This window comes from Ferrovibrio sp. GW821-FHT12B10, assembly GCF_058807515.1.
In genome coordinates this window covers 2,161,073-2,274,663 of record NZ_JBXAQT010000001.1, presented here as the reverse complement: position 1 = coordinate 2,274,663, position 113,591 = coordinate 2,161,073, and the positions used below count along the sequence as shown (strand labels likewise).

The following is a 113,591-nucleotide window of genomic DNA, read 5'->3' as shown; positions in this document are numbered from 1 at the left end:
CCCCATCAGGAAAAGATCGGTCGCCGGCAGCACTGTGACGGCCACACCAGCATCTTTCAGGCGCTGCGCCACGGCCTGCAGTTGCGCCGGGGGCAGGGCGGAGAGCTTGGTGACATGGCCAATAGTGACACGCCCACCCATCTTATGCGCCGCCGTCTGGCGACAGACTTCATCGAGGCCCATTTTCGTGGGGTCGAGATCAAAATCGAGATGGAAGTCGATATCGGTGTCGAAGTCCCTGGCGATCTCGAAGATGCGGGCGATCTGGCCATCAGGATTGCTGTCTGTATAAGGACAGCCGCCGATCAGGTCGGCGCCATCCTGCATGGCCTGCACCAGCAGCGCGTCGGCGCCGGGATCGTTCAGCAGGCCTTCCTGCGGAAAGACGCAGATTTCCAGATCGATGGCCCAGGCATAGTCGGCCTTCAACCGCCGGATGGCCGTAAAGCTGCGCAGACCGATGCGCGGATCGATCTCGACATGCGTGCGCATGCGCGTGGTGCCCTGCAGGATCGCCTTTTCCAGCGTGGCCTTTGCCCGTGCATAGACATCGTCTTCGGTGAAGGCCTTTTTCGCGGCCGCCACCTCGGCGATGGCATCGGCCAGCGTGCCCTCGCTGCTGCAGCGCTCGAGAATGCAGGACTTGTCGAGATGCACATGGGTTTCGACGAAGCCCGGCACAGCAAGACGCCCACTGATATCTTCGACCGGGCCACCGCCCTTGAGACCAGTGTCTATCGCAGCGAAGCGCCCGTCCTTGATCCCAAGATCGACGGTGCCGCCGCGGCCGGCCAGTGCCGCATTGCGAATGATCAGGTCGAAACCGGGCATCAGTCCGCCGCCTGCTTCTCTTGGCCCAAGTACGCCGCTTCCAGCGCCTTGTCGCCGCGCAGGTCGTCGGCCGTACCCTCGCGCACGATGCGGCCGGATTCCAGCACATAGCCGCGATCGGCCACCGCCAGCGCCAGCACCGCCATCTGGTCGACCAGCAGCAGAGTGACGCCCTCGTCGCGCAGATCGGCCAGCACCGAGAACACCTCGTTGATGATAGTGGGCGCGAGACCGAGCGACGGCTCATCCAACATCATCACCTTCGGCTTTGCGATCATGCCGCGCGCAATCGCCAGCATCTGCTGCTCGCCGCCGGACAGGAGGCCTGCACGGCTGTGCAGGCGTTCGCGCAGGCGTGGGAAGCGATCCAGCAGCGCCGCGACCTCCTCTTCGGCCTTCAGGTCCGTCCGGGTATAGGCGCCGAGCAGCAGGTTATCCTTCACGCTGAGCTCGGGGAAAACCTGCCGGCCTTCGGGCACCAGCACCAGGCCCTGTGCAGCGATCTGATGCGCCGGCTGCTGGCGCAGTTCAGTGTCGCTAAGCAGCACCGAGCCCTCGATAGGCCGCAGCAGACCGCTGACCGACCGCATCGCCGAGGACTTGCCGGCGCCGTTGGCGCCGAGCAGCGCCACCGTCTCGCCCTGCCGCACAGTGATGTTGCACTGCTCCAGCACCGGTGCCGCGCCATAGCCAGCCGTGAGGTTGACGGTGGCCAGCAACGCATCGGCGGTGCCCGCCCAGGGCGTGGCGCGCGGCCGGCCGCTCATCTCAGAGCCGCCGAGATAGGCCTTGATCACTTTTGGGTTCTGGCGGATTTCGGCTGGGGTGCCGGCGGCAATCGGCGTGCCGGCATCCAACACCACGATATGATCCGAGATGCCCATCACCAGCGCCATGTCATGCTCGACCAGGATGACGGCGATGCCGAGATCGGCGATGCGGCGCAGCAGGAGGCTCAAGGAGTCCTTGTCGCCGCGCATCAGCCCGGCCGCCGGTTCATCCAGCAGCAGCACCCGCGGCCGCGTCGCCAGCGCGCGTGCAATCTCGACCAGACGACGATCCACATGGGGCAGCGCGCCGGCCAGCCGCATGACAGGCCCGGTATAGCCGACGAAGTGCAACAACGCCTCGGCGACAGCGGCTTCTTCTTCGGTATTGCTGCGTCCAAGCAGCAGGCCGAGACGGCCCTGACGCAGAGCGATGCGGATATTGTCGACCACGCTGAGATCGCCGAAGAGCTGCGTAGTCTGGTAGGTGCGCGCGATGCCGGCGCGGCTGACCGCCCAGGCCGGACGACCGGCTATATCGTCTTCCAGACGGATGCTGCCATGGTCCGGACGATAGAAGCCGCCGATCATGTTGAGCACGGTGGTCTTGCCCGCACCATTCGGGCCGATCACCGCCGTCACCCTGCCGGGCTCGGCGGCGAAGCCGACGCCATGGGCCGCACGGATGCCACCGAAGCTGATCCCGAGACCTTCGACCACCAGCGACAGCGCCGAGTGCGGCTTCAACCATTTGGCCAGATCGATACCGTCATTCTGCGCGGTGCGCGGGTCCTCGCGGCGGAAACGCGCCGCCAGGCTGCCGAGGATGCCCTTGGGCGCGGCCCAGAGCACCGCCAGCAGCAGCACGCCGAAGAACAGCAGGCGGTATTCAGCCAGATCGGACAGCAGTTCGGGCAAGCCGACCGCGATGATCGCGCCGAGCAGCGGGCCGAAGACCGAGCCGGCGCCCCCGATGATCACGGCGAGCAGGAACAGGATCGACTGGAAGAAGGGAAAGGAACTCGGCGCGATGAACATCATCAGCGGCGAGAACAGCGCGCCGGCCAAGCTGGTCAGCACGGCCGACAGCGTGAAGGCCGTCACCTTGATGGTGACCGGATTGAGGCCGAGCGACTGCGCCGCCACCTCGGCATCGCGCACCGCCCGCATCCCCAGGCCCCAATGGCTGACGCTGAGGCGGTGATAGAGCGCAAAGGAGAAACCGGCGAGCAGCACGGCGAGGATCGCCATTTCGCGTTCTCCAAACGAGATGCCGCCGAGTGTCGGCGGCAGGATTCCCATCAGGCCGTTGGAACCGCCGGTGAGGCCGCGCCATTCGACCGCGCCATGCTCGATGATGAAGGCAAAGGCGATGGTGACCATCGCCAGATACGGCCCTTTCACGCGCAAGGCCGGCAGCGCCAGCAGGAAACCGACGACGGCGCCGATCAGGCCCGCCACCGGAAAGGCGAGCCAGAAGCTGATGCCGTTCAGGCTCATCACCGCCGTGGTATAGGCGCCGATGGCATAGAAGCCGACATGGCCGAGCGAAACCTGCCCGGTGAGACCGAGCAGGATGTTGAGGCCGACGCCGACCACGCCGGTCATCGCCACCAGCGCCAGGATGAACAGCATGTAGCCTTTGGTGCTGCCGGCAATCAGGATGCCGAACAGCGTAATGAGAAGGATGGCAATGGGGATGATGGGTTTCTGTCGCATCGCCTCAGACCTTCTTCACACCAGCGCGGCCAAGCAGGCCGTTGGGCAGCAGCGCGAGCGCGACGATGACGATGGCGAAGCTCAGGATTTGCGTATAGACCGAGCCGAGCGAGACGGTAATGGTGGCTTCCATCAGGCCGAAGATCAGCCCGGCCAGCATGACGCCCCAGGCTGAGGTCATGCCGCCGAGGATGGCGACGGCAAAGGCCTTGATGCCGAACAGCGTGCCCATGTCGGAATGCACGGCATAGAGCGGGGCAATCAGTAGCCCGGCGATGGCGGCAAACAGCGCCGAGACGGCAAACGAGCCGGCGACGGCGGCGCGGGTGTTGATACCCATCAGACGGGCGGCATCGGCATTCTGCACCACGGCGAGCAGCGCCTTGCCATGCTTGGTGCGGCGCATCAGTTGCTGCAGGCCGACAGCAATGGCCAGACCGACCACCGGGATCACAAGCTGCAGCGGATAGACGCCGGCGCCAAAGAGATCGACCGGTTTCACTGCCAGCTCGGACGGGAAGCTGCGGGGCTCCTTGCCAAAGGTGAAGAGCACGACATTGTCGAGGATGATGCCGCCGGCGACTGTCGCCATCAGCCAGGCATTGGAGCCGCGATCGGCAAAGGGCCGCACCAGGAAGCGTTCGACCACCAGGCCGGCGATGGCGCAGAGCAGCAGGCTGAGCGCGATGGCGAGCGGTATCGGCAGGCCATAGCGCACGCCGAAGATATAGCCGAGCACGGCGCCGAGCATGACGATGCTGCCCTGGCTGAAATTCACCGTGTTGGAAACCGTATAAGTAACGTGATAGCCCAGCGCGATCAGGCCGTACATGGAGCCGAGGCCGAGGCCGGAAATGATGGCGGACGTGACAAGCATGGCGGTTGATCCCGCTCTGGAAAGCAAAAAGAAGCCGGGCCGGTCCTTACGAACCAGCCCGGCGCGCGATCAGTTGGTGAGCGGCAGGATTTCCGGACCGACGAACTGGGTGAAGATGTAGTCCTTCGGGCCCAGCGCATCCTGGTTGTCCGACGAGAAGGGCTTGAAGTAGCTCTTGATCAGGCCGTCATACTTGTCGATGGCGTAGAAGCCGTGGCGCACCTTCGGGCCTTCGGTGCTGCCGGCCTTGGTGATCGCCAGCGCCGTCAGATGCAGGGCATCATAGGCATTGGCGATGCCGACCGCCGGGGTCACATCGGCCGTGGTCTTGATTTCGGGGAACTTGGCCTTCAGCGCGGCGAAGACCTGCTCGCCCTTGGGCGAGAGCTTGCCCGAGAAGCTGTAGGTCTGGATGAAATGCACCTTCGAGGCGCTGGCGCCGGCCAGTTCGTTGAAGCGGCCGCCGGCCGGACCCCAATGCGAGACGATCGGCACATTCCAGCCCATGCGGTCGAGCGACTTCACCACCACCGAGGACGGCGCGACATTGCCAACCATGAACAGCGTGTCGGCACCGGCCGCCTTCAGACGGGTGAGCTGCGGCACGACATCGACATCAGGGTCGTTGAACTTCTCGATGCCGGCATATTTCATGCCCTTGCCGTCGAGCGCCTTCTTCAGGCCGGCCTCGTTGGACTCGCCCCAGGAGTTGTTGATCAGGATCATGCCGGGCGTCTTGGACTTGTATTTGGCCACCGCGTAGTCGACCAGCGCCTGGTCGACGATCTCGTCGACGGCGGAAACGCGGAAGGCGTAATTCTCGGCCGCGCCGTTGCGGGTGATCGGCGTGCCGGCCGCCCAGACGCCCATGAAGGGCACCTTCTCGGAATTCATGTAGGGCACGATGGCCATCGAGACCGGCGTGTCGAGACCGCCGAACAGCACGGCGACCTTCTCACGCTGCACCAGTTCGCGCGCCGCCAGCACGCCCTTGCCCGGATTGCTTTCGTCGTCACGACGCACCAGCTCCAGCTTCTTGCCCAGCACGCCGCCCTTGGCATTGATCTCGTCGATGGCGATGACGAGGCCGCGGGTGATTGCCTCACCCGACTTGGCCGACTGGCCCGAGAGCGCGGCGACCAGGCCGATCTTGATGCTGTCCTGCGCACGCGCCGGCGCGGCGGCGGTCATGGCCAGCAGTGCAAAGGCGGTGGCGGAGGACAGCGCCACACGGCGGGTGATCGTCATGGAGCGGAGTGAAGCGGACATGAGGGGAGCCTCCCGGGCTGATTGATCCGCGGAGGAGTTCGCAAGGCACATGCCAAGAATCAAAGCTTTGATTCTTAACGATAATTATATTGCTCTGGCTGGCCCTGCCCAAATTGTATCCAACGGCCTGCGGCTGCGGTGCAAATTGTATGCAATTTGTGGCGACAATCCTCGCGCAAGCGTGATTTGGCTGCGATTTTGGCCCGGCACCGCTCTTGCTAGAGGTGAGCCAGTCCGTTGTCTTTCAGGAGCGCCGTCCATGACTGCCCAGCCCGCCGCCGTCAGCAATGCCTTCGAGGGCCTGTCCGGCGAAGCCGAAACCGTCCGCCTGTTTCTCGAGGCCAGCATGGTCCCCGACCCGGACACGGCGCAGCGCTACATCTCGCCCGAGCTGGTGATCACCTTCACCGGCGGCCGCAAATACAGCCATCCGCGCGAGACCGCCGCCTTCAATGCCAAACGCTACAAATGGGTGAAGAAGGCGATGGAGCGTTTCGATGTCGCCGCCGGCAAGGACGAGACCATCGTCTATAGCATCGGTACGTTGTACGGCGAATGGCATGACGGCACGCCGTTTGAAGGCAACCGCTATGTCGACCGCTTCGTGGTGCGGCAGGGCAAGATCGTGAAGATGGATGTCTGGAACGATTCCGCCGAGCGGCTGCTGATCCGCAACAACCTCGATCTCTGATTCAGAGCTGATCCAGCCCGTGATGCTCGACCAGATCGAGCAGCAGCCGGGCGGCGCGCTGGCGATGGGCGCGATGCAGGCGATGCGCGGTTTCAGCGTCGCGGCGACGGATCGCCGCCACCACGGCGGCATGCTCGTCATTCGACAATGACGGCGTGGGCCGCAGCCGCAGCGTCACCATGCGGGCGCGGTGCGACTGGTCGCGGATAGCTTCGAACATTGCCAGCAGGCGCTGGTTGCCGGCCATCTCGACCAGCCGGCGATGATAGCGCGTATCGCCTGCCGCCCAGCCCTGCAGATCGTCGCCCTGCAGTGCCGTTGTCATCTCGACCAGCAGGCCATCGAGTTCCGCAGCTTCGGCGGCCGTGAGGCCGCGCCGCGCCAGGATGTCGACGGCGGTGGATTCAAGACCGGTGAGCAGATCATAGATTTCGCGCAGGTCTGCAATCGAGATCGGCAGCACGCGCATGCCATGGCGCGGCCGCACCTCAACCATGCCCTCCTGCGCCAGCCTGATCAGCGCCTCGCGCACCGGCGTGCGGCTCATGCCGAGCAGCAGCGCGATCTCCTGCTCCAGCGCCTGGGTGCCGGGCGGCAATTCATTGTCGAGAATGCGGCGCTTGAGTTCGTCATAGGCCCGTCTCGTCTGAGATGGGCGGGCGGCAGCCGGCATACGCATGGTCTGCATAAGTGATTCCCCCGTGACGCGCTGGCCCTTTTGTGGGACTCATCTGCTGCGTCTGGGGAAGCATAGTCCGAAGCCGTGCCGTCGGGCCGCTAATTTTTTGTAAACCGGCAGAGTCCCGCCCTTTTCAGGGTCGGCTCATATACAGCACGGGCAGGTCCTGGTTGCCGGCCGGCATGCTGCCGCGCGCCTCGGCCCGGTAGCCCAGCTTTTCATACAACGGCACGGCATTGATGTTGGCGCGCACGTAAAGCCGCGGATAGCCGGCCATGGCGGCGGCCTGTTCAGCCGCCCGCACCAGCGCGGAAGCCAATCCGCGCCGGGCCATGTCTGGATGGACGAAGACCTTGCGGATACGCGCCGTCATCGGACGATCCTCCATGGCCAGCCAGCCGGCGGTGCCGACCAAGCGCCCGGATATGTCTTCGCGCGCCAGGACCAGGTGCGAGCGCGCGACATCCTCGGCATAGGCCGGCGCCGCGATGAGATCTTCATGGGCCGCGATCTGCAGCGGCGTGTGATGGCCGGCCGCCAGCAGGCGGAAGGCCAGGGTATGCAGGGCGCGCACATCGGCCATATCGGCAGCCGTGCAGGCGGACAGGGAAAGGCCAGCGGGGAGCATCATGGAACCAGAAGCTAGAAAACCGCGTTTTATTCAGCAAGGCCGCCGCATTGCGGCCACCATTCTTTGTCTGGATGCCTGCATGAAACATGCAAGTCTCGCCCTTGGCATGACACTTCTGTTGCTGGCTGGCTGCGGCGGACGCACATCGTCAACTGGCGATATCGTGCTGACCCGCCAAAGTCGCGAGTCACAGGACTGGGGCCGCATGCTGCCCGAGATGTACGGCGGCGTCATGGCCTGCCTGGCCGCGCATCCAGCGCAGCCGGCTTACGCGACCGATGCGGTGCCGCAGACTCAAGGCATGATCCTGGTGCGCATGAAAGGCGCCGACAACAGCCGCTATGAATGCAGCACCGGCAGCGGCGGCAGCCCGGCCCCGAAACTAGCTACGACCGGAGCACAGCGCGTGGCCGGACCGGCTTTCACGCCGGCATCGATGGCAGAACCCTTCATGCGCTGCGGCACGCCGCAGCCGGTGCAGACCGGCACCGGCCATCTGCTCGGCTGGCTCACCTATTTCACGCCGGACTGTCCGCCCGAGGGTGCGGCCGCCGACAGCGGCTGGCGCGCTTTCGGCAATGAGCCGTACTGGAACCTGCGGATCGAAGGCGAGGATGTCGTCTTCGACCGCCTGGGCGAAGTGCCGCAGCGCTATGGCGTGAAAGCCCCTTCGGTAACAGGCAACCGTCAGATCTGGACGCTCGATCCACCGGCTGGCGGCGAAACCACCGGCAGGCTGGAACTGACCATCACGGAAACCGCCTGCAGCGACAGCATGGCAACGCGGCGCTATCCCTACAGCGCGCAGGTGACCCATCAGGGCCGCAGCTATCGCGGCTGCGCCGAGAAGAGTGCCGCAATCCCGTCATCGGGGTCTTGACCGGGGACCCTATCTGCGTCACCCCTCGGGCATGACGCCTGCCGAGCTTGAACGACGCCTGCTCTATCGCGACGGCCTGATGCTGGTGCTGGACAAGCCCGCCGGCCTGCCGGTGCATGCAGGCCCCGGCGGCGGCGACAACCTGGAGCGCCATTTCCATCATCTGCAGTTCGGCCTGCCCCGCCCGCCAGCGCTGGCGCACCGGCTGGACCGCGACACATCCGGTTGTCTGGTGCTGGGCCGCCATCCCAAGGCGCTGCGCAAGCTGGGCAAGCTGTTCCAGGACGGCAAGGTCGAGAAGATCTACTGGGCGATTGCCCGCGGCGTACCGCAGCAACCCGAAGGCCGCATCGATGCGAGTTTACGCAAGCTGAGCACGCGCGACGGTGGCTGGCATATGGCCATCGTGCCCGCCGACGATCCACAAGGACAGACATCCGTCACCGATTACAGATTGCTGGGCACATCGACCGATGGCCTGAGCTGGATTGAATGCCGCCCGCGTACCGGCCGCACCCATCAGATCCGTGTGCATCTCGCATCTTTAGGCTGCGCGCTGGTGGGCGACACGCAATACGGCGATGCCGAGAAGGACCGCGGCATCACGCTGCATCTGCAGAGCCATGGCATCGTGCTGCCGCTTTATCCCTCGCGCGATCCCATCAGTGTCAGCGCCGAGCCGCCGCCCCATATGCTGGCGGCGCTCAAAGCCTGCGGCTTCACGCCTTCAGCGCCAGCTTGATCGCGTAACCCACGGCGGCGACGCTCAGCACGCCCCCGGCCCACAGCGCCACGAACCACAGCAGACGCTGCCAGAGCGGTTTCTGTTCAGTGGTAATGGGCATGACGATCCACCTTGCCGCGGAAGACCCAGTAGGCATAGGCCGTGTAGGCCAGGATGATCGGCAGCAGGATGACGGCACCGACCAACAGGAAGCCGAGCGAGACATCAGGTGCGGCCGCGTCATAGAAAGTGACCGATGGTGGCACCATCAGCGGCCAGAAGCTGATGCCCAGACCGATATAGGACAGCACGAACAGCGCCAGCGCCGCCAGGAAAGGTGTCTTCTCGCGGCGATGGTCATGCAGGCCGCGCCACAGGATGCCAGACATCACCAAAACCAGGATCGGCATCGGCGCAGTGATGGCGATGTTGGGCCAGGTGAACCAGCGCTGCAGGAAATGCGCGTCCAGGAAGGGCGTCCAGAGGCTGACCAGGCCGATCATCGCCACCAGCAGCACGCTGAGGCGACGGCCGAACAGATAGCAGCGGTCCTGCAGGCCACCTTCGGTCTTGATGATCAGCCAGCAGGCACCGAGCAGCATGTAGCCGATCACCAGCGACAGTCCGGTGAGCAGGCTGAAGGGCGTGAGCCAGTCCCACCAACCGCCGGCATAGGCACGGCCTTCGACCTTGATGCCCTGAATCAGGCCACCAAGGGCAATGCCTTGCATAAACGTCGCCACGTAGGAGCCGAGTGTGAAGCTCCAATCCCAGACCGGCTTCCAGCGCAGCGTGCGCCAGCGGAACTCAAATGCCACGCCGCGGAAGATCAGGCCGAGCAGCATGGCAGTGAGCGGTGCATAGAGCGCGGGCAGGATCAGCGAATAGGCGAGCGGAAACGCCGCCAGCAAGCCACCGCCGCCCAGCACCAGCCAGGTCTCGTTGCCATCCCAGACCGGCGCGACAGAATTCATCATCACATCGCGGTCAGACTCGTCCTTGAACAGCGGAAAGAGCATGCCAATGCCGAGATCAAAGCCGTCCAGGATCACATAGGCCAGCACCGAGAAGGCGATCAGCCCGGCCCAGATCAGCGGAAGATCGAGGGTCATGACACAGCTCCCTTGCCTGTCGCGGTTCCCTGCATGGCAGGGCCTGGCATGATGCCGGCAGTGCGCAGGGGCGCTTCCACGGCGGGGTCGTCAGGATGGCCGGCGCCCGGCGTCTTGCCCATCATGCGCAGGATGTAGAAGGTGCCGGCGCCGAAGACGATGAAATACACCACAATGAAGGCGATCAGCGAGGTGGCGACCCCTGGCATACCGATGGGCGATACGCTTTCGGCCGTGCGCAACAGACCGTAGATCGTATAGGGCTGGCGCCCGACCTCTGTCGTGATCCAGCCGGCCAGCACAGCGATGAAGCCGCTCGGCCCCATCAGCAGTGCCGCGCGATGCAACAGCGGCGTGCGGTAGATACGGCCGCCAATGCGCAGCACCAAACTCGCCGCACCGATCAGCAGCATCAGCATGCCGAGACCAACCATGACGCGGAAGCTCCAGAACACCACCGGCGCCGGCGGCCATTCCTCGCGCGGGAAGGCCTTCAGGCCCTTCAGCTCGCCATCCCATTCATGAGTCAGGATCAGGCTGCCAAGCCTGGGAATGCCGATGGCGTATTTGGTTTCGGCCGCGTCATTGTCCGGCAGGCCGAACAGATAGAGCGGCGCACCCCTGTGAGTCTCGTAATGACCCTCCATGGCGGCGATCTTGGCCGGCTGGTGCTTCAGGGTGTTCAGTCCATGGAGATCGCCGACGAAAATCTGGATCGGCGCGACAACGACGGCCATCCACATAGCCATCGAGAACATGACGCGCGCGCCCGGATTGCTGTTGGCATTGGCCTTGCTTTTCAGCAGATGCCAAGCGCCGACCGCACCGACAACGAAAGCAGTGGTGAGATAGGCCGCCAGCACCATATGCACCAGGCGATAGGGGAAGGACGGGTTGAAGATCACCGCGAACCAGTCCGCCGGCACGAACTGGCCGTTCGGCGCGATGGCATAGCCGGCCGGCGTCTGCATCCAGCTGTTCACCGCCAGAATCCAGAAAGCCGAAAGGAAAGTGCCGAAAGCCACCATGGCGGTGGCGGCCATGTGCAGGCCCCTGCCCACACGGTTCATGCCGAACAGCATGACGCCGAGGAAACCGGCTTCGAGGAAGAAAGCAGACATCACCTCGTAGCCCATGAGCGGCCCGATGACGGGGCCCGCCCTGTCGGAGAAGACCGCCCAGTTGGTGCCGAACTGGTAGCTCATCACCAGACCGGAAACGACACCCATGCCGAAGCTGACGGCGAAAATCTTCAGCCAGAAGCGGAAGACCGTCAGGTAGACGTCCTTCCTGGTGACCAGCCACAGCGCTTCCAGCACGGCGAGATAACTCGCCAGCCCGATGGTGAAGGCGGGGAAGATGATGTGGAAGGAAACCGTGAACGCGAATTGCAGTCGCGCCAGGAAGACGGGGTCAAGCAAGGCTTGCATCGGCAGTTCCTCCACGGGCTGCACCCGGAAAGATGGTATGTCCATTTTGGACAGCCACAAGACAAATCTGCCGCGCCCCGTTTGGTCAATCCGATGCTGCAGGCGCGAATTGCCGCATTGGGGCAACCCGCCGCATGGGCTTTGTGTGTGAATCATGCAACCCTTGCATCCTTTGCAACGTTCAAGTCGGTTGCAAATCGTTATATTGGCGCGTTGCTGCCGATTCTGTCCGTCATTCCTCCCGCCCCGCACCTCTCCTCATGCTGATTCCGCTGATCGTTGCCTGCGCGCTGTTCATGGAGAATCTCGACTCCAGTGTGCTGGCGACCGCCCTGCCCAGCATCGCTGCATCCTTCGGCGAAAGCCCGCTGAAGCTCAACCTGGCGATCACCTCCTACCTCTTCAGCCTCGCCGTCTTCATCCCGATCAGCGGCTGGGTGGCCGACCGTTTCGGCGCACGCACGGTGTTCCGGCTGGCAATCGCCGTCTTCACCATCGGTTCGCTGCTCTGCGGCCTGGCGGATTCCTTCTGGACACTGGTCGGCGCGCGCACCCTGCAGGGCCTTGGTGGCGCCATGATGGTGCCGGTCGGCCGTCTGGTGATGCTGCGCTCGATCCCCAAGGCCGAGTTGGTGCGCGCCATGGCCTGGCTGACCGTACCGGCGCTGATCGGCCCCGTGATAGGCCCGCCTCTTGGCGGTTTCATCACCACCTACCTGTCCTGGCGCTGGATCTTCTGGATCAACCTGCCGATCGGCCTTCTCGGCATCGTACTGGTGACGCTCTACATCCCCAATGTGCGTGAAAAGGACGTACCGCCGCTCGACTGGCGCGGTTTCATCCTGTCGGCCATCGGCCTCTGCGGGCTGGTCTTCGGCTTCGAGACCATCGGCCGCGACCTGCTGCCCAATGGCGTGGTGCTGGGCCTGCTGGTGATGGGTGCGCTCGGCATCGGGCTTTACATCCGTTACGCGCTCAGCCATCCGCATCCGCTGCTGGATCTTCGACTGCTCAAGTTGCCCACCTTCCGCGCCAGCGTCGCCGGCGGCTTCCTGTTCCGCATCGGTGTCGGCGCCCTGCCATTCCTGTTGCCGCTGATGCTGCAGCTCGGCTTCGGGCTCAGCGCCTTTGAATCCGGCATGATCACCTTCATCTCGGCGGCCGGCGCACTGACCATGAAGATGGCGGCCGCGCCGATCCTACGGCGCTTCGGCTTCCGCCGCGTGCTGATCGGCAATGCCGTGATCAGCGGCGCCTTCATCTTCATCAACGGCCTGTTCCGGCCCGAAACCGCGCACCTGCTGATCATGGGCCTGCTGCTGATGGGCGGCTTCTTCCGTTCGCTGCAGTTCACCAGCATCAATACGCTGGCCTTTTCCGATATCCCGGCTGATCGCATGAGCCGCGCCACCAGCTTCACCTCGATGATGCAGCAGTTGTCGCTGTCGGCCGGTGTCGCCGTCGGCGCCATGGTGCTGCATGCGACCGTTACCCTCAGCGGCGGCATGGACCAGATCACTGCCGGCAGCTTCGCTCCGGCCTTTTTCACGGTCGGCACGCTGGCGGCGCTGTCGACGCTGGTGTTCCTGCGCCTGCCCGGGGATGCCGGCGCAGAGGTCAGCGGCCATCGCCTGGTGGCGCCCACGCAACGCCTGAGCCAGGGCACGCCGCCGATGCCGTCCGACAAACCGTAAATCATGCCCGACTTCGATTTCGCCCTGCTGGCCATCCTCTCGCGCGGCCTGGCCACCGCCGCTTTCGTCGGCTTTATAGTCATGATGATGGAGCGCACCTCGCCCTTCATCGGCGGCATCGTGCTGGCGCTGCCGTTTGTCACCGCGCCGGTCTATGTCTTCCTGATCCTGCACGAGCCCACGGTCTTCGTGGCTCAGGCGGCATTGGGCAGCCTTGCCACCATCGGTGCGGTCTTGCTGTTCCTGGTGGCAGTGATCACCTTGCTGCCGCGCGTGACCATGCCGCTGGCGCTGCTGGGCGGACTGGCGGCATGGTTCGGCACCGGGCTTGTCATTCGCGAACTACCAGCCGCCTTGCCAGTCTCGCTCGGCGTGCTGGCGCTCTGCGGTCTGATCGCCTGGTTCGCCGGCAGGCGCGTGCCGATGACAGCGGCGGCGGCCCGCGGACGTTCACCGGCCTATGAAGTGCTGCTGCGCGCCGCCGCCGCCGGGCTGCTGGTGGTGCTGGTCAGCGGCCTGGCCCATGTGATGGGATCGAAGGTGGCCGGCATCTTCGCGTCATTCCCAGTCGCACTGCTGGCTGTGTGCTGGTTCCTGCCGCGCCGGCTCGACAAGGCCGGTATCCGCGCAGCATTACGTGCCAGCCAGATCGGCATGGTCAGCCATATTCCGTTTTTCTGCAGCCTGGCGCTGCTGGGACCGCGCATCGGTTTGATTCCAGCCTTTATCGCCGGTATCGGCGGATCGCTGGCCGTGGCGGTGACGCTGGCGCTGCTGCGCCGGCGCCACCTCAACAAGACGGCTTAGACCGTACCGCCCCTATACAGTGCCACCGTTGGCACGCAGCACCTGGCCGTTGATCCAGCCACCGGGACCGGCGAGGAAGGCGACCGTGGCCGCGATATCGTCAGGCTGGCCCAGACGTTCCAGCGGCGACAGCTTTGCAAGCTGTGCCACGCGTTCTTCCGTCTTGCCGGCAAAGAACAGTTCGGTCGCCACTGCGCCCGGCGCCACGCTGTTGACCGTGATATGCCGGCCACGCAGCTCCTGCGCCAGGAAGCGACTGAGTGTTTCCACGGCCGCTTTCGTTGCCGCATAGGACGCATAGCCGGGCAGGTTCATGCCGACCACACTGGATGACAGCGTGACAATCCGTCCCCCATCGCGCAGCCGCGTGGCGGCCTCGCGCAGCAGATTGAACACGCCCTTCAGGTTGACGGTGACCATGCGGTCGAAACCCTCGTCGGTAGTCTCGGCGATCTTCGGCAGCGCCGGATCGAGAATGCCAGCATTGGCGACCAGAATGTCGGCACCGCCAAAAGTCTCCCGCGCGACATCGAACAGACGGCGCGCGGCCGCCGGGTCGCTGATATCGGCCTGCACGGCGATGGCGCGACCGCCAGCCTCGGCGATCTTCACCACCAGCGCCTCGGCGTCGGCGGCGCGGCTGGCATAGTTGATGACGACGGCATGGCCGGCCTGGGCCAGGGTTTCGCTGATCGCGGCGCCGATGCCGCGCGAACCGCCGGTGACGATGGCTGTCTTGCCAGAGGGGGAGATGGTCATGAGGAGGCGCTCCTTAAACTGGGGTGAGGCCTTCCCTATGCGCTTTTGATTTTATTGAATAAATAAGCATTTATGGACATTATTATTCAATAATACTAAACAATAGACATGGACCGCCTGCAGGCCATGCGCCTATTCACCCGGATTGTCGAGCTGGGCAGCTTCACCGCTGCGGCCGACGACCTGCAGATGCCGCGCGCCACCGTCACTTACGCCATCAAGGAACTGGAAGGCCGACTGAGCGTCCGTCTGCTGGAGCGCACCACCCGCAGCGTGCGCACCACCCTGGACGGTGAGGCCTATTACCAGCGCTGCACGCGGCTGCTGGCCGACCTGGATGAAACCGAGGCGGTGTTCAGCCAATCGGCCGCGAGCCCGCGCGGGCGCCTGCGCGTCGACCTGCAGGGTACGGTGGCGCGCACCGTCATCATTCCGGCATTGCCCGACTTCTTCGCGCAACACCCGAACATCACGTTGGAAATGGGCATTGGCGACCGCCCGGTCGACCTGATCCGCGAGGGTGTCGACTGCGCCATGCGCAGCGGACCATTGCCAGAATCCAGCATGGTGGCGCGTCGCATCGGCCTGATCGAGCAGGTGACGGTGGCAAGCGCGACGTATCTGGAAAATCACGGCGTGCCGCAACGCCCCGACGAGTTGCACCAGGGCAGCCATCGCGCCGTCAGCTACATGTCGATGGCGACCGGTCGCCATGAATCGCTCGACTTCACCATCGATGGCGCCAACCGCCCGTTCATGCTGGAAAATACCGTCGCCGTGAACGACGCCGATGCCTATGTCGCCTGCTGCCGCGCCGGCCTGGGCATCGTGCAGGTGCCGCGCTATCACGTCGCCGCCGACCTGGCCAACGGAACCCTGCGTGAAATCCTGCAGGCCTGGGCTCCGGCGCCGATGCCGGTCTCGGCGGTCTATCCCGCCCATCGCCAGCTCTCGCCACGGGTGCGGGTTTTCGTGGATTTCCTGGCCGAGACCTTCCGCCGCGCCATCGCCGAGGGCCGGCTTTAACCCCGCAGCCCTGTTGCGACCCGCGCTGGCGTGCTAAGCGATAATCCGCATTTTCCGCGTGTTTTACCTCACTTTTCTGGACTATTCGTCATGAATCCGATCTTTGCCGAAGCACCCACCACCATCTTCGAGACCATGTCGCGACTGGCCATGCAGCACAGCGCGATCAATCTCGGCCAGGGCTTCCCCGACGATCCGGGCCCCGAGGATGTGCGCCAGAAGGCCGCCGATGCGGTGATGACCGGCTGGAACCAGTATCCGCCGATGATGGGTCTGCCCGAACTGCGCCAGGCCGTCGCCACGCATTACAAGCGCTTTCACAATCTCGATCTCGACTGGCAGAGCGAGGTGATGATCACGTCGGGCGCGACTGAAGCACTGGCCGGCGCACTGATGGCGCTGATCGAGCCGGGCGACGAGGTCGTGCTGTTCCAGCCGCTGTATGATGCCTATCTGCCGCTGGTGCAGCGGGCCGGCGGCGTGCCGAAATTCGTCACCCTGCGCCCGCCGCACTGGCGCCTGGACGAGGCCTCGCTCAAGGCGGCGTTTTCGCCCAAGACCAAGGTGGTGATCTTCAACAACCCGCTCAATCCGACAGCCACCGTCTTCCCGCGCGAAGACCTGGAACTGCTCGGCCGCTATCTGGTGAAGTTCAACGCCATCGCGATCTGCGACGAGGTCTGGGAGCATGTGCTGTTCGACGGCCTGCAGCACCAGCCGCTGATCGGCCTGCCGGATTTGCGCGAACGCTGCGTCAAGATCGGCTCGGCGGGCAAGATCTTCTCGCTGACCGGCTGGAAGGTCGGCTTTGTCTGCGCCGCGCCGGCGATCATGAAGGTGCTGGCCAAGGCGCATCAGTACATCACCTTCACCACGCCGCCGAACCTGCAGGCCGCCGTCGCCTACGGCCTGGCCAAGGACGACGACTATTTCCTCGGCATGCGGCGCGACCTGGCGGCGGCGCGTGACCGCTTCACCGCCGGTCTGACGCAGTTGGGACTCAACGTGCTGCCCAGCAAGGCGACCTATTTCCTCAATGTCGATCTCTCGACCGTTTCGAACGATCTGGACGATGCCACCTTCTGCCTGCGCATGGTGGAGGAAGCCAAGGTCGCGGCGATTCCAGTCAGCGCCTTCTACGCCGCCGACCATGTGCGCAGCGTGGTGCGCTTCTGCTTCGCCAAGACCTACGACAAGCTGGATGGCGCGGTCGAACGGCTGGCCGACTTTGTGAAGCGCGCCTGAAAAAGCCCCGCCTTACAGCGGGGCTTTCCACATCAAGCCGCCTTCTGCAACGCCGCCATGGTGCGCAAGGTCGTGGCGCAGGCCATGGCCACCTCGCGGCCCTTCACCCTGAAATGCTCGGCGAAGAACTGGCGATGCTCGTCATGCTCATGGAAGTGATGGGGCGTCAGCACGCAGGAGAGCACCGGCACTTCAGTCTCAAGCTGTACCTGCATCAACCCGTCGATCACCGCCGATGACACGAAGTCATGGCGGTAGATGCCGCCATTGACGACGAAGCCAGCGGCGACGATGGCATGATAGCGGCCGGTCTTGGCCAGCAGCTTGGCCTGCAGCGGGATCTCGAACACGCCGGGCAGTTCGAAGCGGTCGATGCTGCCCTGGCGCAATCCCGCCTTCGCCATTTCGGGGAGGAAGGCCTCCCAGGCCTGGTCGACGATATCGCGATGCCAGCAGGCCTGGATAAAGGCGATGCGCCTTGCCTCCCGGCCGATGCTGTCGAGACGGATGTCGCTGATAGTCTGTTCTGGGCTCTGATTCATCATGGCGTCCTTTCATTGCCTTGCCTGAATCAGGGCGCACGGCAACGGGCACACGCCCTACGCACAGCATAAGCTGCACGCGCCAGGCGCGTTCCGTGGACCGCTCTCTTTCATCCGGACTGTAACCGTCGGCTTCGGCCTTGCACCGAATCTGCTGGACCCTTCCGGCCATATGAAAGCCGGGAGGCGCTCGCGGGCTCGCATCCCGAAGGACGCATACCGCCGGTGGGGACTTTCACCCCGCCCTGAGAACGTTGACGCACCGGACCATCCGGTGCATCGGAATCATGGATAGGCCGAAGATCGTCCGCCGTCCAGCGGGCGATTGCTGCGATACAAGATTGTTGTGGCCGCCGTTACGTCAGCGCCGAATTCAGCGACTGGCCGTCAGCTTGACCTCGCGCGGGGTATCGGCGCCGCGCACCCGGCCGCGCAGATACTGCGGGGCGACATGTACCTCGCCGCCCAGCACATCGGCGGCGTGCCAAGCCCAGTAGGGATCGTTCAGCAGCCCGCGCGCCATCGCCACCAGATCGGCCTTGCCGTCCTTCACGATGGCTTCGGCCTGTTCGGCCTCGGTGATCAGGCCGACCGCCATGGTGACAAGACCAGTCGCCTTCTTCACGGCCTCGGCGAAATGCACCTGATAGCCCGGGCCGGTCTTGATCTTCTGCTGCATCGAGACGCCACCGGAGCTGACATCGACGAAATCGGCGCCGAGTTCTTTCAGCCGCGCGGCCATGGCGATGGCATCGGCAATCTCAAGGCCTTCGCTGCCCATCCAGTCGCTGCCGGTGATGCGCATACCCAGCGGCTTATGCGCCGGCCAGGCCGCCCGCACGGCCTCGAAAACTTCCAGCGGAAAGCGCATGCGGTTTTCCAAGCTGCCGCCATAGGCATCCTTGCGCTTATTGGAGATCGGCGAGACAAACTCGTGGAACAAGTAGCCATGCGCGCCATGCATCTCAATCAGATCGATGCCGGCGCGGTCGGCGCGCTGGGCCGCCGCGACGAAATCACGCTTGATCGCGTCCAGGCCCTCTTCATCCAGTTCGCCGGGCACATGCCAGCCGGTGTCATGCGGCAGCGCGCTCGGGGCCACCGTCGGCCAGGCCAGCGGACCCTGCAGGGAATGGCCGCCACGCCAGGGCAGATCGGCCGAGGCCTTGCGGCCGGCATGAGCAAGCTGGATGCCCACCGGGGCCGGGCCAAACTGCTTCAGGTCGGCCGTGATTTCGGCGAAGGCGGCTTCCTGCACGGCGTTGTATAGCCCGAGGCAGCCCGGGGTGATGCGCGCCTGCGCATTCACATGGGTCGCTTCTGCGATTAAGAGGCCCAGACCTGCAGTGGCATAACGGCCAAGATGGATGCGATGCCAGGTGTTCGGCATGCCGTCGATGGCGCTGTACTGGCACATCGGCGAAAGCACGATGCGATTGGGCAGCGTCACAGAGCGGAGCTGCAGCGGTTCGAACAGGGCTGACATGGGGGGCTTCTTCAGGCTGGTTGCGATGCCCGATCAGGATGACGCAGTGGCAGCCTAAATCAAGCCCGAACCAATCAAGCCCTATCATTCACAGCCCCTGTCATTCAGGCCGGTCACTCAGCTGCGGGCGGACCAAGCGTAATTGAAGCTGATCGAAATACGTTCCTGCACCGTGAAACTGGCCGGCACCTCATGGCGCAGCCAGCTTTCGAACAGCACCACCTGGCCGGCTTTCGGCTTCACGCTGACATGGAGCTGCTCGCGCGGCCGCAGGTCAGCGCGGCGCGGCGGCGCGGCCATGAAGCGGTCGAGCCGCGGATCCTCGAACTTGATCGCCGCCGCGCCCCGCGGCACCTGCACATAGTAGGTGCCGCTGATGAAGCTGAGCGGATGCAGATGCAGGCCATGCGTCACCGCGCCAGCCATCATGTTGACCCAGCAATCGGTCATCTGCAGCCTGCGGCCGCGCAGGTCGTAGCCCAGCGCGATGGCATAGGCCTTCACCTGCGGATCGAGCGCCTTTTCCAACGCTGCAAAGGTGGACGAGATGCGATGCATCTGGTCGTGGCTGCCGTAGGAGGTATAGCCGCCGGGATAATGCTTGGCGCTCCAGCGCTGGCCGGTCTTGTCCGCCATGCGCAGGGAGTCGCAGACATCGATCAGGTCGCGGTTGAAGGCCTCAAGGCCCTTCTTCTTCAGCGGGGCGATATCGACGCGGGTCGGAAACAGGCTGAGCATGGTCATCAGAACAACTCGAAATATTCGCGGTGCTCCCACTCGCTCACTTCGAGCTGGTAGCGGGCGATCTCTGCTTCCTTGATATGGATGAAATAGTCAATGAAGGTATCGCCGAAACCGGCGCGATAGCAGGCATTGGCTTTCAGCGCGGCCAAAGCCGCCTCCAGCGAACGCGGCAACGGCGGCGCCGCCGTCTCGTAAGGCGCGTCCGCCGAGGCCGGCGGGGTGAGGCTGCGCTGCATGCCGTCCAGGCCAGCCAGCAACTGCGAGCCGAGATAGAGATAGGGATTGGCGGCCGGTTCGCCCAGCCGGTTCTCGATCCGGCTGGCCGGGTCGCCCTTGGCGCCCAGCACCCGGCACATCACGCCGCGATTGTCCCTACCCCAGATGGCGCGGTCGGGCGCCAGCGAATACGGACGATAACGGCGATAGGCATTGATGGTGGGCGCGGCGAAGGCGGCCGAGGCCGGCGCCTGCTCCAGCAGGCCGGCGAGGAAGCGCTGCCCCAAGGCCGACAGCGGCTCGCCATCCTGCGTCGGGATGAAGGCGTTCTTCCCGGTCTTGCGGTCATTCAGCGACTGATGCAGATGCCAACCCGACGAGAAGATGTTCGGCAGCTTGGGCCGGCACATGAAGGTGACGTGATGACCATGTCGGCGCGCGATCTGCTTGGCGGCCGAGCGGAACAGCACCATCGTGTCGGCCGATTCCATATTGGCACCGGGCCGGAAGGTGAACTCGCACTGGCTGGGACCAAACTCCACCTCCATCGAGCGCAACGGCAGGCCGAGCGCCTGGATATCCTTGCGCAGGATTTCGTAGATCTCGTCATACTGGTCGTAGCGCTGCTCGGTCAGGTACTGGTAGCCCTGCGTGAGCAGGCTGACGCTCGGCGGCGTACCCGGCTGGCCGGCATCTTCCGGCCGCAGGTTCGGATTCTCGAGCTTGAAGACATGGAACTCGACTTCGAGGCCGGCGACATAATCGTAGCCCGCGTCGTTCACCTGCTTCAGCGCATTGCGATAGAGCTGGCGCGTCGAGAAGGGCACCGGGCGGCCATCGGCAAAGTAGAGATCGCAGAGCAGCCAACCGGTCTGCGGCGCCCAAGGCAGCACCTTGAATGTAGTGGGATCGGCGACCATCAGCACATCGGCCGCGCCCTGCATCTCCGGGATGCCGAAGCCGCCGCCCTTGGTGAAGACCGGAAACACCGTGCGATGCGAGGTGTCCTTCGCCAGCAGGGTGGTGGTGAAGCCGACGCCGTTGCGCATGGCGCTGCTGAGTTCTTCGGTCACCACGGTCTTGCCGCGCAGGATGCCGTGCTGATCGGCAAACGAGAAACGGATGACGCTCAGGCCCCGATCCGCGACTTCCTTCTCGACGGCCTTGGCCGCCATCTGCTGCTCCGGCGTCCACAGGCCGTGCTGGTCGACAAAACGCTCCACTGAAAATCCCCCGAGAATGCCAGCCTTATTCCGCGGCGAGAGGCGCAGGCGCCTGCCACGGGGCGGCCTGACGTTTGCGCGCATCGGCCTCGCGCCAGTATGCCTGCCACGTGGCGGTGGGGGCAATGCCATCGATGGTGATCGGGCCACGAATGGCCTTGGCCGCGGCGGCATCCAGCACCATCAGCGGCGGTTCGTTGCCGCTTTCGGCCTGATCGATCGCCTTCATCAGCATGGAACGGTAGTTGATGATTGCCTTGTCGGTGCTGCCCAGATGCTCGCGCGTACGGTTCTGGATCGGGCCCTGGCCCTCGATCGCCCACTGGTCATGCACATTGATGTCGCTGCCCATGCCGGTATAGGTCTGGGTCTTCTGCTCCAGCGCATCGAAGCCGTAATTGTTGGCCTTGTTCTTGCGCGGAATATAGTCGGGCAACGTATAGAGCTCCAGCCGCTGAGCGCGCATCTGCTGCTTGTCCACCGGCGTGGTGAAGCTGGTGAAGATGGCATACCAGTAGCAGTTCACGTCATCGATCGGGATATGCCATTGGGTAATGGTCATCTCGGCCGAGAGCGGAATCACGAAGGCCTGCGGGAACAGCAGATTGGTGACGCGCACATGCGTGCTCTGGTCGCTGATCTGACGCAACGCTGTCAGCCGCATACCGTAATCCGTACGCTCCACCTCGATCTGCGGGCATTCGAACTCGCGCAGCACCTTGGTCATCGGCATGTCGGAATCGGCCGAATTGGCGCGGAATTGCCGGCCGTAATTGGCATTCGGGTCTTCGTCCTCGAAGAAGCGATGCAGGAAGGAGGCATGAGCCGGATCAATACCGACCTCCAGCGCCTGCAGCCAGTTGCAGGCGATATGGCCCTTGAAGGCAAAGACATGGCTATCAGGTGCGACGAAGCAGTCGAGATCGGGGAAGGCCGGCGCTTCGCCCTCGCCCAGATAGGCAAACAGGATGCCGCTGCGCAGCACCACCGGATAGCTCTTCTGCTTGATGCGCTGACAGAGCTTGCTGGTCGCCGGCTCGGCCGGCGTCTGCAGGCACTGGCCGGTGACATCGAACAGCCAGCCATGGAAGGGGCAGCGCAGGCCGCCGTCTTCCGGCCGGCCGAAGGCGAGATCGGCGCCGCGATGGGGGCAGTCACGATCCAGCAGGCCATAGCGGCCCTGCTCATCGCGGAACAGCACGAAGTCCTGGCCCAGCAGCTTCACCGGCTTCACCGGGCGGATGTCTTCCAACTCCTCCACCAGCGCCACCGGCTGCCAGTAGCGGCGCAGCAGCTTGCCAGCCGGCTGATCGGCGCCGACGCGGGTCATGCGCATATTCTGTTCATGCGTGGTCATGGCAGGGACTCCCTCAAATCCGCCTTGACGGACCTTCCCACAGGCCCGACAATGTCCGACTAGCGAACATATGTGCGATTTTAAACCTGTCCGTCGATCACGGCAACGAGAAAACCATGACCCGCCTGCGCGCCATCGATGCCGAAAAACGTCAGCAAAGCGGCCGCAGCCCGGATTTCCTGGAAGCACTGGCGCGTGGCATGAGCGTGCTGACGGCGTTTGATGGCAGAAACCCGCAGATGTCGCTAAGTGACGCGGCCAAACGCGTCGACCTGCCGCGCGCCACCGTGCGCCGGGCGCTCTATACGCTCAGTGAACTCGGCTATCTCGAAACCGATGGCAAACTCTTCCGCCTGACGCCGCAGGTGCTGCGGCTGGCCGGCGCCTATCTTGGCTCCACGGGAAATGCGGCAGCGCTTCAAGCTGCCTGCGATGCGCTCTGCCGCGACCTGGACGAGGCCTGCTCGGCCGCCGTGCTGGATGGCGCCCATGCCGTGATGGTGGCCCATGCCTCACCGTCGCGCTTCCTCTCTTCCGCACCCGGTCCAGGCTTCCGCGTGCCCGCTTTCTGCTCGGCCTTGGGCCGCGTGCTGCTCGGCGCGCGCGCGGATATCGACATGAAAGGCCTGGGCGTGCAGGCACTGACACCGAAGACCGTGACCGATCCAAAAGAGCTGGCACTGCTGATCACAAAGACCGCAAAAGATGGCTATGCGCTGTCAGACCAGGAGGCCGAGCTGGGTTTTCGCTCGCTGGCGGTGCCGGTGCGGCGTTTCGATGGCCGTGTAGTGGCGGCGCTGAATATCGGCATCCGCATCGAGAGCGCCACACCTAAGCAGATGCGTGACACGTTCCTGACGGCACTGCTGCAGGCCGCCGAGAATCTGAAAGACCGCGTCGTCTAGATCGGATAGATCAGCGAGTTGAGGATCAGCTCGCTGTCAAAGACGCAGATGCGCTCCTTCAGCTTCAGCCCGTCATCGGTGCGCAGCAGCTGGTCGATATATCGTCCGACATTGTAGACCTCGGATATCGATCCCGGCTTGGTACGGAAGACCGAATAGTTGGCGGTCGCCCTGATGCTGACGCCATCGTCGCTGAGAATTTGCGCCACGCCGATCACATGGCGCTGGTAATAAGGCGCATGAAACAGCGTGTTGGTGATGCCATAGGCGCGGTCGCGCAGCATGCCCTGACTTTCCAGCGCCATGATGCTGAGCGGCAGGCCGGCATCGTAATTTTCGCGCGGCACGATGCGGTAATAGCAGTCCTCGGTGAACTGGTTCACCCAGGCGTCGTAATCACCGCGATCCAGCATGTCGCCATAAGCGGCATTGAACTGGTCGACGCGGTACTGCGCCTCGAGGATGCCGAGGCCAATCGGATTGGGACGCATGGTCAGAGCTCCATCACCTTGCGCCAGTAGCCGTACATGCCGCGGATCAGCGTCTCGGTGACCATATGCTGGGTCGGCGCCACATCGCGACCGCCGAGCTCGCAGATGGTATTGCCCTCCGCGCCCTTCTGACGGAAGCCGTCCTGGGAGAATTCGATCACCTCGCCATCGTCGGCCGAGACAAATCCGGCCGGACCGAAAAGATTGGCCTGACGCAGGCGCCGCTGCGTCATCTCTTCCGTGTCGTCCTCGAAGCCGAAATGCGTCCAGATGAAATCGAAGGCATCGGGACCGGACGGCACGATATGACGGGTGGACAGCGAATTGACCTGCTGCTGGATGATCACGCTGGGGAACAGCGTGATCATGGTGACCGTCGGCCCCTTCCACCAGGGCTCGGGCACCACGTCGAGCAGGCGCGTATCGTTCAGCGCCATGTCCCTTTTGAAACTGGTAACGCCCTCGGTGACGGCTTTCGCCTCGCCGCCGGCATTACGCTGGGAAATCATCACCGCATGGCGGCCTTCGGCGTCCATCACCATGCGCGACTGCTGGTCGGCGCGCCACAGGCCGAAGGTGACGAACCAGGTGTGCAGCAGGCCCGGATGATACGGGTCCTTGATGTTTTCCATCATCAGCTTCCAGTTGCCCGGAATGCGCTGGCGGCTGGTGCCCAAAATAGTGAGCTTGCGGCCGTCGAAGATGCGGTTCAGCCAGGGCATCACATCCGGCCCGAAGTAATCCTCCAGCGCCGGCGGATCCTGGTCGAAGGTGGCGAAGACCAGGCCATTATAGGTCGCGACTTTCAACTTGCTCAGGCCATGCTGCTTGAGGTCGAAGTCGGCCGGCATGCCGCCCTGTACTTCGCCATTGTCTTTCTTCACGCCCTGGCGGAACGGCAGCCCGGCGAGGTCGCCGTTCAGCTTGTAGGTCCACTGGTGATAGGGGCAGACGAAGCTGCGCGCATTGCCGCGCGGCTTCTGGCAGAAACGCACGCCACGATGGGCGCAGCGGTTCTCCACGACATTCAGACTGCCATCGCGATCGCGCACGACGATGACCGAGCGCTCGCCCACATGCGACAGCTTGTAGTCGCCGGGCTTGGGCAGCTCGGCCTCCAGCGCCACATAGCACCAGTGACCGTTGCCATGGAAAAACCGCTCGAGCTCGCGGCGATATACAGTGGGATCGGTATAGGCCCAGAAGGGAATGCGGCTGGAGCCTTCATCTGACCAGCGAGGCAGACCTGCCAGGGGCGCAGCAGGGGCAAAATTCATCTCCGAATCCTCCCGACACGGATTTATTTGCATTTGCAAATATTATCCTCCTGCTTCACGGCAGCGTCAACCAGCTTCCGTAAGGTCACAATTGAATCCGGAGCCGAAAGGCCGGAGCATGGCCTCCATAAACGGAGGAAACCCATGTTCGACCGGCATTACGCCGTCTGGCCCAAGGGCGTGCCCAAGCACCTGACCCTGCCGGCGACCAGCCTGTACGAAAATCTGGAGACCTCCGCTCGGCGGTATCCGGACAAACCTGCCATCCTCTATTACGGCTCCAGCCTCAACTATGCGCAGCTGAAGGACCAGGTCGACCGGCTGGCCGGCTGGCTGGAACAGCGTTGCGGCGTGAAGCGCACCGACCGCGTGCTGCTCTACATGCAGAACAGCCCGCAATACGTCATCGCCTATTACGCCATCCTGCGACTGACCGCCGTGGTCGTGCCGGTCAATCCGATGAGCAAGGCGGAAGAACTGCGCCATATCGCGCGCGACACCGGTGCCAGCACCGTGATCTGCGGCCAGGAAGTCTTCCCGTTTGCACAGGAGCTGCTGGGCCACGACCTGCAGCATGCCGTGGTCGCCGCCTACAGCGACTATGTTACCGCGCCGACCGACCTGCCGCTGCCCGATGTGGTGGCCGCGCCACGCCAGGGCCTCGACCGCGGTACGCCGTGGGAGACGGTGCTGCAGCAGAACCTGAGCGCCTCACCGCACAGCGCCAGCCATGACGACTGGTGCGTGCTGCCCTATTCTTCGGGCACCACCGGCGCGCCGAAGGGCTGCCTGCACAGCATCCGCGGCGTGACGGCGACGCTGTTCGGTTCGATCGTGTGGAACCCCGCCACGCCGGAATCCGTGCAGCTGGTGACCCTGCCGCTGTTCCATGTCACTGGCATGCAGAACTCGATGAATGCCCCGATTTTCAACGGCGCGACGCTGGTGATGATGACGCGCTGGGACCGCAAGGTGGCCGCCGATCTGATCAAGCGTCACCGTGTGACTCACTGGCGCAATATCACCACCATGTGCATCGATTTCCTCTCCGATCCCGACGCAGCGCACTGGGACCTGTCTTCATTGCTCGGCATCGGCGGCGGGGGCGCGGCCATGCCCAAGGCCATCGCGGCCAGGCTGAAGGAACTGACTGGCCTGGACTACATCGAAGGCTATGGTCTGTCGGAAACCATCGCTGCCACGCATATCAATCCGGTCGATCATCCCAAGCCGCAATGCCTGGGCATTCCGGTGTTCGATGTCGACTCGCGCGTGATTAATCCAGATACGCTGGAGGAGCTTGGCCCTAACGAGACCGGCGAGATCGTCATGGCCGGACCGCAGATCTTCCTCGGCTACTGGAACCGGCCCGAGGAGACTGCGCAGGTCTTCTTCGAGCGCGATGGCAAGCGCTTCTTCCGCTCAGGCGATCTCGGCTACTACGACGAACAGGGCTTCTTCTTCCTGGTCGACCGCCTGAAGCGCATGATCAATGCGTCCGGCTACAAGGTCTGGCCCACCGAGATCGAGGCCATGATGTATGCCCATCCCGGCATCCGCGAGGTCTGCATCATCGCCACTGGCGATCCGCGCCGCGGCGAGACCGTGAAGGCGGTGATTGTGCCCAAGGATGCCTCTGCTGCGGGCCAGGGCGACCTGACTCCCGATGCCGTGCAGGGCTGGTGCCGCGAACGCATGGCCGCCTACAAGGTGCCACGCGTGGTGGAATTTGCCGAAGCCCTGCCGAAATCGGCGACCGGTAAGATCCTGTGGCGCGTGCTGCAGGACGACGAAAGGACCAAGGCAGCCAAGATCGATGCTGCCGACTGAGGCGCACCGGACCCAATCACAGCGGGTTTTCCCGTTGCCCTCACCACCGCAATGCTGCACCGCACCTTCGACTAAGGTCGGGGGGAAATTTTGACCTTCGTCTATCCCCTTCCTTAACCACAATAATTTATGATTCCTCCCATCGGATCGCGCCGAGAAATCGCGACCGTTCACAAGGGAAGGAAACGCTTCATGAGCGCCAATATCGCAGCGGCGGGGTCTCGACGCCGCCCAATGACCAAGGATGAGAAGCGAGTCATTCTCGCCTCCTCCGCCGGCACCATCTTCGAATGGTACGATTTCTATCTGTACGGTTCGCTCGCCGCCGTCATCGGCGCGCAGTTCTTCTCGGCATTCCCGGAAGCGACCCGCAACGTCTTCGCGCTGCTCGCCTTCGCCGCCGGCTTCCTGGTGCGTCCATTCGGCGCGCTGGTGTTCGGCCGCCTCGGCGATCTCGTCGGCCGCAAGTACACCTTCCTCATGACCATCCTGATCATGGGCACCTCGACCTTCCTGGTCGGTCTGCTCCCGGGCTACAACACCATCGGCTGGGCCGCTCCGATCATCCTGATCGCGCTGCGCATGCTGCAGGGTCTGGCGCTCGGCGGTGAATACGGCGGCGCGGTCGTTTACGTGGCGGAACACGCCCCGCAGGATCGTCGCGGCTACTTCACCAGCTGGATTCAGACCACGGCCACGCTCGGCCTGCTGATGTCGCTGATCGTCATTCTGGCCACCCGAACCTACCTGGGTGAAAAGGAGTTCGCCGAGTGGGGCTGGCGCGTGCCGTTCCTGCTCTCGATCATCCTGCTGATCATCTCCGTCTACATCCGCATGCAGATGGAAGAGAGCCCGGCCTTCACCAAGATGAAGGAAGAGGGTCGCACCTCGAAGGCTCCGCTGTCGGAAGCCTTCGGCCAGTGGAAGAACGCCAAGTTCGCCCTGCTCGCCCTGCTCGGCCTCACCGCCGGTCAGGCTGTGGTGTGGTACACCGGCCAGTTCTACGCGCTGTTCTTCATCCAGAACGTGCTGCGCGTCGACCTGCTGACCTCGAACGTGCTCATCGCCTGGTCGCTCATCCTCGGCACCGCGGGCTTCATCTTCTTCGGCTCGCTGTCTGATCGCATCGGCCGTAAGGTGATCATCCTCGGTGGCTGCCTGGTTGCCGCCATCACCTACTTCCCGGTCTTCAAGTACATCACCGAGACCGCGAACCCGGCCCTGGCGCGGGCGCACCAGAACACGCAGGTTGTTGTTGTCACCGACACCAACAGCTGCTCGTTCCAGTTCAACCCGACCGGTACCTCGAAGTTCACCAGCCCCTGCGATATCGCTAAGGCGCAGTTGGCCCGCAGCTCGGTTCAGTACACCACCGAGCACAAGGCCGGCGCGACCGACACGGTTATCCGCATCGGCAATACGACCGTACAGTCGTATGACGCCTCGAAGCTGACGGGCGACGCCGTGCGCGCCACCCCGGCAGCCTTCGTCAAGGCGGTGAACGATGCGCTCGGCGCTGGCGGCTACCCGGTTCCGGGTGTGGCCAACACGGAAATCGTCAAGGCCTCCGGGTTCTTCGACATCTTCCGGGCCCAGCCGATCAAGCTGATCGTCGTGCTGACCTTCCTGGTTCTCCTTGTGACGGCCGTGTACGGCCCGATCGCGGCGGCCCTGGTCGAGCTCTTCCCGACCCGTATCCGCTACACCGGCATGTCGCTGCCCTACCATATCGGTAACGGCTGGTTCGGCGGTCTGCTGCCGGCCTCGGCCTTCGCGATGAGTGCGGAGACGGGCGATATCTACTTCGGTCTGTGGTACCCGATCGTGATCGCGGTCGGCACCCTGATCATCGGCGCGCTGTTCGTTCCGGAAAACCGGAACAAGGACATCTTCGCCGACGACCACAAGTAAACCTAGGGCTTCGGCCCAAAAGGAAAGGCGCCGGGGAAACCCGGCGCCTTTTTTTATTGTCCCGATAAAGACAGGCGACGTTTACTTCGCCGGCGTGACGAAGTCGGAGCGGATCATCTGGTCGTTGCGGCCGGCATAGGCGATGGTCTTCTTCATCGCCCAGGCCGACTGCTCGTAATGCAGCGGCAGCAGGCCGTAATCCTCGACCACCATCTTGCTGGCTTCCTGTAGCAGGGCGCTGCGCTTTTCGTCATCCACCGTACCCATGGCCTGCTCCAGTTTGGCGTCCATCGCCGGGTTGGAATAGCGGCCCTTGTTGGTGGTGCCCATGCCCTTTTCGCGGTTGGGCGTGGCGACCAGGGAGCGGAGAGCATTGCTCATCTCCTGCGACGACCACCCGGCCATATAGGCGCTGTATTTCAGCTCGTCGCGGTTCTTGAAGAAGATCGGCGGCACAGCCGAATCCACCTTGGTCTTCACGCCGGCCCGGGTCCACATCGCTGCGATCGCCTGGGCGACCTTGATGTCATTGATGTAGCGGCCGTTCGGCGTGCCCAGCGAAATACCAAAACCGTCGGGATAGCCGGCTTCGGCCAGCAGGGCCTTGGCCTTGTTCAGGTCGTACTTGTCGGCCTTGGAATCCTTGCGTGTGCCGAACATCGGATATGGCAGGAAGTCGCCAGCCGGAATGGCCAGGCCCTCCATGATGCGCGACGAGATCGCCTCGCGGTCAATCGCCAGCGACAGCGCCTGGCGCACCCGCTTGTCCTTCAGTGGATTCTTGCCGTTGGTGCCCTCGATGCCCACGCTGGGTTCGCCCACATGATCGACATGAATGTAGATGATGCGGTTGGACACGGCCTGGCTGACACTCAGCTTCGGATCCTTCTTCAGCTTCTCGATATCATCGGTGGGTGGATCCTCGATCAGATCGACGTCACCGGCCAGCATCGCCGCCGTACGCGCCGCTGAATTCGACATTGGCCGGAAGATCACGGTCTTCCAGTGCGGCTTTTTGCCCCAGTAGGCCTCGTTCCGCTCCAGTACCAGCTGGTTGCCGCGCTTCCACTCGACAAACTTGAACGGGCCGGTGCCGACCAGGCCCTGCCCCTGATTCAGCGACTCAGAGGTTACACCCTCGGCCACATCTGCCTTGGCCAGTTTCTTCGGCATGATCGGCAGCTGCGACATGTCGATGGGCAGCGCCGGCGCCGGGCCGTCGGTCTTGATGCGCAGGGTCAGCGGATCGACGATCTCGTAACCGGCGATCTGTCGCGTGTAGACCGTGTAGGGCGACGGGCTGTTCGGTACCTTGGCCGCGCGCTGATAGGTGTAAACCACATCCTCGGCGGTGAATGGCGAACCATCAGAAAACTTCACGCCTTCGCGCAGCTTGAATTCCCAGGTGGTATCGTCGATGGGCTTCCACGATGTGGCAAGGCCGGCATAGAGCACACCCTTCGCATCAGACATGACCAAGGACTCATGGATATGGAACGCGATCTGCAGATTGGGCGTGAGCGCATGATACTGCGGATCGAGTGAGCTGGGTTCGGTCTTCAGACCGATCTTCAGCTCCTGCGCCAAGGTCGGCTGCGCCAGTCCCAGCACCGCGACCGCCATACCGGCGATCATCAGGCCGGTCATTCCCCTAAGGTTGCGTATCATCTCTTGAACCCCTGTGTTCCGCTTGCAGGAAAATCGTTTGCATGTCGTGCTTCTTACGAGCCGTACGGATTTAGAGTAGAAGAAAGCCGCCGACCCTGAAAAGCACAAATGCTGACACGCCACACGGAACGCCATGCAGAATATTCAACGCATTAACAGTCTGATCGACGCCAAAGCCGGCGCTGCCCTGAAATTAAGCGATGCTGTCTGGGATTTGGCCGAGCTGCGGTATCAGGAACACGGCGCAGTTGCGGCGCAGATCGCCCTGCTGGAACAGGAAGGCTTCCGCGTCACCCGCGATATCGCCGGTATTCCAACCGCTTTCATGGCAGAGGCAGGCCATGATACCGGCGGTGGAAATGGTCCACTAATTGGTTTGCTCGGCGAATACGACGCCTTATCAGGTCTGGGGCAGGTCTCGGGTGTGACCGAACGCAAGGCCAGCGGACAGGCAAATGGCCAGGGCTGCGGCCACAACCTGCTCGGCGCAGGCGCCGCGCTGGCCGCCATCGCGGTGAAAGATTATCTGGCCGAGCACAAGATTCCCGGCCGCGTGCGCTATTACGGCTGCCCGGCGGAAGAAGGCGGCTCGGGCAAGACATTCATGGCCCGCGGCGGACTCTTCAAAGATCTGGACGCCGCGATCTGCTGGCACCCGGGCAACTTCTGGGGCGTCATGTCCGTCAACACCCTGGCCAATATCCAGGCCTATTTCCGCTTCACCGGCCGTGCCGCCCATGCTGCATCCGCCCCGCATCTGGGCCGCAGCGCCCTGGATGCCGTGGAGTTGATGAATGTCGGCGTCAATTACATGCGCGAACACATGCCGTCGAATACGCGCGTGCATTACGCCGTCACCGATACCGGTGGCATCTCGCCCAACGTGGTGCAGGCCAAGGCAGAAGTGCTGTATCTGGTGCGCGGCCCGTCGGTGGTGGAAGCCACCAAGTTGTTTGAGCGCGTGAAGAAGATCGCCGAGGGCGCGGCGTTGATGACCGAAACCCAGGCTTTTGTCGACTTCGACAAGGCCTGTTCGGAAGTATTGCCCAACACTGCATTGGAATGGGCTATGCATCGCAACATCGAACAGCTCGGTCCGGTGCAGTTCGACGATGCCGACCACGCCTTCGCCACCGAGATGCGCAAGAATGCGCTGACGCCGGAAGACGTGTTCTCGTCCTTGCGTAGCGTCGGCGAGCCGATCACCTACGACAGGCCACTGCATGACAGCATCCTGCCCTTCAACGGCACACCACGGCAGCTCTACGGCTCTACCGATGTCGGCGACGTGAGCTGGCTGACCCCGACCGTGCAATGCTGGGGGCCATGCTTCGCGGTAGGCACGCCGGGCCATTCCTGGCAGCTCGTGGCGCAAGGCAAACAGCCGGCTGCACACAAGGCAATGGTGGCCGCCGCCAAGGCGATGGCTGCCACCGCCGTCGACGCGCTGACGGACGAAAATCTGCTGAAGGAAGCGCGCGCGGAATGGGAAAAGCGCACCAACAGCCAGCCCTATCACTGCCCGATCCCGCCGCTGGTGGAACTGCCATTCGAGCGCAAGACCAAGGGCGGCGTGCTGCTGGGCGCCGGCGCCTCGCCGTTCACGGCCGTGCCGCTGACACGCTCAAAGCCGGCCTAGGCCAAACCGGCGCAATTTATGCGAAGGTGATCACCGCACTGCGGTTGGCCAGCGCCGACAGCACGCTCATGCCGGTGATGGCTGAGGTCTTCGGGTTGCTGGCGCTGCTGCGGCCGGCCACGGTGACGGTGAGCGTCGAGCTTTCGCTCTGCGCCTCGATACGCCCGATATTGCCGCTTGCAGCGGGATCGGCGATGAGCTGAACCATCGTGCGGTCCAGCCCCAGGCTGGCCAGCGCCACGGTGGCGGCGAGATTGGCATTCTTGGGATAGGTCAGCGCGGCTTCCCGCGCGCTGCCGCGGAAGATCACCGTCGGCGTCTTGATCGCGGCCAGATCGAAAGCCTTCTCGGCCGGCGTGCCTATCCAGGCCAGCGGCGGCTTGGTTGAGGTGTAGGTCACACCTGAAAGCCCGTCCTGGCGCATGGCCAGCAGGCCGTCCAGCCCGGTGGTGGCGCCGACCGGAATGACGATCCGCCCGCCGCCGGCCTGCGCCGCTGTCTGCGCGGTCATGCGGAAAGCATCATCGGCCAGCGCGCCGGTGGAGATGACAAAGAATTCACAGCCCTGCAGCAGCACTGCTTCAGCGCAATCGCGCACCGCCGGCTGACCGGCGGCCTCCACCACGATATTTGGTTTCACAGCCAGGAAAGCCGCCAGATCATCGGTAACGACAGCACCGGGCGCCGCAGTGCGGGCTTCATCCAGCTGACGCGGCCGCACCAGCAGCGCGGTGAGACGATGGCCTTCAGGTGGCGCCTTCTGCCACGCATCGAGAATGGAGCGGCCGATGCCGCCGAATCCGATCAGGCCGACCGTCCTCATGCTGCCTCGCCCCGCCGGTCATGCGCCAGCACCACATCGAGGAAGGCCTGTCCGAAGCGCTCCAGCTTGGCCTGTCCGATGCCGTGGATGTCACTCAGGCGATAGAGATTGTTCGGATGCTTGACTGCCAGCTCCAGCAAAGTGCGATCGGAAAAGATCACATAGGCTGGCTGCTGCAGTTCGGTCGCCATCTGGCGACGCAGGTCCTTCAGCGCCGCCAGCAGAATCTGGTCTTCATGGCCCAGCGCCACCTCGGCCGCCGAGGATTTGCCGCGCTGGCTGCGCGAGCGCTTGCCACCACCGTTCACGGCCTCGATGCGAAGCTCGACCCGATTCTGGCCCTTCAGCACGGCGCGGCCGGCATCGGTGAGGAACCATGACCCATGGCCGGCGATATCGAGATCGATCAGGCCGGCGCCATAAAGCTGGCGAAAGATCGAGCGCCAGGCATTGGCGTCGCGATCCTTGCCGATGCCGAATGTGGGCAGCCGGTCATGCTCGTTGCGCAGAATAGCGTCGGTCTTATTGCCCAGCAGGATCTGCACCAGATGCTCGGTGCCGTAGCGCTGGCCGGTGCGCATCATGGCCGACATCGCCTTCTGCGCCTCGATGGTGCCATCAAAGCGCGCCACACCGTCCTGGCAGAGATCGCAATGGCCGCAAGGTTCGGACTGCTCACCGAAATAGGCCAACAGGGTCTGGCGGCGACAGCGCGGCGACTCGCAGAGCGCCACCAGCGCGTTGAAACGCTGGCGCTCGATGCGCTTGCGCTCGTCCGAGGTCTCGCCCTCCTCGATCTGCATGCGACGGAAGCGCATGTCGTCGAGGCCATAGAGCGTCAGCGTCTCGGCTGGCAGGCCATCGCGGCCGGCGCGGCCGATCTCCTGATAATAGGCTTCGACGTTGCGGGGCAGGTCGGCGTGGCAGACATAGCGCACATCGGGCTTGTCGATGCCCATGCCGAAGGCGACGGTCGCCACCATCACCACGCCGTCATCGCGCAGGAAGGTATCCTGGTTCGCGTCGCGCTGCCGCTGCTCCATGCCGGCATGATAGGCCAGCGCATTGTGGCCCATGGCTTTCAGCGCCGCCGCCATCTCTTCGGTGCGCTTGCGCGAGGAGCAATAGACGATGCCACTCAGGCCGCGCCTTGCCGCGATGAACTCGCCGATCTGGGTGCGGGCACTGGCCTTGGCCTGCATCATCAGGTGCAGGTTCGGGCGGTCGAAGCTGCGGATGAATTCGCGCGGTCGTTCCGCGAACAACTTGGCGATGATGTCGGCGCGGGTCGGCGCATCGGCGGTGGCGGTCAGCGCGATGGTGGTGATATTGCCCAGCTCGGTCCGGATGCTGCCCAGACTCAGGTATTCCGGGCGGAAATCATGACCCCATTGCGAGACGCAATGCGCCTCGTCGATGGCCAGCAGTGTGGGATTGGCGCGCTTGAGCAGCGTCACCGTATCGGGCCGCACGAGACGTTCGGGGGCGACATACAGCAGCCGCAGCGAACCGTCGTTCAGATCGTGGTGGATGCGGCGGTATTCGTCGTCACTGATCGAGGAATTCAGCGCGGCGGCATTGATGCCAAAGCCCTGCAGCTGCCGCACCTGGTCGCGCATCAGCGCGATCAGCGGCGAGACCACTACGGTGAGGCCGCCATTCAGGATCGCCGGCAGCTGGTAGCAGAGCGACTTGCCGCTGCCGGTCGGCATCACAGCCAGCACATTCTCGCCATCCAGCAGCGCCTGCACGATTTCGGCCTGCCCGGCGCGAAAGCGCTCGAAGCCGAAAACCCTGTGCAGGGTGTCCTGTGCCGCGTCCAGAGCTGGAGATGTCATGCCGATTCGCTATCCACCATCTTGGATAGCAAAGGGCCAACGAGATAGCAAAGAGCTGACTCGCGGCTAGCCCAGCCAGCGCCGGACCTGCGCCTTTATGAAGGCGGTATCCTCCGGGATCACCTGTGGATTGCCGGCGCGATGGCCCCAGATGCTGGGGATCGGGCAAAGTTCGGCTTTGGCCAGATATGGCAGTTCGGCCGCGTTATCGGCGACACGGAAATACAGATCGGTCTCGCCCGGCATTAGCAGCACACGGGCACGGATGGCACGCAGCGCCATATGCAGGTCGCGGTTGTAAAGCGGGTTGTTGCTGATATCGCCGGCATGCCAGGTGCGCAGCTGAGCATGGAGATCGGCGGCCGGCCGCAGCGAAAACCGCTCCTCCCAGCCGGTGCGCAGGAAGGTTTCCAGATCAGGGGCGCCCAAAGCCGACAGATGCAGACCCGCGCGATAGAAATCCTGGCTCAGGCCCCAGCCGGCATAGATGCGGCCGAAAGCACGCAGCGCAGCCTTGGGCTCGGCCGAGAAACGACCATTGCCGATATGCTCGGGCGCGGCCTCCAGTGTGGCCATCAGACCCATCAGGAAGACCTGATTGTGCACGGCGGTGCGGGCGCTGCCGCAGTTGATCACCACGGTCTGCATGGCGTCGGGGAAACAGGCAGCCCAGTGATAGGCCTGCTGCGCGCCCATTGACCAGCCATAGACGGCATGGAGCTTTTCGATGCCGAACTGCTCGGCCAGGAAACGCTTCTGGGCCTGTACATTATCCCAGGCGGTGACCAGCTTGGGGTAGTCGGGCGTATTGGACGGGCTGGAGGACAGCCCGTTGCCGAACATGTCGGGGATGACGACGAACCAGCGCGTCGGATCGAGGATGCCGTCTGGTCCGATCAGCCATTCCAGGTCGGGATGGCGCGCCGAATAGCTGGTCGGGTACAGCACGACATTGTCGCGTGCCGGCGACAGCGTGCCATGGGCTTTCCAGTTGATGATGGCATCCGGCAGCGTTTCACCGGAGAGCAGCGCGAGATCGCCGAGGCTGAAACGCCCCGCTTGGGTGGGCCAGGTCATGTCGGACGCAACAAGCCTTTCAGGTAAGCCAGATGCCAGCGCGCATAGCCCGGTTGCACAACGGTAAGCTGATCACGCAGGACGGCATGGGCATCGGCCAGACGGTAGAAGGGAATCGAGGGATAGAGATGATGCTCGGCATGATAGCCCATGTTCCACATCAGGACACGCATGATGCCGTTGGTCAGCGTGGTGCGGGTGTTGGTCAGACCGTTTGAGTCTTCGGTGCAGCCGGTATGCTCGGTCAGCAGGTAGAAGCGCAGGAAGATCTGCCCCAGCAGCTGCGGGACGATCCAGAAGACCAGGGGCGCCCACCAGCCGACGAAGTAAACCGATATGGCCGTCAGCAGCGCCGCGAAGACGCACATGGCGCGGATGCTGCGGATGATGCGTGCCTGCGAGGTCGCGGGAATATAGGGATAGGCGGAAAAATCGCCGCGCCAGGCATCGGCCAGCACCTGCAGGCGCGCGCGCCAGTAATTAATGCCCAGGATGCGCAGCAGGTAACTCTGCATGCCGGTCGGGGCCGGTGGCATCAGCTCCGGGTCGCGGAGGGGGTCCTGGGTGAAACGGTGATGCGCCAGATGAAAGGCCGCATAGAAATGCCAGTTCAGCAGCGACGGCGTCGCCGCCAGCCAACCGACCACGGCATTGGCGCGACGACTCCTGAATGCCGTCAGATGCATGGTCTCGTGGATCGGAGCGAAGAGCGAGGACTGCAGGATGCCGAGCAGCAGCATCGCTGGCAGCAGCCAGAGCGGACTGGCGATCGCCACCAGCCAGCCGGCGCCGATGATCAGCAGCACATGTCGCGTGATCTGCAGGCCGCCATGCAGATCGGAGCGCTGCGAGAGCGCGCGCAAGTCCGCACCGGAAAGTAGTCGTGCCGTGGCTGGAGCCGTCATCGCATCACCTCCTGACTGCATCAGTATGAAGCGGACCAGCGGCGTGAAGCCAGTCTATTTATCGCCTCATTTCAAGGCTTTGAGTCCAGTTTTGCGGCAAACATGCGGTTCAGCTCGATGCCCGGCATGGCGCGGGCAAAGCCGGCGAAGCTGCCCTGCTCCGTAATCTCCGTCGCCACGCGCATGAACTCGCCATAGGCCGCGCGCGCCAGCGAGCCGCCGACACTGATGCGGCGCACGCCAAGCTTGGCTGCTTGTTCCACGCTATGGCCCATGGTCAGCAGGTTGACCGGCTTGCCGCCGGCCGCCTGCACGATGGCGGCGATCTGCGCCTCTTCCTTGATGCCGGGCGCGTACAGGCAGTCGGCACCGGCGGCCGCATAGGCCTTGATGCGCTTCACGGTCTCATCCAGATCGGGCCGGCCGACGAAAAAGCCTTCCGAGCGCGCGGTCAGCAGCACATCGCTGCCGCTTTTGTCGATGGCGGCGCGGGCCGCCTTGATACGCGCCACGGCAAGGTCGAAATCATAAAGCGGTTGCTCCTTGTTGCCGGTCGAATCCTCGATCGACAGGCCGGCGATGCCGGTATCGATGGCCAGCGTGACGCTGACGGCCACACCGTCCGGATCATCGGCGAAACCGTTTTCGTAATCGGCATTGACCGGGATATCGGTGGCGGCGGTCAGTAGCTTCAGATGCGCCAGCACGTCGGCGCGCTGCACCTTGTTGTCGGATCGCGCCATAGACCAGGCCATGCCGGCGCTGGAGGAGGCCAGCGCCTTGAAGCCCAGGCTCTGCAGCATCACGGCACTGCCGGCATCAAAGGGGTTGGGGATGACGAAACAGCCGCCGTCATGCAGGCGGCGGAAGGCTGAGCGTTTCTCGGTGGCGCTAACGGACATGGTTTCCTCCCTGGGGCGGCTGTCCGTTGATCCGGTCAGACCGCCTCGTAGGGTACCGTTAGCTGCGTGCCCGGCACAATGATGCCGCCGCGATCACCCGGCGTGACCGAGCCGTAACGCTGCGCAAAGGCCGGAGGTAAGGGCCGCGCTTCCTTCGGCGCCAACCAGAGCCGCAGCAGATGCCGGCGCTTCGCGGTATCGGCCCAGTCCTCAAACGCCGTGCGGTCATGCAGCAGGGTGTGGTTATGCACCAGCTGCACATCACCGGGCTGCAGTTCCATATGGAAGTTCAGCGCCGGATCGTTGGACAGCGCATCGAACAGGTCATAGGCCTCGACCTGCGCCGGCGTCAGCGGTGCCACGCCGTCGAAGCGGCGCGCCGATTCGATATACTGGCGCTGGTAGATGGCCGAGAGATATCCGTCATGCCAGTTGTATGTGGGAATGGTGAAATAGGGTTTCTCACCCACCGGCACCTCGCCACGCCGGTCGGTTTCGATCGGCTCGAACAGCAGCGCCAGAAGATCAGGCCGGCGCTTGCGCATCTCGTTGAAGATGGTGACCGAGCTAACCAGCGCCGAATGGCCGCCGGATTTCGCAATCTGTAGACAGAGCAGCCCGACGATATCGCAGGAATCGGTATGGAAGGTCTGGCGCTCATGCGTCTGGTAGATACGCACATTGGGATCGTCGCTGCTGAGCCCCATATCCTTCACATGGCCCAGCACATGGCCGCGCGCATTCTGCGAGCGCGCACTGCCCAGATGGCTGCCGATGCCGAGGAAGGCGATCGCTGCCTCGCGCAGGCTCCAGCGCTGCACCGGCAGGCCACGCAGCAGCGCAAAACCGCGGCCGTCCAAGATCTCGCCGCGCAGCGTCGCCAGGCGTCGGCCCAGCGTAGGCAGCGGAAAATCCGCAACCGTCATGCGGGCGGCATTGAAGGCGGTATTGGCGGCCAACGGTTTCAGCGCCGCTTCGACTTCGGCCAGTTCGGTCGCACTGAAATGCCCGAGCCAGGACCGGTCCCGCAACATGGCGGGACCATACCAGGCCGAGGCATCGGCGATCTCAGGCGGCAGCGTGGCCGCATCGACCGTCATGGCGTCAGACCCGGCGGGCGCGCAGCAGGAACTGCTCGGCCAGATGATCGGTGAGCGCACCGAACAGCAGTTTGTTCAGGATCCATTTCAGCTTCCATCGCTTGATGCGATGAGGCAGCACCGCCTCTACCTTCAAGCCGCCGGTCTGCATCAATTCGATGGCGGTGTCGCGCACGAAAAAGCGCAGATGGGTGCGGTCCAGGATGCCCGCATCCTGATAGGTCCACTCGCCGCGGAACAGCAGGGCCATCACGATCTTGTAGTTCCGGATATTGGGCAGGCTGGTGATCATGACGCCGCCGGGCTTCAGCAGCCCACCCAGACGCCCCACCATGGTCCAGGGATCGCGCAGATGCTCCAGCACGTCCAGGCACAGGATCACGTCCAGCGATTCCGGTGCGATCGGCAGCTCCATGGTCTCGACATCGCCCTGCAGGACCATATCAAGCTGGGTGGCGGCACGGCTGGCTGGCTCGGCACCAAGTTCGATGCCGCCGCTCCAGGTCGACAGGCCCTGATCGCGGATATGCATCAGGGTGGCGCCGGTGCCGCAGCCGACTTCCAGATAACGGCCGGGGGTCGCCGGCAGCAACGGCATGATTTCCGTTCGCACCCGGCTGAAATAAACGCTCTCGCCCGCACTGGACATGAATCGGTCTCCCCGTGAACCGGCGGCAGATTACCCGCGCCGTTGCCCTGCCGCCAGCCGCCGGACGCACCCCTCGGACCGGCTGGTTTCTGCGCCACACACCTGATATTCAGGGCCGGCAGGAACCCTAGGTGAAGGTTGACAATTTTCGCTAATTTCCACAGCAATTGCAGTAATTTGCACAGTCACTCAGAAACCGCCATACATGCTGTTTAATTCCTACGTTTTCATCTTCGTTTTTGCGCCGGTGGTAGTCGCAGGCTTTTTCCTGCTCGCCCGCCTTGGCAAAGCCCCTGCACTGGCCTGGCTCACTCTCGCATCCCTGCTGTTCTATGCCTGGTGGGATCTGCGCTTCCTGCTGCTCTTCCTGCCCTCCATCGCCTTCAACTACGGCATAGGCATGGCGCTGGCGCGCCTACCCACGGGCAGCGGCCGCGCCAAGACCGTGCTCACCGCAGCTGTCACCGCCAATCTCGGTCTGCTGTTCTATTTCAAATACTGGGGCTTTGCAGTCGAGAGCTTTGCCGCCTTCAGCGGCCTGACCATCGCACCGCCAGCGATCCTCCTGCCGATCGGCATTTCCTTCTTCACCTTCACTCAGATCGCATTCCTGGTGGACGTATATTCCGGCGCGGCACGCGAATATCGCTTCATGCAATATGCGCTGTTCGTCTCCTATTTCCCGCATCTGATCGCCGGCCCGATCATCCATCACAAGGACATCATCCCGCAGTTCAGCAAAGACTCGATCTACCGCTTCAACGCGATGGATGCCCTGGTCGGCCTCACCATCTTCAGCATCGGCTTGATGAAAAAGGTTGGCATCGCGGACCGTCTGTCGACGCATGCCTCTGTGCTGTTCGACAGCGCGCGCGACGGCGTGCAGCTTGGCTTCGCCGAAGCCTGGATCGCCGCATTGCTCTATACCTTCCAGCTCTATTTCGATTTCAGCGGCTATTGCGACATGGCGATCGGCCTGTCGCTGCTGTTCGGCATCCGGCTGCCGATCAATTTCGACTCACCTTACAAGGCCGCGAACATCATCGACTTCTGGCGGCGTTGGCACATCACCCTGTCGCGCTTCCTGCGCGACTATCTTTACATCCCGCTCGGCGGCAACCGACATGGGCATGCGCGGCGCTATGCCAACCTGCTGATCACCATGGTGCTGGGCGGCCTGTGGCATGGCGCTGCCTGGACCTTCGTCATCTGGGGCGCCCTGCACGGCGTCTATCTGCTGGTCAATCATGCCTGGGCCTCGCTGCGTCAACGCATCCTGCCCGGCCGCGATCCGCTGGCCTTCAGGCTACTGGCACCTTGCCTCACCTTTGCCGCCGTGGTTTTCGCCTGGGTATTCTTCCGCGCGGAAAGCCTGGCCAGCGCCGGCAGCATCACCGCCGCCATGCTGAATCCGCTGTCAGTGCTGCGCGACGGCCTGCTGCCGCACAACCTGTTCCCCGCGCGCTATGTGCTCATCCTGCTGGCCATCGCGGCCGGCCTGGTCTGGCTTTGCCCCAACACCCAGGAGCTGACGCGGGCCTGGTCGCCGGCGCTCGGCATGGCGCCGCATAGCGGCGGCCGCGTTCGCCTGCAATGGCGCCCGACGTTGGCCTTCGCCCTGGCGACCGCCTGCTTCCTCGCCTTTGGCATCATGAGCCTCTCGAATGTCAGCGAATTCATCTACTTCAACTTCTGATCCGGCAGCGCACCCGATGTCACGACCGCATGTCCTGCTGATCATCATCCTGGGGCTGAGTGCGGCCATCGTCGGCGCGGCCGAAGTCCTGCACCGGGTGGTGCCGCGCGATGTTTCCGGCGGCTGGTATGCCGATGAATTCCACGACCGGCTGGCCCAGGTCGATCCGCGCCGCGATATCGTCTTCGTCGGTGACAGCCGCATCGGCTACGGCATCGCCGACCGCATCATCACCCGCAGCTTCCGCAGCAACGGCTACAACCTCGAGGCTTATAACCTGGGCAATCCCGGCGGCGGCTCGCGACAGCTCAAGGGCCTCGCCCAGACATTGATCGGCAAGCATCCGGAGGCCGGAACGCTGGTGATCGGCGTATCGCCAGCCTTCCTCTACAGCTTCGAAAACAATCCGCTGAGCGCACGGTCGCGCACGCTCAACCCGCTCGAACGCCAGATCGACGGGTTCTTCAACCGCACCCTGACCGCACGCATCGCCCAGATCCCGAACGACCTGAAATACTTCGCCGAAGGCCGCCCGCCGCGCGTGATCTGGACCGATCGCCGCGTTTATGAGGACGGCTTCGTCAACGCCACGCTGGCACGCAGCGATGGCGCGCCGGTGGATGTCGTCGAGCATCAGTTGCAATACTACCGCGTGATGCTGCGCGGCATCCTGGACAATCAGGCCGCAACCATCGAGCGACGCAACGAATTCGTGGATTTTGCGGCACGGTTCCGCGATGCAGGCTGGCGTGTCGTCTTGGCCCGCCTGCCGATCGGGCCTGATCTGCTGGCACTGGAAGAAGAACTGCCTGCGGAAATGAAATTGCCCTCGCTGCAGGCCATGCTGGGCGTTCCAGCTATCGACTATACGCAGGACCCGCGCAGCCGCGACCTACCCACCCTCGATCAGTCCCACCTGTCCCCGGACGGGGCCCGGTTATTCGCCAACATCCTTGCGGCTGATCTCAAGGATATGCTTGGACAGTCGCGCCAGCCGCGCTGAATTCAGCCCGCCCCGCAGCACACGACGGCGAAAAGCCGATCTAAGCTTTACCCGACATGATGTCGTCGATGAAATTCAAAAGCCTGGGCACCGACTGGCCATCCTGTGGCCCCACATGCTCTTCGGCATGCAGGAAACCGCGCCGAATCTGCTCGGCGCGGAAATCGGTTGGGTTGATCAGGTCGCGAAAGATCGGCGCCGCATCAGTCTCGGGGCCGATATGCACAACGCCCTTGTGCTTAAGATAATCAAAACCGCAGAACTCATATGGCGCCAGAGATTCTGCCGGCAACAGGCAAACCACCGGTGTGCCATACGTCATCGGCGTGAAAACGGCAGAGGATGTAACAGTACTGACCAAGTCTGCCGCCAAACAGATATCGGACAGGCTTTCGTTCTGGAAGATTTTCGCCTCGCAGCCCCATTTCTTAAGTGACGCCTTCAGGATGATAAGCGATTCCGAGGGATGCGCCTTAACGACCATACGGGCACCGATGCGGCTCGTCGCATCAAAAGTTCGCACAAAGGTCTCTTGCAATTCTGCCGAAGACAGCATGGCCCATGTTGAGAACATGACGACGATACGCTCTTCCGGCTTGAAGCCGAAGGCCGCCCTGGCCCGAATCCGGCGCTCGGTCAGATCGCCTTCATTGCTATCATTCAGCACATCGCCGACGACTCTAATCCTTTCGCCGAACTGATTCCTGTAGCCATTGGCGAGATTCATGCCCGAGGTGGCCATCCACTCCTGGCTGCGCCGGAACAGTTTGTCTTCCGGCACGCCGGAAATGCAGTAATAGGCCAGCGTCGGCAGTCCGCGCTGCCTGGCCATCAATGTCGCTGCCCGATTTGCCTCCCAGTCCTCGAAATTGAGAACGAAGTCAGGCGTGCAGGCTTCGAATAGGCGGCCGACCGCCGTCAGCACCGCCTGCGATACGCCAAATCCGCCAAGCATGGCAGCCTTCATATATGGCGCGGCGATATCGGCGATGGAGACATTCATGACTCGCTGCGGCAGCAGCCTGTCTTTGAAAGAGCGATAGGCATCCCAAGCTTTGCGACCGTCTTCCCGACCGCGAGCGGTAATGCCCCGCAATTCATCGGCGTCAATCAACTGGTCGACATAGACAACCGTTGCCCCCGCCTTCCTCGCCACTTCGGCCTTTGAAGCACGGCGGCTGGCGAGCAGGACGATCTGCCATCCCGCTTCGGTCAGGGCAGGCATGATCTTGAGCAACCGCTCGACAGTGCGGTCGTAATTACCGATGACAAGTAGGCAACGCTCACCGGATCGCTTCAGCTGCAGGTCGCTGCTACGGCCAGTTGTCGGAAAATACACCGTCGGGATTCGCTCGAAGAATTTCCGCTCGTAATAATAGCGAAGAAAATCCGTGGCTTTTTGCAGGAAGCGCAGTGGTGCCACAACAACCAATCCCGCACCTTTGCCACTTTCTACAATAACGCGCATTTCCGATGGCGCGCCAAGGATCTGAAGCCGGCTGGCCCCATGCTGGCGAACCACCTCATACAGCAGCGGCACGATCGCAAGCCGCATCGACAGCAGCACTTCCCAGCGCAGCTCCAGCATCTTCAAATGATGTACACCATCCTGCCGGAACACAGCGGGATGGCCGCAACGGTCAGGAAAATCACCATACAGAGAGTCGAGAAAATCCAGCATGGGCTGGACCATCGGACGAGGACGGTCAAACAACTGGTATTGCGAGCGCTGATGGTCCTCGATCCGCAGCACACGGCAGCGCGTACCGAAGCGCCGCTCGATCTCCTCTCGCATGTAGCCATCGGTCAGCACCACCACTGGACCGGGCGCACGCCGGAGGGCCGCTTCGACGCGCCACAGCATCCAGGCTGCGTAGCGGGACAGCACGACCTGGCGGGCCCAGGCGATCAGCCGCGTCCGGCCACCAACGCGGGGGTTAAGAATCGCGTGAACCCACAGCAGCGTGGTGTGAGTGTTCGAAATGGCCATCTGCGTCAAAAACCAACTTACTTGATAATAAAAGGAGCCGATTCGGCAGTGTCGTATCAGGAAGCCGATAAGCTTTACCTAGCTGTTCTGAGAAGATTCTGCAAATTACCACAAAATACTTGGGGATTCCGGCGGGTTTCCAGGCTACCGCGGAATCGAACGGGCGCTACGAGGCGCGCCGTCAGATCTCAGGTTAATTGAGAACAAACTGACGGGTTCCGGCGAATCGTACCTAGAGTATTGATAAGAAGCACCACTGCTTTCTGAGAATTCCACCAGTACGAGAGTTCTTGAGAATTCCGGGCATCCTGTAGGCAGCCAATCACCCCACCAGCCTGTAGCCCACCCCCGGCTCGGTCAGCAGCAGCTGCGGCCTTGCGGAATCGGCCTCAATCTTCTGGCGCAGCTGACGGGCGAAAACCCGCAGGTATTGCACGTCATTTTCATGCGCCGGACCCCAGACCTGGCGCAGGATGAACTGGTGCGTCAGCACCTTGCCGGCATGCTGAACCAGCAGGCGCAGTAGCTCGTATTCCTTGGGCGACAGTTTCACCGGCGCGCCCTTCAGGCTGACCTGGCGCTTTTCCAGATCGACCTGCAGGTCGCCGCTGGTGAATAGCGGTGCGCCCACGCTTGCATTAACGGTGTGGCGCAGGGCCGCACGGATGCGGGCCAGCAATTCGCCAGTGCCGAAGGGTTTGGTGACATAATCGTCGGCGCCGGCATCCAATGCCGCGACCTTGTCGCTTTCATCGGCCCGGACCGACAAGACCACAATGGGGACGGCGCTCCACTCGCGGATGCGCCGGATCACGTCCTGGCCATCGATATCCGGTAGGCCGAGATCGAGCACCACCAGATCTGGTTTTTCCAATGCGGCGAGCCGAATGCCCTCCTGACCGCCACCGGCCTCGATGATCCTGTAATCATGCGCCTCCAGGCTCACTTTCAGCAGGCGACGGATCTGCGGTTCATCGTCGACGACCAGGATGCGTGCACCGTCAGCCATGACTGGTCTTTTCCTCTTGCGGCATCGCCGGCTGCTGTTCCAGCGGCAGGGTGACGACCATACGGGTGCCTCGGCCATCCTGTGCCGGGCTTTCGGCACGGATAGTGCCGCCATGGGCGGTGAGGATGCTGCGGCAGATCGAAAGGCCAAGCCCTGTGCCGGCCACCTGGCGGTCACCGGCGCGCACGCGATGGAACATGTCGAAGACCTGCTCCAGTTCGCCGGCCGGGATACCGATGCCGCGATCCGTCACCCGCAATTCCAAGCGGTCGTCCAGCCGGCGCAACGCCAGCAGGATCGGCGCGCCCCGGTCGGAGTATTTCGCGGCGTTATCTAGCAGGTTGATGATCACCTGCTCGATCAAAACGTAATCCACCCGTAACAGTGGCAGATCGGATTCCTGCTCGATTTCCACAGCATGCCCCATGGTGAGCGGGCTTGCGCGTTTCACCGCGGTGGCAACCAGGTCTTCCGGATCGACCCAGTCGAGCTTGGGCTGCATGGCGCCGGATTCGATCCGCGTCATATCGAGCAGGTTGCCGACGAAGCGGTTCAGCCGCTCGGCCTCATCGCGCACGGTGACCAGCAGGTCATCACGGCCTTTCGCTTCGATGCGGTCGCCGAAGTTCATCAGACTGCTGGCGGCTCCGATGATGGCCGAGAGGGGCGTGCGGAGGTCATGGCTGATCGAGGAGAGCAGTGCCGAACGCAGCTTCTCGGTTTCGGCGGAAACACGCGCTTCCTCGATATCGCGATTGAGGATGGTGCGTTCGATGGCCAGCGCCGCCTGCCCGGCCAGCGCATCCAGCAGACGGCGGTCATCCGGCCCTAGAACCGGCGCGGTATCGGGGAAGCGCACCCCGAGCGCACCCAGTTTGCGTTCCACCGTGCGCAGGGGCAGGAACAGCCAGTCCGACGATGGCAACGTGCCAGTGCCGTGCCCAGCCGGCTCGCCCTTGTCCCAGGCCCAATCGGCCGCGATGCGCGCCTTGTCGTCGATCTGGTCTTCCGGTGGATAGGCGGCGCGAATCTCCAGCCGAGCCCCGCTGGCCCCATCGGGAATCAGCACCAGCGACTGCGCCTTCGACAGGGCCGCGACATGATGCACCACGGCCCAGAGGATATCGTCCTCCTCCGCCGCGCCGGTCACCGTGCGGCTGAAGGCATAGAGCGAAGCGGTGCGCGCTTCACGTATTCGCGCCGCTTCCGCCTGGGCGCGGATGCGCGCCGTGAGATTGCTGGCGACCAGCGCCACGCCGAGGAAGACGAAGAAGGTGTATATATTTTCCGGGTTAGTGATCGTGAAGGTATAGAGCGGTGGCAGGAACAAGAAATTGTAGCCCAGCACCGCCAGCACCGAACTCAGCACTGCCGCCGCATAGCCGTAGCGTAGCGCGCAGAGCAAAACGGCGATCAGTATCAGCAGCGGAATGCTGGAATCGGGCAGCCAGGGACCAGCCAGCTTGACCGCGCCCAGCGCCAGCAGCGAAATGACGACTGTCGGCAGCAGGCCGCGCCAGTCGAGGCTCTCCAGCCGCGCCCGCATCACGCCGAGCCAAGATTCCTCATCCGCCGCCCCGGTGACGACATGGATGTTGATGCCGTCGCCGGCTTCGACCAGCCGGTCGGTCAGCGTGCCGCGCAGGCGATTGATCAACCGCGAACGATGGCTGCGCGCCACCACGATCTCGGTGACATTGCGCTGGCGCGCCTGGCGCAGGATTTCCGCCGGCACGTTGCCGGCCGCCACGGTGACGACCTCGGCCCCGAACTCCTCGGCGAGCGTCAGCGCCCGGTTGATCTGCGTCTTCTCGGCATCCGACAGCCGGTCATGCGCCGGCGTCTCGACATAGAGCGCGATCCAGGAGGCATGGCGGCGGGCAGCAAGCCGTCGCGCCGCACGCACCAGCCGCGGCATCAGTGGACTGGCGCTGATACAGGCCATGATGCGGTCGCGTGTCGGCCAGGGCCCGCTGATGCCGCGGCTCTGCATATGCGACAGCATCTGGCTGTCGACCTGGTCGGCCGCCTTACGCAAGGCCAGTTCGCGCAGCGCTGTCAGATTTCCTGGCGCGAAGAAATGATGCACGGCGCGCGCGGCCTGTTCGGGCAGATAGACCTTGCCCTCCCTCAGCCGCCGGATCAGGTCTTCCGGCGGCAGGTCGATCAGCTCGATCGCATCAGCCTGCGCCAGCACCTGATCCGGAATGGTCTCGCGCACCTTCACGCGGGTGATTTGCGCCACCACGTCATTCAGGCTGTCCAAATGCTGAATGTTCAGCGCGGTATAAACGTCGATCCCAGCGGCGCGGATATCCTCGATATCCTGGTAGCGTTTGTCATGCAGGCTGCCCGGCACATTGCTATGCGCCAGTTCGTCGATCAGGACCAGCTGCGGCCGGCGGCGCAGCACCGCCTCCAGATCGAGTTCATTGAAAACCCGGTCGCGGTATTCGACGCGGCGCAGCGGCAGCTGCTCCAAGCCGCGCAGCAGGAAGGCCGTCTCTTCACGGCCATGGGTCTCGACCACGCCGACCACCACATCGATACCCTCGCGCTGGCGCTGATGCGCGGCCTCGAGCATGGCATAAGTCTTGCCTACGCCGGGTGCCGCACCAAGAAAGACATTGAGGCGGCCGCGCTTTTCCTGCGCGGCCGCCTGCAGCCATGCTTCCGGCGAGGGTCGGCTGTCGCGATCAGGTTGGTCGTCTGGCATTGGCCATGGTCATTTCGCTACCGGCCTGATCTTATCCAAAGCGAGGTTCAGCGTCAGCACATTGACGCCCGGCTCGCCGAAGATTCCAGGCTGTTCGGTATGACGATCGACCAGGCCGCGGACCTCGGCCACCGCCATGCCGCGCGCCTCGGCCACCCGCGCGATCTGCCGGGCCGCATTGGCCGGCGAGATATGCGGGTCGAGGCCGGAGCCCGAGGTAGTGATTGCATCGGCCGGCACCGCATCCGTACCATTGGCGCCCTTATAGGCACCCACATCAGCGCTCACGCGCTCGACCAGCGCCTTGGCGGTCGGGGCCAGGTTGGAACCGCTGGAGGATGTGGCGTCATAGCCCTCCTTGCCGGCCGCCGAGGGGCGCGGCTGGAAATACTGCGCGCCACTGAAACCCTGCGCGATCAGCGCCGAGCCGATCACCTTGCCATCCTGTTCGATCAGGCTGCCATGCGCCTGCACGGGAAACAGGGCCTGACCGATTCCGGTAATCGCCAGCGGATAGGCGAGCCCGGTGATCAAGGTGAACAGAGCCATCAGGACGACAGCAGGACGAATATGACTGAGCATGGAAGCCTCCTTACGCCAGACCGAGGGCCGCGACGGCCAGATCGATCAGTTTGATACCGATGAAGGGCAGCACAACGCCGCCGACGCCGTAGATCACCAGATTGCGGCGCAGCTGCACGGCGGCCGGTAGCGGCCGGTAGCGCACGCCTTTGAGCGCCAGCGGGATCAGCGCAATGATGATCAATGCGTTGAAAATCACCGCCGAAAGGATGGCACTCTGCGGCGAGCTGAGCTGCATCACATTGAGGGCAGCAAGCTGCGGATAGCCGGCGATGAACAGGGCCGGGATGATGGCGAAGTATTTCGCCACGTCGTTGGCAAGGCTGAAAGTGGTGAGCGATCCGCGGCTCATGAGCAGTTGCTTGCCGATCATCACCACCTCGATCAGCTTGGTCGGGTTGCTATCGAGATCGACCATGTTGCCGGCTTCACGCGCCGCCGCGGTGCCGATATTCATGGCCAGGCCGACATCAGCCTGGGCCAGCGCCGGCGCATCGTTGGTGCCGTCACCGCACATGGCCACCAGCTTGCCGTCGGCCTGTTCCTTGCGGATCAGTTCCAGCTTCTTTTCTGGCGTGGCCTCGGCGATGAAATCATCCACGCCGGCCTCGGCGGCGATGGCGGCCGCCGTGAGCGGATTGTCACCGGTCACCATCACGGTGCGGATGCCCATGCGGCGCAATTCGGCGAAACGCTCCCGGATGCCGCTCTTGACGATATCCTTCAAGTGGATGACGCCAAGCAGCCGACGGTCGGCCGACACCACCAGCGGCGTCCCCCCGGATTTTGCGATGCGTTCAACAGCAGTGCTGAGCGCCGGCGTGGCAGGCTGGCCGGAATAACGCAGCATGGCATCCAATGCGCCTTTGCGAATCTCCCGGCCCTGCAGATCGAGACCGCTCATGCGGGTCTGGGCGCTGAACGGGATAAAGCTGCCCTTGCCCGCTCTCTCGATCTCGTGGCCAAGGCCGTATTTCTCGACGGCGAGCGCAACGATCGATTTGCCTTCCGGCGTCTCATCGGCCACCGATGCGAGCAGTGCCGCCTCGGCCAGCTCGCTGTCCGAAACGCCGGGCATGGCGACAAAAGCCGAGGCCATACGGTTGCCATGCGTGATGGTGCCGGTCTTGTCGAGCAGCAGAGTATCGACATCGCCGGCGGCTTCCACGGCGCGGCCCGACTTGGCAATCACATTGTGGCGGATCAGTCGATCCATGCCAGCGATGCCGATGGCCGACAGCAGCCCGCCGATGGTGGTCGGGATCAGTGTGACCAACAACGCGATCAGGTAAACGACAGGCACCGCGACGCCGGAATAGATCGCCAGCGCCTCCAGGCTGCCGGTGGTGACCAGGAAGATCAGCGTCATGCCGACCAACAGTACGGTGAGCGCCACTTCATTGGGCGTCTTCTGCCGCTTGGCGCCTTCAACCAGGCCGATCATGCGATCAAGGAAGCTTTCACCCGGATTGACGGTGATCTTCACCTTGATCCAATCCGACAGCACTCGTGTGCCACCCGTGACGGCAGAGCGGTCGCCGCCAGATTCACGGATGACCGGTGCGGATTCGCCGGTGATGGCGGATTCGTCCACCGAAGCAATGCCCTCGATCACGTCACCATCACCCGGCACCGGGTCTCCGACCTCGACCAGCACGATATCGCCAATACGTAACGCAGTGGCCGGCACGGTGGTGATACGGCCATCATTGCCAAGCTTCTTGGCCATGGCTTCGGTCTTGCCGCGCCTCAAGGACTCGGCCTGTGCCTTGCCGCGGCCTTCCGCCAGCGCTTCCGCGAAATTGGCAAACAGCACGGTGAACCACAGCCAGGCGGAAATCTGGCCCATCAGCGCCGGGTTCTCGCCGCCGAAAAGATCACGGACGAACAGCACGCTGCTGGCCACGGCAACCACGGCAGTCACGAACATCACCGGGTTGCGCCAAAGCTGGCGCGGATCCAGCTTGACGAAGGATTGCCCGATGGCGGTCTTCACCAGCGCCGGCTCAAAGAGTTTCTGGCTTACAACTTTGCTCATGACGATATCCTCAGAAGGTCTGGCCGGCGATCAGCAGCAGATGCTCGACCACCGGTCCGAGCGCGAGCGCCGGGAAGAAGGTCAGGCCGCCGACGATCAGAATGGTGCCGGCCAACAGGCAGACAAACATCGGGCCATGCGTGGGGAAGCTGCCGGCCGAGGCGGGAACGGCCTTTTTCGCCGCCAGCGCGCCGGCCATGCCGAGCACTGGCACAATCATGGCGAAGCGGCCCAGCATCATCGCGACGCCAAGCGCCGTATTGTAGAAGACCGAATTGGCGGTCAGGCCGGCAAAGGCACTCCCGTTATTCGCGGCGGCGGACGTGAAGGCATACAGTACTTCACTCAAGCCGTGCGGGCCGGCACTCAGCAACCCGGCTTGGCCGGCTTCGCTGGTCAGCGCAATCGCCGTACCGACCAGGATGACGATCGGCGAGATCAGGATGGCGAGTACCGCCAGCTTCGCCTCGCGCGCCTCGATCTTCTTGCCGAGATATTCCGGACTGCGGCCCACCATCAGGCCGGCGATGAACAGCGTCGCCACGATGAAGACAGCGATGCCGTAGAAGCCGGCCCCGACGCCGCCGACGATCACCTCACCCAGCATCATGTTGATCAGCGGGATCATGCCGCCAAGCGGCAGGAAGCTTGAATGCATGGCATTCACCGCGCCACAGGAGGCTGCCGTGGTGATCACGGCGAAGAGCGAGGAGGCAAAACTGCCGAAACGCACTTCCTTGCCCTCCATGTTGCCGAGCAACGGATCGACGCCCAGCGCGGTCAACAGCGGATTGCCACCGGACTCTATATTGGCCGTCACCAGCACGCCGATCACGAACAGCAGTAGCATGGTGGCGAAGATCGCCCAGCCCTGACGCTGGTCGCCGACCATGCGACCAAACACATTGGTCAGCGCCCCGCCGATCAGGAAGATCGCCAGCATCTGCACGAAATTGCTGAGCGCGGTAGGATTCTCGTAAGGATGCGCGGCATTGGCGTTGAAGAAGCCACCACCATTGGTGCCCAGCATCTTGATCGCCACCTGCGAGGCCACCGGCCCCTGGGCGATCACCTGCTCGGCGCCCTCAACAGTATTGGCGGTGACGTAGGGATCGAGATTCTGCGGCATGCCCTGCCAGATCAAGAACAGCGCTAGAAGCACCGATACCGGCAACAGCAGACCCAACGTGGCGCGGGTCAGATCGACCCAGAAGTTGCCGACGGTTTTTGCCGATTTGCGGGCGAAGGCGCGGATCACCACCAGCGCGATGCCGATACCGGCGGCAGCCGATAGGAAGTTATGCACCGTCAGCGTCACCATCTGGCTCAGATAGCTCATGGTGCTTTCGCCGCCATAAGACTGCCAGTTGGTATTGGTGATGAAGCTGACCACCGTGTTGAAGGTGAGGTCCGGCGACAATGCTGGCAGCCCCTGTGGATTGAGCGGCAGCACGTCCTGGAAACGCAGTACGGCGTAGAACAGCACGAAGCCGGCGATGCTGAAGGCCAGCAAGGCGGCGGAATAGCTCACCCAATGCTGCTCGCGTTTCGGATCGACGCCGGCCAGTGCATAGAGCGGTCGCTCGATAGGGCGCAGCCACGCAGCTTCGCCGTTGAACAGCCGGGTCATGTAGCGGCCGAGCAGCGGCGTCATCGCCAGCAGGACTGCAATGAACAACAGGAATTGAAGTGTGTCATTCTGGGTCATGGCCACGCCTTTTCAGAATTTCTCGGCGCGCAGCAGCGCATAAATGAGATAGACGGCGAGTAGGGCGGCAATGCTGCCGCCGAGGATGAAATCGAATGTCATGGGGGCTGCGCTCCTAGAGGCGCTCGCAGAGATAGGTATAAGCGATCAGACCGGCGAACAGGCCGAGGCCGAGAAGTAGGAAAAGCAGATCGGGCATGGGAAATGGCTCCTGTAAGCGAAAGTTAGGGCAGAGCCGGATCAGGCCGCCATGTGGAAGGCGGCCGGTCGGCATAAGGATTTCATAAAGACGATGCCGGCAGGGGAAAGCCGGCCCGGCAGGCGGTGCGCCTCACGCCGACTGCCGGGCCGTTCCCTCCTCCAGCGCCCAGACCGGTTCGAGCGCGGCGGTCAGGCTCGCATCGGCGGACGGGGAGAGCGGGGTCAGCGGCAGGCGCAGGGTGTCGGCGCAGAGTCCCAAGCGTGACAAAGCGCGTTTCACCGGAATCGGATTGCTCTCCAGCATCAGCGCCTGGGAAAGCGGTAGCAGCCGTTCATGCAGCCGCATGGCTGCCGGCAGGTCGCCGGCCTCGAAGTCCTCATGCAGCTGGGCACAAAGGCCCGGCGCCACATTGGCCGCCACCGAGATGCAGCCCTGCCCGCCGGCGATGCGATGATGCAGCGCCGTGGCGTCGTCGCCGGAAAGTTGCAGGAAATGCGCGCCGGCGAGCCGCCGCAGCCTGGCCGGACGTGACAGATCGCCAGTCGCGTCCTTGATGCCGATCACGCGCGGCAGCGCAGCGAGGCGCGCCACCGTGTCATCTTCGAAACGGCAGGCCGTACGCGAGGGCACGTCATAGAGCAGCACCGGCAGGCGTACGGCATCATGGATCGCCTGAACATGCAGGGCCAGTCCGGCTTGCGTCGGGCGGATGTAAGGCGGCGCGCTGGCCAGCAGGATATCGGCGCCCTGCCGCTCCGCCTGCCGGGCAAGGAAGACGGCGCGCTCGGTGGACGGCGTCCCGACGCCCGCCATCACCGGCACCCGCCGACGAGCCACGACTGCCGCCGTCTCGACCAGCAGGGCCTGCTCCTCATCCGCCAGCAGGGCACCCTCACCGGTGCTGCCCCCCACCAGGATCGCACTGGTGCCGCGCTCGATCTGGCGCGCAATCAGGGCAGACAGGCAGCCCGCATCGACACAGCCTTTCCGGTAGGGCGTGACCAGCGCCACGATGGAACCCCGCAGACGGCGTTCGCGGTGGGACATGCCGTCACCCATGCGCCAGCACGACGACACGCGTGCCGATGCAATGCGTGCTGTCGACCTGCAGGCCGAGGCGTTTCATATACTGCAGCAGTCGCGCCAGCCCTTTGCGGGCGACCAGTACGGTCGCATCGATGGCAATGCGGCCAGTCTTACCGACCCGGCGCAGCGCCATTCGCACGGCGGCGTCGCATTCCTTTGGCTCGGCTATACCTGTGATCCAGGCCAGGTCGGCGGGCTGGGCATCCGGTGCGGCCGTGCTGATGCGCAATTCCGCGGCGCTGCGGCAGCCGCGATCCAGAAAGGCCAGAAAGAATGGCAGCGTGCCCCGGCCAATGACGACGATGCTTTCGCTGCGGATCGTGGGCGTGACGGCGACGAGGTCACCAATGGTCGATGGTGAATAGGCTGCCGCCAGGTTGAAACGGCGCCGCTTGGGGGTGGACGACACGCATGTATTCCTTCTCACATTGTCGATGGAGAAGAGTTGCGCCGCCCCGCCTATTGCCGCCATGAGGCTTTGGAGCCGTTTTCATAAAGCGGACATAAGGAAATCCGTGGCCGGCCGCCGATAGCCGGTCGCACTGCTCTCGCTGGCGTCGCCGGACACGCCGGTCCGATTTCTCATAAGAGCTGGGGAAATTCTCAAAAACCGGTAGCCGGCAGCAGCTGTGCGGAAACCAGTGTAGTTGGCAATTTTAGCCCTGATTCGAGCAAGTCGGACCCGAGTCGTTGGCAATGAATTATCAGAGATTCTGGCAACGTCTTTCCGGAAGCTCAGACCGTTCCACCTTGATCTCAATCTCGATGCCATAGTAGTCGACGACCGTGTCAGTCTCAGGAAGGCGACATGATGACATCGGTGTCAGATCTCAGATTAATTGAGAAATCAGTCTATTCGAACGAGTTGAACCAGCTTTACTGGATAAGAGCTAATACTCTTTTTGAGAAGACCTTGATAACTGACGCTCTTATTTGAGACATCCCATCCGTTTAGATCGAAATCAGCAGGCTGTGCTTACCGCCATCCAGCGGGACCTGGAAGCCCCTGCCAACATGCTCAATCCGCACACCGTCAAGGATGGCATGCGCGCTGTCCCAGCCATCCACCAATGACTGGGTGACGCGGATGTCGTAGCGGCCTGATCCGACTGATACGGTCGCTTCAAAGCCAGCCCATGCAGGCGGAAAGCAAGGATTGACGATCAGCGTGGCGCCTTCGCGGCGCAGGCCCAGGATACCCTCTATGCCGGCCCGATACATCCAGCCGGCCGCACCGGTGTACCAGCTCCATCCGCCGCGCCCGATATGAGGCGCCATGGAATAGACGTCGGCCGCAATCACATAAGGCTCAACCTTATAGCGCTCAGCATCGTCAGGCGTGCGGGCATGGTTGATCGGGTTGAGCAGAGCGAACAGATCCATCGCTGCTGCGCCATCGCCCAGTTTTGCGAAGGCCAGAATGGCCCACATGGCGGCGTGACTGTACTGCCCGCCATTTTCACGCAGGCCCGGCGGGTAACCCTTGATATAGCCCGGATCAAGCGGGGTCCGGTCAAAGGGCGGCGTGAACAGTAAAGCTAGGCCTTCCTGCTCACGGATCAGATGCCGCTTCAGCGACGCCATCGCCGTAACAGCGCGTGCCGGGTCGGCGCCGCCGGATAACACCGCCCAGGACTGCGCAATGGAATCGATCCGGCATTCCGGGCTGTCCTTCGATCCGAGCCAGACGCCGTCATCGAAGGTCGCGCGACGATACCAGGCGCCATCCCAGGCCTCCCGCTCGAGCGCCGCCCGTACATGGGCGGCATGGGCCTGCCAGCGAGCCACCCGGTCCGGATCACGCTGCCGTGCCAGGGGTGCGAAAAGATCGATGGTCCGCAGCAGCAGCCAGGCCAGCCAGACGCTTTCGCCCTGACCATCCTGCCCGACGCGATTCATACCGTCATTCCAGTCGCCAGTCCCCATCAGGGGCAGGCCGAGCCGACCGGTCAGCGCCAGGCACTGGTCGAGGCCACGCGCGCAATGTTCGAACAGCGAGGCGGACTGATCAGCAACCATCGGCTGGAAGAAGGCGTCATGCTCCCCCACACCCAGACCGGGCCCTTCGATAAACGGCACAGTTTCATCGAGCACGGCGTCATCACCCGAGGCCACCACATAGGTGGCGGTGGCAAAGGCCAGCCAGACGCGGTCGTCGGATATCCGCGTACGCACGCCTTGCCCCGAATGCGGCAACCACCAATGCTGCACATCGCCCTCAGGGAACTGCCGGGCGGCGGCCTGCAGCAGGTGGCGACGCGTCTCGTCAGGCTTGGCGAAGGTCAGGGCCATGCCATCCTGGAGCTGGTCGCGGAAGCCATAGGCGCCGCTGGCCTGATAGAAGGCCGAGCGCGCCCAGATGCGGCAGGCGAGCGTCTGATAGAGCAGCCAGCCATTGAGCATGATGTCCATCGCGCGATCCGGCGTCCTGACCTGCACAGCACCCAGCAGTGCCTGCCAGTGATCGGTCACCGCCAGCAGCACGGCATCGAGATCGGCCTCGCGATAGCGCAAAACCAAAGCCCGTGCTTCGTCGGCCGATCCACATTGGCCGAGCAGCCAGACGATTTCGCGCTCTTCTCCCACGCCAAGTTCCACTACCCCCTGCAGAGCCGCACAGGGATCCAGGCCCGCACCGGTCGCACCCGATAGCGTCGCTTTCCCCGTCAGCGCCGCAGGTGCGGAAATTGAGCCGTTGCGGCCCAGGAATTCCGTACGGTCTGCAGTCCAGGCGGTCTGCTGGCCGCTCAGATCGGAGAAGGCAACCCGGCCCGCGAAAGCCGCACCCCAGGGATTACGTGCCAGCATCACGCCTGTTGCCTCGTCGATCTCGGTGATGATGAACGGGCCGGAAACACCACGCGCCGTACCCAGCACCCATTCGGCATAGGCCGTAACGGACAGCCGCCGCGGCCGACCTGACAGATTCCGAATGGTCAGGCGCGAGATCTTGATCGGATCGGCAAGCGGAACATACTGCAGCAAGTCGAGCGCGATGCCATTCGCCTCATGCTCGAAGCGGCTGTAGCCATAGCCGTGGCGCGCCGTATAAACACCGCCATCCCGGATTGGCTGCGCCGTGGCTGTCCAGAGTTCGCCGCTGACCTCGTCGCGGATATACAGGGTCTCTCCGGCCGGATCGCGGACCGGATCGTTCGACCAGGCTGTGATCTGGTTCTCGCGGCTGTTTTCCGCCCAGGTGTAGCCGCTGCCCTCCGTCGAGACCTGGAAACCGAAAGACGGATTGGCGATCACATTGATCCACGGCGCTGGCGTGACCTGCCTGGCATTGAGAATCGTCACATATTCCCGGCCATCCTTGTCGAATCCGCCCAGGCCATTGAAGAATTCAAGTGCAGGTGCCGACGCCGATCCAGGAAATATATCGGCCTGCAGAGTCCCACCCGGTGCAACGATGGGCGTGGTCACCACCGCAACAGGCAGACGGGCAAGCTGGTCTGCAATAGATCCCCGATGGGCAATGAGAGCCACACGAGCAACCGACTGCAGCAAGGCCCGGATCTCACCGCTGATTAGGTCGGCCCGCAGCGGATAAACCGATCCACGCGCCATCTCCCCGCCAAAACGCTGGCGAGCCTGGCTGCTGCGCACGGCGATTTCAATGGCGATCTGCAAGTCTTGCGTATAGGAAGACGCGCGCTCGTTGACGATGACAAGATCCACACTGAGGCGTTTCATGCGCCAGTATTCATGAGCCCGCAGCAACTGTCGCACCTGGGCAATATCCTCGATCTCGTCAATCCGCAACAGGACGATGGGGCAATCGCCGGAAATGCCCTGTGGCCACAAACCCGACTGCGGGCCGGCGCCCCGCAGGATCGCATCGGCAGGTGCGCGGAAGCGCGGATCGGCATAGAGGATGGGTGCCGCCAGGCGTTGGAAGTCTGCGGCTTCCTCCATTTCGATATCGAGATGTCGCAGCTGGACCTGGGCCTGGGTCCAGGCCAGCGTCTTGGCGCGGTCAAAGGCACTTCGGTCGTGATGCTTGTCGATCAGGTCCAGAAGATCGGCCCGCGACGATGCGACCAGCGTCCAGAAGGCAAGACGTGCAACGCCGCCGGGCGCAACCAACACGCGATGCCTGAGCGCAAAGATCGGATCCAGGACAGTGCCCACCGTATTGGTGAGCGCGGCCTCCCCTGTCATGGCGGCGGCAGTCCTGATGGTCCGGCTCCTGCCGATGAAACGCGCACGATCGGATTCGTATTGCGGATCGGCCGAGACCTCTCCTTCCACCACTGCAAAATGGGCGGCCCAGACCTCGACTTCATCCGGTGCGCGCCGGCGTCGCGTCGCGACCAGCGCGCCGAATTCGGCAAGATACTCTGTCTGCACGAACATCTTGGAAAAAGCAGGATGGGCGCCGTCAGCCGCCGGCATCGCGAGCACCAGCTCGGCATAGGAGGTGATATCGATCTCGCGCGCCCGACGACCGCTGTTGGTCAGCGATATGCGACGAACCTCTCCGTCATCCTCACCGGACACCAGAACATCCATGGTAGTGACCAGAGATTCGCCGCGGCAGATATACTCGGCACAGTTCTCGGCGAAAATAACTTCATTGCCATCACCGCCGACACCCACCGGCTTTGCCGCGGCCGACCAGATCTTCCCGCTGGTAACATCTCGCAGGAATATGAATGTCCCCCAGTCGTCGCGCGTCACGTCCTCATGCCAGCGCGTCACGGCAATATCGCGCCAGCGGCTGTAGCCCGCGCCTGTCGCGGTCAACATCACGGCGTAGCGGCCATTCGACAGTATATGCGTTACCGGTGCCCCTTCGGTCCTTCCGGTGAGGTGGCGTGCTGTCGCCCCTTCAGTCCGGGCCTTGGTTGCGGCGACCTTTACCTCCTCGGCGCGCGGATGCGCTACGGCAATGCCTCGCGGCATGCGCTCCTGCAGCAGCAATTCGCTGGCCTGTATCATCGGTTCGCGATGGAAGCGGCTCCGCATTGCCCCGTCATGCAGCACATTCGCTATGCCGACGATAGTCATGCCCTGGTGATGCGCCATGAAGCTATGCACCACGGCGACTTCCGTATTATCCGGCAGCCTGGATCGGGTGAAATCGAGCGCTTCGTAGAACCCGTACCGCCCATTCCCTCCCAGCCTTTCAAGATGGTCGAAATTCTGCAGGGCCCCACGCGGATCCACCATGGCGGCAAGACCCGTGGCATAGGGTGCGATCACTACATTTTCGGCCAGCCCACGCTTCAGGCCCAGGCCGGGCACCCCGAAATTGGAATACTGGTAGGTGAATTCCATATCGCGCGCGTTATAGGCGGATTCGGAGACACCCCAAGGAATACCCAAGGTGCGCCCATAGGATTTCTGGCGATCCACCACCAGGGTGTTGGTGCGTTCGAGCAGGCTGCCGGCAGGTGCCCGCATCACCAGCGACGGCATCAGGTATTCGAACATCGACCCGGACCAGGAAATCAATGCAGCGCCGTTTCCCAGCGGCGTTGAAGCGCGGCCAAGTCGGAACCAGTGCTGGGTGACAACATCGCCCTTGGCAATCGCAAACAAACTGGCCAGCCGCGCTTCGGATGCCAAGAGATCATAGCAGCTGGAATCGCGGCTATTATCCGGCATTGAATAACCGATCGACAGCAGCTTGCGCTCTGGATCAAGCAGGAATGAAAAATCCATGGCGAGGGTCATTTCGCGGGCCGTCGCCGCAATCGCCTGCAGCCGCCCATGCAGGCCATGCGGCGCAGCCGCCAGCTGCAGCCGGTCGCGCTCGTGCTCAGCGATGACGCGCCGCAGTGCCTCGACCCAGAACATTAAATCCTGGAACATGCCTGGCCGGCTTCCCGAAACGAGGTCGAGTGCGGACTTGGCGGCTTTTTCGGATAATCTCTTTAGCGCTGGATAGGTTGCATCTGAGGTCAGAGCACCATTCAGATGGCCATCGATCTCGCCAAACAGCGTTTCTATTTCCTGTCCGCCTTTCCCGCCGCCGACAGGTAAAACCCCAAGCGCCGCGCGCGCCAGCAGCAGGGTGTCGGTCATTCCGGAACGAACCGCTGGTGCCACACCAGCATCCACCCACTCTTCACAGGCATTCGCCAAAGCGATCAGGTGGCCGGCCAGATTGCCGCTGTCGACGGATGAAATGTAGGCTGGTTCAAGGACGCGAAGGTCCTGCGTGCCATACCAGTTAAAAAAATGACCCTTGAAACGCGGCAGCCGCTGGAGGGTGGCCACTGTCGCTTCCAGCCGCTCAACGGTCTCTGCCGTCCCGGCCCATCCGAAATCGCGGGCCACCACGGCAGACAGCAGGTAAAGCCCGATATTGGTGGGCGAAGTCCGGTGTGCGAGAACCGGCCTGGGATCTTCCTGAAAATTGTCAGGCGGCAGCATATTCTCCGCTGGCGTGACAAAGACCTCAAAGTACCGCCAAGTACGGCGTGCGATCAGACGCAGCTCTCGCGCCTCACTTTCCGTAACCACCAGACGGCGCGCCGCCGGTGGTGAGCGACTGACCCACAAGGCCAGCGCCGGGGCCGCCAGCCATAGCGCCGCAAACGGCAGAATGAATGGCCAGATCGACGGCGCCAGAACAATCGCGGTGACGATGAACAGTCCGGTCAGGACCAGCCCGCCGGACATCTTTCTCGAAAAGCCGAGCAGATTCAGACGCGGACTGCCCGCCGATACCGCCGCCGTCGTCCATTCCAGAAGCTGGCGACGCGTCACAAACAGCCGGACCAGGGTCCTGACAATCGCATCGCCCATGCGCCAGGCCAGATCGGGAAGGAAGGCAACCGACAGCAGCGTCTGCATCACTGCCAGCCGCAGATCGCCGGCCAGCGCGCCTAGATGATTGCGCAGGCGGATTCCGGAGCGGGGCGGCAGAAGCGAAAAGGCGGCCGGCAAAAAGGCCGGCACGGCGATGGTCGCAAGCGTCAGCAAAAGCCCCGGCAGAATGGACGGTGGCGGCAGCAGCCAGCACAGGCCCAGAAGCAGCAGCGTAAAGGGACCCAGCAACGAGCGCCGTAGATTATCGAGCATCTTCCAACGCCCAAGCGCCGGTACCGCCAGATGCCCGCGGCGCGGGGCCGCTATCCACGGCAACAGCTGCCAGTCGCCACGGGTCCATCGATGCTGGCGCAAGGCGACAACATCGTAGCGGGACGGGAAATCCTCAATCACCTCGATGTCGGAAGCCAGACCGGAACGTGCATATATCCCTTCTAGCAGATCATGACTGAGGACCCGGTTTTCAGGAATACGGCCAGCCAAGGCTGCCTCGAAGGCATCAACATCGTAGATGCCCTTACCGGTATAAGAGCCCTCCCCAAACAGATCTTGGTACACATCGGATGCGGCAGCAGCATAGGGATCTATCCCGCCAGGGCTGGAGAATATCCGCTGATAGAGCGATCCTTCGCTACTGACCGGCAGCGAGGGTGTAACGCGCGGCTGCAGTATCCCGTATCCGCTGACAATGCGCTGCTCGTCGGCGCTGAACCTGGGTCGGTTCAGCGGATGCGCCATCTTGCCAATCAGGCGGATGGCGGCATCCCGCGGCAGTCGGGTGTCAGCATCGAGGGTGATGACATACCGCACATCATCCGGCAACTGCGAAGCCTTACCCGCCACGGGCATGAATGTGGTGTCGGTTGCCCCGCGCAGCAGCCGGTTCAACTCATGCAGCTTGCCGCGCTTGCGCTCCCATCCCATCCAGGTGCTTTCACTCGCATTCACGGCACGGCGGCGATGCAGAAGATGGAACCGCACGCCGCCCGGCCCCGGCCCGTGCCGGCGATTCAGGTCGGCAATGGCAACTGCGGCGATGGCCAGAAGATGCGTATCGCTTTCCAGCATTTCTTCATTGGCATCTGCGCCATCTGACAGAAGTGCGAAATACAGGTCGCCGCTGACACCCGAAAGATAATGGACCTCCAGGCGTTCGATCTGTTCCAGTAGATTCGCTTCATCGACCAGCAGGATCGGCACGGCCACCAGTGTGCGCAACGATGCCGGAATGCCGGCCTTGAGTTCCAGCCCAGGCAATGCCACGGCACTGGCACTCCAGATAACCGCCCGGTTGACCAACGCTGTTGCCACTTCGGAGGCGGGCAGGAATCCGGCAGCCAGGAAGAACGCTATCCAGCCGGCATCTAGGCGGGGCACCCCTATGGCCAGTGCGGCAAGGCCGAGCAGCAGGCCGGTGACCAGCAACAGCGCGCCGAGGTAGCCGGGAATGCCAAGACGGGTATTCAAGCGGCCGACCCAGAGGCGCGGCGATGGCCTGAATCCGATCGTCCGTTCCAGCGCCTGCCGCCCCTCGGCGATCAGATGATAACCGGGATCGCCCATGCGTTCGGCCTGCGCCAGATCGACCGCATTGTCTTCCGCAAGCCGTGCCGCCCTCAAGGTATGCTCGACAACCTCGAGTTCCGAACAGGCGGAGCCGCGAGCCAGCTGCTCGATGGCCTTCCGGTAGAGGTCGCGGGTCGAGAAATCCATCGCGGCGAAATCGCTGGCGGCCCGCAGCCGGTGATCGACCAGGCTGACACTTTCCACCAGATCGGCCCAGTCGATATCCGAGATCAGCCGCATGCTGGTGATGACATTGCGCACCGTGAGATTGGATGCGCCCTGCCTCTGTTGGGCATGCTGGACGACATCACCGATCGTGACGTCTTGCTCTTCCAGGCGGCGTTCCAGCCATCCCAGAGCCGGCATTGCCCTCGGGTCCTGATCGCGCAGCCGCTTGGCGAGCTGGGCCGCGAACCGTTCCGACAATGGCTCAGGCGGCTGCGCCGACAGATCCGCTTCCAGCGCCGACCGAAGCCTTGCGGGGTCGAGCAGGCGGTCGGCCAGCGCATCGGCACTCGCCCGGGTTTCGCGGCCCATCGTGATCTGGTCGGCCAGTCGGCGCAGGTTTTCGATCAGGACGATACGGAGTGTGATGGCGACAGCCCAAAGTTCGCCGATGGTCAGGGGCTGTACCCGCTGATAGGCCGCAATGAAGCGCCGCAAGGTGTCTGGATCGAAATGGCTGTCTGTATGGGCAACAAAGGCCCAGGCGAGACCGAATACCCTGGGATATCCAGCAAATGGCCCCTCTGCCAGTTTCGGCAGCTGGCGATAATAGCCCGGCGGCAGATCGTCGCGGATTTCGCGAATCTGTTCCTCGACCAGGTGATAGTTGTCGAGCAGCCATTCCGCGGCCGGAACGACATCGCCGCCTTTTTCCAGCTCGGCGGCATCAGCCCGGTATGCCGCCAGCAGGACGCGGGCATTGTCATCCAGCCGGATACGCAGGGACAGAACGGCAGGCGGTCTGTCCGTTATCTGCTGGGCAAGGGCAAGACTCTCGGCATGTTGCTCCAGCCGTTCGATGCCGAACAGCTCCTCCCTGACTGGCGCTGTGTCATGCCATGGCAATGATCGACGCCTGAACATTTGACGAAGTATCGCGATCATGAACGCCTTTCCACTTCGCACCGGCGCTGTCGCCACATGCAAAGCCCTGGATAATCCGTGTTACTGGCGCCAGTCGGCTGCCGGCGGAAGATCACCGGCGATATCGACATGGGCCGCATCGCCGTCGGGTGTCAGTTTGCGCTCGCTGAACCGCAGGCTGACGATACGCCCGTCCTTCATCAGCAACTGCAAATCCCGGCGGCCGAACAGGCTGCGCAGAATCTCCGGTGGCATCCGGATTTCGCCGTTGGCCATGACCTGGCCGGCCGGTCCGACAAATCCGTCGAAGTCATAATCGGCCTGCCCGAACACCTCTATCCCGCATGCGAGCGTTGCCCGGCCATGCAGACTACCGAGATAGCGCATGATGTCGCCTTACGGACTGGCCGTACGAGCCGACGTCATGGCTTGTGTGGGCACCTTCATTTCTTTTTCTTCGCCGGCGAGGCCGAGGCCATCAGCCCCTTCATCGGAGTGGACTCGACCACGGCGGCGACAGCGGCCTTCTTCGGCTTCTTGGCTTCGCGGTTACTGCGCTTTTGCGACTTGGCCATGATGACCTCCTATGCTGCCCAATCCGCGGATGCGGCCGGGCTGAAAATGAAAAGGCCCCGTCACCTAGATCAGGTGCGGGGCCCATGGGCCGTGTATTTCATGACGCTGAAGCCTGGTGGGCCGCTTGTACATCCCGCCAGATCAGTCATCTCAGTCAATAGCCTTGAGATTATCGGCTGACATTTTGCCGCTTTTGCGGTCGGCCACCAGCTCAAAGCCCAGTTTCTGGCCTTCGCGCAGATCGTTCATGCCGGCGCGTTCAACCGCGCTGATGTGAACAAAGGCGTCATTTCCACCTTCGTCGGGTGCAATGAAGCCGAAGCCCTTGTTGGCGTTAAACCATTTCACGGTTCCCGTCGTCATAAGGAAACCCTTTCAAAATAGAGGGGCGCGCCTGTCCGGCGTCATCGACATCGCATGTTCAGGAAAGAAGATGTCTGCATGGCGCTGATAAAAATCAGCGGAAGGCGGAGTCGTCCGGCCATCTATCGACAGTCATACAGATGGGAACGATACGGCGCACAATCAAGTCGCACGCGAAGATATTGGCAGATCGTTACTTTAACGTTTGAGCTGGGAGCGGCGCCGGCACCCCGTTTGATGCCCCTTTGAGAGTGAACAATGAACGTGGTGGTTGATTTGACAGGCGCTGAACCCAGCTTTCGACTCAAAGCGGTTGCAAGACCGCGCGCAGGGAGTGGCCGCATTACCGCTGCTACTTTAGAGGTATATTAGCCCGAATTCCCATCTGACAGCCTGTTTGAAACCACGAACATGGCCACGGCCGTCCGGTTTTCCATCCGCAGTTTATGAGTCACCAGATAGACCACCGTCTTGACCCGATTCTCCACCAGTCCGCTGATCTTGGCGATCTGCCGGTTGGACAGGCCATTGCCGATATAGGCCAGGATGAGCAGTTCTTCGGGGGAAAAACCGGCAACGATGTCGAGCCGCAAACGGTTCTGCTTTATGCGGTCAAACAGCGGCTCACGAACCGACATGTATCCTTTGAGTGCTATTTCCAGCGTATCGAACGGCACGTCTCCATGCGGCGCCCTGAACAGCAGGCCACTGTTCAGCGGCAGGCGCGGCACTACATCAAGAATTTGCTTGTCGCTCAGAATCGCCACAACACGCAGGGTTTTCAGCGTTTTTTCGGTGGCTTCCCGCCTGTTGCTCCAGAGCCAGACCAGATCATCGGCATCGATTAGCACGACATCGGCCATCGCGCAGGTCTGCTCGAACACATCCTCGGCCCGCTGATCGATAATACCAATCAGCTGCCATTCGGGCAGACGACTCACTTCACGATGCAGGGTCGCGGCGAAATCTGACTTTCGCGAAGCGACCAGCACACGCCGACGGGCGGACATTCAATTCCCTGTGTTTTTCACCAAAACTTCCGCGCGGATCTTCACGGCCTCTTCGAGTTCACGGAACCGAAGGCGATGATTCAGTTTAGTCGGGTCGACCACACGGCAATAAGCCGCACGGCTATGGGCGCAGCATCTCGATGCGAAATACTTCCTGCGGCCTACCTCTTTTGCGCAGCGCCGCGTATGCGCGCGCTCACCGAGTCAGAAAACGGGACTCCGTCGATCGCTTGCGGATCGATCAGATGGACATCCGGCACAGCGCGTGACCGCCGCCAGGCCCGAGCGGGCCCTGGCACAGAAAGACAGGTGCAGAGGGACAGGCGGGTCACAATCTGTCAGCCGCCTGCATTCCATTTTGTAGAGATCGGAATTCATATAGGCGCGGTACGCCATAAAGATATGGACAATACGGGCGCCTGACATTTGCGCCCACTGCACAGCGTGCCCCCGCGCCAAGCGCGACGCACAGGACTTACCGATTCTCAAATAAGCTGGGGAATTCTCAAAAGCCGGTAGCCGGCTGTCGGATCTCAGGTTAATTGAGAAGAAAACGACCGATTCAGACCGATAGGACCAGGAATATTGAGAAGAAATACTCATCTTTCCTGAGAAGACCCGGCAAAATGACCATGAATTTTGAGAACTTCCCCCGAGGCGCGGATTAGCAGCAAGCAGTCTTTGTCCGCAGGCCTAAATGGTGGCTTCCCGCTGCTTTACCGTGTTCTGAATAATTCCCATGAATCCCCGGATACGGAGCAGCTTCGGGACATCAGGCTTCAGCGCGCCTGGGCAAGCTGGCCAGCAGAGTGGCGCCGCATTCTTCTTCGACCCGGCGCGACGCCTTGGACAGGGCCGACTGGGTCATCCCCAGCTCGACGGCCCCCCTGGAGATGCTTCCCAGCTCGGCTCCCGCGCTCACCAGGAAATATAGCGACGGCCATAGAGCCAGCCGGCAACGACGGTCGGCAGCATTGCCAGAGGGTACCAAAGTTGGACAAAAAGCGGGCTATCATCGTCGCAGTTGGCCGCATAGAAGATTGCAGCGATTGCTGACGCCGCCAACCCGCAGAAAGCACCTGCCAAACCGGGATCCTTCGGAGCTCCGAACTGCAATACGCACAGAAATAATGCGAATGGACCGATCGACAGTAGCGGGATGAATGTGAGGCAGAACCAGGCGTTATGCCCCAGCATTTTCTCCTTCCACACATCGGGCGCCAATGCCGACATCTCCACCACGTCTGCGCCAAGTAGAAGTGCAATCGCAAAGGCAATTACCGAATACCAGATCCCGCATCGCGCACCGGGGGTTGCCAATGCCAGAACGAGGCCGGACGTGCCGATCGCGAGTGGTATCGTCACACAAAATTTGAGGAGAAATTGTCCGGTGCGCCCAGCCGCGGCGAAATCCGGCCGGATGCCGATAAATAAGGAAAACAGCACACTGGTAACGATCAATCCACAAATCGTCGCGAGCCAGAATACACGACGGAATGACCAAATCGGACGTGCATCTCGTACCAGAAGCTCTATGAGATTGTCCGTTGTCAAAGCTCAGCCTCCGTCGCATTCCCGAACTTCCAAGATGCGCTGCAGCGAGTCTACTTACAGATCCCGCTCCGTTTTGAAGTGACCTTCCGCTTTCTGGCGTGAGGTCTTTGGGCCGACCAGATTGAGCGAGGCACAGGCGGTTCTAACTGCGCGCCAATACCAGAACCCCGGCGACAATAATGCCGATTCCGGCCACGCGAGCCGGCGGCATGGTCTCACCGAGCCACAGCCACCCGGCGAGCGCGACCAGCACGAAGCCGAGCGCCAGAAACGGGTATGCGAAGGAGACCTCCACTCGCCCGAGCACATAAAGCCATAGCAGTAGACTGCCGCCGTAGCAGACAAGTCCTCCCAGTACCGGCGGCTGAAATACCAGCGTGGCCAATGCAGATGGGCCAGGTCCGGGGGAAGAGACAGACTGAGCCCCAAGCCGCAGCAAAATCTGCGCCAGAGCATTCAGACCGACGCTTATCAGGATGAGCCCAATGACCATCATCCCGCTCATGAACGATCTCCTCCCGCGCCGACCAACGGGCTTGCGAGTGGGCCGGGCTTCGCCGGTGACGTGACCGGGGCGCGTGGATCGAGACCAGCGAGCTCCGCCATGCCATCCTCGAAGGCGACGCGCGGTTGCCAGCCGAAGTCCCGCCTCAGCCTGGCAGAATCTGCCGTGATGTGGCGAACGTCGCCAAGTCGGTATTGGCCGGTAATCACGGGCTCCGGGCCGTTGAGAGCGCGGGCTAGCGCCACAGCCATTTCACCTACCGTGCGGGGTGTACCGGAACCGACATTGTAAGCTGCGACGCCTTCGGCCTGCCGCTCGCAGGCCAGCACGGTTGCCGCGGCCACGTCACCGACATGGATGAAGTCGCGCCGCTGCCGGCCATCCTCGAATACCCGTGGCGCCTCGCCGCGCCGAAGTGCCGAGGTGAAGATCGAAGCCACGCCTGCATAGGGTGTGTCGCGCGGCATGCCAGGACCGTAGACATTGTGATATCGCATCATCGCCACGGTCCCGCCGGTCGCGCGCGCCCAGTTGGCAGCATAGTATTCCTGCGCCAATTTGCTGGTGGCATAGGCATTGCGTGGATCCGGCGGCGTGTCTTCACCAACCAAGCGGCTTGCGAGAGACCGTCCGCAATATGGACAGGGCGGCTCGAACTGCCCTGTGGCGAGGGCGTTCTCCCGACGTGGCGCGGGCCGCACTGCGCCATGTTCCGGACAGGTCGCGAAACCTTCGCCATAGACAACCATCGAACTCGCCAGCGTGAGGCGCTGAATATTCTCCTTCGCCATCGCGACCAGAAGCTCGGCGGTGCCAACGTCGTTGGACGAGGCATAGTCGGGCAGGTCGGCGATGTCTACGCCGAGACCGACCTTGGCGGCGAGATGAATCACTGCTTCGACGCCAGCAACCGCACGTGCAACCAGAGCTGGATCGCGGACATCGCCGACGAGCGTCTCGACGCCATCCAGGGCCTGCCAGCCGCGTGTGTCGTGATGGACATCCGGGCGAAGCGAATCGAAAGCCCGCACATCATGGCCATGGGCCAGAAGTTCGGTCAGGACATGGCGGCCGATGAAGCCGGCTCCGCCGGTGACGAGGATGCGCATGCACTACTCCTTTCAGCGATTCCGCGAGGCGGAAGGCTCGGCCGCAGATTTGCCACCCATCGCGCGCTGTGCGCGGGCAAGGCGCAGAAAGGTGGTCGCGATCTTAAAGGCGGCGGCAACACCGGCCTTGAGATTGCCCGACACCTTCGACACGCCGCCTCGCCGGCAACGGTGATCGACCGGAAGCTCGATGTATCGCAACCCTGTGCCCGCGACCCGCATTTGCATTTCGAGATTCCAACCATAAGTGGTCTCCCTCATGCCGAGTTCGGCAAGGCGGTCGCGCCGCATTGCCCGCAGGGGCGACATGTCGGTGAAGCGCACGCCATAAATGATGCGCAACAGCACGCCCGCCACGTATCCGGCGACGATCTGCTGGGGCGTCATCGAGCCCGCCTCGCGTCGGCCGCGCAGCCGTGAGCCCATCACGAAATCGGCCTGGCCGGCAGCGACCGGTGCCACAATGGCCGGAATGAAGGCCGGCACGTCGCTGCCGTCGCCGTCCAGATAGCACACGATTTCGCAGCCGGGTCCGACGGCGGCCAGACCGGCGGCGCAAGCACGGCCATACCCGCGCCGCGACTCGCGCACGACCCTTGCGCCCGCCGCAGCGGCCCGCTCCGCCGTCCGGTCACGCGACCCGTTGTCCACGACGATCACTTCACCAACACCCTCGGCAAGCACGTCGCGTACAACCTCGCCGATCGCTTCCTCTTCGTCGAGGCAGGGAACGATGACCGTAACGGCGGAAAGACTGGGCCGGATGTTCATGCGGCCTTCCCGGTGCGGCGGCGCCCACGCACGAAAGCGACAGTATGCAGCGCCGGCGCGCCCGCCACTCCCGGCATGGCAAAGGCGGGCGGCATGCCGTCGATCTCCTGTTCGAGCCAGGCATAGGAGGTCGCATCATCGACATCGTACCAGCCCGGCAGTTCGACCACCGGCAGGCCGATCTCCTGCGCCCGCTCCAGCGTCAGGCGATAAACATCGGCGGTGCTCCAGGGAATATCCATGAACAGGTGTGCATGGGGGTGCGTGAGACCGATCAACGTGTAACCGCCATCGGCCGCCGGACTCAGGACCACCCGATCACCTCCCTTCAGCGCTTCAACCGCCATCCGCAAGATGGCCGCCGGCAACGTAGGACTATCCGAATTGATCAGCATGGCTCCGGTATGGCCGGAGGCTAGGAGATCGGCAATTCCCTTATGCAGCCGGGCACCGAGATCGCCCTCGCCTTGCGCCACCAGGCCGAAGTGCTGCGGCAACAGCCGCTTCAGCGCCTCTTCGCTACCCACTGGCGTGTAGACCGCATAGCCCTCGGCATCCCCCGCCTCGGCAACCTGCGCAATGGTGGTGGTGAGATCCGCGATGAAGCAGGCGGAGATCGCGGCGCATTCGTCCGGATTCAGCGGCGGCGAAAGCCGCGTCTTCGACTTGCCCGGGGCAGGTGTCTTGCAGATGACTGCGACGGCGATCGTGTTCATGGGGTGGCCCTCGTTTTTGTTGTCACGCCAGAAGATTGAGAGACTGGAGTAAATCGCGGCAAAGATCGCCGGGGTCTTCGAGCCCCACCGAGAGTCGCAGCAGGTCTTCAGGACAGGGCGAACCCTCACCCTCTATCGACGCACGATGTTCTATGAGGCTCTCAATGCCGCCAAAGGACGTCGCGCGCCGCCAGAGCTGCACCTGCGCCGCCACGGCCACTGCGGCGCGGCTACCGCCCCGAACACGCACCGACAGGATGCCACCGAAGCCATCCGGCATCTGCCGAAGTGCCACAGCGTGGCCAGGATGGCTGGAGAGACCAGGGTAAAGTACCGTCGCAATAGCCGGATGCCCGGCCAGACGCTCGGCGATCAGGGCGGCGCTGCGGCTCTGCTCACGCAGTCTGAGATCGAGCGTGCGCAGACCGCGCATTAGCAGCCAGGCATCGAAGGCACCCGGCACTGCACCGTTCTGGTCGCGCATCTCCTTGATGCGCAACCACAGTTCCGAGACGTCGGCCGTGGCAAGCGCGCCGGCAACGACATCGGAGTGACCATTGAGGTATTTGGTCGCCGAGTGCATAACGATGTCAGCACCCAAGTCGAGTGGCTTGGTGAGCACCGGTGTAGCCACGGTAGAATCTGCACAGAGCAGCGCCCCAGCCCGGTGAGCGAGATCGGCGACCGCGGTGATATCCGTGAGCGTCCACAATGGATTGCTCGGCGTCTCGATCCAGACAAGGCCGGTCCGACCAGGACAGATCGCCGCACGCACGTCCTCAAGCCGCGACATATCGACGAAGGTGACGTCGTGGAAATTGCGGCCGAAGCGTTCCAGCCACAGATGCAGACCCCAATACATTGCCTTTGGGGCGACGATATGGGTCGGACGCAGCGCCATGAAAACAGCGATTGCCGCCGCCATGCCGGAACCGAACAGCAAGGCTTCGCGGGCATGCTCAAGCTCGGCGAGCTGCCGCTCGGCCTGCTGTACCGAAGCGTTGTCCTTGCGGCCGTAGACAGGGCCGGCGTTATAGCCATTGTCGGCACCGCGCGTGTAGGTCGCACTCATGTCGATCGCCGGTGTCAGAGCGGTCGGGGACGCCCACCCCCCGCCGAGCGCCCGTGCAGCAATGGTGCGTAGCGTGGGAGGACTGGTCGGGCGGTCGTCCATGGGTTCACGATCAACCTGTTTCAGGGGAACAGAACGACCCGCCCAGGCAGGTTCCGGGGACCGTGTCATCGGTCTATACGCAGCCCTCGCGGGCTTCGTTACAGCGCAGCACGCAATTTTCCATTTTTCATTCGATGAAGGAGTTTTCGGTCAATCCGGTACCGGGCATGCGAGACGTGCATGGCTCGCGACCTGGTCTGCCTGCCGGGGAAATTCACCTCACGGATCCGTGAGCACGTAACAAATCCTTGCGCCGGCACGTAGCCGCTATTGCGGGGACACAAATGGCGCGGCATCCGCCGCTGTCGTCCCACACGCAAGGCGGAGAAAACTGGATGCATATCTCACTGCGATTGCACGCTTGTTTGCCAGGGGCTCCTGCGTCGGTCTGTTCGCATCACCCGTCAACGATGGGCATCAGGCCATGAAACTGATCTTTTGCATTATTTTGCTCGGAAGTCTGGCGGTGAGTACTGCATGGGCCGATGAACCCAAGCCGATGCGCACCGAAGGCGGGGCACATACTCAGCCCATGCCGGAGGCCAATGGCCTGACACCACAGGAACGGATGAAACGCCGCTTTCCGCAGAAGGTACGGGTCGGAGACCTGATCGGCCTGCCGATGCAGGATTATGACGACCGCGTTCTCGGTTACGTCCGAGAGGTGGTGCGTACTCCGAATGGCCAGATCGTACTGGTAATGTCCTACGGCGGATTCTTCGGCTTTGGCAGCCGGGCCGTCGGCGTACCGATCGAAACCGTCGCGATTCTTGCCAGGCATCTGAACGTGCTTGATATCCCGCGCGAGGAATTCCCGGCTCTGCCGACCTGGACGGACAGCGAAGGCATGCCAATCCCGGCTGACGAGACCATCCGCATCGCAATCTCACGTCGCTGACCATATCGCGGCATATCCGCATCAAGAGTGATGAATTCCGAGCGGCACTCATTTACGAGAGGGTTGGACAATGATCACATCGAAGAGAATGCATCCCATCTTGATACGGGTGATGCATTGGACCAATGCAATCGCCATGATCATCATGATCATGAGCGGGTGGAAGATTTATAACGACGAGGTCATCTTCGGATTCCTGCACTTTGCAGATGCCATCACGCTTGGACCATGGGCGCAGCACGGCTTGCAGTGGCATTTCTTCGGCATGTGGGTTTTGATGCTGAACGGGCTGGGTTATCTCGGTTACGGCCTGATATCTGGACGTTTCCGCCGGCTGCTATGGCCTATCCACCCGCGAGCCGTGCTCCGGGAGGTCCTCGCCGCCCTCACCTTCCGACTGCCGCATGCCGACCTTACTCAGTATAACGCGGTGCAGAAGACGCTCTATGTCGGCGTCATGGCGATCATCGTTCTGCAAGTGATTACCGGCCTCGCAATCTGGAAACCGGTGCAGTTTTCGTTCCTGGTAACGCCGTTCGGCGACTTCCAAGGTGCGCGGCTCGCCCATTTCTTCGGGATGACCGCCATCTGCCTGTTCCTGGTGGTGCATGTCGTGCTTGCGCTTCTGGTGCCGCAGACCCTGCTGGCCATGCTTACCGGTGGTCCTCGTATCGATACCGCCGTTCCCGACCATACGCCTCATTCGTGACGGATACCCCCATGTCGCAGAAACGCCCGACGTCACTGTTCCAGCCGCGCCGCGGTCCCGATCAAGCGGTCCTAACCGAGAACCGCGTTCTGATCAAAGAGATCAGTCGCCGCAAAATCCTGCGCGGAGCTGTCAGCCTTGGTGCACTGTCCATGCTTTCTGGCTGCGACGTCGCCGAACAATCGCAGGTGCAAAGCGTGCTACGAACCATTTCTGCCTTCAACGACCGTGTTCAGGCCGCGATCTTCAATCCCAACAAGCTAGCGCCGACTTATTCGGCCAGCCAAGTGGTCAAGCCTCCGCGCTTCAACGCCTATTACGAGATCGAGAATGTACGGCCGGTAGACATCACCGGCTGGAAGCTCGAGCTGGCCGGCCTCGTCGCCAACAAACGGCCCTGGACGCTGGAGCAGATCTACGCCCTGCCCGAGCAAGAAGAGATCATCAAGCATATTTGCGTGGAAGGCTGGGACTATATCGGCCAGTGGTCCGGGCCGAACCTCAAGCAGTTCCTGACCCGCGTCGGGGCGGACCTGACAGCGAAATATGTCGCATTTCATGGTCATGACGATTATCTTGAAGTCATCGACATGGCCTCGGCCTTGCACCCGCAAACCATTCTCGCGACCAAATATGCCGGCGAGCCGATCACCGACCCCTTCGGTTTCCCCTTGCGCCTGCGCACGGCTGTTAAACTCGGCTTCAAGAATCTCAAATGGATCCGCGCTATCGAAGTGACAAACGTCTATCAAGAGGGGTTTTGGGAAAAGCAGGGCTTCAACTGGTTCAGCGGGCTGTGACGGCATCGCCGTTCCATCGGCATGCCGACAGAAACCGATAAGCGATGTTTTCCCTTGCCACCGCTTCACTCGCGGCCGGTCTCGGCCTCGCGCTCTGGACTGCAGCCGGCTATCCGCTGGCCCTGCGGCTCGGCTTCGGTCGCGCCCTCGCCCTTCCGATGGCGCCAGCGCTCGGCTGGGCAGTACAGAATGCGCTGGCACTGGCTCTGGCCCAGGCGGTCGGCCTGTCCGCCACTGCAAGCCTTGGCAGTCTCATACTGATCGTAACGCTGGCCCTGATACCCGCCTCTGCTCGCAACGAGGCGAAGGATGAATCGTCTGCATCCTGGTGGATCGTCCCGATTGCCGCCGCCCTCGCCGTGGTGCCGGCTTTGGCGGTGCTGCCGAAGATCGACTCCGACGGCATGCGCCTCGCTGCCGCCATATTCGATCATGCCAAGATAGCCCTGATCGATGAGATGCTGCGAGCCGGGGTCCCACCGGTCAACCCATTCTACGGTCCGGTCGGACAGCCAGCGGAAATCTCCTATTACTATCTGTGGCATTTCGGAGCCGCGCAGATCGCCTATCTCACCGGGGCGACTGGCTGGGAAGCGGATGCGGCAGCGAGCTGGTTCACCGCCTTCTCGACTGCGCTGCTGATGGCGGGACTCGCGCAGCGGCTCGGCGGCTCGCGACTGGCACCGTTTTTCGCGCTTTCCCTCTGCGCCACCGGCTCGCTGCGTCCGTTGCTGGAGTACATCGCTGGCGATGGGCTCTACCAATGGCTCGCACCCGCTACGGGATTGGCTGGCTGGCTGTTTCAGGCGAGTTGGAGCCCGCATCACGTCGCATCCGCCGGCAGCTTAGTCATTGCCATTCTGACGAGTCTGCGCCTTTCTGGCCAACCCGACATACGGACCTGCCTCGTGCTGGGCCTGATCATGGCCGCGGCCTTTCAAAGCTCGTTCTGGGTTGGCGGCGTTGTCCTCCTGCTGACGGCGGTTGCCCTCCTTCCGCTCCTCCTCCTGCATACCAACCCGGCCGACTTCCGTGCACGCCTTGTGATCGCGGTGGGAATTTCTGGCCTTGTTGCCCTTGCTTTTGCATCGCCACTGCTTCTTTCGCAGTATCACGCCGCTCTGGAGCGCGGCGGTACCAATCCGATCGCATTCAAAGCCTATGCTGTGCTCGGCCCGATGTTTCCCGGCCTCTACGGCCGGCTTCTCGATCTGCCCGCCTACTGGCTGGTGCTGCTGGTTGTCGAATTCCCGCTCATTTATGTCGCTGGCATATTGGTGATACTGTACCGTATCGGCCGGACCGGCGATGCTCATCATCGTGTCGAAAGCCGCGCCATCTTGATAGTCGCCCTCGTGAGTCTCGTGGCCAGCTGGCTGCTAGTCAGCACGGTCGGCGAAAATAATGATCTCGGCTGGCGCGCCGTTCTGCCTGGCTTGATTGTTCTGACCGCAGCGGCTGCCGCCGGCCTTGCGCAACTTATGGAACAACGCATCCTTCTTGCTTTACTCGGCGCATTCGCTGTCTTCGCGGCAAGTCTGCCGGCGGGCCTTTCCATTCTTGACGGCAATGCCCGGGGCGAACCATCGCCTTCGGCCGCTGCTTTCGCCCGTGCGCCGGCGATGTGGGCAGCGGTGCGACAGCATGTGCCGCCGGAGGCCCGGCTCGCCAGCAATCCGGGGCTATTCGCGGATATGACGCCATGGCCCATCAATATCTCCTGGGCTCTGCTTGCTGACCGTCGCTCTTGCTTTGCAGGTGAAGAACTCGCGCTTCCCTTCGCGCCGTTGCCGCCTGAACGCCGAAAAGCCATTGCACAGCTGTTCACCGACATATTCGACGGCGAAGCGAAACCATCCGATATCGATGCAATGGTGCAGCACTACAACTGCCAAGCGGCCCTTATCACAGCTTGGGACAGAGCGTGGGCACACGACCCTTTCGCGGAAAACCGATTCTATCGCCTCGCCGACGAAGAACCGGGCGCATGGCGGCTCTACGTAACCTCTATGTCGAGGATGAACCCCGACCTTAACTGATAGATTCATGAATCGGTGGCGGATTCACTGCCCTCTGATTCAGAGTCTTCGTCGTCTTCCTTACAATTCAGATCAGGAGACGAAAGTTTAAGGGCAAAGCCAAGATCACTGACAACCTTTCTCGAAGGTAAGAGTGCCGGCTTTAATAGTGCATAAGCCCGGTCGGCAGGCGGAAGCCAAGTGATCGGAGTCTTGCCATCGTCGGTGTCGTAGATGGCGCCACGCCAGCGCCGGAGGGTGGCGGCCTCCAGGGCGTGAGCCGGGATACCGGCGTGCCGGGACAGGTTGGAGATCAGATCGTCGCAGGCATGGCGATCAAGATCGATCCCGCCGATACGACCACCGGCCAGGGCGATGCAAGCAACCCAGGATGAAAAACTCTCATCGGTCAGCAGCGGGACTGACCGGGGCCGGCTTGGCCGGCTGGCGGAGAGAGTGGGATTCGAACCCACGATACCCTTTTGAGGTATACACACTTTCCAGGCGTGCGCCTTCGACCGCTCGGCCATCTCTCCTGCGCGGGCGGCACTATACCCGCCGCGAGCGAATTTGCAATCCACCCGCCCTTGGGCTTAACATCCTGACCAGACACGCGGATTCAGGGGGAAACGACCGTGCTGCTGGGACGCATTCTGGGCTGGTTGCTGATCGCGCTGGCGCTGCTCGCGCTGGGCGGCGACGGCCTGCGCTGGCTGGAAACCGGCCGCACCGCCTTCATCAGCCTGGGCGACTTCTGGCGTCGCCTCGATGCCGGCAGCCTGGACTTCATCCAGAGCCTGATCCCGCCGGCCGCCTGGAACCCGGGCGTCGTCACCGTGCTGGGCTGGCCGGCCGTGGCCACGCTGGGCATCCTCGGCATCGCGCTGCTGATCGTGTTCCACAACCGCACGCCGCGCCGCCGGCAGCGCTTCGGGGCGCTGTCTTAAGGTTAAGCCCTAGTCCGAGATCTTGAGCGCGGCAATGAAGGCTTCCTGCGGGATCTCCACATTGCCGACATTGCGCATGCGCTTCTTGCCCTCTTTCTGCTTCTCCAGCAGCTTGCGCTTGCGGCTGATGTCGCCGCCGTAGCACTTGGCCAGCACGTCCTTGCGCAGCGCCGATATATCCTCGCGCGCCACGATGCGTCCGCCGATGGCGGCCTGGATGGCGATCTTGAACATCTGGCGCGGGATCAGTTCCTTGAGCCGCTCGCAGAGCTGGCGGCCGCGGGTCTCGGCGCGGCCGGCATAGACGATGGTGGCCAGCGCATCGACATTTTCGCCGTTCACCAGGATGGTCATCTTCACCAGGTTGCCGGCCTCGTAGCCGTCCATCTGGTAATCGAAGCTGGCATAGCCGCGGCTGACCGACTTCAGACGATCATAGAAATCGAACACCACTTCGTTGAGCGGCAGGCGATAGACCACCATGGCGCGGTTGCCGGCATAGGTGAGTTCGACCTGGCGGCCGCGCTTTTCCTCGCAGAGCTTCAGGATGGCGCCGAGATATTCGTCGGGCACCATCACGGTCGCCTTGATCCACGGCTCGTCGATATGGTCGATCAGCATCGGGTCGGGCATGTCGGCGGGGTTATGCACCTCTTCCATCGTGCCGTCGGTCTTGTAGACGTGATAGATCACGCTGGGCGCGGTGGTGATCAGGTCGAGGTTGAATTCGCGCTCCAGACGCTCCTGGATGATTTCCAGATGCAGCAGGCCGAGGAAGCCGCAACGGAAGCCGAAGCCCAATGCGGCCGAGCTTTCCATTTCGAAATGGAAGCTGGCGTCATTCAGGCGCAGCTTGGACAGGCTGTCGCGCAGTTCAGGGAATGCGCCGGCATCAATGGGATAGAGACCGCAGAACACCACCGGAATCGACGGCTTGAAGCCGGGCAGGGCCTCGGCGGCCTGGCGCTTGTCCTCGGTGATGGTGTCACCGACCGAGGTGTCGGCCACTTCCTTGATCGCCGCCGTGAAGAAGCCCATCTCGCCAGGGCCAAGCTCGTCGACCATGACCTTCTTCGGCGTGGTGACGCCGACGCGCTCGACCGGATGCACAGCGCCGGACGACATGAACTTGATCTTCATGCCCTTCCTGATCACGCCGTCGATCACGCGGAACAGCACGACGACGCCCAGATAAGCGTCGTACCAGGAATCCACCAGCAGCGCCTTCAACGGCGCCTCGCGGTCGCCCTTGGGCGGCGGCAGGCGGGTGACCAGCGCTTCCAGCACCAGGTCGATGCCGATGCCGGTCTTGGCCGAGATCGGCACGGCGTCTGAAGCATCCAGACCGATCACATCTTCGATCTGCTGCTTGACGCGGTCGACATCGGCGGCCGGCAGATCGACCTTGTTGAGCACCGGCACGATCTCGTGCTTGGCATCGAGCGCCTGGTACACATTGGCCAGCGTCTGCGCTTCCACGCCCTGCGACGCATCGACCACCAGCAGCGAGCCTTCACAGGCGGCCAGTGAGCGGCTGACTTCATAGGCGAAGTCGACATGGCCGGGCGTGTCCATCAGGTTGAGGACATAATCCTTGCCATCCTTGGCATGATAATTCAGGCGCACGGTCTGCGCCTTGATGGTGATGCCGCGTTCCTTCTCGATGTCCATGCTGTCGAGAATCTGCTCGCTCATCTCGCGCTTCTCGAGGCCGCCGCAGGCCTCGATCAGGCGATCGGCCAACGTCGACTTGCCGTGATCGATATGCGCGATGATCGAGAAGTTGCGGATCAGGTTGGGATCGGTGGCCACAGTGTCAGCTCAGCGGAACAGGCTCAGGATGTCGCCCTCGCGGGTCTCCTGCGCGGGAATCTTCATGATGCCGCTGGCGCGCAGGCAGGCTGCGCCATCGGCGGTGATCAGCGTCTCGGCGAAACCGAGATTGCGGGTCTGGCGGATCAGGCGGCCCTTGCCCTCGACCCAGGCACCCAGCGGCGCGGGCCCGACATAGTCGCCGGCGAGATTGACCGTCGGCATGAATTTCTTGCCGCCGGCCGCCACGCCGCAGGTGAAGCCGAGCAGCATGTCGGCAAAGGTCATCAGCATGCCGCCATGGCAGATCTGCATCGGATTGCAGTGGCGCTGCTCGACGCGGAAACCCATCACCGGCAGGCCGTCGGTCTCGTCCAGCCGGCCCCAGAGCGGGCCGTTCACCTCCATGAATCCCATGAAGGACATCCGCTTCATTCCGGCGGGAACGGCGGTCGACTCGACTGGATTCTGGGGGGCGGCGCTCATGGGCGGGGGTTGTAGCATCCGGGGGGGCCAGCGGCAACGCAGGCGCAGCATGCGGACCACCCGCCCGTCCATGGCCTTTCAATCCCTTAGCCGGCTTCCCCGCGCTTCGCTGGCCTTCGTTTCCCTTCGTTTCGGTTCGTTGGGCTTCGTTTCAGTTCGTTTGGCTTCGTTTGCGTTCGTTTCGCTTCATCTGGCTTCGCTGGCGTTCGCGGCGCGTCGCTCGCATTCGCCGCTGCCGTTAATCCTCGGCAAGCCATTGGCAGACATGACAAAACCACCCTGCCGGGTTGTTCCGGCAAGGCAATTAGAACATTATAGGAACATTATCGCCTTGCGGCAAGCAAAGATGCGGTGTCGGCTTAATGCGCCTGCTGGGCCGCCATTCCCGCCTGGCTCAGTTCCAGGCTGACCGCCTGGGTCGAACCGCCGGTCTTTTCCACGGCTTCGCGCAGGCGATCCGGGGTGACGGTGAAATGCCGGCACCAGTAGCGCACCTCAAGATCGGCCTCGAGATTCACGCAGGTCGGATCCGATGGCGAAAAGTCCTTACGCAGATCGGTCATGCCCAGCCTCCTCTTCATGGCGACGACGTTGATTCAATCGCTCAACGGCACCGAAGTTCCGCCCTCATTCCGCCTCATTGCAGCGCTTCGATCCGATGACCAGCATAGCACCGGAGCGAGCCGCCCCATGCGCAAATCCGCCACGTCCCTTGCCACCCTTCTTGCGATCCTCGTCCTTGCCGCCCCCGCCTTCGCCGATCCCGGTCGCGGCAAAGGCAATAAAGGCGACAGGCAGCATGGCGGCAGTGACAGCATTTCGATCGACATCCAGATCGATACCGGCGACCGCGGCATCATTCAGGATTACTACGGCGGCGTGTTCCGCAGCGGCAAATGCCCACCGGGTCTGGCGAAGAAACACAACGGCTGCATGCCGCCGGGCCAGGCGAAGAAATGGGCCAAGGGGCATCGCCTGCCCGGCGACCTGATCTATTACGACCTGCCGCCCGAGCTGCGCATGCGGCTGAAGACTCCGGCGGGCGCGAAATACGTACGCGTGGCCGCCGATGTACTGCTGATCGCGGTGGGCACCGGCATGGTGCTGGATGCGGTGGAAGACCTGAGCCGCCTCTAAACACGCCCTGATCGCCCCATCGTCAGCGCAGCGGCACTTAGCCTTAGCTGTCGCGGCTATGCCGGGTCGCGCGCCCGACGGCTGCATGTTCCGCCATACCTGCTATGAAAGGCGAAACAAGGATCGGACAGCAGATGGCCACGGATGACGAGCCGGACCAACCTTTGGAGCAGTTGCTCGAAACGCCCCACCTCGCCGACGCCCTGGAGAGTGACCGCTTCAAGCAGTTTCTCGATCACATTCCCTTCGGCATCGTCGTATCGGAGTTGCACCCGGCTGAGCGCATCACCTATGCGAATATCGAGTTCGAACGCCTGACCGACCAGGCGGCAGCCGATGTGGATGGCAAGACCTGGGACAGCATCGCCGCCAGCGCCGTTGCGTCTGACGGGCAGAGGCTGAGCGATGCCATTGCCACCACCGACGACTACATCGGCACCTTCCATATCCCGAAGGACGATGGCGCGGTTGCCGTCGATGCCTGGTCCACCATCATTCTGGATGAAGACGGCACCGCCATCTTCCGTCTGGTCGGCTTGGCTGAAAAAGGCACCCGCGTCGATACCGAGGACCTGGAACAGCGGATCCGGGAAAAAGACACGCTGATGCGCGAATTGCAGCATCGCGTCAAAAACAATCTGCAGATGATCACCGCGCTGATCCGCATGGAGACCCGCAATCTGCCGGAAGGCGCGGCGGGCGAACGCTTCGACCGCCTGGCCGGTCGCGTCGATTCGCTCGCCCTGCTCTATCGGTCGCTGGCCGATGATGGCGCCGGCGACATTGTCGATCTCGGCGTGTATCTCAGCCAGATTGCCGCCGCCGTGATGCGCGCGCATGCGGTGGAGGGCATCAGGCTGGATCTCAAGGTCGATGCCTGGCCCGTGTCGGTCAATGTCGCGATGCCGGCCGGCCTGGTGGTCAACGAACTGCTGACCAACGCGCTCAAGCACGCCTTTGTCGGACGGGACGGCGGCACCATCACACTGCACAGCCTGGTAGACGACACCGGCTGCCAGGTAACGGTCGCCGATGACGGCATCGGGCTGAAGACAGATGCCGACTGGCCGAGAAGCGGCAAGCTGAGTGCGCTGATCGTGCGGTCGCTGCGGCAGAATGCCAAGGCCCAGGTCGAGGTCGTTTCCAAACCCGGCGCGGGCCTGCGAGTCACCATCCGCTTCACCCGCACGAACGCTGCGCCTGAGGCTGAGACTGAAGCTGAGATTGGGGCCACGGCGCGGACCCGATAGGCGTCGCCGCCGGCGCGGAACACGGCCGTCCTACGATGGCTGCGCCGCCACCAGATCCAGCACCGGCGTTGCACCCTGCTGACCGGGCAGGAACAGCGGTGGCACGGCGTCGGTCTTGTCGTCTTCCTCGAAGCACAGCGTCTGCGGCGGCAGTTCCAGCGCGGCCCAGCAGTCGCGCATGGCCATGCGAAATCCGGCCGGCGTCGGCGGCGCGGCGCGCGCGATCATCGCCAGCCGTCGCGCCAGCCGCGACTCCACCACCAGATGCGTGGCCGCCTGCATCACCTGCTCAACCGCTTGCGGCCGCGCCTCCAGCAGGGCGCGCAACAGCTGCATGACAATCTCCCAATCCGGGATCAGGCCGGCCGGCGTGCAACGCAGGCAGTCCAGCACATCCGGATCAACGAGATCGGCTTCAGAAGCCGCGTAAGGGTCAAGGCCCATGCGCAGCATGGCGGGGAAGAAGGCCTGATGCTCGATCAGCGAGACTAGATCACTGACCAGGGCGTAATGCGCATCGATCCAGGCCATCTCGTCGGCACAGAGATAGCAATGCGGCCAGCCCAGCGTCTCCAGTTTCAGATGCCCGAGTTCGTGTACCACCGTCATCGCGTTGCCGTCAGATGCCAGCGCAACCGCACGCAGGCCCGGTTCAGACCAGGCCTCGCCCTCGGCATCGGTCATCTTGTCGTCGCGCAACAGCTTCACATGCAGGCCGGTGGCGCGCTCCACATCGGCACGCCATTGGATGGCTTCAGGCGGCAGGGTGAAACTGCTCCAGGCGAGGTCTTGCAGCATGGTTTTTTCCGGCTTGAAAACGGGGCTTTGGGGAAGCGGACCGGCATCAAACTAGGGCAGTGCTGCTGCATGTCTCCGTGACGTGATGGAGACATCTTTTATGTGCTTGGAATCGCTGGAGACCGCGATTTCCCGCAGGGAAGCGAGGAATTAATGAACCGCCAAAAAAGCGAAGCTTGGCCGTGGCGAGGACATCGCCACGGCCGATCGCTCAGCGCCGCGTGACGATGGTTTCCAGGTATTCCGACGGCACCGCCATCGTCCCATTCCCCGCGCGATTGAACTGCGCCACCACTGCCAGCAGATCGCTTTCCAGCGCCGTCTGCGCCTGCGCATCAAGGGCGGCGAAAGCCTTCAGCGTCGGGCCATAATAGGTGCGGAAGATATCAAGCCAGTGCGCCGCCGAGTGATAGCGGAACACATATTCCCGCTTGGTCATCTTCAGCGCGCTGGCCTGCGGCTCGAACCATATCCGCATGCGCTCCTGCATGCCCCATTGCGGCGGCGGCCGGGTGCCGGCCGGCGGCGTGATGTATTTGGCCAGTGTCTTGAAGACATGACCGATAAAACCATCGGGCGTCCAGTTGGCCAGGCCGATCTGGCCGCCGGGTTTGCACACGCGCAGCAGCTCGGCGGCGGCGCGGTCGTGATCGGCGGTGAACATCACGCCGAAGGTGGAGACCACGACATCGAAGCTGGCATCGGGAAAGGGCAGCGCCTCGGCATCGGCGATCCGGAATTCGATCTCCAGCCCCTCGGCCGCCGCGCGCTGGCTGCCGCGCTCGAGCAGCGCCGGCACATAATCAGTGGAGACAACCTTGGCGAAGCGGCGCGCCGCCGCCAGGCTGACATTGCCGTTGCCGGCGGCGACATCCAGCACGGATGCGCCCGAGCGCAGGTCGAGCGATTCACAGAGCTGTTCGCCGACGATCTGCAATGTGGTGCCGATGACGGCATAGTCGCCCGACGACCAGGCGCCCTGCTGCCGCGCCTTGACGGCTTCAAGATCGACGGTATCGGTCGCAGCGGCCGAGGTTCCTGCGCGTGACGCAAGCATTGAGCATTCTCCTGCTGATATGGCGTGATGACGATGGAAAGAATGGCCGGGATCAGGGCCCGGCCATTCCTGAACCGGCTCTCTCCGGGAACAGAGAGGAGATCCGGCACCGCGCTGGACGGCCTTACTTGGCCGTCGTGTCGGATGCGGTCTCGCCGCGGCCCCACAGGCGCGGCAGGATCATGCCAACCTGCTTGCGATAGCTGCGATACTGATCGCCGAAGGTGTCGATCAGGTCGCGCTCCTCGAAGAAGATGCCGATGAAGATGTAGCCGGTGGTGGCGATGGCGAAGAGCAGATGACCCTGGCTCATCACCGGCGCCGACCAGAAGCCGATGATGAAGCCGAGATAGAGCGGATGGCGCACCTGGCGATACAGCCAGGGCAAGCGGAAAACATGGCCCGGCATGGTGCGGCCGGTCAGGCGCGCCACCACCTGGCGCAGGCCGAACAGCTCGAAATGATCGATCAGGAAGGTGCTCAGCAGCACCAGGCCGAAGCCGAGCCAGAAGGTGGTGTGCAGTATGGCGGCGCCGATGGCGTTCCCCACCACCCAGACCGGCGCCGGCATGGGACGCCACTGCCAGAGCAGCAGCGCCAGCACCAGCGTGGCGAACAGCACATAGGTGCTGCGCTCGACCGACTTGGGCACGATCATGGTCCAGACCCGCTTGAAGCCGGGCCGCGCCATCACGCTGTGTTGCACCGCGAACAGCCCGAGCAGCAGCAGATTGATCACCAGCGCCTCGGCCAGCGAAGAGGTGGCGGGCGAATCGATGCTCTTGGGCACCCACAGATTGCCGGTGAAGGCGATGGCATAGAGGAAGGTGACAAGGAAGAACAGATAGCTGGCCGCACCGTATAAAAATCCAACGAATCCGCCCATTTTATCCTCACAGACGTGATGGCCAGGCGGCCGGCCAAGGCGGCTTTGCGCGCACTGACTCCATAGGGTTATTGAAAGCGCCGCCCCGGCGTGCCACATGCGCGCCAGTGCGATTTCAATCTGAGTCGTATCAGCCGCCCGTGGGACCGGACGTGGAAGGCGGCGTGGGAGCGACCATGGAAAATGCGGTCCATTCAAACCAGTCATCCTTGCATCTGCGCCTGCTCGGCGCGGTGGCGGTGACGCGCGCCGGCATCGCCGTTCCGCTGCCAGCCTCGCGCAAGATGCGCGCCCTGCTGGCCTATCTGGCGGTGACGCCGCAAGCGGTGACGCGCAGCCAGCTCTGCGACCTGCTGTGGGACGGCCCCAACGATCCGCGCGGCGAGCTGCGCTGGTGCCTGAGCAAGATCCGCGGCGTGATCGATCATCCGCGTGATGCGCGCAGCGGCAGCCGCATCGAAACCCGTGAGGATACCGTGCGGCTCGACATGAGTGGCGGCGCCATCGTCGATGCCGCCGAGATCGCTGCGGCGATCCAGGGCGGGCTCGAGGCGCTGCCGACCGAGCGGCTGCGGCTGCTGGCCGGACTGTTCGCTGGCGACTTCCTCGAAGGGCTCGAGGCCGATACCAATCCCGGCTTCAACTGCTGGCTGATGGCGCAGCGCCGCCGTTTCCGCGGCTATCGCGTGGCGCTGCTGGAAGAACTGATCGGGCGCCTGTCTGACGAGGATGCGCTGCCCCATCTGGACCAGTGGCGGCAGCTCTCGCCCTTCGACCGGCGCGCGCATGAAGCGCTGCTGCAGGCGCTGGCGCGGCAGGGCCGGCTGCGCGAGGGCGACGAGCACGTGCAGGCCACGGCGAAGCTGTTCGAAGCCGAGGATATGGACGACCGGCCGATCCGCGCGCTGTGGCAGGCGGCACGCGCGCAGCAGACGGTGACGCCGTCCGTGCAGATGATCCGCGCCGCAGCGCCGGACGCGGCTGCCGAAGCACCGGCCGGGCCGGCGCGCCGCGCCTCCATCGCGGTGATGCCCTTCCTCGACCGCAATGCCGCCGTCACCCTGCCGGGCGGGCCGGCCGACGGCCTGACCACCGACGTGATCATCAGGCTGGCCAAACTGCGCAGCCTGCTGGTGATCTCGCAGGGCACGACCTTCGCGCTGCGCGACCGCTGGGTGGCGCCCGAAGAGGCCGGCCGCATGCTGAATGTCGACTATCTGGTCAGCGGCTCGCTGCAGCGCCAGGGCAAGCGCATCATCATCACGGTGGAACTGGCCGATACGCGCACCGCGCGGGTGCTATGGGCCGATGCCTTCGAGCGCCAGGCCGATGACGCGATGCAGGCCTTTGACGAGATCGGCAGCCGCATCGTCGACGGCCTGATCCAGGAGATCGAAAGCACCGAACGCAATCGCGCCATCCTGAAGGCGCCGAATTCGCTCGATGCCTGGGAGGCCTATCATCGCGGCATGTGGCACTTCTACCGTTTCGACCGTAACGACAACCAGCAGGCCCAGCAGTATTTCCAGACCGCGCTGAAGCTCGACCCGACCTTCGCGCGTGCCTATGCCGGGTTGTCCTTCACGCATTACCAGAATGCTTTCCAGGGCTGGGCCGCCGACCGCGCCACTGAAGCCGACCGCGCCTATGCCGCCGCCGGGGAAGGACTGCAGGCCGATGACCGCGATCCGGCCTGCCACGAGCTGATGGGCCGCGCGCTATGGCTGCGCGGCCAGACGGAGCAGGCGCTGGCCGAGCTGGAAACCTCGGTCGAGCTGAGCCCGAATTTCGTGCAGGGCCATTACACGCTGTCCTTCTTCCACTGCCTGGCCGGCGATCCGGAACTGGCGATCGCCACCTCGGATCATTCGCGCCGGATCAGCCCCTTCGATCCGCTGCTGTTCGGCATGCTGGCCAGCCGCTCGATCGCGCTGCTGCGCCTCAGGCGCTTCGACGAAGCGGTGGAATGGGGATTGCGCGCGGCGGCGCGACCCAACGCGCATGCGCATGTGCGCGCGCTGCCCGCCTATGCGCTGGGGCTGGCCGGCCGCGTGCCGGAAGCACGGGTGGCGCTGCTGCAGGCGCGCAGCCTCTGGCCCGGCTATGGCGTGGAGAATTTCCTCTCCGCCATGCGCCTCACCCCTGACGGCATGGCAATGGTGCGCGCGGTGGCGCCGCTGGTCGACGCCTGAAAAGCAACGGCCGGGGTGATGCCCCGGCCGCGCTCCATTCCGATCGCCATTCAATCAGCCCTTGGCGACGGCCTCGGCGATCGCCTTGCCGACATCCTGCGTATTGGCCTGACCGCCCATGTCGGGCGTACGGGGCCCGGCTTCCAGCACATCCTCGATGGCTTTCAGCACGGCGGCGCCGGCTTCCTTGTGGCCCAGATGCTCGAGCATCATGGCGCCGCACCAGATCTGGCCGACCGGATTGGCGATGCCCTTGCCCGCGATATCGGGCGCCGAGCCGTGCACCGGCTCGAACAGCGAGGGGAACTTGCGCTCCGGGTTGAGGTTGGCCGAGGGCGCGATGCCGATGGTTCCGGTGCAGGCCGGGCCGAGATCGGACAGGATATCGCCGAACAGGTTCGAGCCGACCACGACGTCGAACCAGTCGGGGTGCTGCACGAAATGCGCGGTCAGGATGTCGATGTGATACTGGTCGACCTTCACGCCGGGATAGCCCTTCTTCATCTCGGCCACGCGCTCGTCCCAGTAGGGCATGGTGATCGAGATGCCGTTCGACTTGGTGGCCGAGGTGAGATGCTTCTTCGGCCGGCTCTGCGCGAGTTCAAAAGCGAACTTGAGGATGCGATCCGTGCCGATGCGGGACAGGATCGTCTCCTGAACGACGAATTCGCGCTCGGTGCCATGGAACATGCGGCCGCCGATCGAGGAATATTCGCCCTCGGTATTCTCGCGCACCACGTAGAAGTCGATATCGCCGACCTTGCGGTTGGCCAGCGGCGACGGGATGCCCGGCATCAGACGGACCGGGCGCAAGTTCACATACTGGTCGAATTCGCGGCGCCACTGGATCAGCGAGCCCCAGAGCGAGATATGATCCGGCACCTTCTCCGGCCAGCCGACCGCGCCGAAGAAGATCGCGTCATGTTTGCCGATCTTTTCCTTCCAGTCGTCCGGCATCATCTTGCCGTGCTTCATATAGTGGTCGACGCTCCAGTCGAAGCTGTCGAAGGCGAAGTCGATGCTGAAGCGGCGCGAGACTTCATCCAGCACGCGCAGGCCTTCGGGCACCACTTCCTTGCCGATGCCGTCGCCGGGGATCACCGCGATCCTGTGTTTCTTGGCCATACTCATAGGTCCTTCTTCGTCACTGGTTGGTACTGGGGAGGCTCAAATGTTTTTCTTATTCAGTCGGCATACTGGCCGGCGGCATTGATCAGCGGTGCCCACTTGGCGATCTCCGCTTCCAGATGCGCTTTCAACGCCTGCGGCGTGGCACGCGTATCCGAGGCGACCGTGGTGTTGATGTCGGCGAAGCGCTTGACGATCTCCTGATCCTTCAGTAGGCCGCGCGCGGCGGCGGCCAGCTTCTGCACCACGGCGTCGGGCGTGCCCTTCGGCGCGTAGAGCGCGTGCCAGACATTGACCTCGAAGCCCTTCAGGCCGGCCTCGTCGGCGGTCGCGAGATCGGGCAGGTCGGCCAGGCGCTCCTTGGTGGTGATGGCATAGGCCTTCACCTTCTTGGCCTTGATCTGGCCGGTGGTGTTGGTGGCCTGGTCGCAGGTCATGTCGAGCTGCTTGCCCAGGAGGTCCTGCATGATCGGGGCGTTGCCGCGATAGCCGACGGTGTTGAGCTGCACGCCCATGGCCGACATCATCAGCATGCCGCACAGATGCGAGGCGGCGCCGATGCCGGCATTGCCGTAGGAGACCTTCTCCTTCTGCTGGCGCAGATAGGTGATCAGCTCCGGCAGGGTGTTCGGCGGGAAGTCTTCGCGCGCGATGATGGTCATCGCGGAATCGGTCAGCAGCGCGATGGGGGCGAAGGCCGTCTTGGTGTCATAGGGCAGCTTGCGGTACAGCGTGGCGGCGGTGGAGATGCCGACATGGTGCACCAGCAGGGTATGGCCATCGGGCTCGGCGGTGGCGACGCGGTTGGCGCCGATGGTGCCGCCGGCGCCGGTGGCATTCTCGACCACCACAGTATGGTTGTTGAGCTGGCGCGACAGCCCTAGCGCGGTCAGGCGCGCCACCGTGTCGGTAGGGCCGCCGGCGGCATAGGGCACAACGACGGTGATCGGCTTGGTCGGCCAGTTCTGCGCTGCAGCATGGCCGGACAGCAGAATCGAGGCCGGGCCGGCAACGAGCATGGCGGCGGCTGCCGCAAAAGCGATTGAACGCATGGTTTCCTCCTGAATTTCTTTTTAATCTTATGGGGAAACGACCCTACAGCGGTGGCTTGAGTCGAGCCAATGCCGGTGCGGCCTCGTTTCATGTCGAGTATGCATAACGCAGGTGCCGAAATCCCATGGAAATTGCGTGGCTGGAAGATTTCCTGGCCCTGGCCGAGCAGATGAACTTTTCGCGAGCGGCGGCTGCGCGCCATGTCACGCAGCCGGCCTTCAGCCGCCGCATCTCGGCGCTGGAGCGCTGGGTCGGCACGCCGCTGTTCGATCGCGACACCCATCGCATCAGCCTGACGGCGGCGGGCGAGGATTTCCTGCCTGTCGCCGAAGAGACGCTGCGCCGCCTGCTGCAGGGCCGGCAGGAGGCGCTGGAAGCCGCCACGGCCGCCTCGGCGCTGAAATTCGCCGCCACCAGCGCGCTGGCGCTGACCTTCTTCCCCGACTGGCTGCGCCGTCTTGGTCCCGCCATATCGCCGTCTGCCATCCGCCTGGTAGCAGACAGCATGCAGGGCTGCGAGCGCATCATGCTGCAGGGCCGCGCGCAGTTCCTGCTCTGCCATTATCATCCCGCCGCCGCCACGCGGCTCAACCCCAACGATTTCCAGTCGATCCTGCTGGGCGCCGACATCATGGTGCCGGTCAGCATCCGCGACGACGCGACCGGCATGCCGCGCTATGCCCTGCCCGGCACGGCCGACGAACCTTTGCCGCATCTGGCCTTTTCCGAAGAATCAGGCATGGGGCGGATCGTGGCGGCGAGCTGGGCGCAGAATGGCTGCGCCGCGCATCTCAAACCCGTCTTCAGCTCGCATGTCGCCGTGGTGCTGAAGACGCTGGCGGTGGATGGCCGTGGCGTCGCCTGGGCGCCGCTGTCGCTGCTGACCGAGGACCTGGCGCCCGGCGGAAAACTGATGCGCGCCGGCGACCAAAGCTGGGACATCCCGATGGACATCCGCCTCTACCGCCCCAAGGCACGGCAGAGTGCGCGGGCCGAGGACTTCTGGGCGCAGCTCAGTGAAGGGGCCGCGACGTCGTCTTGACGTAGCGGCAGCGTTTCCCGCTTGAAATTCCGCCCGTCTGTGCTTCCCTGACATCAACCAGAAACACATGGGGAGTGAAACACTCGGGATGGACTATGCCCCGCATCTCGCACAGTTCCGTCGCCTGCTGGCGATGGTGAACCAGCCCGGCATGGCCTGCAGCGATGGCATGCCGGAGCGGCCCTTCCATCTCGCGCCCGAGGTCTATGCCGGCACGGAACGCTATGGACGCGAGATCAGCCATGTGTTCCGCAAGGCGCCGCTGGTGCTGGGCCACGAGGCGATGCTGCCGAAAGCCGGCGACACGCTGACGCTGGACATCATCGGGCAGCCGCTACTGTTGGTGCGTGGACGCGATCAGCAGATCCGCGGCTTCCTCAACGTCTGCCGCCATCGCGGCACGCGCCTGTGCAACAATGACGGCAGCACAGAAATGGGTGGGGGGCTGCAGCGCCGGCCGCAATTCACCTGCCCCTATCATAACTGGGTCTACGATCTTGATGGCAGGCTCAAACACGTTCCGCTGGAAGAAGGCTTCCCCGGCCTCGACAAGGCGCAGTACGGCCTGACGCCGATCCAGATCGGCGTCCGCGAAGGCGTGATCTTCGGCCTGGTCGACCCGGACGCACCGTCGATGGCGCTCGATCGCTTTCTCGCTGGCGTGGAGCAGGATCTGGCCGTGCATGGCTTTGGCAGCATGCAGCCCTTCGCCCGCGCAGTGACGCGGCGCAGGTGCAACTGGAAACTGGTGATGGATGCCTTCCTGGAGTCGTATCACGTGGTGCGGCTGCACAAGACCACACTGGCTGGTTTCTTCCGCGACAATGCCGCCGTGGTCGACCGCATTGGGCCGCATCTGCGCACGCTGCTGCCCAGAACGGAGTTCGAGGAAGTTCCCACCCTGCCGGAAAGCGCCTGGGACGGCCGCCGGCACAGCACCTTTGCCTACCTGCTCTATCCCAATACCATTCTCGTGCTGAGTCCCGACTATACCAGCCTGCTGAGCATGTATCCGACCGCACCTGATGAGGTGCTGTTCAGCCATACCATGCTGGTGCCGCATGCGCCGCGCGACGAGAAGGAACGCGACCACTGGCAACGCAGCTTCGACCTGATCGAGGGCGGCGTGTTCCAGTCGGAAGACCTGTACATCTCCGAGCAGGCGCAGATCGGCATGCAGTCGGGCGCCAACAAGACCATGCTCTACGGCAAGCTGGAAATCGGCATCCGCGCCCTGCATGACGAGCTTGACCGCTGGACCGGGCTGACCAGTGTGACGGAAGTCCCAAGCCCCGCCTGACCCCCCGGATTGCGTCACGGCACGGCGCTGCTATGCTGCGCCCGGACGCCGCATGGGCGATAATTGGGGGCCTTCAGTGACCGACTTTTCAAATCCGGTAGAGCGCCAGAAGGAATGGCACAGCTACTACACGGAAAAGCGCATTGTGCATCAATGGCTGCAGGTCAACCTGCTGGAACGCCTGCCGGTGCAGCATATCCTGGAAATCGGACCTTACCTGGGCGTTGTGACCGCCATGCTGGCCAGCGCCGGCTATAAGGTCACCACGCTCGACATCGAGAACCGCCCGCTCTGCGTCGGCGCCGACCGCCATATCCAGGCCGATGTCGCCAATATCGATCCGGCCAGCCTGCCCAAGGCGGATGCCATCATCTGCTGCGAGACGCTGGAGCATGTGGTCTGGCCCAAGGTCGGCGGCGTGCTGCAGAAACTCTCCGACAGCAAGATCCCCTGGCTGATTCTTTCGGTGCCCTATGAAGGGCCGCAGATCGGCCTCAGCCTTTACTGGAACCGTTTCATGTTCAAGCGGCGCAGCATGATCCGCAAATTCCGCTTCCTGAAAAATTTCAAGACGGAAGACATGGACACCTGGCGCACCCATAAATGGGAAATCGGCTACCGCGACTATCCGGTGCAGCGCCTGCGCGACGAACTCTTGAACAATGGCTGGGAGCCGGTACGGCAGGACTTCACCAGCGGCTGCCGCTCGATCTTCCTGGTCTGCCGCAACCGCCAGGTCGCGGCGTAATCACTTCGCGCTAAACTCCCAGACCGCGTGTTCGGTGACGATGTATTCGACGCGCCCCTCGCGCAGCAGCCGCAGCGCGCCGCCGGGATCGTCCAGCGCGCTTTCGGCGCCGACCTGCATGGGCAGGCCGAGCAGCGCCGGCAGCCAGGACAGCTGCTTGTAGGCCACCAGCAGATCATGCAGCAGCGGCTGCGCCTCCGCATCGATGGCCTGCGCCTGCAACCGCAATCCTGAACCCAGCGCACCGGGCAGTTGCGGACGCCAGCGTTCGGCCAGCAACTGTGCCACGGCAGGATCGCGGCCGGCCATATCGGGCATCAGATCAGGCAATGCTTCGGGCAGCGCCAGCAGGGTGGCGGCCATGAAGGCCGGGCGGTCGAGCCGCGCATTCAGGGCCGCGACACCGCCGGGCACCGCGCCGCTCAGCAGAATGGTGCGGGCCATGCCGCCGGTGGCGCCGCTGCCGCGCCGGCCATAGCAGGCGACAGTCTTGCCGGCATGCAAGAGAGCTGCGGCGGCGCGCACCGGTTCGCGGCTGACCAGGCGACAGCCACCATTGGCCAGCACCGGATCGATATCGGCGGCATAGTCGCGGCCCCAGCCCGCATCCTGCAGCGGCCGGCGCAGGTTCAGCCAGGTTTCGACGCCGTCGCGCTGCAACAGCATGTCGAGCGCGCCGCCGAGCGGCAGCGCGGAGTCATCGGGGGGCGCATGCGCGGTGATGGTGATATCGGCCGGCAACTGCGCCTGCAACGCATGCAGCAGGCGTGGATCGGAAAACAGGCTGCCGCCGAGCGCGAGATTCTTCAGCTCATGCCGCTGCAGCAGGCGCGTCACGGCAACCGCAAAAACATCGGCCAGCAGCTTGAACAGCGAGGCAGCGACCAATGCCGCCGGCTGACCCTCGATCAGGCGGCGGAACCAGCGCTCCGCCCCGCCATCGGCCGCGAAGTCGGCCAGGATGTGGCCATCGGCATCGACGCGCAGATGCGCATGCAGCGCCTGGGCGAAGACCGGCTCACCCTGCATGGCCAGCGCGAACAGCGCGCCCACATCGGGCAGGTCGAGACCGGCGACGGCGAGATCGACCAGTTGGCCGAGCGAGGCTGCACCACGCGCCGTATCCACATCATCGGCGTAATAGCTGGCAAGCCGGCCGTATTTCAGAACCTGGGCTGCATAGGCGATGCCATCGGCACCGCTGTCGGCGGTGAAGACCAGGCCGTCACGCCAAGTGGCGGTACTCAAGGCCAGCAGCGCATGCGCGGCGTGATGGCGATAGAGGTGCACCGGGATATGGCGGTTCAGCCCCAGACCGCCGGCGGCCAGCATGCCGAGATCGAGCAGGCTTTCCGGCGCAACATTGCGGCGGCGGGCCTCATCATTCAGGCCGATCGGCGTGTCGCGGCCAAGCAGATGGCGCAAGCCGCGATTGACCCGGCGCGGCAGCGACAGGCTGCGGTAATAGCGCCCGGGGAAGACGCCGCGCGACAAGGCCAGCGCGCCGATGGCATCGGGCCGCACACCGGCGATATCGAGGCACTCACCGACTGCTTCCACGGGAAGGCGCCCACCGTCATGCGCCACGCCGCTGATGCGGGCAAGCGGCACGGCAGCCAGCAGGTCATACCCATCGAAGAGCGCGGCGCCGGCGTCAGACCAACCGGAATGAACGCCGAGCACCAGCATGGAGAGGCCTACGCGCGGAGAACGGCGCCGCAGGCCTTCTCGGCCGCAGCGACGATCTTCTTGCTCACGGCTTCGATCTCCGCATCGGTCAGCGTCTGCGCCTGGGGCTCAAGCCGCACACTGATCGCCAGCGACGTCTTGCCCTCAGGGATGCCCTGGCCGGCGAAGATGTCGAAGACCGACACACGGGTGATCAGCGCCTTGTCGGCGCCGCGTACCGCCTTCAGCAGCGTATCCGCCGGCGTGGCGGCATCGACGATAAAGGCGAAGTCGCGTTCCACCGCCTGCAACTCCGACAGCTTCAACGCCGGCTTGGTGCGCACGCCGGGTTTGGCGCGGCTGGCGGGAATGCGGTCGAGATAGACCTCGAAGCCGACAAGCGGGCCTTTCACATCCAGTGCATTCAGCACGCGGGGATGCAGTTCGCCAAACGCAGCCAGAATGGTCTTGGGGCCAAGACGCAAGGTGCCCGAGCGGCCCGGATGGTACCAGTCAGGCGCGCCGTCCATGACCATCAGCGGCGCGGTATCGATGCCAGCCGCAGACAGTGCAGCCAGCGCATCGGCCTTGGCGTCATAGGCGTCGACGCTGCGCGGGCGCTCGCGCCAGTGCCGCGCGCCGGTCTGGCCGCGCCGGATGCCGGCAGCGACCATCGCCTGGCCGTCCATGTCGACGCTGGCATATTGCGGTCCGACCTCGAACAGCGTCACATCGAGTGTGCCGCGATCCATGTTGCGCTTGGTGGCCGCGATCAAACCCGGCAGGATCGAGGGCCGCATCGCATCCATGTCGGCACTGATCGGGTTGACCAGCAGCAGGCTGTCCTGGCCGCCGCCGAAGACTTCGGCCTCGGCCTTGCGGATGAAGGAATAGGTTACGGCCTCGACCAGGCCACGAGCGGCCAGCGCCCGCTTGGCCTGACGCAGGCGACGCTGCGACGCCGAGACGGCCGGCTGCGGCACCGCACGCAGCGGCGGCAGCGGTTCCGCGGGGATCGCATCAAAGCCATGCAGACGCGCGATCTCCTCGACCAGATCGGCCTCGCCGTCGATATCGGGACGCCAGGAGGGCACCGAGACCGACAGCAGGTCGGCAGTCTTGGCAACGCCGAAGCCGAGCGATTCCAGGATCTGCGTCTGCACCGGCACCGGCAGGTCGAAGCCGACCAGACCGAGCAGACGCGAGGGCCGCAGGGTCACGGTCTTTTTCCACTCAGGTTCAGCGCCCGCCATGACGACCTCGGACGGCTCGCCGCCGCAAAGCTCGAGGATCATCTGGGTTGCCACCTCGATGCCGGGCTTCACAAAGGCCGGATCGACGGTGCGTTCGAAGCGATGGCGCGCATCGGAATGGATGCCGAGCTTGCGGCCGGTGGCGGCGGTGCGCACCGGATCGAACCAGGCGGATTCGACGAACACATCCGTGGTCTCGAAGGAGCAGCCGGAATGCTCGCCACCCATCACGCCGCCCAGACCCTCGGGGCCGTTATCATCGGCGATCACGGTGATGGTTTCGTCCAGCACGTATTCCTTGCCGTCCAGCGCCAGCAGCTTTTCGCCGCTTCTGGCAAGACGGGCCTGGATGTTGCCGGTGACCTTCGAGGCATCGAAGACATGCAGCGGGCGGCCGAGATCGTAGGTGAAGAAATTGGTGATATCGACCAGGGCCGAGATCGGGCGCAGGCCGATGGCCTTCAGCCGCTGCTGCAGCCAGGCCGGCGACGGGCCATTCTTCACGTTACGGATATGACGGCCGACGAAGACCGGGCAGGCCTTTTCGGCGCCGGCCGGGAAGTTCAGCGACACATTGATCGGGCTTTTGTAGACGCCCGGGATCGCCGGCACGGTCAGCGGCTTCAGTTTGCCCAGACCGGCAGCCGCCAGATCGCGCGCGATGCCGCGAATGCCGAGGCAGTCGCCGCGGTTCGGCGTCAGCTTGATCTCGATCACCGGATCGTCGAGGCCGAAGACCTTGGCCATCGGCGCGCCGAGGGGGGTGTCGAGCGGCAGATCGATAATCCCGGTGTGTTCGTCGGTCAGCCCCATCTCGCGTTCGGAGCAGAGCATGCCGTTCGACGCCACACCGCGGATGTTGGCGGCCTTGAGGAAGAGCTGCGTGCCCGGCACGGTCGAGCCGACAGGCGCGAAGATGCCCTTCATGCCGGCGCGCGCATTCGGCGCGCCGCAGACGACCTGGAAGGTCTCGGTGCCGGTGAAGACTTCGCAGACCCGCAGCTTGTCGGCATTGGGATGCTGCTCGGCCTTTTTCACTTCCGCGACGATGAACGGGGCGAACAGCGCGGCGCGATCCTCGATGCCTTCCACTTCCAGGCCAATGCTGGTCAGCTTGGCGGAAATCTGGTCGAGCGTGGCGTCGGTCTCAAGATGCTGCTTGAGCCAGGTGAGCGTGAATTTCATCGCGCAACCCCCTGGCCCAGCGTGGGCAGGTCGAGCGGCACGAAGCCGTAATGCTTGAGCCAGCGCAGGTCGGCGTCGAAGAAACCGCGCAGATCGGGGATGCCGTATTTCAGCATGGCGATGCGGTCGATACCCATGCCGAAGGCAAAGCCCTGCCATTCATTGGGATCGAGGCCGCAATGCTGCAGCACCTTCGGGTTGACCATGCCGGAGCCGAGGATTTCCAGCCAGTCGTCGCCCTCGCCCACGCGCAGCACGCCACCCTCGCGCGAGCAATTGATGTCGACTTCCGCCGACGGCTCGGTGAAGGGGAAATAGCTGGGGCGGAAGCGCATCTTGACCTTGTCGGTCTCGAAGAAGGCCTTGCAGAATTCGGTCAGCACGCCCTTGAGGTGGCCCATATGGGTGGCGCGGTCGATGACCAAGCCTTCCACCTGATGGAACATCGGCGTGTGGGTCATGTCGTAGTCGCTGCGATAGGTGCGGCCCGGCACGATGATGCGATAGGGCGGCGGACCGCCCTGCATGGTGCGCACCTGCACCGGCGATGTATGCGTGCGCAGCACCATCTGCTCGCCGTCCTGGCGCTGCGGCAGGTAGAAGGTGTCCTGCATCTGACGCGCCGGATGTTCGGCCGGCATGTTCAGCGCGGTGAAATTGTGGAAGTCGTCCTCGATATCCGGCCCTTCGGCGATGCTGAAGCCCATCGCGGCAAAGATCTCGGTGATCTCGTCGATCACCTGACTGACCGGATGGATGCGACCCTGCTGTTCCGCGCTCTCGCCCAGCGGCAGCGTCATGTCGAGCGTCTCGGCCTTGAGCCGCGCGTTGATCGCCGCATCGGCCAGCGCGGATTTACGCGCCTCGATCGCGTTCGTCAGCTTGTCTTTAATCTCGTTCAAAGATTGCGCGCGCGCCTTGCGGTCATCGGGCGCCAGCGTGCCGAGTTCCTTCAGGGCGGCCGACAGCCAGCCCTTCTTGCCCAGCACGGCGAGGCGGGCGTCTTCGAGCGCATCCAGGGTCTGCGCGGCGGTGACGGCGCCTTCGGTTTCAGCAGCCAGTCGGGCGATCTCGGTCATCGGTCCTCGGGTCAATCTTTATGCAGCGGACAAAACAAAGGGGGCCGTGGTGACGGCCCCCTTCGCAAACGGTTCGCTTTGAATAACTGCGAGTGCGGGCCGATCAGGCCGCCGAAGCAGGCAGGGCCGCTTTGGCCTGCGCCACCAGGGCGTTGAAGGACTCGGGCTCGTGGACGGCGAGATCAGCCAGAACCTTGCGGTCGATCTCGATGCCGGCGAGCGCGAGGCCGTTGATAAATCGGCCGTAGGTCAGGCCCTGCTCACGGGCAGCGGCATTGATGCGCTGGATCCAGAGCGAGCGGAAGTTGCGCTTCTTGGCGCGACGGTCGCGGAACGCATACTGCAGTCCCTTTTCGACCTTCTCGATCGCGACGCGGAAGACGGTGGAATTGCGACCCCGATAGCCTTTGGCAGCCTTCAGGACCTTCTTGTGGCGGGCATGGGCGGTAACGCCCCGCTTAACACGTGCCATGTCAGTATCTCCTCAGACTCAGGCGTTGGGCAGGTAGTTCTTGATGATCTTGCGCGCATCACCCTCGAACACCACGGCGGTGCCGCGATGATTCCGGATCTGCTTGTTGGTGCGCTTGATCATGCCGTGACGCTTGCCCGCATGGGCACGCTTCACCTTACCGGTCGCCGTGAGCTTGAAGCGCTTCTTGGCCGAGCTCTTGGTCTTCAACTTGGGCATTTCATAACCTCCGATAGGTATGGAGTGATCTTTCAAGGCGAACTCGGCAGCCCTTCAGCCGGAACGCCCGATACGAGGGGCGGTTTGTAGCGACCCGGCCGCCCCTTGGCAAGCCGCTTTGGCCGGCTTTTGCCCAGCTTTTCAAGGGTCCAGCCCCTCCAGGGACGAGTCCGGGCCGAGTCCCGGCCGGGCCGCTGCTGAGTCAGGCCCTGTAGGCCGCTCGCGGTCCCCTTTTACCCCTGGTTCCAGGGCCGGCGAGTCGCCCGGATCACCCTTTTGGATACCCGCAGGGGGCGAGGATTCCCCCACAGTGATCGTCCTGACTGCGCATCCCTGCCGATTGTGCAAAACTGCTTTGATCACCTTGAAATCACAGCCCGTTTTACCCATATCATGAAATCAAGGAACCACAGGTAAACCGCCCGTTTTCACCCGCAGGGCGTGATTGTCGCATCAAGAGGTTTCGCGCTTGCAAAACAAGGAACGGCCGCTAGTATCACGCGGGTTCGCGGTACCCCCGCCGGACGCCGCCGTAACAGCCTTGGCTTCCGTGACAAGCCCATCCCCTCGCCGCCGCGCTCGCTTCTGCGCTGCCGGACCGGGTGGAATTGTCGCCTCAGACCAGAGCAACGGTGCCCCGTCCTACGTCGGACCCGCCGCGTGACCCAAGATTGCAGATCGATGTTGAACACCGTCCAATTCTCGCAGCTCGACCTAGTTGAACCCATCCAGCGTGCGCTGACGGCTGAAAAGCATGTCGCGCCCACGCCGATCCAGGCGAAAGCCATCCCCCATCTTCTGCAGGGCCGTGACCTGCTGGGCCAGGCGGAAGCCGGTGCCGGCAAGACCGTCGCCTTCACCCTGCCGATCCTGCAGCATCTGTCGATCGACCGTCATCCGGCCGGCCCGCGCAAGGCGCGCGCGCTGATCCTGACGACGTCGCGCGAACGCGTGCAGCATATCCAGGAAAGCTTCCGCGCTTACGGCCGCTTCGTGCGCCTGAGCCAGGCCACCGTTTACGAAGGCCCGGGCAAGGCGGCGCAGGCGCAGGCCATGAGCCGCGGCATCGACATCCTGATCGGCACGCCCGGCCGCGTGGTCGAACTGATCAACGCCGGCCAGCTGGAGCTGAACAAGCTCGAGATCATGGTGCTGGACGAGACCGACCGCATGCTCGAGCTGGGCGTGACCAACGAGCTGCGCGCCATCTTCGAGGCCGCGCCGACCGAGCGCCAGACCATCGTCTTCGCCACCACGCTGCCGGCCGAGATCAAACAGCTGGCCGACAACCTGCTGACCGATCCGGTCACGGTACTGACCAATCCGCCGGCGCCGCGCCTGATCACCACGGCCCAGTCCGCCCGCATCCGCGACACCGAAGCCCGGCGTCGCGTGCGCGACCTGCTGCCCGAGCGCATGGCGGGCCGTCGCTGAGACCAGCGGCGCCTAAACAACCTGCCGTTCCCTAAGGTTACCAAGACTCAAGCGCCCGCCTAACCAGCGGGCGCTTGCTTATGGGCACCCCCTACGCCAGATTTATCCACAGGACCCTTGAGGGCCCGGCCCGGCGGCCAGAAACGGTTTATCAACCAGGCCGCTGTTACAGGGGTATGACGTAAAGAACTGCGGATATGGCGTTGGTGACCAACGAGAATCCTGAAGACGGCATTGCCGACATGACCTGGCGCGACAAGCTGCGCGCCTGGTGGCATGGCGACGACTATGTGATGCGTCACATGGTCCAGGATTTCACGACCAAGCCGCAGGAACCCTTGCCCGAGGCCGAAGAGGCCCCCAAGGAAGTCCCCACCATCGAGAAATGGACGCCGCGGCGTCAGCAGATCACCCAGAAACTCTTCGGCGAGGGCTTCAACATGCCCGGCGGCGAAGAGCTGATGCGGCCGCTGATCATGCCGCTCGGCCTTAATCCCAATCTGTCGATCACCGAAATCGGCTGCGGCATGGGCGGCATGACCCGCATGATGGCGCGCGACAATCTGTGGATCGACGCCTACGAACCCGATCCCGACCTGAGCGAGGCGGCGATCAACCTCGCCAAGGCGCAGGGCGTAAAGCAGCGCATCAACATCAAGACCACGCCGCTGGACAGTCTGCAGTTCAAGCGCAAGAGCATCGACATCTTCCTGTCCAAGGACGGGCTGATGAGCGTGCAGGACAAGCGCCTGCTGCTGGCCAAGATCCGCGCCGCGATGAAGCCGAACGGTCAGCTGATGTTCACAGACTTCCTGCTGACCGGTTCACCGGAAAGCCGCGTCTACGAAGTCTGGTGGGACCGCGAGCCGGTGAAGCCGCATCTGCTGACGCCCGAAGGCCTGCAGGCAGAGCTGGAAAGCCTGAACTTCATCATCTGCTACATGGAAGACGTCACCGAGGAGCTCAAAGAGGCAGTGATCGAATCCTTTGGCAAATACGCCGAGGAAGTGAAGCTGCGCGGCAAGTCGATGGACGAGAACGAGCGCGAATGGGCGATCAGCGAGGGCGAGCACTGGGCGATCCGCTTGAGCGCCATGGACGCCAACGTGATCCGGCTCTACCGCGTTTACTGCCGCGTCATCTGACGCCAGCGGCGCAGCTGCCGGCAACGAAAAAGGGCCGCATCACTGCGGCCCTTTTCGATTCTCGGAATGCGCTGACGATCAGGCCAGCTTGGCCTTCACATCGCTGATCGCGCGGTCGATCTGGGCGGCGGCAGCCGGGCCCTGCAGCGACTGCGACAGCACCTGGCCGGCGGCGGCAATCGCCACCTCGACCGCGGTGTCGCGCACATCCTGCAGCGCATGCTTTTCGGCCTGGGCGATCTTGTCCTCGGCCTGCTTGCGGCGACGCTCCAGGCTGGCCTTCAGATCGGCTTCGGCCGAAGCCACCAGAGCCTTCGCCTCGGCCTGCGCCGCGGCGACGATCTCTTCGGCCTCGCGAAGGGCATTGGCCTGCTTGCGCTGATACTCGGCAAACAGGGCCTGCGCTTCCTTGTGCAGCTTCTCGGCCTCGTCCAGTTCCCGCTTGATGCGTGCGGCGCGCTCGTCGAGCTGCTGCACCACCTTGCCAGGCACCTTCAGATAGACGACCAGAGCGAGGAACAGGACCAGCGCGACGGTGACCCAGAATGACGTATCGTGCAGCATTGGCTGTGTCTCCGATCCGTCAGTTCTTGGTGGCCAAAGCCTGCGTGACGGCGGCGGTGACCGCGTCATTGGCAGGTGCCGCGCCGCTCAGGCGGGCGACGACATCAGACGCCGCATCGACAGCGACCGACTTCAGCTGGCTGAGCGCCTGCTGCTTGGCCGTGTTGATGCTGGCTTCCGCAGCCTTGGTCTTGTCGCTGATCTCGGCTTCCACCTTGGCCCGCAGCGCAGCCGCGTCAGCGGCCAGCTTGGAGCGGGTGTCGCCTGCGATCGCCTGAGCCTTGGCGCGGGCAACAGCCAGCGCCTGCTCGTACTGGGCGATCGCCGCCTCGGTCTCGGTCTTCAGCCGTGCAGCCTCTGCCAGATCGCCTTCGAGACGCGCGCGGCGTCCCTCGACGATGTCAGCCACGCGCGGCAGTGCCAGCTTTGCCATCAGCACATAGAGCAGGGCAAAGGTGATCACCAGCCAGACGAGCTGGGGCAGGAAAGTGGCTGTATCGAGCTGAGGCATTTAACTCAGACGAACAGGATCAGCAGGGCGATCAGCAGCGCGAAGATGCCGAGCGCTTCGGTCACGGCGAAGCCCAGCATCAGGTTGCCGAACAGCTTGGGGGCAGCGCCCGGGTTGCGCAGAGCGCCGTTGAGGAAGTTCGCGAAGATCAGACCCACGCCGATCGCCGCGCCGCCCATGCCGATCGCCGCAATGCCGGCACCGATCATCTTTGCTGCAGCAAGATCCATGATACTCATCCTTCTTTCTAGGTTTGAACTGGTTTGGTTGGACTAAAGAACTGAACTCAGTGGTGTTCCATGTTGACCGCTTCGGCCAGGTACAGGCAGGTCAGGATCGCGAAGACATAGGCCTGCAGGAAAGCGATCAGGAATTCGAGCGCGGTGAGCGCAGTCACCATGATCAGCGGCAGGATGCCGCTGGCCGAGAGCACGCCGCCCATGCCGATCATCGAGATGATGAAGCCGGCGAAGACCTTCAGCGTGGTGTGACCCGCCAGCATGTTGGCGCAGAGACGCAAGCTGAGCGAGATCGGGCGGGAGAGATACGAGATGATCTCGATCGGCACGATGATCGGCGCCAGCCACATCGGCACGCCGGCCGGCATGAAGTGGGTGAAGAAATGGATGCCGTTGCGGGCAATCGCGATCAGCGTGATGCCGAGGAAGACCAGCATCGCCAGTGCGAAGGTGACGATGATATGGCTGGTCACCGTGAAGCTGTAGGGCATCATGCCCAGCATGTTGGTGAACAGCACGAAGATGAACAGCGTGAAGATGAAGGGGAAATACTGGCGGCCGTTCGGGCCGACGTTTTCACGCACCATGTTGGCGACGAATTCGTAGGTCAGTTCGGCCACCGACTGCAGCCGGCCCGGCACCAGGCTGCGCTGGCGCACGCCGTAGACCATCAGGATGGTGGCGCAGACCACGGCCAGAACCATGAAGGCCGAGGCATTGGTGAAGGAGAAGGCCTGCAACTGGCCGCCTTCGCCGCAGAAGGCGATGCACTTGACCTTGAATTGATCGAGCGGGCTGGTAGCCACTGTCACTTCCCTTCCGTCTTCTTCGCGTCGCCGTCGGCTTCCGCCAGCTGGCTGCGCTGCATGATCATCGCCGTGCGGATCGCCGACCACATGGCCGTGGCGACCCCCAGCAGAATAAAGACAAGCAAACACCACGGCGCCGTGCCCAGCCAGCGGTCAAGCCACCAGCCGATGAAGACCGACACGCCCACTGCCGCGACCATCTCGATCGCCAGCGACCAGGCCTTGCCGACTGCACGCATCGCGCGGGGGTCGGCATCCGGACGACGACTGGCCGCCTCGACTGCCTTCCGCTCGCGCACCGTATTCAGACCCTCCCCCAGGCGCGCCAAGGCTTCGTGATGGGGGGCCGGATCCGATAGTCCGCTGCTCTCGGGAGGGGTCTTGTCCTGTTCAGCCATGCACGAGGCTCCGGCGCCAGAAGAGAGAAACACCCCCAGAAAGCGCCGGCACCATAGGAACAGGGGTATCAGGCGTCAAGGCGTGGAGACCTCCAGGTGGATTTGAGAATCCCTCGCATCTGCCAAATCAAGCCCTTTGCAACACTAGGGTTTTTCTGGGCTATTGCTGAAAGTCCGATGTCGTCTGTTGCAGTCTGCCGGATGGCTGCGGCGGGCGACTCGCAGGTGCGACAATCTGCCACAGCATACCATTAGAAGGGGCCGGGATGGCCCGATCAGGGCCCCCGCCCCTGCCCGGATCAGGGCAGGCCGGACGGCAGGTCGGCGCAGGGATAGAGGACGACCTGGCCCTGGATATCAGCGGGATTGGCGATCTGGGGGAGCTGGCCCAGGAAATACAAGGTGAGGCCGAAGACGCCGTAGGGCGTGCCATCGGCGTGGCTGAGCGGCACGATCAGGCGTTCGGCGCTCTGTTCGACCGAGCCGGCCGGGGTGATGCGCCGGTGGCTGATCTGGACGGCCGGCATGGACAGCATGCGGTGATAGAGCGGCGGCACCTTGCGCTTCATGTCCGGCGACATGAATTCCGAGACCCGGCGGCCCATCAGGCTGCCGCCCCAGGCCTGGTTCACCTTTTCGCCTGACAATGTGCAGAGGAAATCGTCTTCGGCCGGCAGGTACTGATAGATCCAGACATGCGGCAGGCAATGACGGATCGCCAGCGGATCAATGGCGGCGCGCGGCGTCATCAGGCCTTCGCGCTTCTCGGCCCAGTGCCGCAGCATGTCGCGGAAACGCTGATCGACCAGCGTCGGCCATTCGCCCCTGGGGCCAATCGCATACTCGCGGGTCTCGGTCTTCTGAAGCGCCTGATCCGCCATACATTCCCCCACGGACTGGCGATGTAACAGATCATTTAAGCGATGGTGATGCGACGCAAACAATAGCCCTACAGGGCGACGGTGTCTTGCTCAAACCCAGCTTGGCGGCAAAGTAGCGCACGGGAAATAGGTCACGTTATGCCCGACATATGGTGCATGCGCGGACTGCGTGAACGGATCGTAGTGATACACCGACAGTCCGAAAATCCCGTACGGCCGCCCTTCATGATCGCTCAACGGCACGACCAGACGCTCGGCCGATTTTTCCTGCAGACCGGCCGGCGCGATGCGGCGATGACTGACATGCAACGCCGGTGTCAGCACGATGCGGCGATAAATAGCCTGCGCAATGACGGCGCTATCGGCTGGCATGAACTGCTGCGGCGTCTTGCCCATCAGACTCTGGCCCCAGGCTTCATTGACCCGCTCGCCTGCCAGCGTGCAGACGAAGCGATCCTCGTCGGCGTGATAGCGAAACAGCCAGACATCGGGCAGGCAGGATTTGAGCACGGTGGGATCGATGGCGCCGCGCGGCATGGTGAGGCCGCGCTTGCCATCAACGAGAGGGCGACGCTCGGCCCAATGCTGGAGGAACAGCGTCAGCCGTGGTTCGGTGAAGCGCGGCCAGACGCCCGGTCCGGCAACCGCGCCATTCTCTTCACCACCACTGCCACTGTCCGCCTGCGCCATGCCATGCCCATGCTAGGCGAGGCTCCACGCGCCGTCGAGATGCAGCGCTGCGAATGGCGATCATCCGCAGGTGCGGCCTAAAAACAGCTAAGGTGTGTCGCAGGTGCGGCACTGGGGACTTTATGTGCCGCAGGTGCGGCACTGGGGATCGCGACGCAATTTCACAGTGCGCACATCGCCGCGCAGCGCATCATACAGCAGTAAACGCCCCGACAGGCTATCGCCCAGGTCGAGCAGTTCTTTCACGACCTCCAGCGCCTGCAGGCTGCCCATCACGCCGCCCAGTGCGCCCAGAACGCCGGCCTCCGAACAGGCCGGCACGCTGCCCGGCGGCGGCGGTTCGGGAAAAACGCAACGGTAGCAGGGATGCGGCGCGCCCAGATGCGCCTTGAAGGTGGAGAGCTGGCCATCGAAACGCAGCATCGCCGCCGTCACCAGCGTCTTCTTGAGACGGAAACAGGTATCGTTGACCAGGAAGCGGGTGTCGAAGTTGTCGCTGCCGTCGGCGATGATGTCATAGGCGCCGATCAGTGCATCGGCATTTTCCGCCGTCAGACGCTCGGGATGCGGCGCGATGCGCACATGCGGATTGAGCGTCTGCAGCGCGACGATGGCGCTGTCGGTCTTCCTGCGGCCGAGATCATCCGTGCCATGCAGGACCTGCCGTTGAAGATTGGACAGCGACACCGTGTCGTCGTCGACAATGCCCAGCATGCCGATGCCGGCCGCCGCGAGATACAGCAATAGCGGCGAGCCCAGCCCGCCGGCGCCGATCACCAGCACGCGCGCGGCCTTCAGCTTCTGCTGCCCCGCGCCGCCGATCTCGGGCAGGATGATATGCCTGGAGTAGCGCTCGAGCTCGTCCTTGTCGAACACGGCGCTTACAGACCGTCGAACAGCGCCGTCGACAGGTAGCGCTCGGCGAAGGACGGCACGATCACCACGACGGTCTTGCCTTCCATGTCGGGCCGCGCCGCGACTTCCAGGCCTGCGGCGATCGCCGCGCCCGAGGAAATGCCGGCCGGGATGCCTTCCAGCCGCGCCAATTTACGCGAGGTCTCGAACGCCGTTTCATTACCGATGGTGATGATCTCGTCGATCAGCGAGGTATCCAGGTTGCCCGGGATGAAGCCGGCGCCGATGCCCTGGATCTTGTGCGGCCCGGCCTTGCCGCCCGAGATCACCGGGCTGTCTTCCGGCTCGACCGCGACCATGCGCACCGACGGCTTCTTCTGCTTCAGCACGCTGCCCACGCCGGTCAGCGTGCCGCCGGTGCCGACGCCCGAAATCACCACATCGACCTTGCCGGCCGTATCGACCCAGATTTCCTCAGCCGTCGTGCCGCGATGGATTTCGGGGTTGGCCGGATTCTCGAACTGCTGCGGGATCACCGCGCCCGGGATTTCCTTCAGCAGCTCGTCGGCGCGCACCAGCGCGCCCTTCATGCCCAGCCCCGGCGGCGTCAATTCCAGTTCGGCGCCCAGGAACTTGAGCATCTTGCGGCGCTCCAGCGACATGCTTTCCGGCATCACCAGGATCAGGCGATAGCCCTTGGCGGCGGCGACGAAGGCCAGCGCGATGCCGGTGTTGCCCGAGGTCGGCTCGACGATGGTGGCGCCGGGCTTCAGCTTGCCCGAGCGCTCCATCGCCTCGATCATGGCGATGCCGATGCGATCCTTCACCGAATTGAGCGGATTGAAGAATTCCAGCTTGGCCAGCAGCTCGGCCTTGGCGCCAGCCTCTTTCGCGAGGCGGTTGATGCGCACCAGCGGGGTGGCACCGATGGTGTCGACGATCGAGTCATAGACGCGGCCGCGCGGCGCGTTGAAATGACGAATGCTGCTCTTCGCCTCGGTCATGGCGTTCTCCCGTTTATCCGGTTGTTATCAGATGGCGAAGTTATCGGCGCCTTCCAGCGCGGCGGCGAAGCCGCTGGTCTCGGCGCGGTTGCACAGGTCTTCCAGGGTGATGGTGTCAATGCGGGCCAGTATCGCCGTCTGGCATTCCTCCCAGATCGGCTGCACCGTGCGCTTGCCCAGCTCGGAACCGGCGACGAAATCCTCCTCGCCCTCCGCATCCAGCTCGGACACGATGCGCACCACCTCGCCCACCGTGATGCGGCGGCGCTCCCGCGCCAGCGTGTAGCCGCCACGCGGGCCGCGCACACCCTTGAGGATGCCGTTGCGCACGAGATGCTGCATCACCTGCTCCAGGTAGCGCTGCGGCACATTCTGGCGACCGGCGATGTCCTTGGACTGCACCGGTTCGGGTCGCGCATGAAAGGCGATATCCACCACCGCTTCCAGCGCATGCATGGTGCGCCGCGTGCATTTCAACATGGCTTACTCTCCCGCTGCTGTCTTGGGCGCGTTGTTCTGGGGCATGGCAACGCCGGTAGAACCAAAACCGCCGGCGCCGCGCTGCGTCTCCGGCAGATCGGCCACCGGCACCCATTCGGCCCGGCTGTAAGCGGCGATCACCATCTGGGCGATGCGTTCGCCGCGATTGATCACGAAGGGCTTGTCGCCGTGATTGATCAGGATGATGCCGACCTCGCCGCGATAATCGGCATCGATGGTGCCCGGCGAATTCAGCACGGTGACGCCCTGCTTGAGCGCGAGGCCTGAGCGCGGCCGTACCTGCGCTTCAAACCCCGGCGGCACCGCGATGCTGAGGCCGGTCGGCACCAGCTTGCGTTCGCCTGGCTGCAGCGTCACCGGTTCAGCGACGGCGGCCAGCAGGTCGAGGCCCGCGGCATCTTCCGTGGCATAGGCCGGCAGCGGCAGGCCCTCGGCATGCGGCAACTGCTTGATCGGCACATGCAGGGGAATGGGACGGGTCATCACGAACCTTTCTTCACGAGGACGGGTTTCGACTTTGTCGGTTCAGAAAAATGCTGCGCGATGCGCTCGGCCAGGCGCGCGGCCACTTCGGGCTTGGTGAGCCGGGGCCAGTCTTCGACGCCGCCAGTGGTGACCAGATGCACGGTGTTGCTGTCGCCGCCAAAGGTGCCGGTGCCTTCCGACACATCGTTGGCGAGAATCCAGTCGCAGCCTTTCGCGGCCAGCTTCTTCTGCGCATGCGCGACGACCGTCTCGGTCTCGGCGGCGAAACCGACCACCAGCGCCGGGCGGCGCTTCTTGTCGGTGGTGGCGATGGCGCGCAGGATGTCGGGGTTCTCGGCCAGTTTGAGCACCGGCGGCAGGTCACCGCTTTTCTTCAGTTTCTGCGGCGCCTCGACGGCCACGCGCCAGTCGGCGACGGCGGCAGCGAAGACGGCGATATCGACGGGCAGATCGAGGAAGCAGGCCGAGAACATGTCGCGCGCCGCTTCCACATGCACGGTCTTCACGCCCGGCGGATCGGGCAGATTGACCGGCCCGGTCACCAGAGTCACCTCTGCGCCGCGCGCTGCGAGGGCGGCGGCGATGGCGTGGCCCTGCTTGCCCGAGGAACGGTTGGCGATGTAACGCACCGGATCGATGGCTTCATGCGTGGGGCCGGATGTAACAATCGCCCTGCGACCCTTCAGGTCCTGCTTGAGCGGCTGCACGTTTTGCGGGGCGGCAGACGCCGGCTTCACCAGGCCCAGATGCGCCGGCAGCGGCTTGCCGAACTGTGCCTCGATGGCGGCGACGATCTCCAGCGGCTCGGCCATGCGGCCGGGGCCGTATTCGCCACAGGCCATCTCGCCATCGTTAGGCCCGACGAAGGCGACGCCGTCTTTCTTCAGCTGTTCGACAGTGCGCTGGGTGGCGGGGTGATACCACATGCGTACATTCATCGCCGGCGCGACCAGCACCGGCTTGTCGGTGGCGAGCAGCAGGGTGGTGGGCATGTCGTCGGCGAGGCCTGCGGCCATGCGCGCGAGAATGTTGGCGGTGGCCGGCGCGACCACCACGAGGTCGGCATCGCGCGACAGTTCGATATGCCCCATCTCGGATTCGTCGGTGAGCGAGAAGAGATCGATCGAAACCTTTTCGCCGCTCAAGGATGAGACACTCAAGGGGGTGACGAACTGCTCTGCCGCCTTGGTCATCGCGCAGCGCACGCTGGCGCCCCGCTCGCGCAGCCGCCGGATCAGCTCCAGCGCCTTGAACGTGGCGATTCCGCCCGAAATGACCAGTAAAATGCGTTTGCCCTTGAGCACTATTTCCTCGGTTTTCTGGTAAAAACCTTACGGACCTGGCTTTATATCACGCCAGTTTGATGTGTTTAAAGGTAATCCACATTCCATTAAACCACAAGTGCCAGCGGGATTATATCGACTCTCACAAGGGCGTTAAGGCGAGAGAGACAGGCGTTCCTGTAGGGAATCGTGCCAGGTCACCTTGTCGTCGACGGCGAACAGGATGCAGGGCCGCGCCGACGAAAGCTGCTCGCAGGCTCGCATGGCTTGCGGGATCGCGTCGGGACCCGCACGCCAGGCCCAGCCGGCGCCAGACAGATTCACCACCAGCGCCTTGTGGCCCTCGGCCCGGCGATAGGCCTGCAGGGCACGCGTACCGGCCTGGCCGCCGAAGGGAATGGCAGTCGCCTGCGCCAGTTCCTTCGGCACCATGGGCCACAGGCCGGTCAACGCCACCGGTGGCATGCGTTGCGGCAACACGCCGACATCGGCGGTTGATGCACCGCGCCGGAACTGCGGCTCGGATGGCGCGACGCGCAGCTGCATCTCGCGCTGCTGGACGCAGAGATTGATGCGCTGGCTGAGCAGCGCCCAGTCGTCGCTGCGGGTGAGATTGTCGAGCAGGCAGTAGTCGAAGAAGGTGTATTCCAGCGCGGCGTTGCAGCCAAAGGACGGACGATCACGCCGCGCCGCCGTGAAGATGATGCGGTTGGGCGCCGGCATCGGCGCTTCGGCGAAGACACCGCTATAACAGGCCGAGGTGATCACCACGGTGGGTTCATCGCCACAGGCACTGGTCAGCAGGGCGTTCAGCATTGTCGGCGTCAGCAGATAGAGCTGCGGCGCGCTGTTGATGGTCAAGCCCTGAACCAGGCCATGCGCGGTGACGAAGGCCAGACAAGCCTCGCCCGGCCCCGCCTTCATGGCGGCGGCGGCACGGCGAAGATTGTCGAAGCGCGCGTCTTTCGCCGGATCGGCATCGTGGGCCGAGAGCACGGTGATGTCACGTTCCGCCACACCGCCAGCGATCAGCAGATGGCGCAGCGCACGCGGTGCATTGTCGAAGGCCATTTCCTGACGGTCGCCGCCGACCAGCAGCGCCTTCCAGCGCAACGGGCGCGGCGGCACGGGCGCTGAAGCCGCGCCAAAAGCGGCAGCAGAAGATGGCGCCGCCGTTTCCGGAGCGTTCGCCAGCTGCTGCTGCGCGCAGCCGGTAAGGAGAAGGACGAAGGCAAAAACGGCGACAGCGGCGCGCCAGGCCGACGCGCGTGGCGTGGCGCGCAAACGATCAGACGTGCTGGCCGCCATTGATGTGGATCTCGGCCCCGTTCACATAGGACGAAGTCTGCGTGCACAGGAAATAGATGGTCGAGGCCACCTCTTCCGGCTTGCCCAGCCGGTGCATCGGGATGTCACGGCGCACGATCTCGTCGGTGCCAGGCGACAGGATCGCGGTGTCGATCTCGCCCGGCGCGATGGCATTGACCCGAACATTATGCGGGCCGAACTCGCCGGCCATCTCGCGGGTGAGCGCGGCCAGCGCCGCCTTCGAGGTCGCATAGGCCATGCCGGCGAAGGGATGCACGCGACCGCCGGCAATCGAGGTGACATTGACGATCGAGCCTTCCGCCGCCTTCAGCTCGGGGAAGAAGCCGCGCGCCAGCATCGCCACCGAGAACAGGTTGACGTTGTAGACATGCAGCATCGTCTTGAAATCGGTATCCAGCACGCCAAGCCGCGAACCGCCGGGACCCTTGGGCGAGATCGCCGCATTGTTGACTAGCGCATCCAGCTTGCCGTTGGGCAGGCGCTTTTTCAGCGCCTCGATCTGGGCGGGCAGCGCGTCGATGTCGTTCAGATCCATCTCGACATGGCTCTCGGCGCCGCCTTCCCAGGGGCAATGCTCGGAGAAGGGCTGCCGGGAAACCGTGAAGACGCGCCAGCCGGCGGCCGAAAAGCGCTTCACAGTGGCGTGGCCGATGCCGCGGCTGGCGCCGGTGAGAATGAGTGTGCGTTGGCGGTCCGTCATGGCGGGAAGGCTATCGCAACGGTTTGGCAGGCGCCAGCGGCGGCGCAGCATGGAGGCACGAATTCGGCGCTTGATTCCTGCGCTCCCTGACAGGTGTCAGGTCCCCGGTTTCGCCGGCGTCACTGTCGCTGTTGATGGATTGCTCGCGGCGTGGAGACAGGTTGGTCCAGCATGCGCTGCTCCGCCGCCGACTCTGCCTTTGCAAGGACAGCGCCAGGCTGGCGCCGGCATACAAGTCACATTGCCGCCGCAATCCGTTGCCGCAGCGCGGCCGTCTGTGGGGATTTTTTGCACTCTGGGGCGTTTAGCTGACCCGTCCGCAGTCCATCAGAATTCAAGGAGCGCGTATGAGCGCCGCTTACACCCTCGGCATCGAAGAAGAGTATTTTCTGGCCGAGCAAGACAGCAAGAATGCCATTTCGCGCATGCCCAAGGCCCTGATCCGCCGCGCCCGCGGCATGCTGGGCGAGCAGGTGACGCCTGAATTGCTGCAGTCGCAGATCGAGGTGGTGACCCCGGTCTGCCAATCGCTGCAGGATGCGCGGCAATACCTGACCCAGTATCGTACCGCGCTGAAAGAGACCTGCGCCGAATTCGGCCTGCAGGTCTTTGCCGCTGGCACGCATCCGATGGCGGAATGGTCCGAGCAGACGCCGACCGACAAGCCACGCTATGCCAAGCTGGCCAACGACCTGAAATTCCTCGCCATGCGCAACATGATGTGCGGCATGCACATCCATGTCGAGGTCACCGACCCGCATGTGCGCATCGACATCATGAACCGCGTGCTGCCCTTCCTGCCCACCCTGCTGGCGCTCAGCACCTCGTCGCCGTTCTGGCGCAAGCGGCCCACCGGCCTGATGGGCTATCGTCTCGCCGCCTATGACGAGCTGCCGCGCACCGGCATTCCCGATTTCTTTGTCAATCTGGCCGATTACAACGAGCTGATCGACACCATGGTGACCGCTGGCGTGATCGAGGACGCCAGCCATGTCTGGTGGGCAATCCGCCCAAGCGTACGCTTCCCCACGCTGGAATTGCGGATCGGCGATTCCTGCACGCATATGGAAGACACGCTGTGCATTGCCGCGCTCTATCGCTGCCTGATCCGCGCACTGCAGCGCGTGCCGGAACTGAACGGCATCTGGCGCAACCATACGCGCCTGCTGATCGAGGAGAACCGCTGGCGCGCCCAACGCTACGGCACCACCGAAGGGCTGATCGATTTCAACGAAAAACGCCTGGTGCCGTTTGCCGATGTGATCGACACCCTGCTGACGCTGATCGCCGAGGATGCCGAAGCGCTGGACTGCGTCAGGGAAGTGCAGCATGCGCGCACCATCCTGACGCGCGGCACATCGGCGGCGCAGCAGATGGCGCTGTATCGTGAGGCGCGCGCCGGCGGCGCGACGCGCATCGAGGCGCTGCGGCAGGTGATCGGCTGGCTGTCGGAGACGACGACAGCGGTCGGCGTGTAAGCTCGCCTCTAGATCACCGATCCGCGCGCGCTATAGTCGCGCCGCATGACCGACCACGACGACGATATCCCCGACGCCCTGCGGCTGGACAAATGGCTATGGCTCGCCCGTTTCTGCAAGACGCGGGCGATCGCGCAGAAGCTGGCCGGCAAGGGCCGCATCCGCATCAACGGCCGCGCGGTCGACAAGCCGCATGCGCTGGTGCGCGTGCATGACGTGATCACGCTGCCGCTGCCGGCCGCCGTGAAAGTGGTGAAGGTGCTGCAGCTGCCCGCGCGACGCGGGCCGGCGCCGGAAGCACAGGCAACCTACGAACTGATCCCGTAGAATTCGCGGGCTGCAGGAGTCTGCAGCCCTGATTCAGCTACAGAATCCGGTTGACGGATCATCGTTAGTGTACGAACAATTGACCGGCGCGAGTGCCTGTGCTACCCGACGCGCCGCCGCTGCCCCATATGAGCGGCCATTGCGTTTCGAGACCAACCAGCTTCCGTCAGGGTTCCGCCAATGACCTACGTCGTGAACGAGCAGTGCATCAAGTGCAAGTACATGGACTGCGTCGAGGTTTGCCCCGTCGACTGCTTCTATGTCGGCGAGAATATGCTGGTCATCAATCCCGATGAATGCATCGACTGCGGCGTCTGCGAACCGGAATGCCCGGCTGAGGCCATCCTGCCCGATACCGACAACCGGGCCGAGCAGTGGGTCGAGATGAACCGCGAATATGCGGCCAAGTGGCCCAACATCACGCGCAAGGGCGATGCCCCGACCGATGCCGATGCCTGGAAGGGCGTCGAGAACAAGTTCAAAGAGCATTTCAGCCCGAACCCGGGGACTGGCAGCAAGTAACTGCCGGCCCAGCCGCTGGCCCCTGGCGGGCGGCCACAGCGCGCAAAATCAGGCATTTTCCATCGCTGCAGGCCGCCTGAACGGCCCGTAAGGTCCTATCCGCGCTGTCATTCGGGCCTGCGCTGTGGTATATTCGTAACGGAACAATAACCACGGTTGCCAAACATAGGCGACCGGACGAACGGCTTCCGGACTGCATGAGTGTCTTGGTGAGGAAGGCACTTCACAGCTTTGGGTTGCGTTCGCGTATCGGGTTTCGACCAACGCTAAGTATTCGCAAGGACCCTCGCGGGCCTGACGGAAGCGTATTCGGTTCGGGGCCCGCTGCAGGTTCGGAAGTTTATGTGATCTAGCGAGGGTGGTTCAGTGACCAAGGCCCCAGTGAAAAAGAAGACGCCTGCCAAGGCTGCACCTGCGAAGTCGGCCAAACCGGCCGCCAAGGCCGCCAGCGTCAAGAAGCAGCCGGTGAAGGCGAAAGCCCCGGCCAAGCCGGTGGCGAAGGCCAAGTCGGCGCCGAAGCCTGCGCCCAAGGCCGCCGCGCCGGCCAAGAAGCCTGCGGCTCCGGTGAAGCCGTCCGCCAAGGCTGCCGCGCCCGCCAAATCCGCCGCCAAGACCCCGGCGCCCGCGCAGAAGAAGGCCGAAGCCAAACCTGCCGCCAAGGCTGCGGCCGCCGCGCCAGCGCCTACTGCACCAGCCAAGGGTGGCAAGGGAGGCAAGGGCAAGGCTGCCGTCGTGCCCGTCGCACCGCCCAAGCCAACCGGTCCGGTCCGCGTGATGGCAGTGTCGGCGCCGCCGACCCGGCCGTTGCCGCAGCCGGTGCGCCCGGCCAGCGCCGAACCCAAGCAGCCGCCGCAGTCCAACAAGATGATGCCGCTCAAGCCGGTGCCCGCCAAGGTGAAGGTCGATTTCGCCGCCGGTGACCATGTGGTCTATCCGACTCATGGCGTGGGCAAGATCCTGCGCATCGAACGCCAGATGATTGCCGGCTTCGAGCTGGACCTGATGGTGGTGGAATTCGAGCGCGACAAGATGACCGTGCGCGTGCCGCTGTCCAAGGTCAATTCGGTCGGCATCCGCAAGCTCAGTTCGCCGCAGAAGATGCGCACCGCCCTGGACACGCTGAAGGGTCGCGCCCGCATCAAGCGCGCCATGTGGAGCCGCCGCGCCCAGGAATACGAGGCCAAGATCAATTCCGGCGATCCGGTCTCCATCGCCGAAGTCGTGCGCGACCTGCATCGCAATGCGGGCCAGCCTGACCAGAGCTATTCCGAACGGCAGATTTATGAATCCGCGATGGACCGCCTGATCCGCGAGCTGGCCGCCGT

104 protein-coding genes, 1 tRNA gene and 1 riboswitch (2 of these 106 running past the window's edge) are annotated in these 113,591 nt (G+C 63.6%); of the genes, 30 read left to right on the top strand and 75 right to left on the bottom strand.

Annotated elements, in window-relative coordinates; all coding sequences use genetic code 11:
• The 4 genes from AC1RRT_RS11535 to AC1RRT_RS11520 all read right to left on the bottom strand — a co-directional run.
• On the bottom strand, positions 1 to 831 hold the 5' portion of the coding sequence (locus AC1RRT_RS11535; protein WP_493013942.1) for an amidohydrolase family protein. 396 nt of this gene lie to the left of the window's left edge; only the first 831 of its 1,227 coding nucleotides appear in the window; its start codon is at positions 829 to 831; its stop codon lies beyond the left edge, outside the window.
• Entirely contained in the window at positions 831 to 3,317 is a 2,487-nt protein-coding gene (locus tag AC1RRT_RS11530) for a branched-chain amino acid ABC transporter ATP-binding protein/permease (RefSeq protein WP_493013941.1), read from the bottom strand. The genes AC1RRT_RS11535 and AC1RRT_RS11530 overlap by 1 nt, the downstream gene beginning before the upstream one ends.
• 4 nt (positions 3,318 to 3,321) lie before the next feature.
• Entirely contained in the window at positions 3,322 to 4,194 is an 873-nt protein-coding gene (locus AC1RRT_RS11525) for a branched-chain amino acid ABC transporter permease (RefSeq protein ID WP_493013940.1), read from the bottom strand.
• A 69-nt stretch (positions 4,195 to 4,263) separates the two neighbouring features.
• Positions 4,264 to 5,463: an ABC transporter substrate-binding protein gene (locus AC1RRT_RS11520; protein ID WP_493013939.1), complete on the bottom strand. Its 1,200-nt coding sequence runs from the start codon at positions 5,461 to 5,463 to the stop codon at positions 4,264 to 4,266.
• 259 nt (positions 5,464 to 5,722) lie between these two features.
• On the opposite strand from AC1RRT_RS11520, the gene AC1RRT_RS11515 reads away from it, so the two are divergent.
• Complete coding sequence (locus tag AC1RRT_RS11515) at positions 5,723 to 6,154, top strand: nuclear transport factor 2-like protein (protein WP_493013938.1); 432 nt, start codon at positions 5,723 to 5,725, stop codon at positions 6,152 to 6,154.
• A gap of 1 nt (position 6,155) precedes the next feature.
• On the opposite strand, the gene AC1RRT_RS11510 is transcribed toward AC1RRT_RS11515, so the two are convergent.
• Positions 6,156 to 6,842, bottom strand: coding sequence for a GntR family transcriptional regulator (locus AC1RRT_RS11510; RefSeq protein WP_493013937.1), 687 nt, complete (start codon positions 6,840 to 6,842; stop codon positions 6,156 to 6,158).
• Between the two features lie 124 nt (positions 6,843 to 6,966).
• A complete protein-coding gene (locus tag AC1RRT_RS11505) occupies positions 6,967 to 7,464 on the bottom strand; it encodes a GNAT family N-acetyltransferase (protein WP_493013936.1) in 498 nt (165 codons plus the stop codon).
• A gap of 79 nt (positions 7,465 to 7,543) precedes the next feature.
• On the opposite strand from AC1RRT_RS11505, the gene AC1RRT_RS11500 reads away from it, so the two are divergent.
• Positions 7,544 to 8,344, top strand: a complete 801-nt coding sequence (locus AC1RRT_RS11500; RefSeq protein ID WP_493013935.1) for a COG3650 family protein — start codon at positions 7,544 to 7,546, stop codon at positions 8,342 to 8,344.
• Positions 8,345 to 8,375: 31 nt separating this feature from the next.
• Positions 8,376 to 9,086, top strand: a complete 711-nt coding sequence (locus AC1RRT_RS11495; protein WP_493013934.1) for an RluA family pseudouridine synthase — start codon at positions 8,376 to 8,378, stop codon at positions 9,084 to 9,086.
• Here AC1RRT_RS11495 and AC1RRT_RS11490 read toward each other — a convergent pair.
• The 3 genes from AC1RRT_RS11490 to AC1RRT_RS11480 are packed head-to-tail and all read right to left on the bottom strand — an operon-like array spanning position 9,064 to position 11,610.
• A complete protein-coding gene (locus AC1RRT_RS11490; protein ID WP_493013933.1) occupies positions 9,064 to 9,189 on the bottom strand; it encodes a DUF2474 family protein in 126 nt (41 codons plus the stop codon). The genes AC1RRT_RS11495 and AC1RRT_RS11490 overlap by 23 nt on opposite strands.
• Positions 9,173 to 10,180, bottom strand: coding sequence for a cytochrome d ubiquinol oxidase subunit II (cydB, locus tag AC1RRT_RS11485; RefSeq protein ID WP_493013932.1), 1,008 nt, complete (start codon positions 10,178 to 10,180; stop codon positions 9,173 to 9,175). The genes AC1RRT_RS11490 and cydB overlap by 17 nt, the downstream gene beginning before the upstream one ends.
• Positions 10,177 to 11,610, bottom strand: a complete 1,434-nt coding sequence (locus AC1RRT_RS11480; protein ID WP_493013931.1) for a cytochrome ubiquinol oxidase subunit I — start codon at positions 11,608 to 11,610, stop codon at positions 10,177 to 10,179. The genes cydB and AC1RRT_RS11480 overlap by 4 nt, the downstream gene beginning before the upstream one ends.
• A gap of 260 nt (positions 11,611 to 11,870) precedes the next feature.
• Here AC1RRT_RS11480 and AC1RRT_RS11475 point away from each other — a divergent pair, with 260 nt between their 5' ends.
• Together AC1RRT_RS11475 and AC1RRT_RS11470 are read left to right on the top strand one after the other, a co-directional pair.
• Complete coding sequence (locus AC1RRT_RS11475; protein WP_493013930.1) at positions 11,871 to 13,304, top strand: DHA2 family efflux MFS transporter permease subunit; 1,434 nt, start codon at positions 11,871 to 11,873, stop codon at positions 13,302 to 13,304.
• A gap of 3 nt (positions 13,305 to 13,307) precedes the next feature.
• On the top strand, positions 13,308 to 14,111 hold the full coding sequence (locus AC1RRT_RS11470; protein ID WP_493013929.1) for a hypothetical protein: 804 nt from the start codon (positions 13,308 to 13,310) through the stop codon (positions 14,109 to 14,111).
• A 12-nt stretch (positions 14,112 to 14,123) separates the two neighbouring features.
• Here AC1RRT_RS11470 and AC1RRT_RS11465 read toward each other — a convergent pair whose 3' ends face one another.
• Positions 14,124 to 14,870, bottom strand: coding sequence for an SDR family oxidoreductase (locus AC1RRT_RS11465; protein ID WP_493013928.1), 747 nt, complete (start codon positions 14,868 to 14,870; stop codon positions 14,124 to 14,126).
• Between the two features lie 108 nt (positions 14,871 to 14,978).
• Here AC1RRT_RS11465 and AC1RRT_RS11460 point away from each other — a divergent pair, with 108 nt between their 5' ends.
• Positions 14,979 to 15,896: a LysR family transcriptional regulator gene (locus AC1RRT_RS11460; RefSeq protein ID WP_493013927.1), complete on the top strand. Its 918-nt coding sequence runs from the start codon at positions 14,979 to 14,981 to the stop codon at positions 15,894 to 15,896.
• A gap of 90 nt (positions 15,897 to 15,986) precedes the next feature.
• Positions 15,987 to 17,141 (top strand): aminotransferase, encoded by a 1,155-nt coding sequence (locus AC1RRT_RS11455; protein WP_493013926.1) that lies wholly within the window; start codon positions 15,987 to 15,989, stop codon positions 17,139 to 17,141.
• A 32-nt stretch (positions 17,142 to 17,173) separates the two neighbouring features.
• Here the strand turns inward: AC1RRT_RS11455 and AC1RRT_RS11450 are convergent, their stop codons facing one another.
• From AC1RRT_RS11450 to AC1RRT_RS11430, 5 genes are all read right to left on the bottom strand, one after another.
• Positions 17,174 to 17,686 carry a 6,7-dimethyl-8-ribityllumazine synthase gene (locus tag AC1RRT_RS11450; protein ID WP_493013925.1) on the bottom strand — a complete coding sequence of 171 codons (513 nt, stop codon included), beginning with the start codon at positions 17,684 to 17,686 and terminating at the stop codon, positions 17,174 to 17,176.
• Between the two features lie 95 nt (positions 17,687 to 17,781).
• Positions 17,782 to 17,940: riboswitch (FMN riboswitch) on the bottom strand.
• A 116-nt stretch (positions 17,941 to 18,056) separates the two neighbouring features.
• Entirely contained in the window at positions 18,057 to 19,169 is a 1,113-nt protein-coding gene (locus AC1RRT_RS11445) for an NADH:flavin oxidoreductase/NADH oxidase (protein ID WP_493013924.1), read from the bottom strand.
• A 117-nt stretch (positions 19,170 to 19,286) separates the two neighbouring features.
• Positions 19,287 to 19,913, bottom strand: a complete 627-nt coding sequence (locus AC1RRT_RS11440; protein ID WP_493013923.1) for a TIGR02466 family protein — start codon at positions 19,911 to 19,913, stop codon at positions 19,287 to 19,289.
• A complete protein-coding gene (locus tag AC1RRT_RS11435) occupies positions 19,913 to 21,352 on the bottom strand; it encodes a glutamine synthetase family protein (protein WP_493013922.1) in 1,440 nt (479 codons plus the stop codon). The genes AC1RRT_RS11440 and AC1RRT_RS11435 overlap by 1 nt, the downstream gene beginning before the upstream one ends.
• 25 nt (positions 21,353 to 21,377) lie before the next feature.
• Positions 21,378 to 22,709, bottom strand: a complete 1,332-nt coding sequence (locus tag AC1RRT_RS11430; RefSeq protein ID WP_493013921.1) for a Rieske 2Fe-2S domain-containing protein — start codon at positions 22,707 to 22,709, stop codon at positions 21,378 to 21,380.
• 116 nt (positions 22,710 to 22,825) lie between these two features.
• On the opposite strand from AC1RRT_RS11430, the gene AC1RRT_RS11425 reads away from it, so the two are divergent.
• Positions 22,826 to 23,614, top strand: a complete 789-nt coding sequence (locus AC1RRT_RS11425) for an IclR family transcriptional regulator domain-containing protein (protein WP_493013920.1) — start codon at positions 22,826 to 22,828, stop codon at positions 23,612 to 23,614.
• Here the strand turns inward: AC1RRT_RS11425 and AC1RRT_RS11420 are convergent.
• The gene (locus AC1RRT_RS11420; RefSeq protein ID WP_493013919.1) at positions 23,611 to 24,105 is read right to left on the bottom strand and encodes an aromatic-ring-hydroxylating dioxygenase subunit beta; all 495 of its coding nucleotides are present in this window, start codon (positions 24,103 to 24,105) and stop codon (positions 23,611 to 23,613) included. The genes AC1RRT_RS11425 and AC1RRT_RS11420 overlap by 4 nt on opposite strands.
• A gap of 2 nt (positions 24,106 to 24,107) precedes the next feature.
• Positions 24,108 to 25,382, bottom strand: a complete 1,275-nt coding sequence (locus AC1RRT_RS11415) for an aromatic ring-hydroxylating dioxygenase subunit alpha (RefSeq protein ID WP_493013918.1) — start codon at positions 25,380 to 25,382, stop codon at positions 24,108 to 24,110.
• A gap of 144 nt (positions 25,383 to 25,526) precedes the next feature.
• Here AC1RRT_RS11415 and AC1RRT_RS11410 point away from each other — a divergent pair, with 144 nt between their 5' ends.
• Both AC1RRT_RS11410 and AC1RRT_RS11405 read left to right on the top strand, forming a co-directional pair.
• Positions 25,527 to 27,212 carry a long-chain fatty acid--CoA ligase gene (locus tag AC1RRT_RS11410; RefSeq protein WP_493013917.1) on the top strand — a complete coding sequence of 562 codons (1,686 nt, stop codon included), beginning with the start codon at positions 25,527 to 25,529 and terminating at the stop codon, positions 27,210 to 27,212.
• A 192-nt stretch (positions 27,213 to 27,404) separates the two neighbouring features.
• A complete protein-coding gene (locus AC1RRT_RS11405) occupies positions 27,405 to 29,123 on the top strand; it encodes an MFS transporter (RefSeq protein ID WP_493013916.1) in 1,719 nt (572 codons plus the stop codon).
• An 81-nt stretch (positions 29,124 to 29,204) separates the two neighbouring features.
• Here AC1RRT_RS11405 and AC1RRT_RS11400 read toward each other — a convergent pair whose 3' ends face one another.
• Positions 29,205 to 30,791 (bottom strand): ABC transporter substrate-binding protein, encoded by a 1,587-nt coding sequence (locus AC1RRT_RS11400; RefSeq protein WP_493013915.1) that lies wholly within the window; start codon positions 30,789 to 30,791, stop codon positions 29,205 to 29,207.
• A 133-nt stretch (positions 30,792 to 30,924) separates the two neighbouring features.
• Here AC1RRT_RS11400 and AC1RRT_RS11395 point away from each other — a divergent pair, with 133 nt between their 5' ends.
• Positions 30,925 to 32,430: a M20 family metallopeptidase gene (locus AC1RRT_RS11395; protein WP_493013914.1), complete on the top strand. Its 1,506-nt coding sequence runs from the start codon at positions 30,925 to 30,927 to the stop codon at positions 32,428 to 32,430.
• Between the two features lie 16 nt (positions 32,431 to 32,446).
• On the opposite strand, the gene AC1RRT_RS11390 is transcribed toward AC1RRT_RS11395, so the two are convergent.
• From AC1RRT_RS11390 to AC1RRT_RS11360, 7 genes are all read right to left on the bottom strand, one after another.
• Positions 32,447 to 33,253, bottom strand: a complete 807-nt coding sequence (locus AC1RRT_RS11390; RefSeq protein ID WP_493013913.1) for an aspartate dehydrogenase — start codon at positions 33,251 to 33,253, stop codon at positions 32,447 to 32,449.
• Complete coding sequence (gene recQ, locus AC1RRT_RS11385; RefSeq protein ID WP_493013912.1) at positions 33,250 to 35,091, bottom strand: DNA helicase RecQ; 1,842 nt, start codon at positions 35,089 to 35,091, stop codon at positions 33,250 to 33,252. Before recQ ends, AC1RRT_RS11390 begins: the two co-directional genes overlap by 4 nt.
• Positions 35,092 to 35,157: 66 nt before the next feature.
• On the bottom strand, positions 35,158 to 36,168 hold the full coding sequence (locus AC1RRT_RS11380; protein ID WP_493013911.1) for an alpha/beta fold hydrolase: 1,011 nt from the start codon (positions 36,166 to 36,168) through the stop codon (positions 35,158 to 35,160).
• A complete protein-coding gene (locus AC1RRT_RS11375; protein WP_493013910.1) occupies positions 36,165 to 37,073 on the bottom strand; it encodes a fatty acid desaturase in 909 nt (302 codons plus the stop codon). The genes AC1RRT_RS11380 and AC1RRT_RS11375 overlap by 4 nt, the downstream gene beginning before the upstream one ends.
• Positions 37,074 to 37,144: 71 nt before the next feature.
• On the bottom strand, positions 37,145 to 37,975 hold the full coding sequence (locus AC1RRT_RS11370; RefSeq protein ID WP_493013909.1) for an isocitrate lyase/PEP mutase family protein: 831 nt from the start codon (positions 37,973 to 37,975) through the stop codon (positions 37,145 to 37,147).
• Positions 37,976 to 38,010: 35 nt separating this feature from the next.
• Entirely contained in the window at positions 38,011 to 39,075 is a 1,065-nt protein-coding gene (locus tag AC1RRT_RS11365; RefSeq protein WP_493013908.1) for a TauD/TfdA family dioxygenase, read from the bottom strand.
• 4 nt (positions 39,076 to 39,079) lie between these two features.
• The gene (locus tag AC1RRT_RS11360) at positions 39,080 to 39,724 is read right to left on the bottom strand and encodes a class I SAM-dependent methyltransferase (protein ID WP_493013907.1); all 645 of its coding nucleotides are present in this window, start codon (positions 39,722 to 39,724) and stop codon (positions 39,080 to 39,082) included.
• 205 nt (positions 39,725 to 39,929) lie between these two features.
• Here AC1RRT_RS11360 and AC1RRT_RS11355 point away from each other — a divergent pair, with 205 nt between their 5' ends.
• Together AC1RRT_RS11355 and AC1RRT_RS11350 are read left to right on the top strand one after the other, a co-directional pair.
• A complete protein-coding gene (locus tag AC1RRT_RS11355) occupies positions 39,930 to 41,420 on the top strand; it encodes an MBOAT family O-acyltransferase (protein WP_493013906.1) in 1,491 nt (496 codons plus the stop codon).
• Between the two features lie 16 nt (positions 41,421 to 41,436).
• Positions 41,437 to 42,423 (top strand): hypothetical protein, encoded by a 987-nt coding sequence (locus AC1RRT_RS11350; protein ID WP_493013905.1) that lies wholly within the window; start codon positions 41,437 to 41,439, stop codon positions 42,421 to 42,423.
• Positions 42,424 to 42,463: 40 nt separating this feature from the next.
• Here AC1RRT_RS11350 and AC1RRT_RS11345 read toward each other — a convergent pair whose 3' ends face one another.
• From AC1RRT_RS11345 to AC1RRT_RS11245, 21 genes are all read right to left on the bottom strand, one after another.
• Entirely contained in the window at positions 42,464 to 44,413 is a 1,950-nt protein-coding gene (locus AC1RRT_RS11345; RefSeq protein WP_493013904.1) for a hypothetical protein, read from the bottom strand.
• Between the two features lie 322 nt (positions 44,414 to 44,735).
• Positions 44,736 to 45,422: a response regulator gene (locus AC1RRT_RS11340; RefSeq protein WP_493013903.1), complete on the bottom strand. Its 687-nt coding sequence runs from the start codon at positions 45,420 to 45,422 to the stop codon at positions 44,736 to 44,738.
• A complete protein-coding gene (locus AC1RRT_RS11335) occupies positions 45,415 to 48,138 on the bottom strand; it encodes a DUF4118 domain-containing protein (RefSeq protein ID WP_493013902.1) in 2,724 nt (907 codons plus the stop codon). The genes AC1RRT_RS11340 and AC1RRT_RS11335 overlap by 8 nt, the downstream gene beginning before the upstream one ends.
• Before the next feature lie 9 nt (positions 48,139 to 48,147).
• Positions 48,148 to 48,720, bottom strand: coding sequence for a potassium-transporting ATPase subunit KdpC (gene kdpC / locus AC1RRT_RS11330; RefSeq protein ID WP_493013901.1), 573 nt, complete (start codon positions 48,718 to 48,720; stop codon positions 48,148 to 48,150).
• 10 nt (positions 48,721 to 48,730) lie between these two features.
• The gene (gene kdpB / locus AC1RRT_RS11325) at positions 48,731 to 50,758 is read right to left on the bottom strand and encodes a potassium-transporting ATPase subunit KdpB (RefSeq protein ID WP_493013900.1); all 2,028 of its coding nucleotides are present in this window, start codon (positions 50,756 to 50,758) and stop codon (positions 48,731 to 48,733) included.
• A 10-nt stretch (positions 50,759 to 50,768) separates the two neighbouring features.
• Positions 50,769 to 52,466, bottom strand: coding sequence for a potassium-transporting ATPase subunit KdpA (gene kdpA, locus AC1RRT_RS11320; RefSeq protein ID WP_493013899.1), 1,698 nt, complete (start codon positions 52,464 to 52,466; stop codon positions 50,769 to 50,771).
• Between the two features lie 12 nt (positions 52,467 to 52,478).
• Entirely contained in the window at positions 52,479 to 52,568 is a 90-nt protein-coding gene (kdpF, locus tag AC1RRT_RS11315) for a K(+)-transporting ATPase subunit F (protein ID WP_493013898.1), read from the bottom strand.
• A gap of 229 nt (positions 52,569 to 52,797) precedes the next feature.
• Positions 52,798 to 53,715, bottom strand: coding sequence for a 4-hydroxy-tetrahydrodipicolinate synthase (gene dapA, locus AC1RRT_RS11310; protein WP_493013897.1), 918 nt, complete (start codon positions 53,713 to 53,715; stop codon positions 52,798 to 52,800).
• Positions 53,716 to 53,719: 4 nt separating this feature from the next.
• A complete protein-coding gene (locus tag AC1RRT_RS11305; protein ID WP_493013896.1) occupies positions 53,720 to 54,163 on the bottom strand; it encodes a hypothetical protein in 444 nt (147 codons plus the stop codon).
• 542 nt (positions 54,164 to 54,705) lie between these two features.
• Positions 54,706 to 63,216 carry a GH36-type glycosyl hydrolase domain-containing protein gene (locus tag AC1RRT_RS11300; RefSeq protein WP_493013895.1) on the bottom strand — a complete coding sequence of 2,837 codons (8,511 nt, stop codon included), beginning with the start codon at positions 63,214 to 63,216 and terminating at the stop codon, positions 54,706 to 54,708.
• Positions 63,217 to 63,276: 60 nt separating this feature from the next.
• Positions 63,277 to 63,582, bottom strand: a complete 306-nt coding sequence (locus tag AC1RRT_RS11295; protein WP_493013894.1) for a hypothetical protein — start codon at positions 63,580 to 63,582, stop codon at positions 63,277 to 63,279.
• Between the two features lie 56 nt (positions 63,583 to 63,638).
• Positions 63,639 to 63,770, bottom strand: a complete 132-nt coding sequence (locus tag AC1RRT_RS11290) for a hypothetical protein (protein WP_493013893.1) — start codon at positions 63,768 to 63,770, stop codon at positions 63,639 to 63,641.
• 151 nt (positions 63,771 to 63,921) lie between these two features.
• On the bottom strand, positions 63,922 to 64,134 hold the full coding sequence (locus AC1RRT_RS11285) for a cold-shock protein (protein WP_493013892.1): 213 nt from the start codon (positions 64,132 to 64,134) through the stop codon (positions 63,922 to 63,924).
• A 368-nt stretch (positions 64,135 to 64,502) separates the two neighbouring features.
• Entirely contained in the window at positions 64,503 to 65,144 is a 642-nt protein-coding gene (locus AC1RRT_RS11280) for a helix-turn-helix transcriptional regulator (protein WP_493013891.1), read from the bottom strand.
• A gap of 772 nt (positions 65,145 to 65,916) precedes the next feature.
• Positions 65,917 to 66,066, bottom strand: coding sequence for a helix-turn-helix domain-containing protein (locus tag AC1RRT_RS11275; RefSeq protein WP_493013890.1), 150 nt, complete (start codon positions 66,064 to 66,066; stop codon positions 65,917 to 65,919).
• A complete protein-coding gene (locus AC1RRT_RS11270; RefSeq protein WP_493013889.1) occupies positions 66,063 to 66,698 on the bottom strand; it encodes an NrsF family protein in 636 nt (211 codons plus the stop codon). The genes AC1RRT_RS11275 and AC1RRT_RS11270 overlap by 4 nt, the downstream gene beginning before the upstream one ends.
• A 142-nt stretch (positions 66,699 to 66,840) precedes the next feature.
• On the bottom strand, positions 66,841 to 67,203 hold the full coding sequence (locus AC1RRT_RS11265) for a DMT family transporter (protein ID WP_493013888.1): 363 nt from the start codon (positions 67,201 to 67,203) through the stop codon (positions 66,841 to 66,843).
• The gene (locus AC1RRT_RS11260) at positions 67,200 to 68,312 is read right to left on the bottom strand and encodes an NAD-dependent epimerase/dehydratase family protein (RefSeq protein WP_493013887.1); all 1,113 of its coding nucleotides are present in this window, start codon (positions 68,310 to 68,312) and stop codon (positions 67,200 to 67,202) included. Before AC1RRT_RS11260 ends, AC1RRT_RS11265 begins: the two co-directional genes overlap by 4 nt.
• Before the next feature lie 12 nt (positions 68,313 to 68,324).
• Complete coding sequence (locus AC1RRT_RS11255) at positions 68,325 to 69,083, bottom strand: glycosyltransferase family 2 protein (protein WP_493013886.1); 759 nt, start codon at positions 69,081 to 69,083, stop codon at positions 68,325 to 68,327.
• Positions 69,080 to 69,799 carry a TIGR04282 family arsenosugar biosynthesis glycosyltransferase gene (locus AC1RRT_RS11250; protein WP_493013885.1) on the bottom strand — a complete coding sequence of 240 codons (720 nt, stop codon included), beginning with the start codon at positions 69,797 to 69,799 and terminating at the stop codon, positions 69,080 to 69,082. Before AC1RRT_RS11250 ends, AC1RRT_RS11255 begins: the two co-directional genes overlap by 4 nt.
• A 22-nt stretch (positions 69,800 to 69,821) precedes the next feature.
• The gene (locus AC1RRT_RS11245; protein ID WP_493013884.1) at positions 69,822 to 70,973 is read right to left on the bottom strand and encodes a trans-sulfuration enzyme family protein; all 1,152 of its coding nucleotides are present in this window, start codon (positions 70,971 to 70,973) and stop codon (positions 69,822 to 69,824) included.
• 424 nt (positions 70,974 to 71,397) lie between these two features.
• On the opposite strand from AC1RRT_RS11245, the gene AC1RRT_RS11240 reads away from it, so the two are divergent.
• The 4 genes from AC1RRT_RS11240 to AC1RRT_RS11225 all read left to right on the top strand — a co-directional run bounded on the left by AC1RRT_RS11240 (position 71,398) and on the right by AC1RRT_RS11225 (position 75,419).
• Positions 71,398 to 71,871 carry a PRC-barrel domain-containing protein gene (locus AC1RRT_RS11240; protein WP_493013883.1) on the top strand — a complete coding sequence of 158 codons (474 nt, stop codon included), beginning with the start codon at positions 71,398 to 71,400 and terminating at the stop codon, positions 71,869 to 71,871.
• 70 nt (positions 71,872 to 71,941) lie between these two features.
• Positions 71,942 to 72,580 carry a cytochrome b/b6 domain-containing protein gene (locus AC1RRT_RS11235; RefSeq protein ID WP_493013882.1) on the top strand — a complete coding sequence of 213 codons (639 nt, stop codon included), beginning with the start codon at positions 71,942 to 71,944 and terminating at the stop codon, positions 72,578 to 72,580.
• An 11-nt stretch (positions 72,581 to 72,591) separates the two neighbouring features.
• Positions 72,592 to 73,380 carry a molybdopterin-dependent oxidoreductase gene (locus AC1RRT_RS11230; protein WP_493013881.1) on the top strand — a complete coding sequence of 263 codons (789 nt, stop codon included), beginning with the start codon at positions 72,592 to 72,594 and terminating at the stop codon, positions 73,378 to 73,380.
• A gap of 44 nt (positions 73,381 to 73,424) precedes the next feature.
• Positions 73,425 to 75,419: a hypothetical protein gene (locus AC1RRT_RS11225; RefSeq protein WP_493013880.1), complete on the top strand. Its 1,995-nt coding sequence runs from the start codon at positions 73,425 to 73,427 to the stop codon at positions 75,417 to 75,419.
• A gap of 5 nt (positions 75,420 to 75,424) precedes the next feature.
• Here AC1RRT_RS11225 and AC1RRT_RS11220 read toward each other — a convergent pair whose 3' ends face one another.
• Positions 75,425 to 75,871 carry a TniQ family protein gene (locus AC1RRT_RS11220; protein WP_493013879.1) on the bottom strand — a complete coding sequence of 149 codons (447 nt, stop codon included), beginning with the start codon at positions 75,869 to 75,871 and terminating at the stop codon, positions 75,425 to 75,427.
• Positions 75,844 to 75,934 (bottom strand) — tRNA-Ser (locus AC1RRT_RS11215). The genes AC1RRT_RS11220 and AC1RRT_RS11215 overlap by 28 nt, the downstream gene beginning before the upstream one ends.
• 99 nt (positions 75,935 to 76,033) lie before the next feature.
• On the opposite strand from AC1RRT_RS11215, the gene AC1RRT_RS11210 reads away from it, so the two are divergent.
• Complete coding sequence (locus AC1RRT_RS11210; RefSeq protein ID WP_493013878.1) at positions 76,034 to 76,345, top strand: hypothetical protein; 312 nt, start codon at positions 76,034 to 76,036, stop codon at positions 76,343 to 76,345.
• A 9-nt stretch (positions 76,346 to 76,354) separates the two neighbouring features.
• Here AC1RRT_RS11210 and lepA read toward each other — a convergent pair whose 3' ends face one another.
• From lepA to AC1RRT_RS11195, 3 genes are all read right to left on the bottom strand, one after another.
• Complete coding sequence (gene lepA / locus AC1RRT_RS11205) at positions 76,355 to 78,157, bottom strand: translation elongation factor 4 (RefSeq protein WP_493013877.1); 1,803 nt, start codon at positions 78,155 to 78,157, stop codon at positions 76,355 to 76,357.
• Positions 78,158 to 78,166: 9 nt separating this feature from the next.
• Positions 78,167 to 78,574, bottom strand: coding sequence for a PaaI family thioesterase (locus AC1RRT_RS11200; RefSeq protein WP_493013876.1), 408 nt, complete (start codon positions 78,572 to 78,574; stop codon positions 78,167 to 78,169).
• Positions 78,575 to 79,002: 428 nt separating this feature from the next.
• Entirely contained in the window at positions 79,003 to 79,206 is a 204-nt protein-coding gene (locus AC1RRT_RS11195; RefSeq protein WP_493013875.1) for a DUF3606 domain-containing protein, read from the bottom strand.
• On the opposite strand from AC1RRT_RS11195, the gene AC1RRT_RS11190 reads away from it, so the two are divergent.
• Together AC1RRT_RS11190 and AC1RRT_RS11185 are read left to right on the top strand one after the other, a co-directional pair.
• On the top strand, positions 79,205 to 79,780 hold the full coding sequence (locus tag AC1RRT_RS11190; RefSeq protein ID WP_493013874.1) for a hypothetical protein: 576 nt from the start codon (positions 79,205 to 79,207) through the stop codon (positions 79,778 to 79,780). The two genes, AC1RRT_RS11195 and AC1RRT_RS11190, sit on opposite strands and share 2 nt — an antisense overlap.
• A 134-nt stretch (positions 79,781 to 79,914) precedes the next feature.
• Positions 79,915 to 81,030 carry a sensor histidine kinase gene (locus AC1RRT_RS11185; protein ID WP_493013873.1) on the top strand — a complete coding sequence of 372 codons (1,116 nt, stop codon included), beginning with the start codon at positions 79,915 to 79,917 and terminating at the stop codon, positions 81,028 to 81,030.
• A gap of 30 nt (positions 81,031 to 81,060) precedes the next feature.
• Here the strand turns inward: AC1RRT_RS11185 and AC1RRT_RS11180 are convergent, their stop codons facing one another.
• The 3 genes from AC1RRT_RS11180 to mddA all read right to left on the bottom strand — a co-directional run bounded on the left by AC1RRT_RS11180 (position 81,061) and on the right by mddA (position 83,771).
• The gene (locus tag AC1RRT_RS11180; protein WP_493013872.1) at positions 81,061 to 81,828 is read right to left on the bottom strand and encodes a hypothetical protein; all 768 of its coding nucleotides are present in this window, start codon (positions 81,826 to 81,828) and stop codon (positions 81,061 to 81,063) included.
• Between the two features lie 211 nt (positions 81,829 to 82,039).
• The gene (locus AC1RRT_RS11175) at positions 82,040 to 82,885 is read right to left on the bottom strand and encodes a class I SAM-dependent methyltransferase (protein WP_493013871.1); all 846 of its coding nucleotides are present in this window, start codon (positions 82,883 to 82,885) and stop codon (positions 82,040 to 82,042) included.
• A gap of 124 nt (positions 82,886 to 83,009) precedes the next feature.
• Entirely contained in the window at positions 83,010 to 83,771 is a 762-nt protein-coding gene (gene mddA, locus AC1RRT_RS11170) for a methanethiol S-methyltransferase (protein WP_493013870.1), read from the bottom strand.
• Positions 83,772 to 83,947: 176 nt separating this feature from the next.
• On the opposite strand from mddA, the gene AC1RRT_RS11165 reads away from it, so the two are divergent.
• Positions 83,948 to 85,963 (top strand): hypothetical protein, encoded by a 2,016-nt coding sequence (locus tag AC1RRT_RS11165; protein WP_493013869.1) that lies wholly within the window; start codon positions 83,948 to 83,950, stop codon positions 85,961 to 85,963.
• A gap of 54 nt (positions 85,964 to 86,017) precedes the next feature.
• On the opposite strand, the gene AC1RRT_RS11160 is transcribed toward AC1RRT_RS11165, so the two are convergent.
• Together AC1RRT_RS11160 and AC1RRT_RS11155 are read right to left on the bottom strand one after the other, a co-directional pair.
• Positions 86,018 to 87,088, bottom strand: a complete 1,071-nt coding sequence (locus AC1RRT_RS11160; RefSeq protein WP_493013868.1) for a tartrate dehydrogenase — start codon at positions 87,086 to 87,088, stop codon at positions 86,018 to 86,020.
• A gap of 59 nt (positions 87,089 to 87,147) precedes the next feature.
• Positions 87,148 to 88,143 (bottom strand): tripartite tricarboxylate transporter substrate-binding protein, encoded by a 996-nt coding sequence (locus AC1RRT_RS11155; RefSeq protein ID WP_493013867.1) that lies wholly within the window; start codon positions 88,141 to 88,143, stop codon positions 87,148 to 87,150.
• Positions 88,144 to 88,268: 125 nt separating this feature from the next.
• On the opposite strand from AC1RRT_RS11155, the gene AC1RRT_RS11150 reads away from it, so the two are divergent.
• From AC1RRT_RS11150 to AC1RRT_RS11140, 3 genes are all read left to right on the top strand, one after another.
• Positions 88,269 to 89,186 carry a LysR family transcriptional regulator gene (locus AC1RRT_RS11150; RefSeq protein WP_493013866.1) on the top strand — a complete coding sequence of 306 codons (918 nt, stop codon included), beginning with the start codon at positions 88,269 to 88,271 and terminating at the stop codon, positions 89,184 to 89,186.
• 88 nt (positions 89,187 to 89,274) lie between these two features.
• Positions 89,275 to 90,486: an aromatic ring-hydroxylating oxygenase subunit alpha gene (locus tag AC1RRT_RS11145; RefSeq protein ID WP_493013865.1), complete on the top strand. Its 1,212-nt coding sequence runs from the start codon at positions 89,275 to 89,277 to the stop codon at positions 90,484 to 90,486.
• Between the two features lie 76 nt (positions 90,487 to 90,562).
• Positions 90,563 to 91,234, top strand: coding sequence for a class I SAM-dependent methyltransferase (locus AC1RRT_RS11140; protein ID WP_493013864.1), 672 nt, complete (start codon positions 90,563 to 90,565; stop codon positions 91,232 to 91,234).
• Here the strand turns inward: AC1RRT_RS11140 and AC1RRT_RS11135 are convergent, their stop codons facing one another.
• The 5 genes from AC1RRT_RS11135 to rpmI all read right to left on the bottom strand — a co-directional run bounded on the left by AC1RRT_RS11135 (position 91,235) and on the right by rpmI (position 97,110).
• Positions 91,235 to 92,923: a hypothetical protein gene (locus AC1RRT_RS11135; RefSeq protein ID WP_493013863.1), complete on the bottom strand. Its 1,689-nt coding sequence runs from the start codon at positions 92,921 to 92,923 to the stop codon at positions 91,235 to 91,237.
• 8 nt (positions 92,924 to 92,931) lie between these two features.
• The gene (gene pheT / locus AC1RRT_RS11130; protein WP_493013862.1) at positions 92,932 to 95,340 is read right to left on the bottom strand and encodes a phenylalanine--tRNA ligase subunit beta; all 2,409 of its coding nucleotides are present in this window, start codon (positions 95,338 to 95,340) and stop codon (positions 92,932 to 92,934) included.
• Positions 95,337 to 96,419 carry a phenylalanine--tRNA ligase subunit alpha gene (gene pheS / locus AC1RRT_RS11125; RefSeq protein WP_493013861.1) on the bottom strand — a complete coding sequence of 361 codons (1,083 nt, stop codon included), beginning with the start codon at positions 96,417 to 96,419 and terminating at the stop codon, positions 95,337 to 95,339. Before pheS ends, pheT begins: the two co-directional genes overlap by 4 nt.
• A gap of 103 nt (positions 96,420 to 96,522) precedes the next feature.
• On the bottom strand, positions 96,523 to 96,891 hold the full coding sequence (gene rplT / locus AC1RRT_RS11120; protein ID WP_493013860.1) for a 50S ribosomal protein L20: 369 nt from the start codon (positions 96,889 to 96,891) through the stop codon (positions 96,523 to 96,525).
• 18 nt (positions 96,892 to 96,909) lie between these two features.
• The gene (gene rpmI / locus AC1RRT_RS11115; RefSeq protein ID WP_144068321.1) at positions 96,910 to 97,110 is read right to left on the bottom strand and encodes a 50S ribosomal protein L35; all 201 of its coding nucleotides are present in this window, start codon (positions 97,108 to 97,110) and stop codon (positions 96,910 to 96,912) included.
• A 681-nt stretch (positions 97,111 to 97,791) separates the two neighbouring features.
• Here rpmI and AC1RRT_RS11110 point away from each other — a divergent pair.
• Both AC1RRT_RS11110 and AC1RRT_RS11105 read left to right on the top strand, forming a co-directional pair.
• On the top strand, positions 97,792 to 98,544 hold the full coding sequence (locus AC1RRT_RS11110; RefSeq protein WP_492979838.1) for a DEAD/DEAH box helicase: 753 nt from the start codon (positions 97,792 to 97,794) through the stop codon (positions 98,542 to 98,544).
• A 197-nt stretch (positions 98,545 to 98,741) separates the two neighbouring features.
• Positions 98,742 to 99,689 (top strand): class I SAM-dependent methyltransferase, encoded by a 948-nt coding sequence (locus tag AC1RRT_RS11105; RefSeq protein WP_493013859.1) that lies wholly within the window; start codon positions 98,742 to 98,744, stop codon positions 99,687 to 99,689.
• A 78-nt stretch (positions 99,690 to 99,767) separates the two neighbouring features.
• Here the strand turns inward: AC1RRT_RS11105 and AC1RRT_RS11100 are convergent, their stop codons facing one another.
• The 14 genes from AC1RRT_RS11100 to AC1RRT_RS11035 all read right to left on the bottom strand — a co-directional run bounded on the left by AC1RRT_RS11100 (position 99,768) and on the right by AC1RRT_RS11035 (position 109,939).
• Complete coding sequence (locus AC1RRT_RS11100; protein WP_493013858.1) at positions 99,768 to 100,253, bottom strand: F0F1 ATP synthase subunit B family protein; 486 nt, start codon at positions 100,251 to 100,253, stop codon at positions 99,768 to 99,770.
• A 19-nt stretch (positions 100,254 to 100,272) separates the two neighbouring features.
• Positions 100,273 to 100,764 (bottom strand): F0F1 ATP synthase subunit B family protein, encoded by a 492-nt coding sequence (locus AC1RRT_RS11095; protein ID WP_493013857.1) that lies wholly within the window; start codon positions 100,762 to 100,764, stop codon positions 100,273 to 100,275.
• A 5-nt stretch (positions 100,765 to 100,769) separates the two neighbouring features.
• Positions 100,770 to 100,994 (bottom strand): F0F1 ATP synthase subunit C, encoded by a 225-nt coding sequence (locus AC1RRT_RS11090; RefSeq protein WP_341978682.1) that lies wholly within the window; start codon positions 100,992 to 100,994, stop codon positions 100,770 to 100,772.
• A gap of 56 nt (positions 100,995 to 101,050) precedes the next feature.
• Positions 101,051 to 101,809: a F0F1 ATP synthase subunit A gene (locus AC1RRT_RS11085; protein ID WP_493013856.1), complete on the bottom strand. Its 759-nt coding sequence runs from the start codon at positions 101,807 to 101,809 to the stop codon at positions 101,051 to 101,053.
• 2 nt (positions 101,810 to 101,811) lie between these two features.
• Positions 101,812 to 102,210, bottom strand: a complete 399-nt coding sequence (locus tag AC1RRT_RS11080; protein WP_493013855.1) for an AtpZ/AtpI family protein — start codon at positions 102,208 to 102,210, stop codon at positions 101,812 to 101,814.
• A 299-nt stretch (positions 102,211 to 102,509) separates the two neighbouring features.
• Positions 102,510 to 103,091, bottom strand: a complete 582-nt coding sequence (locus AC1RRT_RS11075; protein ID WP_493013854.1) for a PAS domain-containing protein — start codon at positions 103,089 to 103,091, stop codon at positions 102,510 to 102,512.
• A gap of 90 nt (positions 103,092 to 103,181) precedes the next feature.
• A complete protein-coding gene (locus tag AC1RRT_RS11070) occupies positions 103,182 to 103,781 on the bottom strand; it encodes a PAS domain-containing protein (protein ID WP_493013853.1) in 600 nt (199 codons plus the stop codon).
• 120 nt (positions 103,782 to 103,901) lie between these two features.
• On the bottom strand, positions 103,902 to 104,657 hold the full coding sequence (locus tag AC1RRT_RS11065) for a HesA/MoeB/ThiF family protein (RefSeq protein ID WP_493013852.1): 756 nt from the start codon (positions 104,655 to 104,657) through the stop codon (positions 103,902 to 103,904).
• Between the two features lie 5 nt (positions 104,658 to 104,662).
• Positions 104,663 to 105,640 (bottom strand): cysteine synthase A, encoded by a 978-nt coding sequence (gene cysK / locus AC1RRT_RS11060; RefSeq protein WP_493013851.1) that lies wholly within the window; start codon positions 105,638 to 105,640, stop codon positions 104,663 to 104,665.
• 27 nt (positions 105,641 to 105,667) lie between these two features.
• Positions 105,668 to 106,120 (bottom strand): RrF2 family transcriptional regulator, encoded by a 453-nt coding sequence (locus AC1RRT_RS11055; RefSeq protein WP_493013850.1) that lies wholly within the window; start codon positions 106,118 to 106,120, stop codon positions 105,668 to 105,670.
• 3 nt (positions 106,121 to 106,123) lie between these two features.
• Positions 106,124 to 106,624, bottom strand: a complete 501-nt coding sequence (dut, locus tag AC1RRT_RS11050; protein WP_493013849.1) for a dUTP diphosphatase — start codon at positions 106,622 to 106,624, stop codon at positions 106,124 to 106,126.
• A complete protein-coding gene (locus tag AC1RRT_RS11045) occupies positions 106,624 to 107,931 on the bottom strand; it encodes a bifunctional phosphopantothenoylcysteine decarboxylase/phosphopantothenate synthase (protein WP_493013848.1) in 1,308 nt (435 codons plus the stop codon). Before AC1RRT_RS11045 ends, dut begins: the two co-directional genes overlap by 1 nt.
• Positions 107,932 to 108,063: 132 nt before the next feature.
• Positions 108,064 to 109,218: a C13 family peptidase gene (locus AC1RRT_RS11040; RefSeq protein WP_493013847.1), complete on the bottom strand. Its 1,155-nt coding sequence runs from the start codon at positions 109,216 to 109,218 to the stop codon at positions 108,064 to 108,066.
• The gene (locus AC1RRT_RS11035; protein ID WP_493013846.1) at positions 109,199 to 109,939 is read right to left on the bottom strand and encodes an SDR family NAD(P)-dependent oxidoreductase; all 741 of its coding nucleotides are present in this window, start codon (positions 109,937 to 109,939) and stop codon (positions 109,199 to 109,201) included. Before AC1RRT_RS11035 ends, AC1RRT_RS11040 begins: the two co-directional genes overlap by 20 nt.
• 347 nt (positions 109,940 to 110,286) lie before the next feature.
• Between AC1RRT_RS11035 and AC1RRT_RS11030 the strand changes: the two genes are divergently transcribed.
• From AC1RRT_RS11030 to AC1RRT_RS11015, 4 genes are all read left to right on the top strand, one after another.
• Positions 110,287 to 111,417, top strand: coding sequence for a carboxylate-amine ligase (locus tag AC1RRT_RS11030; protein ID WP_493013845.1), 1,131 nt, complete (start codon positions 110,287 to 110,289; stop codon positions 111,415 to 111,417).
• Between the two features lie 45 nt (positions 111,418 to 111,462).
• Complete coding sequence (locus AC1RRT_RS11025) at positions 111,463 to 111,744, top strand: RNA-binding S4 domain-containing protein (RefSeq protein WP_493013844.1); 282 nt, start codon at positions 111,463 to 111,465, stop codon at positions 111,742 to 111,744.
• A 180-nt stretch (positions 111,745 to 111,924) separates the two neighbouring features.
• On the top strand, positions 111,925 to 112,266 hold the full coding sequence (fdxA, locus tag AC1RRT_RS11020) for a ferredoxin FdxA (RefSeq protein WP_493013843.1): 342 nt from the start codon (positions 111,925 to 111,927) through the stop codon (positions 112,264 to 112,266).
• A gap of 867 nt (positions 112,267 to 113,133) precedes the next feature.
• Positions 113,134 to 113,591: the 5' portion of a CarD family transcriptional regulator gene (locus tag AC1RRT_RS11015; protein ID WP_493015168.1), read on the top strand. The gene runs 61 nt beyond the window's last position; 458 of the gene's 519 nt are visible here — the first part of the coding sequence; the start codon lies at positions 113,134 to 113,136; its stop codon lies beyond the right edge, outside the window.

Coding starts and splice junctions, on each gene's coding strand:
- AC1RRT_RS11095 (WP_493013857.1), bottom strand. CDS start 100,764: ATGCCTCAGCTCGATACAGCCACTTTCCTGCCCCAGCTCGTCTGGCTG.
- fdxA (WP_493013843.1), top strand. CDS start 111,925: ATGACCTACGTCGTGAACGAGCAGTGCATCAAGTGCAAGTACATGGAC.
- AC1RRT_RS11235 (WP_493013882.1), top strand. CDS start 71,942: ATGATCACATCGAAGAGAATGCATCCCATCTTGATACGGGTGATGCAT.
- AC1RRT_RS11080 (WP_493013855.1), bottom strand. CDS start 102,210: ATGGCTGAACAGGACAAGACCCCTCCCGAGAGCAGCGGACTATCGGAT.
- pheT (WP_493013862.1), bottom strand. CDS start 95,340: ATGAAATTCACGCTCACCTGGCTCAAGCAGCATCTTGAGACCGACGCC.
- AC1RRT_RS11415 (WP_493013918.1), bottom strand. CDS start 25,382: ATGAATTTTGCCCCTGCTGCGCCCCTGGCAGGTCTGCCTCGCTGGTCA.
- AC1RRT_RS11440 (WP_493013923.1), bottom strand. CDS start 19,913: ATGACCATGCTCAGCCTGTTTCCGACCCGCGTCGATATCGCCCCGCTG.
- AC1RRT_RS11295 (WP_493013894.1), bottom strand. CDS start 63,582: ATGCGCTATCTCGGTAGTCTGCATGGCCGGGCAACGCTCGCATGCGGG.
- recQ (WP_493013912.1), bottom strand. CDS start 35,091: ATGACATCTCCAGCTCTGGACGCGGCACAGGACACCCTGCACAGGGTT.
- AC1RRT_RS11230 (WP_493013881.1), top strand. CDS start 72,592: ATGTCGCAGAAACGCCCGACGTCACTGTTCCAGCCGCGCCGCGGTCCC.
- AC1RRT_RS11225 (WP_493013880.1), top strand. CDS start 73,425: ATGTTTTCCCTTGCCACCGCTTCACTCGCGGCCGGTCTCGGCCTCGCG.
- AC1RRT_RS11360 (WP_493013907.1), bottom strand. CDS start 39,724: ATGTCCAGTGCGGGCGAGAGCGTTTATTTCAGCCGGGTGCGAACGGAA.
- AC1RRT_RS11260 (WP_493013887.1), bottom strand. CDS start 68,312: ATGCGCATCCTCGTCACCGGCGGAGCCGGCTTCATCGGCCGCCATGTC.
- AC1RRT_RS11370 (WP_493013909.1), bottom strand. CDS start 37,975: ATGTCCGTTAGCGCCACCGAGAAACGCTCAGCCTTCCGCCGCCTGCAT.
- AC1RRT_RS11445 (WP_493013924.1), bottom strand. CDS start 19,169: ATGTCAGCCCTGTTCGAACCGCTGCAGCTCCGCTCTGTGACGCTGCCC.
- AC1RRT_RS11055 (WP_493013850.1), bottom strand. CDS start 106,120: ATGTTGAAATGCACGCGGCGCACCATGCATGCGCTGGAAGCGGTGGTG.
- dut (WP_493013849.1), bottom strand. CDS start 106,624: ATGACCCGTCCCATTCCCCTGCATGTGCCGATCAAGCAGTTGCCGCAT.
- AC1RRT_RS11195 (WP_493013875.1), bottom strand. CDS start 79,206: ATGACCGATCTGCGTAAGGACTTTTCGCCATCGGATCCGACCTGCGTG.
- AC1RRT_RS11255 (WP_493013886.1), bottom strand. CDS start 69,083: ATGAACATCCGGCCCAGTCTTTCCGCCGTTACGGTCATCGTTCCCTGC.
- AC1RRT_RS11470 (WP_493013929.1), top strand. CDS start 13,308: ATGCCCGACTTCGATTTCGCCCTGCTGGCCATCCTCTCGCGCGGCCTG.
- AC1RRT_RS11525 (WP_493013940.1), bottom strand. CDS start 4,194: ATGCTTGTCACGTCCGCCATCATTTCCGGCCTCGGCCTCGGCTCCATG.
- AC1RRT_RS11425 (WP_493013920.1), top strand. CDS start 22,826: ATGACCCGCCTGCGCGCCATCGATGCCGAAAAACGTCAGCAAAGCGGC.
- AC1RRT_RS11340 (WP_493013903.1), bottom strand. CDS start 45,422: ATGGCTGACGGTGCACGCATCCTGGTCGTCGACGATGAACCGCAGATC.
- AC1RRT_RS11070 (WP_493013853.1), bottom strand. CDS start 103,781: ATGGCGCAGGCGGACAGTGGCAGTGGTGGTGAAGAGAATGGCGCGGTT.
- AC1RRT_RS11505 (WP_493013936.1), bottom strand. CDS start 7,464: ATGATGCTCCCCGCTGGCCTTTCCCTGTCCGCCTGCACGGCTGCCGAT.
- AC1RRT_RS11500 (WP_493013935.1), top strand. CDS start 7,544: ATGAAACATGCAAGTCTCGCCCTTGGCATGACACTTCTGTTGCTGGCT.
- AC1RRT_RS11520 (WP_493013939.1), bottom strand. CDS start 5,463: ATGTCCGCTTCACTCCGCTCCATGACGATCACCCGCCGTGTGGCGCTG.
- AC1RRT_RS11460 (WP_493013927.1), top strand. CDS start 14,979: ATGGACCGCCTGCAGGCCATGCGCCTATTCACCCGGATTGTCGAGCTG.
- AC1RRT_RS11105 (WP_493013859.1), top strand. CDS start 98,742: ATGGCGTTGGTGACCAACGAGAATCCTGAAGACGGCATTGCCGACATG.
- AC1RRT_RS11495 (WP_493013934.1), top strand. CDS start 8,376: ATGACGCCTGCCGAGCTTGAACGACGCCTGCTCTATCGCGACGGCCTG.
- AC1RRT_RS11300 (WP_493013895.1), bottom strand. CDS start 63,216: ATGATCGCGATACTTCGTCAAATGTTCAGGCGTCGATCATTGCCATGG.
- AC1RRT_RS11180 (WP_493013872.1), bottom strand. CDS start 81,828: ATGCTGCAAGACCTCGCCTGGAGCAGTTTCACCCTGCCGCCTGAAGCC.
- AC1RRT_RS11145 (WP_493013865.1), top strand. CDS start 89,275: ATGGACTATGCCCCGCATCTCGCACAGTTCCGTCGCCTGCTGGCGATG.
- AC1RRT_RS11280 (WP_493013891.1), bottom strand. CDS start 65,144: ATGTCCGCCCGTCGGCGTGTGCTGGTCGCTTCGCGAAAGTCAGATTTC.
- AC1RRT_RS11090 (WP_341978682.1), bottom strand. CDS start 100,994: ATGGATCTTGCTGCAGCAAAGATGATCGGTGCCGGCATTGCGGCGATC.
- kdpC (WP_493013901.1), bottom strand. CDS start 48,720: ATGCTCAGTCATATTCGTCCTGCTGTCGTCCTGATGGCTCTGTTCACC.
- AC1RRT_RS11420 (WP_493013919.1), bottom strand. CDS start 24,105: ATGCGTCCCAATCCGATTGGCCTCGGCATCCTCGAGGCGCAGTACCGC.
- AC1RRT_RS11100 (WP_493013858.1), bottom strand. CDS start 100,253: ATGCTGCACGATACGTCATTCTGGGTCACCGTCGCGCTGGTCCTGTTC.
- AC1RRT_RS11410 (WP_493013917.1), top strand. CDS start 25,527: ATGTTCGACCGGCATTACGCCGTCTGGCCCAAGGGCGTGCCCAAGCAC.
- cysK (WP_493013851.1), bottom strand. CDS start 105,640: ATGACCGAGGCGAAGAGCAGCATTCGTCATTTCAACGCGCCGCGCGGC.
- cydB (WP_493013932.1), bottom strand. CDS start 10,180: ATGACCCTCGATCTTCCGCTGATCTGGGCCGGGCTGATCGCCTTCTCG.
- AC1RRT_RS11375 (WP_493013910.1), bottom strand. CDS start 37,073: ATGACGGCTCCAGCCACGGCACGACTACTTTCCGGTGCGGACTTGCGC.
- AC1RRT_RS11165 (WP_493013869.1), top strand. CDS start 83,948: ATGGAAAATGCGGTCCATTCAAACCAGTCATCCTTGCATCTGCGCCTG.
- AC1RRT_RS11530 (WP_493013941.1), bottom strand. CDS start 3,317: ATGCGACAGAAACCCATCATCCCCATTGCCATCCTTCTCATTACGCTG.
- AC1RRT_RS11390 (WP_493013913.1), bottom strand. CDS start 33,253: ATGAGGACGGTCGGCCTGATCGGATTCGGCGGCATCGGCCGCTCCATT.
- AC1RRT_RS11155 (WP_493013867.1), bottom strand. CDS start 88,143: ATGCGTTCAATCGCTTTTGCGGCAGCCGCCGCCATGCTCGTTGCCGGC.
- AC1RRT_RS11450 (WP_493013925.1), bottom strand. CDS start 17,686: ATGATGAATCAGAGCCCAGAACAGACTATCAGCGACATCCGTCTCGAC.
- AC1RRT_RS11185 (WP_493013873.1), top strand. CDS start 79,915: ATGGCCACGGATGACGAGCCGGACCAACCTTTGGAGCAGTTGCTCGAA.
- AC1RRT_RS11405 (WP_493013916.1), top strand. CDS start 27,405: ATGAGCGCCAATATCGCAGCGGCGGGGTCTCGACGCCGCCCAATGACC.
- AC1RRT_RS11290 (WP_493013893.1), bottom strand. CDS start 63,770: ATGGCCAAGTCGCAAAAGCGCAGTAACCGCGAAGCCAAGAAGCCGAAG.
- AC1RRT_RS11135 (WP_493013863.1), bottom strand. CDS start 92,923: ATGCTGGTGCTCGGCGTTCATTCCGGTTGGTCTGACGCCGGCGCCGCG.
- AC1RRT_RS11345 (WP_493013904.1), bottom strand. CDS start 44,413: ATGGCCATTTCGAACACTCACACCACGCTGCTGTGGGTTCACGCGATT.
- rpmI (WP_144068321.1), bottom strand. CDS start 97,110: ATGCCCAAGTTGAAGACCAAGAGCTCGGCCAAGAAGCGCTTCAAGCTC.
- AC1RRT_RS11150 (WP_493013866.1), top strand. CDS start 88,269: ATGGAAATTGCGTGGCTGGAAGATTTCCTGGCCCTGGCCGAGCAGATG.
- AC1RRT_RS11490 (WP_493013933.1), bottom strand. CDS start 9,189: ATGCCCATTACCACTGAACAGAAACCGCTCTGGCAGCGTCTGCTGTGG.
- AC1RRT_RS11250 (WP_493013885.1), bottom strand. CDS start 69,799: ATGAACACGATCGCCGTCGCAGTCATCTGCAAGACACCTGCCCCGGGC.
- AC1RRT_RS11465 (WP_493013928.1), bottom strand. CDS start 14,870: ATGACCATCTCCCCCTCTGGCAAGACAGCCATCGTCACCGGCGGTTCG.
- AC1RRT_RS11240 (WP_493013883.1), top strand. CDS start 71,398: ATGAAACTGATCTTTTGCATTATTTTGCTCGGAAGTCTGGCGGTGAGT.
- AC1RRT_RS11030 (WP_493013845.1), top strand. CDS start 110,287: ATGAGCGCCGCTTACACCCTCGGCATCGAAGAAGAGTATTTTCTGGCC.
- AC1RRT_RS11200 (WP_493013876.1), bottom strand. CDS start 78,574: ATGGGATTCATGGAGGTGAACGGCCCGCTCTGGGGCCGGCTGGACGAG.
- AC1RRT_RS11160 (WP_493013868.1), bottom strand. CDS start 87,088: ATGGCCAAGAAACACAGGATCGCGGTGATCCCCGGCGACGGCATCGGC.
- AC1RRT_RS11365 (WP_493013908.1), bottom strand. CDS start 39,075: ATGACGGTCGATGCGGCCACGCTGCCGCCTGAGATCGCCGATGCCTCG.
- rplT (WP_493013860.1), bottom strand. CDS start 96,891: ATGGCACGTGTTAAGCGGGGCGTTACCGCCCATGCCCGCCACAAGAAG.
- kdpB (WP_493013900.1), bottom strand. CDS start 50,758: ATGAGCAAAGTTGTAAGCCAGAAACTCTTTGAGCCGGCGCTGGTGAAG.
- AC1RRT_RS11455 (WP_493013926.1), top strand. CDS start 15,987: ATGAATCCGATCTTTGCCGAAGCACCCACCACCATCTTCGAGACCATG.
- AC1RRT_RS11110 (WP_492979838.1), top strand. CDS start 97,792: ATGTTGAACACCGTCCAATTCTCGCAGCTCGACCTAGTTGAACCCATC.
- AC1RRT_RS11510 (WP_493013937.1), bottom strand. CDS start 6,842: ATGCAGACCATGCGTATGCCGGCTGCCGCCCGCCCATCTCAGACGAGA.
- AC1RRT_RS11175 (WP_493013871.1), bottom strand. CDS start 82,885: ATGCTTGCGTCACGCGCAGGAACCTCGGCCGCTGCGACCGATACCGTC.
- AC1RRT_RS11335 (WP_493013902.1), bottom strand. CDS start 48,138: ATGCCAGACGACCAACCTGATCGCGACAGCCGACCCTCGCCGGAAGCA.
- AC1RRT_RS11285 (WP_493013892.1), bottom strand. CDS start 64,134: ATGACGACGGGAACCGTGAAATGGTTTAACGCCAACAAGGGCTTCGGC.
- AC1RRT_RS11395 (WP_493013914.1), top strand. CDS start 30,925: ATGCAGAATATTCAACGCATTAACAGTCTGATCGACGCCAAAGCCGGC.
- AC1RRT_RS11075 (WP_493013854.1), bottom strand. CDS start 103,091: ATGGCGGATCAGGCGCTTCAGAAGACCGAGACCCGCGAGTATGCGATT.
- AC1RRT_RS11265 (WP_493013888.1), bottom strand. CDS start 67,203: ATGAGCGGGATGATGGTCATTGGGCTCATCCTGATAAGCGTCGGTCTG.
- AC1RRT_RS11350 (WP_493013905.1), top strand. CDS start 41,437: ATGTCACGACCGCATGTCCTGCTGATCATCATCCTGGGGCTGAGTGCG.
- AC1RRT_RS11355 (WP_493013906.1), top strand. CDS start 39,930: ATGCTGTTTAATTCCTACGTTTTCATCTTCGTTTTTGCGCCGGTGGTA.
- mddA (WP_493013870.1), bottom strand. CDS start 83,771: ATGGGCGGATTCGTTGGATTTTTATACGGTGCGGCCAGCTATCTGTTC.
- pheS (WP_493013861.1), bottom strand. CDS start 96,419: ATGACCGAGATCGCCCGACTGGCTGCTGAAACCGAAGGCGCCGTCACC.
- AC1RRT_RS11190 (WP_493013874.1), top strand. CDS start 79,205: ATGCCCAGCCTCCTCTTCATGGCGACGACGTTGATTCAATCGCTCAAC.
- AC1RRT_RS11400 (WP_493013915.1), bottom strand. CDS start 30,791: ATGATACGCAACCTTAGGGGAATGACCGGCCTGATGATCGCCGGTATG.
- AC1RRT_RS11475 (WP_493013930.1), top strand. CDS start 11,871: ATGCTGATTCCGCTGATCGTTGCCTGCGCGCTGTTCATGGAGAATCTC.
- AC1RRT_RS11480 (WP_493013931.1), bottom strand. CDS start 11,610: ATGCAAGCCTTGCTTGACCCCGTCTTCCTGGCGCGACTGCAATTCGCG.
- AC1RRT_RS11245 (WP_493013884.1), bottom strand. CDS start 70,973: ATGGACGACCGCCCGACCAGTCCTCCCACGCTACGCACCATTGCTGCA.
- dapA (WP_493013897.1), bottom strand. CDS start 53,715: ATGTCCCACCGCGAACGCCGTCTGCGGGGTTCCATCGTGGCGCTGGTC.
- kdpA (WP_493013899.1), bottom strand. CDS start 52,466: ATGACCCAGAATGACACACTTCAATTCCTGTTGTTCATTGCAGTCCTG.
- AC1RRT_RS11035 (WP_493013846.1), bottom strand. CDS start 109,939: ATGACGGACCGCCAACGCACACTCATTCTCACCGGCGCCAGCCGCGGC.
- AC1RRT_RS11025 (WP_493013844.1), top strand. CDS start 111,463: ATGACCGACCACGACGACGATATCCCCGACGCCCTGCGGCTGGACAAA.
- AC1RRT_RS11430 (WP_493013921.1), bottom strand. CDS start 22,709: ATGACCACGCATGAACAGAATATGCGCATGACCCGCGTCGGCGCCGAT.
- AC1RRT_RS11040 (WP_493013847.1), bottom strand. CDS start 109,218: ATGGCGGCCAGCACGTCTGATCGTTTGCGCGCCACGCCACGCGCGTCG.
- kdpF (WP_493013898.1), bottom strand. CDS start 52,568: ATGACATTCGATTTCATCCTCGGCGGCAGCATTGCCGCCCTACTCGCC.
- AC1RRT_RS11380 (WP_493013911.1), bottom strand. CDS start 36,168: ATGACCTGGCCCACCCAAGCGGGGCGTTTCAGCCTCGGCGATCTCGCG.
- AC1RRT_RS11515 (WP_493013938.1), top strand. CDS start 5,723: ATGACTGCCCAGCCCGCCGCCGTCAGCAATGCCTTCGAGGGCCTGTCC.